105 protein-coding genes and 2 pseudogenes (2 of these 107 cut by a window edge) are annotated in these 115,343 nt (G+C 51.6%); 63 read left to right on the top strand and 44 right to left on the bottom strand.

All coding sequences use genetic code 11. From position 1 onward, the window contains the following. Together ACAW87_RS15855 and ACAW87_RS15850 are read right to left on the bottom strand one after the other, a co-directional pair. On the bottom strand, positions 1-531 hold the 5' portion of the coding sequence (locus ACAW87_RS15855; protein ID WP_370724567.1) for a hypothetical protein. It extends 72 nt beyond the left edge of the window; only the first 531 of its 603 coding nucleotides appear in the window; it begins with the start codon at positions 529-531; its stop codon lies beyond the left edge, outside the window. Between the two features lie 3 nt (positions 532-534). Continuing rightward, a complete protein-coding gene (locus tag ACAW87_RS15850; RefSeq protein ID WP_370724565.1) occupies positions 535-1,137 on the bottom strand; it encodes a hypothetical protein in 603 nt (200 codons plus the stop codon). 63 nt (positions 1,138-1,200) lie between these two features. On the opposite strand from ACAW87_RS15850, the gene ACAW87_RS15845 reads away from it, so the two are divergent. Both ACAW87_RS15845 and ACAW87_RS15840 read left to right on the top strand, forming a co-directional pair. Further along, entirely contained in the window at positions 1,201-2,253 is a 1,053-nt protein-coding gene (locus ACAW87_RS15845) for a phosphotransferase family protein (protein WP_370724564.1), read from the top strand. Between the two features lie 81 nt (positions 2,254-2,334). Then, complete coding sequence (locus ACAW87_RS15840) at positions 2,335-3,138, top strand: hypothetical protein (protein ID WP_370724562.1); 804 nt, start codon at positions 2,335-2,337, stop codon at positions 3,136-3,138. Between the two features lie 16 nt (positions 3,139-3,154). On the opposite strand, the gene lpcA is transcribed toward ACAW87_RS15840, so the two are convergent. Together lpcA and ACAW87_RS15830 are read right to left on the bottom strand one after the other, a co-directional pair. Continuing rightward, entirely contained in the window at positions 3,155-3,733 is a 579-nt protein-coding gene (lpcA, locus tag ACAW87_RS15835) for a D-sedoheptulose 7-phosphate isomerase (RefSeq protein WP_370724561.1), read from the bottom strand. 112 nt (positions 3,734-3,845) lie between these two features. After that, entirely contained in the window at positions 3,846-5,612 is a 1,767-nt protein-coding gene (locus ACAW87_RS15830; protein WP_370724559.1) for a hypothetical protein, read from the bottom strand. 129 nt (positions 5,613-5,741) lie between these two features. Between ACAW87_RS15830 and upp the strand changes: the two genes are divergently transcribed. Next, on the top strand, positions 5,742-6,395 hold the full coding sequence (gene upp, locus ACAW87_RS15825) for a uracil phosphoribosyltransferase (protein ID WP_370724557.1): 654 nt from the start codon (positions 5,742-5,744) through the stop codon (positions 6,393-6,395). Between the two features lie 96 nt (positions 6,396-6,491). Here the strand turns inward: upp and ACAW87_RS15820 are convergent, their stop codons facing one another. Together ACAW87_RS15820 and ACAW87_RS15815 are read right to left on the bottom strand one after the other, a co-directional pair. Further along, positions 6,492-8,528 carry a T9SS type A sorting domain-containing protein gene (locus tag ACAW87_RS15820; RefSeq protein WP_370724555.1) on the bottom strand — a complete coding sequence of 679 codons (2,037 nt, stop codon included), beginning with the start codon at positions 8,526-8,528 and terminating at the stop codon, positions 6,492-6,494. Positions 8,529-8,683: 155 nt separating this feature from the next. Continuing rightward, complete coding sequence (locus tag ACAW87_RS15815; RefSeq protein WP_370724553.1) at positions 8,684-11,803, bottom strand: carboxypeptidase-like regulatory domain-containing protein; 3,120 nt, start codon at positions 11,801-11,803, stop codon at positions 8,684-8,686. A 330-nt stretch (positions 11,804-12,133) separates the two neighbouring features. Between ACAW87_RS15815 and ACAW87_RS15810 the strand changes: the two genes are divergently transcribed. Both ACAW87_RS15810 and ACAW87_RS15805 read left to right on the top strand, forming a co-directional pair. Next, on the top strand, positions 12,134-13,204 hold the full coding sequence (locus ACAW87_RS15810) for a mannose-1-phosphate guanylyltransferase (RefSeq protein ID WP_370724551.1): 1,071 nt from the start codon (positions 12,134-12,136) through the stop codon (positions 13,202-13,204). Between the two features lie 124 nt (positions 13,205-13,328). Next, positions 13,329-13,973, top strand: coding sequence for a hypothetical protein (locus ACAW87_RS15805; protein WP_370724549.1), 645 nt, complete (start codon positions 13,329-13,331; stop codon positions 13,971-13,973). On the opposite strand, the gene ACAW87_RS15800 is transcribed toward ACAW87_RS15805, so the two are convergent. From ACAW87_RS15800 to msrA, 3 genes are all read right to left on the bottom strand, one after another. Beyond that, entirely contained in the window at positions 13,965-15,485 is a 1,521-nt protein-coding gene (locus ACAW87_RS15800) for a GH3 family acyl-acid amido synthetase (protein ID WP_370724547.1), read from the bottom strand. The genes ACAW87_RS15805 and ACAW87_RS15800 overlap by 9 nt on opposite strands. A 126-nt stretch (positions 15,486-15,611) precedes the next feature. Further along, positions 15,612-17,270, bottom strand: a complete 1,659-nt coding sequence (locus ACAW87_RS15795; protein WP_370724546.1) for a carboxylesterase/lipase family protein — start codon at positions 17,268-17,270, stop codon at positions 15,612-15,614. 212 nt (positions 17,271-17,482) lie between these two features. Next, positions 17,483-18,058: a peptide-methionine (S)-S-oxide reductase MsrA gene (gene msrA / locus ACAW87_RS15790; protein ID WP_370724712.1), complete on the bottom strand. Its 576-nt coding sequence runs from the start codon at positions 18,056-18,058 to the stop codon at positions 17,483-17,485. Positions 18,059-18,475: 417 nt separating this feature from the next. Here msrA and ACAW87_RS15785 point away from each other — a divergent pair, with 417 nt between their 5' ends. From ACAW87_RS15785 to ACAW87_RS15775, 3 genes are all read left to right on the top strand, one after another. Then, the gene (locus tag ACAW87_RS15785) at positions 18,476-19,348 is read left to right on the top strand and encodes a PPK2 family polyphosphate kinase (RefSeq protein WP_370724544.1); all 873 of its coding nucleotides are present in this window, start codon (positions 18,476-18,478) and stop codon (positions 19,346-19,348) included. A 23-nt stretch (positions 19,349-19,371) separates the two neighbouring features. Further along, positions 19,372-20,247, top strand: coding sequence for a PPK2 family polyphosphate kinase (locus ACAW87_RS15780; RefSeq protein WP_370724542.1), 876 nt, complete (start codon positions 19,372-19,374; stop codon positions 20,245-20,247). 172 nt (positions 20,248-20,419) lie between these two features. Further along, positions 20,420-20,638, top strand: coding sequence for a hypothetical protein (locus tag ACAW87_RS15775; protein ID WP_370724540.1), 219 nt, complete (start codon positions 20,420-20,422; stop codon positions 20,636-20,638). 31 nt (positions 20,639-20,669) lie between these two features. Here ACAW87_RS15775 and ACAW87_RS15770 read toward each other — a convergent pair whose 3' ends face one another. Further along, positions 20,670-21,536 carry a TraB/GumN family protein gene (locus ACAW87_RS15770; RefSeq protein ID WP_370724538.1) on the bottom strand — a complete coding sequence of 289 codons (867 nt, stop codon included), beginning with the start codon at positions 21,534-21,536 and terminating at the stop codon, positions 20,670-20,672. A gap of 172 nt (positions 21,537-21,708) precedes the next feature. On the opposite strand from ACAW87_RS15770, the gene ACAW87_RS15765 reads away from it, so the two are divergent. Both ACAW87_RS15765 and ACAW87_RS15760 read left to right on the top strand, forming a co-directional pair. Further along, on the top strand, positions 21,709-24,099 hold the full coding sequence (locus ACAW87_RS15765) for a TonB-dependent receptor (protein WP_370724537.1): 2,391 nt from the start codon (positions 21,709-21,711) through the stop codon (positions 24,097-24,099). Between the two features lie 24 nt (positions 24,100-24,123). Continuing rightward, positions 24,124-25,044 carry a DUF4249 domain-containing protein gene (locus tag ACAW87_RS15760; protein WP_370724535.1) on the top strand — a complete coding sequence of 307 codons (921 nt, stop codon included), beginning with the start codon at positions 24,124-24,126 and terminating at the stop codon, positions 25,042-25,044. Here ACAW87_RS15760 and ACAW87_RS15755 read toward each other — a convergent pair. Continuing rightward, the gene (locus tag ACAW87_RS15755; RefSeq protein ID WP_370724533.1) at positions 25,024-25,173 is read right to left on the bottom strand and encodes a hypothetical protein; all 150 of its coding nucleotides are present in this window, start codon (positions 25,171-25,173) and stop codon (positions 25,024-25,026) included. The two genes, ACAW87_RS15760 and ACAW87_RS15755, sit on opposite strands and share 21 nt — an antisense overlap. Positions 25,174-25,442: 269 nt before the next feature. After that, positions 25,443-26,057 (bottom strand): uridine kinase, encoded by a 615-nt coding sequence (udk, locus tag ACAW87_RS15750; RefSeq protein WP_370724531.1) that lies wholly within the window; start codon positions 26,055-26,057, stop codon positions 25,443-25,445. 161 nt (positions 26,058-26,218) lie between these two features. On the opposite strand from udk, the gene ACAW87_RS15745 reads away from it, so the two are divergent. The 16 genes from ACAW87_RS15745 (at position 26,219) to ACAW87_RS15670 (ending at position 39,358) form a co-directional block, all read left to right on the top strand. After that, positions 26,219-26,767 (top strand): Uma2 family endonuclease, encoded by a 549-nt coding sequence (locus ACAW87_RS15745; protein ID WP_370724530.1) that lies wholly within the window; start codon positions 26,219-26,221, stop codon positions 26,765-26,767. Positions 26,768-26,965: 198 nt separating this feature from the next. Beyond that, entirely contained in the window at positions 26,966-28,666 is a 1,701-nt protein-coding gene (gene ilvD / locus ACAW87_RS15740) for a dihydroxy-acid dehydratase (protein WP_370724528.1), read from the top strand. 35 nt (positions 28,667-28,701) lie between these two features. Continuing rightward, a complete protein-coding gene (locus ACAW87_RS15735; protein WP_370724526.1) occupies positions 28,702-28,953 on the top strand; it encodes a hypothetical protein in 252 nt (83 codons plus the stop codon). Continuing rightward, the gene (locus ACAW87_RS15730) at positions 28,935-29,324 is read left to right on the top strand and encodes a type II toxin-antitoxin system VapC family toxin (RefSeq protein ID WP_370724524.1); all 390 of its coding nucleotides are present in this window, start codon (positions 28,935-28,937) and stop codon (positions 29,322-29,324) included. The genes ACAW87_RS15735 and ACAW87_RS15730 overlap by 19 nt, the downstream gene beginning before the upstream one ends. A gap of 4 nt (positions 29,325-29,328) precedes the next feature. After that, positions 29,329-29,910, top strand: coding sequence for an O-methyltransferase (locus tag ACAW87_RS15725; protein ID WP_370724522.1), 582 nt, complete (start codon positions 29,329-29,331; stop codon positions 29,908-29,910). A gap of 50 nt (positions 29,911-29,960) precedes the next feature. Continuing rightward, the gene (gene ilvB / locus ACAW87_RS15720; RefSeq protein WP_370724520.1) at positions 29,961-31,703 is read left to right on the top strand and encodes a biosynthetic-type acetolactate synthase large subunit; all 1,743 of its coding nucleotides are present in this window, start codon (positions 29,961-29,963) and stop codon (positions 31,701-31,703) included. Positions 31,704-31,705: 2 nt separating this feature from the next. Beyond that, positions 31,706-32,239 carry an acetolactate synthase small subunit gene (gene ilvN, locus ACAW87_RS15715; RefSeq protein ID WP_370724519.1) on the top strand — a complete coding sequence of 178 codons (534 nt, stop codon included), beginning with the start codon at positions 31,706-31,708 and terminating at the stop codon, positions 32,237-32,239. Between the two features lie 44 nt (positions 32,240-32,283). Next, a complete protein-coding gene (gene ilvC, locus ACAW87_RS15710; protein WP_370724517.1) occupies positions 32,284-33,327 on the top strand; it encodes a ketol-acid reductoisomerase in 1,044 nt (347 codons plus the stop codon). A gap of 220 nt (positions 33,328-33,547) precedes the next feature. Continuing rightward, on the top strand, positions 33,548-34,009 hold the full coding sequence (locus ACAW87_RS15705) for a four helix bundle protein (RefSeq protein ID WP_370724515.1): 462 nt from the start codon (positions 33,548-33,550) through the stop codon (positions 34,007-34,009). Positions 34,010-34,057: 48 nt separating this feature from the next. Then, complete coding sequence (gene ilvA, locus ACAW87_RS15700) at positions 34,058-35,320, top strand: threonine ammonia-lyase (protein WP_370724513.1); 1,263 nt, start codon at positions 34,058-34,060, stop codon at positions 35,318-35,320. Between the two features lie 459 nt (positions 35,321-35,779). Continuing rightward, on the top strand, positions 35,780-36,097 hold the full coding sequence (locus ACAW87_RS15695) for a nucleotidyltransferase family protein (protein WP_370724511.1): 318 nt from the start codon (positions 35,780-35,782) through the stop codon (positions 36,095-36,097). After that, positions 36,078-36,428 carry a HepT-like ribonuclease domain-containing protein gene (locus tag ACAW87_RS15690; protein WP_370724509.1) on the top strand — a complete coding sequence of 117 codons (351 nt, stop codon included), beginning with the start codon at positions 36,078-36,080 and terminating at the stop codon, positions 36,426-36,428. The genes ACAW87_RS15695 and ACAW87_RS15690 overlap by 20 nt, the downstream gene beginning before the upstream one ends. Before the next feature lie 5 nt (positions 36,429-36,433). Beyond that, entirely contained in the window at positions 36,434-37,366 is a 933-nt protein-coding gene (locus tag ACAW87_RS15685; protein ID WP_370724507.1) for a helix-turn-helix transcriptional regulator, read from the top strand. Between the two features lie 21 nt (positions 37,367-37,387). Continuing rightward, entirely contained in the window at positions 37,388-37,828 is a 441-nt protein-coding gene (locus ACAW87_RS15680) for a hypothetical protein (RefSeq protein ID WP_370724505.1), read from the top strand. A 181-nt stretch (positions 37,829-38,009) separates the two neighbouring features. Beyond that, positions 38,010-38,663, top strand: a complete 654-nt coding sequence (locus ACAW87_RS15675; RefSeq protein WP_370724504.1) for a hypothetical protein — start codon at positions 38,010-38,012, stop codon at positions 38,661-38,663. A gap of 158 nt (positions 38,664-38,821) precedes the next feature. Then, positions 38,822-39,358 (top strand): DUF2059 domain-containing protein, encoded by a 537-nt coding sequence (locus ACAW87_RS15670; protein WP_370724502.1) that lies wholly within the window; start codon positions 38,822-38,824, stop codon positions 39,356-39,358. A gap of 29 nt (positions 39,359-39,387) precedes the next feature. On the opposite strand, the gene ACAW87_RS15665 is transcribed toward ACAW87_RS15670, so the two are convergent. Next, on the bottom strand, positions 39,388-39,747 hold the full coding sequence (locus ACAW87_RS15665; RefSeq protein WP_370724501.1) for a hypothetical protein: 360 nt from the start codon (positions 39,745-39,747) through the stop codon (positions 39,388-39,390). 340 nt (positions 39,748-40,087) lie between these two features. Between ACAW87_RS15665 and leuC the strand changes: the two genes are divergently transcribed. The 5 genes from leuC (at position 40,088) to ACAW87_RS15640 (ending at position 46,532) form a co-directional block, all read left to right on the top strand. Next, positions 40,088-41,488, top strand: coding sequence for a 3-isopropylmalate dehydratase large subunit (leuC, locus tag ACAW87_RS15660; RefSeq protein ID WP_370724499.1), 1,401 nt, complete (start codon positions 40,088-40,090; stop codon positions 41,486-41,488). Between the two features lie 133 nt (positions 41,489-41,621). Continuing rightward, positions 41,622-42,218 (top strand): 3-isopropylmalate dehydratase small subunit, encoded by a 597-nt coding sequence (gene leuD / locus ACAW87_RS15655; RefSeq protein ID WP_370724497.1) that lies wholly within the window; start codon positions 41,622-41,624, stop codon positions 42,216-42,218. Positions 42,219-42,355: 137 nt separating this feature from the next. Beyond that, complete coding sequence (locus ACAW87_RS15650; RefSeq protein ID WP_370724495.1) at positions 42,356-43,876, top strand: hydroxymethylglutaryl-CoA lyase-like TIM-barrel protein; 1,521 nt, start codon at positions 42,356-42,358, stop codon at positions 43,874-43,876. 154 nt (positions 43,877-44,030) lie between these two features. Continuing rightward, positions 44,031-45,107, top strand: coding sequence for a 3-isopropylmalate dehydrogenase (gene leuB / locus ACAW87_RS15645; RefSeq protein WP_370724494.1), 1,077 nt, complete (start codon positions 44,031-44,033; stop codon positions 45,105-45,107). A 285-nt stretch (positions 45,108-45,392) separates the two neighbouring features. After that, positions 45,393-46,532 carry a 2-isopropylmalate synthase gene (locus ACAW87_RS15640; protein ID WP_370724492.1) on the top strand — a complete coding sequence of 380 codons (1,140 nt, stop codon included), beginning with the start codon at positions 45,393-45,395 and terminating at the stop codon, positions 46,530-46,532. A 49-nt stretch (positions 46,533-46,581) separates the two neighbouring features. Here ACAW87_RS15640 and ACAW87_RS15635 read toward each other — a convergent pair whose 3' ends face one another. Then, a complete protein-coding gene (locus ACAW87_RS15635; RefSeq protein WP_370724490.1) occupies positions 46,582-46,962 on the bottom strand; it encodes a hypothetical protein in 381 nt (126 codons plus the stop codon). Positions 46,963-46,975: 13 nt separating this feature from the next. Continuing rightward, positions 46,976-47,383, bottom strand: a complete 408-nt coding sequence (locus tag ACAW87_RS15630; protein WP_370724488.1) for a hypothetical protein — start codon at positions 47,381-47,383, stop codon at positions 46,976-46,978. 96 nt (positions 47,384-47,479) lie between these two features. On the opposite strand from ACAW87_RS15630, the gene ACAW87_RS15625 reads away from it, so the two are divergent. Continuing rightward, complete coding sequence (locus tag ACAW87_RS15625; RefSeq protein ID WP_441656228.1) at positions 47,480-47,653, top strand: hypothetical protein; 174 nt, start codon at positions 47,480-47,482, stop codon at positions 47,651-47,653. 61 nt (positions 47,654-47,714) lie between these two features. On the opposite strand, the gene ACAW87_RS15620 is transcribed toward ACAW87_RS15625, so the two are convergent. The 3 genes from ACAW87_RS15620 to ACAW87_RS15610 all read right to left on the bottom strand — a co-directional run bounded on the left by ACAW87_RS15620 (position 47,715) and on the right by ACAW87_RS15610 (position 48,862). Further along, positions 47,715-48,200 carry a hypothetical protein gene (locus tag ACAW87_RS15620; RefSeq protein WP_370724487.1) on the bottom strand — a complete coding sequence of 162 codons (486 nt, stop codon included), beginning with the start codon at positions 48,198-48,200 and terminating at the stop codon, positions 47,715-47,717. An 8-nt stretch (positions 48,201-48,208) separates the two neighbouring features. Continuing rightward, positions 48,209-48,640, bottom strand: coding sequence for a hypothetical protein (locus tag ACAW87_RS15615; RefSeq protein WP_370724485.1), 432 nt, complete (start codon positions 48,638-48,640; stop codon positions 48,209-48,211). Between the two features lie 66 nt (positions 48,641-48,706). Further along, positions 48,707-48,862, bottom strand: coding sequence for a hypothetical protein (locus tag ACAW87_RS15610; RefSeq protein ID WP_370724483.1), 156 nt, complete (start codon positions 48,860-48,862; stop codon positions 48,707-48,709). 255 nt (positions 48,863-49,117) lie between these two features. Between ACAW87_RS15610 and ACAW87_RS15605 the strand changes: the two genes are divergently transcribed. Continuing rightward, positions 49,118-49,705, top strand: a complete 588-nt coding sequence (locus ACAW87_RS15605; protein ID WP_370724482.1) for a hypothetical protein — start codon at positions 49,118-49,120, stop codon at positions 49,703-49,705. On the opposite strand, the gene ACAW87_RS15600 is transcribed toward ACAW87_RS15605, so the two are convergent. From ACAW87_RS15600 to ACAW87_RS15575, 6 genes and pseudogenes are all read right to left on the bottom strand, one after another. Next, a complete protein-coding gene (locus ACAW87_RS15600) occupies positions 49,689-50,873 on the bottom strand; it encodes a Wadjet anti-phage system protein JetD domain-containing protein (RefSeq protein WP_370724480.1) in 1,185 nt (394 codons plus the stop codon). The genes ACAW87_RS15605 and ACAW87_RS15600 overlap by 17 nt on opposite strands. A 121-nt stretch (positions 50,874-50,994) precedes the next feature. Beyond that, positions 50,995-54,462, bottom strand: a complete 3,468-nt coding sequence (locus tag ACAW87_RS15595; protein ID WP_370724478.1) for an ATP-binding protein — start codon at positions 54,460-54,462, stop codon at positions 50,995-50,997. Next, complete coding sequence (locus ACAW87_RS15590) at positions 54,459-55,049, bottom strand: DUF4194 domain-containing protein (protein ID WP_370724476.1); 591 nt, start codon at positions 55,047-55,049, stop codon at positions 54,459-54,461. The genes ACAW87_RS15595 and ACAW87_RS15590 overlap by 4 nt, the downstream gene beginning before the upstream one ends. 39 nt (positions 55,050-55,088) lie before the next feature. Further along, positions 55,089-56,584 (bottom strand): annotated as a pseudogene (locus ACAW87_RS15585) (DUF3375 domain-containing protein). Positions 56,585-56,766: 182 nt separating this feature from the next. Further along, complete coding sequence (locus ACAW87_RS15580; protein WP_370724474.1) at positions 56,767-58,026, bottom strand: aminotransferase class V-fold PLP-dependent enzyme; 1,260 nt, start codon at positions 58,024-58,026, stop codon at positions 56,767-56,769. 109 nt (positions 58,027-58,135) lie between these two features. Beyond that, positions 58,136-58,441: a putative quinol monooxygenase gene (locus ACAW87_RS15575; RefSeq protein WP_370724472.1), complete on the bottom strand. Its 306-nt coding sequence runs from the start codon at positions 58,439-58,441 to the stop codon at positions 58,136-58,138. Between the two features lie 104 nt (positions 58,442-58,545). Here ACAW87_RS15575 and ACAW87_RS15570 point away from each other — a divergent pair, with 104 nt between their 5' ends. The 3 genes from ACAW87_RS15570 (at position 58,546) to ACAW87_RS15560 (ending at position 63,245) form a co-directional block, all read left to right on the top strand. Next, positions 58,546-59,517: an aldo/keto reductase gene (locus ACAW87_RS15570; RefSeq protein WP_370724470.1), complete on the top strand. Its 972-nt coding sequence runs from the start codon at positions 58,546-58,548 to the stop codon at positions 59,515-59,517. A 297-nt stretch (positions 59,518-59,814) separates the two neighbouring features. Then, the gene (locus ACAW87_RS15565) at positions 59,815-60,909 is read left to right on the top strand and encodes an ATP-binding protein (RefSeq protein ID WP_370724468.1); all 1,095 of its coding nucleotides are present in this window, start codon (positions 59,815-59,817) and stop codon (positions 60,907-60,909) included. After that, positions 60,888-63,245 (top strand): tetratricopeptide repeat protein, encoded by a 2,358-nt coding sequence (locus ACAW87_RS15560; protein ID WP_370724466.1) that lies wholly within the window; start codon positions 60,888-60,890, stop codon positions 63,243-63,245. The genes ACAW87_RS15565 and ACAW87_RS15560 overlap by 22 nt, the downstream gene beginning before the upstream one ends. Before the next feature lie 74 nt (positions 63,246-63,319). Here the strand turns inward: ACAW87_RS15560 and ACAW87_RS15555 are convergent, their stop codons facing one another. From ACAW87_RS15555 to ACAW87_RS15545, 3 genes are all read right to left on the bottom strand, one after another. Then, complete coding sequence (locus tag ACAW87_RS15555) at positions 63,320-63,853, bottom strand: DUF4199 domain-containing protein (RefSeq protein ID WP_370724465.1); 534 nt, start codon at positions 63,851-63,853, stop codon at positions 63,320-63,322. A gap of 106 nt (positions 63,854-63,959) precedes the next feature. Continuing rightward, the gene (locus ACAW87_RS15550) at positions 63,960-64,430 is read right to left on the bottom strand and encodes a response regulator transcription factor (protein WP_370724463.1); all 471 of its coding nucleotides are present in this window, start codon (positions 64,428-64,430) and stop codon (positions 63,960-63,962) included. A gap of 98 nt (positions 64,431-64,528) precedes the next feature. Beyond that, positions 64,529-65,236 (bottom strand): SDR family oxidoreductase, encoded by a 708-nt coding sequence (locus ACAW87_RS15545; RefSeq protein ID WP_370724461.1) that lies wholly within the window; start codon positions 65,234-65,236, stop codon positions 64,529-64,531. Positions 65,237-65,335: 99 nt separating this feature from the next. Here ACAW87_RS15545 and ACAW87_RS15540 point away from each other — a divergent pair, with 99 nt between their 5' ends. Continuing rightward, on the top strand, positions 65,336-66,238 hold the full coding sequence (locus ACAW87_RS15540; RefSeq protein WP_370724459.1) for an EamA/RhaT family transporter: 903 nt from the start codon (positions 65,336-65,338) through the stop codon (positions 66,236-66,238). A gap of 125 nt (positions 66,239-66,363) precedes the next feature. Next, positions 66,364-67,755 carry a S8 family peptidase gene (locus ACAW87_RS15535; RefSeq protein ID WP_370724457.1) on the top strand — a complete coding sequence of 464 codons (1,392 nt, stop codon included), beginning with the start codon at positions 66,364-66,366 and terminating at the stop codon, positions 67,753-67,755. Between the two features lie 66 nt (positions 67,756-67,821). Here the strand turns inward: ACAW87_RS15535 and ACAW87_RS15530 are convergent, their stop codons facing one another. Beyond that, complete coding sequence (locus ACAW87_RS15530; protein WP_370724455.1) at positions 67,822-68,796, bottom strand: Gfo/Idh/MocA family protein; 975 nt, start codon at positions 68,794-68,796, stop codon at positions 67,822-67,824. Between the two features lie 246 nt (positions 68,797-69,042). Here ACAW87_RS15530 and ACAW87_RS15525 point away from each other — a divergent pair, with 246 nt between their 5' ends. The 7 genes from ACAW87_RS15525 to ACAW87_RS15495 all read left to right on the top strand — a co-directional run bounded on the left by ACAW87_RS15525 (position 69,043) and on the right by ACAW87_RS15495 (position 78,507). Further along, positions 69,043-70,296, top strand: a complete 1,254-nt coding sequence (locus ACAW87_RS15525; protein ID WP_370724453.1) for an efflux RND transporter periplasmic adaptor subunit — start codon at positions 69,043-69,045, stop codon at positions 70,294-70,296. 142 nt (positions 70,297-70,438) lie between these two features. Next, positions 70,439-71,959 (top strand): TolC family protein, encoded by a 1,521-nt coding sequence (locus tag ACAW87_RS15520; protein WP_370724451.1) that lies wholly within the window; start codon positions 70,439-70,441, stop codon positions 71,957-71,959. Between the two features lie 124 nt (positions 71,960-72,083). Then, positions 72,084-72,839: an ABC transporter ATP-binding protein gene (locus tag ACAW87_RS15515; protein WP_370724449.1), complete on the top strand. Its 756-nt coding sequence runs from the start codon at positions 72,084-72,086 to the stop codon at positions 72,837-72,839. 19 nt (positions 72,840-72,858) lie between these two features. After that, positions 72,859-74,106: an ABC transporter permease gene (locus ACAW87_RS15510; RefSeq protein ID WP_370724448.1), complete on the top strand. Its 1,248-nt coding sequence runs from the start codon at positions 72,859-72,861 to the stop codon at positions 74,104-74,106. 91 nt (positions 74,107-74,197) lie between these two features. Further along, positions 74,198-75,379, top strand: a complete 1,182-nt coding sequence (locus ACAW87_RS15505; RefSeq protein WP_370724446.1) for an ABC transporter permease — start codon at positions 74,198-74,200, stop codon at positions 75,377-75,379. Positions 75,380-75,584: 205 nt separating this feature from the next. Then, a complete protein-coding gene (locus ACAW87_RS15500; RefSeq protein WP_370724444.1) occupies positions 75,585-76,970 on the top strand; it encodes a sigma-54-dependent transcriptional regulator in 1,386 nt (461 codons plus the stop codon). Between the two features lie 256 nt (positions 76,971-77,226). Further along, entirely contained in the window at positions 77,227-78,507 is a 1,281-nt protein-coding gene (locus ACAW87_RS15495) for a sensor histidine kinase (RefSeq protein WP_370724442.1), read from the top strand. 60 nt (positions 78,508-78,567) lie between these two features. Here ACAW87_RS15495 and ybeY read toward each other — a convergent pair whose 3' ends face one another. From ybeY to ACAW87_RS15475, 4 genes are all read right to left on the bottom strand, one after another. After that, positions 78,568-78,987, bottom strand: coding sequence for an rRNA maturation RNase YbeY (gene ybeY, locus ACAW87_RS15490; protein WP_370724441.1), 420 nt, complete (start codon positions 78,985-78,987; stop codon positions 78,568-78,570). A 103-nt stretch (positions 78,988-79,090) separates the two neighbouring features. Further along, entirely contained in the window at positions 79,091-81,517 is a 2,427-nt protein-coding gene (locus ACAW87_RS15485; RefSeq protein WP_370724439.1) for a TonB-dependent receptor, read from the bottom strand. Between the two features lie 378 nt (positions 81,518-81,895). Beyond that, a complete protein-coding gene (locus tag ACAW87_RS15480; protein WP_370724437.1) occupies positions 81,896-82,816 on the bottom strand; it encodes a PfkB family carbohydrate kinase in 921 nt (306 codons plus the stop codon). Positions 82,817-82,962: 146 nt separating this feature from the next. Next, positions 82,963-84,168, bottom strand: coding sequence for a hypothetical protein (locus ACAW87_RS15475; protein WP_370724435.1), 1,206 nt, complete (start codon positions 84,166-84,168; stop codon positions 82,963-82,965). Between the two features lie 118 nt (positions 84,169-84,286). Here ACAW87_RS15475 and ACAW87_RS15470 point away from each other — a divergent pair, with 118 nt between their 5' ends. The 3 genes from ACAW87_RS15470 (at position 84,287) to ACAW87_RS15460 (ending at position 86,954) form a co-directional block, all read left to right on the top strand. After that, complete coding sequence (locus ACAW87_RS15470) at positions 84,287-85,636, top strand: ADP-ribosylglycohydrolase family protein (protein ID WP_370724433.1); 1,350 nt, start codon at positions 84,287-84,289, stop codon at positions 85,634-85,636. Between the two features lie 70 nt (positions 85,637-85,706). Next, positions 85,707-86,273: a hypothetical protein gene (locus ACAW87_RS15465; RefSeq protein ID WP_370724432.1), complete on the top strand. Its 567-nt coding sequence runs from the start codon at positions 85,707-85,709 to the stop codon at positions 86,271-86,273. A 39-nt stretch (positions 86,274-86,312) separates the two neighbouring features. After that, the gene (locus ACAW87_RS15460; protein WP_370724430.1) at positions 86,313-86,954 is read left to right on the top strand and encodes a Uma2 family endonuclease; all 642 of its coding nucleotides are present in this window, start codon (positions 86,313-86,315) and stop codon (positions 86,952-86,954) included. Positions 86,955-86,984: 30 nt separating this feature from the next. Here ACAW87_RS15460 and mnmH read toward each other — a convergent pair whose 3' ends face one another. From mnmH to ACAW87_RS15445, 3 genes are all read right to left on the bottom strand, one after another. Continuing rightward, positions 86,985-88,025 (bottom strand): tRNA 2-selenouridine(34) synthase MnmH, encoded by a 1,041-nt coding sequence (gene mnmH, locus ACAW87_RS15455; protein WP_370724428.1) that lies wholly within the window; start codon positions 88,023-88,025, stop codon positions 86,985-86,987. Between the two features lie 232 nt (positions 88,026-88,257). Further along, positions 88,258-89,001, bottom strand: a complete 744-nt coding sequence (locus ACAW87_RS15450) for a pyridoxine 5'-phosphate synthase (protein ID WP_370724426.1) — start codon at positions 88,999-89,001, stop codon at positions 88,258-88,260. Positions 89,002-89,083: 82 nt separating this feature from the next. Beyond that, a complete protein-coding gene (locus ACAW87_RS15445) occupies positions 89,084-90,013 on the bottom strand; it encodes a sugar phosphate isomerase/epimerase family protein (protein WP_370724425.1) in 930 nt (309 codons plus the stop codon). Between the two features lie 201 nt (positions 90,014-90,214). On the opposite strand from ACAW87_RS15445, the gene ACAW87_RS15440 reads away from it, so the two are divergent. The 9 genes from ACAW87_RS15440 (at position 90,215) to ACAW87_RS15400 (ending at position 97,063) form a co-directional block, all read left to right on the top strand. After that, a complete protein-coding gene (locus ACAW87_RS15440) occupies positions 90,215-90,661 on the top strand; it encodes a hypothetical protein (RefSeq protein ID WP_370724423.1) in 447 nt (148 codons plus the stop codon). Continuing rightward, entirely contained in the window at positions 90,658-91,719 is a 1,062-nt protein-coding gene (locus ACAW87_RS15435) for a saccharopine dehydrogenase family protein (RefSeq protein WP_370724421.1), read from the top strand. The genes ACAW87_RS15440 and ACAW87_RS15435 overlap by 4 nt, the downstream gene beginning before the upstream one ends. A 51-nt stretch (positions 91,720-91,770) precedes the next feature. Continuing rightward, positions 91,771-92,448 carry a deoxyribonuclease V gene (gene nfi, locus ACAW87_RS15430; protein ID WP_370724419.1) on the top strand — a complete coding sequence of 226 codons (678 nt, stop codon included), beginning with the start codon at positions 91,771-91,773 and terminating at the stop codon, positions 92,446-92,448. 157 nt (positions 92,449-92,605) lie between these two features. Then, a complete protein-coding gene (locus ACAW87_RS15425; RefSeq protein WP_370724417.1) occupies positions 92,606-93,055 on the top strand; it encodes a GatB/YqeY domain-containing protein in 450 nt (149 codons plus the stop codon). A 140-nt stretch (positions 93,056-93,195) separates the two neighbouring features. Further along, positions 93,196-93,801, top strand: a complete 606-nt coding sequence (locus ACAW87_RS15420; protein WP_370724416.1) for a Uma2 family endonuclease — start codon at positions 93,196-93,198, stop codon at positions 93,799-93,801. 9 nt (positions 93,802-93,810) lie between these two features. Next, a complete protein-coding gene (locus ACAW87_RS15415; RefSeq protein WP_370724414.1) occupies positions 93,811-94,350 on the top strand; it encodes a CvpA family protein in 540 nt (179 codons plus the stop codon). Continuing rightward, positions 94,347-94,946: a Uma2 family endonuclease gene (locus ACAW87_RS15410; protein ID WP_370724412.1), complete on the top strand. Its 600-nt coding sequence runs from the start codon at positions 94,347-94,349 to the stop codon at positions 94,944-94,946. The genes ACAW87_RS15415 and ACAW87_RS15410 overlap by 4 nt, the downstream gene beginning before the upstream one ends. Further along, positions 94,946-96,007: a dual-specificity RNA methyltransferase RlmN gene (gene rlmN, locus ACAW87_RS15405; RefSeq protein WP_370724410.1), complete on the top strand. Its 1,062-nt coding sequence runs from the start codon at positions 94,946-94,948 to the stop codon at positions 96,005-96,007. The genes ACAW87_RS15410 and rlmN overlap by 1 nt, the downstream gene beginning before the upstream one ends. Before the next feature lie 147 nt (positions 96,008-96,154). Continuing rightward, the gene (locus ACAW87_RS15400) at positions 96,155-97,063 is read left to right on the top strand and encodes a manganese catalase family protein (RefSeq protein ID WP_370724409.1); all 909 of its coding nucleotides are present in this window, start codon (positions 96,155-96,157) and stop codon (positions 97,061-97,063) included. Between the two features lie 93 nt (positions 97,064-97,156). Here ACAW87_RS15400 and ACAW87_RS15395 read toward each other — a convergent pair whose 3' ends face one another. Continuing rightward, positions 97,157-97,399: a hypothetical protein gene (locus ACAW87_RS15395; protein ID WP_370724407.1), complete on the bottom strand. Its 243-nt coding sequence runs from the start codon at positions 97,397-97,399 to the stop codon at positions 97,157-97,159. Positions 97,400-97,482: 83 nt separating this feature from the next. After that, positions 97,483-98,259: a hypothetical protein gene (locus tag ACAW87_RS15390; protein ID WP_370724405.1), complete on the bottom strand. Its 777-nt coding sequence runs from the start codon at positions 98,257-98,259 to the stop codon at positions 97,483-97,485. Positions 98,260-98,421: 162 nt separating this feature from the next. On the opposite strand from ACAW87_RS15390, the gene ACAW87_RS15385 reads away from it, so the two are divergent. Beyond that, positions 98,422-99,183: an SDR family NAD(P)-dependent oxidoreductase gene (locus ACAW87_RS15385; RefSeq protein ID WP_370724403.1), complete on the top strand. Its 762-nt coding sequence runs from the start codon at positions 98,422-98,424 to the stop codon at positions 99,181-99,183. Between the two features lie 116 nt (positions 99,184-99,299). Here the strand turns inward: ACAW87_RS15385 and ACAW87_RS15380 are convergent, their stop codons facing one another. Continuing rightward, complete coding sequence (locus tag ACAW87_RS15380; RefSeq protein WP_370724401.1) at positions 99,300-100,877, bottom strand: DEAD/DEAH box helicase; 1,578 nt, start codon at positions 100,875-100,877, stop codon at positions 99,300-99,302. Between the two features lie 316 nt (positions 100,878-101,193). On the opposite strand from ACAW87_RS15380, the gene ACAW87_RS15375 reads away from it, so the two are divergent. Genes ACAW87_RS15375 through ACAW87_RS15365 form a run of 3 tightly spaced genes read left to right on the top strand, consistent with a single transcriptional unit; the run spans position 101,194 to position 105,265 of the window. Then, the gene (locus ACAW87_RS15375; RefSeq protein WP_370724399.1) at positions 101,194-103,164 is read left to right on the top strand and encodes a hydroxysqualene dehydroxylase; all 1,971 of its coding nucleotides are present in this window, start codon (positions 101,194-101,196) and stop codon (positions 103,162-103,164) included. A 17-nt stretch (positions 103,165-103,181) separates the two neighbouring features. Further along, positions 103,182-103,868, top strand: coding sequence for a transmembrane-type terpene cyclase (locus ACAW87_RS15370; protein WP_370724398.1), 687 nt, complete (start codon positions 103,182-103,184; stop codon positions 103,866-103,868). Next, entirely contained in the window at positions 103,865-105,265 is a 1,401-nt protein-coding gene (locus ACAW87_RS15365; RefSeq protein WP_370724396.1) for a sensor histidine kinase, read from the top strand. The genes ACAW87_RS15370 and ACAW87_RS15365 overlap by 4 nt, the downstream gene beginning before the upstream one ends. 266 nt (positions 105,266-105,531) lie before the next feature. Here ACAW87_RS15365 and ACAW87_RS15360 read toward each other — a convergent pair whose 3' ends face one another. The 5 genes and pseudogenes from ACAW87_RS15360 to ACAW87_RS15340 form a co-directional block, all read right to left on the bottom strand. Beyond that, complete coding sequence (locus ACAW87_RS15360) at positions 105,532-105,876, bottom strand: DUF5615 family PIN-like protein (protein ID WP_370724395.1); 345 nt, start codon at positions 105,874-105,876, stop codon at positions 105,532-105,534. Beyond that, positions 105,876-106,208 carry a DUF433 domain-containing protein gene (locus ACAW87_RS15355; RefSeq protein WP_370724394.1) on the bottom strand — a complete coding sequence of 111 codons (333 nt, stop codon included), beginning with the start codon at positions 106,206-106,208 and terminating at the stop codon, positions 105,876-105,878. The genes ACAW87_RS15360 and ACAW87_RS15355 overlap by 1 nt, the downstream gene beginning before the upstream one ends. Before the next feature lie 21 nt (positions 106,209-106,229). Beyond that, positions 106,230-109,748, bottom strand: coding sequence for an SNF2-related protein (locus ACAW87_RS15350; RefSeq protein WP_370724392.1), 3,519 nt, complete (start codon positions 109,746-109,748; stop codon positions 106,230-106,232). 17 nt (positions 109,749-109,765) lie between these two features. Further along, a pseudogene (locus ACAW87_RS15345) lies at positions 109,766-110,170 on the bottom strand (putative toxin-antitoxin system toxin component, PIN family). Positions 110,171-110,172: 2 nt separating this feature from the next. Further along, the gene (locus tag ACAW87_RS15340) at positions 110,173-110,394 is read right to left on the bottom strand and encodes a DUF8507 family protein (protein ID WP_370724390.1); all 222 of its coding nucleotides are present in this window, start codon (positions 110,392-110,394) and stop codon (positions 110,173-110,175) included. A gap of 653 nt (positions 110,395-111,047) precedes the next feature. On the opposite strand from ACAW87_RS15340, the gene ACAW87_RS15335 reads away from it, so the two are divergent. Then, on the top strand, positions 111,048-112,340 hold the full coding sequence (locus ACAW87_RS15335; protein ID WP_370724388.1) for an anthranilate phosphoribosyltransferase: 1,293 nt from the start codon (positions 111,048-111,050) through the stop codon (positions 112,338-112,340). A gap of 107 nt (positions 112,341-112,447) precedes the next feature. On the opposite strand, the gene ACAW87_RS15330 is transcribed toward ACAW87_RS15335, so the two are convergent. Further along, complete coding sequence (locus ACAW87_RS15330; RefSeq protein WP_370724386.1) at positions 112,448-114,592, bottom strand: LysM peptidoglycan-binding domain-containing protein; 2,145 nt, start codon at positions 114,590-114,592, stop codon at positions 112,448-112,450. 366 nt (positions 114,593-114,958) lie between these two features. Here ACAW87_RS15330 and ACAW87_RS15325 point away from each other — a divergent pair, with 366 nt between their 5' ends. Then, on the top strand, positions 114,959-115,343 hold the start of the coding sequence (locus ACAW87_RS15325) for a phosphotransferase (RefSeq protein ID WP_370724384.1). 614 nt of this gene lie beyond the right edge of the window; the window shows 385 of its 999 coding nt (coding positions 1-385); its start codon is at positions 114,959-114,961; its stop codon lies beyond the right edge, outside the window.

The following is a 115,343-nucleotide window of genomic DNA, read 5'->3' as shown; positions in this document are numbered from 1 at the left end:
CAATTCTGTACTGCCACGATATAAATCGTAGATCAGTGTTTGACCTGCTAGGTACGAGGGGTCTCTACGGCCCTGACAACCTGCCGAATGATGGACAAAAACGGGAATCGTTACAGAAACAGGCCCTTTTTCGGCACAATCGGCACACGTCCAGAATGGTTGACTATCCAGGACGCGTTTGGTAAAGAAAGCGGGCAGGTACGTTGGTAGGGAGTCGCCCTGAACAGCGACCTGATCGATCTTTCCTTTTTCGTGCAGCCTGAACCGAATAGAGCCAATGGCGAACCGGCATTGATGTAGCGAAGCGCCAGCACCAGCTGCCTTTGCTGCTTCGCCATAATCTTCCCACATAAAATCAGTGGCCAACTGTTGTTGTTGCCTCCCAGGATATTTGTGGTTGAATGTGACGTCGATTGAGTTAAGCGTTGAAGTTTGACCACTAACGCTATTACTGGTTAGAAGGCTACCCAACACCACTATAACCCAAGCCTTCAATAGCTGTACCTTCAGTAACCAAGTAGTAAGAAGCATGAGTCAATTGGTGTTAAAAAGGCCAATTGGGAAGAGCAGTAACTCACGATTACCCACTTGAATGCCGCCAACTGGCAGCGGCGTGCCTCTCCTGTACAGGCTACCAATAAAGTCAGCAGCATTTAGGTAAGCTGTGTCTGGCTTTTTTCCATTGCAACGTGATTCATAGGAGATAGAAATGGGAATTGTTACAAAGACTGGTCCTCGGCTAGCACAATCGGTACATGTCCAGAAGGGTTGACTGTCAAGAACTCGCTTCGTGAAAAAAGCAGGCAGGTATGTTGGTAGTGAGTCGCCGCGCACTACTATTTGATCGATCTTACCGGTTTCATACAGTCGAAATTGGATCCAGCCCATTGTTGATTGACAAGCAGGTGGCCATGCACCAGCTGCCTTTGCCGCTTTACCGTAGTCTTCCCACATAAAATCAGTGGCCAACTGTTGTTGTTCCCTTCCGGGATATCTGTGGTTGAACGTGACGTCGATTGGGTTAAGCGTTGTAGTTTGAGTTTGACCTGGAACTATGTTACTGGTAAGACAGCAAATGGCGAACATCGCTCCGAAGTAAATAGGCACTGACCGAGTCTTGAGTTTAGAGGCTCCCATTTCGTTTCTGTGTAAAGCTGCTAATAACCGATGCAGTATACTAAAAAGTAAGCTACGTTTGATATGACCGATAATAGACAAGACGTCGCCCAACCTGTACGGGCGGGAGAAGAATTGAACGTACCTGCGCTGGAAACAAACCTGGGTCTGGGGGCGATCACGGACGTGAGCCAGTTTCCGGGGGGGTATTCTAACCTAACGTACCTAGTTACGATTGGCGAGCGCAATTATGTGCTTCGTCGGCCGCCAGTGGGGGCAAAGGCCATTAAAGGCGGTCACGACATGGGGCGCGAGTTTCGGGTGCTATCGCTGCTGCGTGAAGCTGGGTACGTTGCCATACCAACTCCGGTGGCGTATTGCGACGATGAAAGCGTACTGGGCTGTCCGTTTTACGTGATGGATCGGGTTCCCGGCGTAATTCTGCGGGCGCAGTCGGCTCCAAAAATGGGCCTTTCGGCCGAAACGATGCGGAGCCTGTCGACGGCCTTGGTGGATACGATGGTGGATCTGCACGCGCTGCCCGTTCAGCCCAACCTGATTAAGTTGGGCAAACCCGACGGGTACGTTCAGCGGCAGGTCGAAGGCTGGCATAAACGCTATCTCGCGGCTCAGACCGACAACGTAACGGCCATGACCGAACTGGCGCGTTACCTGACCGACAACCTGCCCCCGCAAAACCCGGACGTGACGCTGTTGCATAACGATTTCAAATACGACAACGTGGTGCTGAGCGATGACCTGAGCCAAATCAGGGCCGTGTTGGATTGGGAAATGTGTACCGTCGGCGATCCGCTGATGGACGTAGGTACGTCGCTGTCGTACTGGGCCGAGGCGGGCGACGATCCGTTTCGTAAATCGTTTAACCTGACGTGGTTACCCGGTAACCTGACCCGCCGCGAAGTGGCAGACCAATACGCTGAACAATCGGGCCGCGACTTGTCGAACATTCTATACTACTATGTATTTGGCCTGTTTAAAAACGCTGTGGTGATTCAACAGATTTATGGGCGTTACAAACAGGGACTCACTAAAGACGAACGCTTTGCAGGCCTGTTGGCTGGCGTGCAGGCGCTCTCAACCGTAGGGGTGAACGCGGTGGAGACTGGACGGTTATGAGTTAGACAGACATTAAATTTAGGTAAGCAATGAACAACAAATAACAGTAAAAGGTATACTTACGTATGAAACTTAACTGTTATGAAAACGCTCATTATCTCGTTCTGTGCCCTGCTGATACTCAGCGGATGTGCCGTTAATAAATCGCAACTGATTACTCTCAGCAGCGATAACCTGACCACAAGCCCTGATCAGGGTTTTGTGTACGATACCGACACGTTACGCCTTAGCTATCAGTTCTTTAGCGAGCGCGGGGTGATGCACCTGACCATCGAAAACAAGCTGAACAAGCCGCTGTACGTCGACTGGAAGCGGTCGGCGTTTATCATCGGTCAGAATAAGCTCGATTACTGGTATGATGTGGCGGCAGTGAATTTATATGGAGCGGCTTACACCAACACCTATGCCCGTTACTTCCGAAACTGGAGCACCAGTAACAGCACAATCGCGCTGAATGGTCAGATTAGCAAAGAGAACTCGGTCGATTTTATTCCGCCTGGGACCAAACTAACTAAAGATCAGTTTGTACTTATTCCGGGACCGGCGTTGGTATTACCGGGGCAGTATTCAACTGAAAGAGTGGCATCCACCGATTCGTTAAACCGAAAGCCCGTCGATGTGCAAACGTATCAGTATACGCCCGATACGTCGCCATTGAAGTTCCGTAACTACCTGACTCTATCGACCGACAAAGAGTTTAAGAACGAACTAGTACTGGACAGCAAATTTTGGGCGTCGGGCGTGCAGGTGATGCCGCAAGCGCAGCTGACGGGCGGTTCGTACATTGGTTCAGGGGTAAACAGCGTAAGTGAAAACACATTGCGCTCGATTCCTTATTATCGGCCTAATGCATTCTTTATCAATTACACGCAGCAGGTGCAATGAAGATTATAAGGCTTGTTTAGGCTAGTCCTAACTGTTTCTCGATGAGCAGAATAAATAAGTGAATCACCTTGATGTGGACTTCCTGAATGCGGTCGGCGAAGCCAAAGTGAGGAACGCGGACTTCCACATCGGCCACGCTAGCCAATTTGCCTCCATCTTTTCCGGTCAGTAAAACGACCTTCATACCTTTTTGTCGGGCGGCTTCTACGGCCCGGATAATATTGGCTGAGTTACCACTCGTGCTTATGCCCATCAGCACATCTCCCTTGTTGCCCAGCCCCTCAATGAAACGCGAAAACACGGAATCGTAACCATAATCATTGCTCACACACGACATGTGGCTAGGGTCGGAAACAGCGATGGCGGCCAATGAACGACGATCGCCGCGGTACCGTCCCGACAGCTCTTCGGCAAAATGCATGGCGTCGCAGTGTGAACCGCCATTACCGCACGAAATGATCTTGCGTTCCTGTTGCAGCGCATCAGCCATCAGGCTAGCCGCGTCGGCAATAGCCTGTACGTTGGCCGGGTCGGCCATGAAGGTATCTAAAACTGATCGGGCTTCAGTTAATTCGTTGATGATGAGATTGTTCATTTCGCATGGTTTGTGGTTTGAAGTTTGTTGTTCGTGGTTGCGCTGCCACGTCGAAATCTGGTCGATTAGCAACGCAACCACGAACAACAAACCTCAAACCACAAACTGATTTTTAAAAGATCCAATTCCGGTAGGCGGCGTTCCAGCGGATCGAGAAGTTGGCGACGGTGGAGTTGTAAATGTCGGGGATGTATTGGCTGTCCTGAATGCGATTCAGATAACGCCCTTCCAGAAACAGGTTGTGTTTCAGCATATACGTCAGGCGCAGGTCGGTGTAGGTAATGAGCGTCTTGCGGCCCTGTCCGATAATGTTGTCATAATCCCGGAGGCGATCTTCGTAATTTTTCGTGGGGTTACCGCCATAATTTCGATCGGGAGAATCGGTACCTTTCATCATCACGCTAAACGTGCCGTTGACGGTCAGGCGATTACGCTGGTAACGGACAATGCCGATTCCTTCCAGAAAGTTGGCACCCAGCGGGTGGGCCAGGGGTTGGTTATAGTGTGTGTAGTTGGTTTGCGCCGATCGGTGGGCGTAGGTATAGGGCCGGGCCACGTTGAATTCACCCTGCAAATCCAGGTTCGGGATGCCCAGTACATCAATGTATTTCGCGCCCAACTGTGCCGCAAACTTGTTGGTCCACGAACCGTCGGCAGCTTGCAATTCTTTGATTAAGAACTCATCGAGCATCAACTGCCCGTAGAACAGAAAGTGGTTAGCCGCGTTCACTTTCACATCCATACCCACAAACGCGTTGTCGCCGCTACCCCGCGCCGATTCAACGTACCTGTAGAAAATAACCGGATTCAGGTAGTTGATATCGAACTTGTCGCGGCTGTAGACTTCCGATTCAAAGAAGCCAAGGTTCACCCGTTTGCTGATGTTAATGCTCAGGTGGTGCATGGCGGTGAATTTCTGCGGAAAGAAGTTGGTACCATCCAGCACGATCTGACCATTTTGCAGTTCGGTAAACAGGTTGGTATACTGGAACCGCTTCCCGAACCGGGTCTGGAATTTCAGAAAAAGCGACGACGCCGTATTATCCGATAATAGCAGCGAGCGAATGCCATTTCCGAAAAAATTACGGTCATGGCCAAATTGTAAATTGATGATTTTCAGGGCGTTGAATGTAATATACCCACGTGCTTCAATATAATCGGCTGAGCCGTTGAAAAGCTTGGCTACCCCTTGTCCGGGCGCAAAACCGCCTCCGGTGTTTAGCTTGTACAGTTGGCCGTAATCCTGAATGTATTTCGGATAATAGGTCTGATTATCAGTGACAAACGTGTAGAAACCCAGGCGTCGGCCAATACTTCCCCGTATCTCGAGGCCGCGCGTGTTGCTGATCAATGCTTTTTCCAGCGCCTGATCGTTACCGTATCCTACGTGCAATACCGGGCTGACGTGCAGGTCGAAATCCTCGTTTTTAACGCTGTAGAAATCGCCTTTTTTTCGGTAGAAATAGCGCATCAGCATCCTGTCGCTGTTACCGGGTTCTTCGTAGCGAAGAATAACGGGCTGGGTGGCCGATGAGTCAGACGAGCGGCCAAAGGCGACTGAAACGGGCGGAAACATGGCCCGAACGGGTTGCGGGGTGGCCCATTCCCAGCTATCGTCGCGAAGGTAGCGGATGTTGAATTTATCGGTAGCCGATAGAAGTACACCGTCGGGGTCATTCTCCAGAGTGTCGATCAATTGCATCACGGCCTGCCGGTTATAGGGCTTAACGGTGCTGTGAAATTTATCGGCCCATCGGCCCTGCCGAATCTCGTAGCGATCAATCAGATGGTACTGATCCTGGTTCAACGGAATGTACGGACTTTGGGCCCGAACCGTCAGCGAAAGCAACAGGAAAAAGAGAAGAAATAAACGGCGCATAAAGAACTCGGCAAAAGAACAGATAGGGCATGGGAGTGGACCCATAGCGAAAAATAGCGCATCGGGTTGGCATTACGCGATTTGGCCAGCTAAATTACACGGAAACTTAGCGACTACCAGTACTACTCTATGTTTGTATTCGACCAGCACCCGTCTATTGCTAACCAATACCTTGCCGAACTTCGTGATGCACAGGTACAAAATGATCGGATGCGGTTTCGCCGTAATCTGGAACGCCTCGGCGAGCTGACGGCCTACGAAATTTCGCGCACGATGGCTTATCAGAATGGTAAGGTACAAACGCCTCTGGCCAAAGCGCCCGTGCAAACGCTGTTGCAGCAACCGGTACTGGCCACCATATTGCGGGCCGGTCTCCCGTTTCATCAGGGCTTTCTGAACGTCTTCGACCGGGCCGACAATGCCTTCGCGGGGGCGTATCGACGGGTAGCCCGACCGGGTGATGACGAGAACGAATTCGACATCGAGATGGAGTATGTAAGTGGCCCTGATCTAAGCGGGCGTACGCTGATTCTGATTGATCCGATGCTGGCCACGGGGCGCTCGCTGGAAAAAGTGTATCACACCATGCTTCGATTTGGCGTACCGGCGCAAACGCACATTGCCGCGGCCATTGCCAGTCCGGAAGGAGTTAGGTACGTTCAGAATCAGATGCCCCAGTGCCGTTTGTGGCTGGGTGCTATTGATAGTCACCTCAACGACCACTATTATATCGTCCCCGGCCTCGGCGACGCGGGCGACCTGGCGTTTGGGGAGAAGATATAGACTCGTTTGTGGTTTGTAGTTTGATGTTTGTGGTTGCGCTGCTTGGTCACGGTATGGTCGATAAGCAGCGCAACTACAAACATCAAACTACAAACCTTACTTCACCCACACCTTACGTACCTGCGTGGGTTGGTTTTCGGCGCGGAGGGTAAGTAGATAAAGGCCTGCCGGGAATTCGCTGACGAGTATTTCGGTGAGTTCGCCGGTCTGTTGCTGCCGACGCAGGATGCGCCCGGTCAGATCGGTCAAGGTAAGCTGACCCGCTGCGCCGCCGGTTGACCAACGTACCCACAGGCGATCGGTGGCGGGATTCGGATAAACCGTAACCGTATTGGTTTCTGCTTCTGTGGCGGTAATGATGTAATTCAGGGCTTCGGATGGTAATGACGAACAACCGTTCGAACTAGCCACCACGTAGTAAGCCCCTCCACCGGTGGGCCGGAAACGGGGATTGGTAGCCCCGGCCACGGGTTGCCGACTGTTGGTATACCACTGATACGTGAGCCCCGACACACCACTTGTGCTAGCCACCAGTTCTTCGCCTGCCTGCGCCACAGCTGGTATAGCCGGGGATTCACCCACCGTAACCGATAGAGGATCGCCCAGGTAGTGGGGTAGGGCAGAGACAGCCCGAAGGCGGTAACCTGTTCCGGCTGCGAGGCTGGCGGGTAATGGTACGGTGAGGGTAAAGCTGCTCGCGTTGAACAGGGTTCCGGCCACCCCGATGGGTACGTTACCCACTGATTGCGAATGGGTGAAGCTACCCGTTGCGTCTGACAATTCCAGCACAGGCCCCTGCTCGAAATAGCCCGTGTAGGTGCCGCTGAGTGGCGCGCTACTACCTGCACACAGAAAAGCCGATGCAGCAGCGGGAGTGAGCACAAAAGGCTGCAAATGAGTAAGGTAGTAAGCGGGCTGCTCTGCAGTGCCGCTAACCGACAACGTACCCAGCGCCAGCGTACCGGTTGTTTTTCCCAGTAAGAATAAAGCCCCGTTGTCGGCCCTTGCTGCGTCGATAAGGCGATCGGTGCCGGTGGGCGCGTTTACACGTGTGGTCCAGCGGAGGGTGCCATCGGGGGAATAACCGGCCAGGCTGATGTAGTCGGCTGGGCCGTAGGTGTTGGTCGACTGATCGTAGGGGCCGTTATAACCGCCATAGGCCACAAACGCCCCCGCCTTGTCGACGAGCACACCCGTTGCCAGTGCCGAATCTGCGCGGGATACGCCGGTTTTTACCCATCTATTCCGACCTTCGGCATCATACCGAAGCAGCACCTGACCCGTTTCAATCTGTAGGCCCAGCGTACGGTCGGTCAGGGTATAGTTACTCAGTATCTGTATGTTATCGTTCCCGTCAAGGGCCATGTCGATGGGGGCCGTATCGTAGGTCCGGAAGGCGGTACTCCCCAGCGCTTCGTCAATGTAGTGGCTCCAACTCAGGGTATCTTCCGCTGTAGCGGCCAGTATTCCGTATGACCCGTTGCGGGTACGTTCGGTAATGACCAAACGGGCTGATCCCCGCGAATCGGCCGCTACTACCACCGCTTCGGGAGAGGGAATTGTGGGGGCTCCGTACGTGCTTGCATTCACGAATCGACCGTCGGCATCGAGCGTACAGAGAAATGGAATGCCTGTACCCGCCTGCCGACCAAATACGAGAACCGCTCCTGCCGCATCGGTAGCCAGGCTAACCGGCTGACTCATGAGCCCTTTCGGTGTCAGCAGGTAGGTAACCCAGCGCCGGGTGTGTGTGCTGTCGAACTCGGCCACAAACGTGCTGATCTGTGAGGCATCATCGAGGCGATAGGTAGAGTCGCCGATGGTAAACTGACCGGTGAAGCTACCGGCTACAATCAGGTTGCCACCGGGCGATGTAGTGATACGCTGAATGGTTGGCCAGTCAGAAAAGGTCTGTTTCCAGCGTTCACGACCTTTGCTGTCGAGCAGGGTGAGTGCGTTGCCTTTGGCAAGCACGTAGGCCCCGCGCGGCCCATCGGCAACCACGGCAAGCGGTTCGGTGGCGAGTGACGTAACCCAGGTAAAATTGGTTGTTACGTTCGTTGTTCCCTGCGCCCGGCACAACGTGGTCAGGCAAAGTAAAAGAAAACTAAAGTTGAGTACACGTTTCGCCATAATCAGATAAAGCCACAAAATCGACGCCAAAAACGAAGATAAGCACGCAATAGAGAGGTATACTAATTCTACGGACTACAAATGAAAAAGGACGCTGCTGATAAACAATGGTTTACCAACAACGCCCTTTCCAAGATAAAGCGTACTGACTAAGCTTAACGCATCAATTCATCGAACGTAAGCCCTACATAGAACATAGAGCCAATGGTTGGGCTACCGTATGCCTGGAAGTAAGGAGTGCCCAATACATTGGTGGCTCCAACTTTTACGATCGACTTCATGCTGGTCAGTTTATAGCTCACCTGCGCATCCAGGTTATCGATGGCGGGTACAATGGTGTTGCTGAACAGAGAGACGCTAGCCTCTGTGGGTTGCACAATGCTCGACTGCCACACAAACGCGTCCTGATGTTTCAGGTTGACGCTGAAACCTATTTTTGAGGTGTTCGTTGGGCGTTTGGCAAATGTGAGGTTGTAACGGTATTTAGGCGTGTTGAAGCCCGCATACTGAACCTCCTCTGACTTGTTGAACTCGTCGAGGTTGTTGTTGGCGATGTTACCACTGATTGAGTAGCCTTTGTTCAGCGCATAGTTCAGGCCAATGGCCCAACCCGATGCCGTAATATCCTGGCTGCTGTTGGCAGGTAACGAAAATGCCCGCCGGGTACTACCGCCAAACACACCACTTTTCTCTTCAAGCAAACCTGGTGCGGCCGAGGCCGTGGGCTGTAACAACACTACACTACCGATAAAGTCGGTGTAAACACTGTAGTAATAGTAAGCATCGACATACAGTTTTTTGCCGAAGATGCTCCGGTAACCAATCTCATAGTTGGCCACACGCTCTGGTTTGAACGTCCGCTGCTGGTAAGAAACCAGTTTGTTATAATTCCCGGCCACAGCAACACCCTGTTTAACAGTTGCCAGGTTGGCCGAAATAGCACCAGGTAGTTGGGCTGCTACGTTCTGTTGAATCAGTCCCTGCACAGGGGCCGAAGCCAGTTGAGCCGCTACACCCTGCTGAATAGCAGCGGCGGCATTGGCGGCAGGCAGTTGACCGGCCGCTACCAAGGCGTTGACTTGTTGAGTAACACCGGCAGTCACCTGTTGGGTAACCGCGGCTAAAACGCCAGCCTGTACTTGTTGAGTAATTAACCCTCTGGCGGCGGCTTCTGTGGCTGGATCGGCCAGACTTCGGGTAATATCGGCACCTACTGCCTGCACGTTACCTAGTGTATACGAATTGGCCAGATTGTAGCGGTTGTAGAACTCCGGCAGGCCACCAATCAGGCGGGCGTTGGGGGTTTGCAGGTCGATATACTGGTTCTGCGTGGTTGGAATCCGGAAACCGGTTTGGTATGACAGCCGAATATTGTGTTCTCCAAACGTAGTAACAGCCGATACGCGGGGCGTGAACTGACCCTCAAAATTCTGGTTTTTATCGTACCGCAACGATCCGCTCAACTTCAGGTGATTATCAAACAGGTCTTTGCTCGCCTGTACAAAAGCGCCATATTCGTTGATATTGATACGACCGGTGCGCCCTTCGGCCAGATCGGCAAACAGCGTACCTTCTGAGCCAAGCTGATATTGCCGAATGTTGGCACCTACCAATATATCAGCAAACTTGATCATGTCTTTGAAGTTATAAACACCCTCGGCATGATACAGATTTGATTTGTCGAGAAATGCTCCGCCACCCTGCGAGATTGGTCTGTTACGGAAGGTTTCAAACATGGTCTGGTAGGCCGACGTACCTGGCAAAGGGCGACCCTGATCGGCCACGCCCCGTGCTGTCAGGTGAGCCTGATCTTCAGATTGTCCGGCTCCACGTGCCTGCGCGAAAGCGCCCGCATACTGTCCAAACCAGGTTGTGCTGGGTTTCCAGGATTCGTTCATGTAGATACTGGCCAGACCAGCGGCGTAGGAGTCGCCCGACCGTTCCTGTGTAGTGTAGGCGCGTAGTGAATAGTTGCTGCCCCGCAGTTCGAGTTTAGCCTGGGTAATGCTGAAATTCCGTAGCGAATACCGGCTGGCACCCGTATACACGGTGGTTCCCTGACCGTAATTCAGTTGGCCAATCAGTTCTGCTTTTTCTGTTACCCGGTAATGGATAGCCCCGTTGAACTTCAGGCTTTTGGTATTGTAGTCAACCAGGTCCAGCTCTTTGTAACCTGTGCGGCTCACGCTGCGGTCGGGTAGTAAACCCAAAGCGGCGGCAGGTAACAGGTTAGCAGCAACCAGGCTCCGACCAACCGATAATAAGTTGGCCTGTGCTTCGTCGCCGTATACGTTTACACCATCATAGTTCGGAGCAACGCCTAGCCCACGGTTTGGGTCATTGTTGCCAACCTGAGGACCGTTTACGTTCAGGTTATCGTAGTTAGTTGCCTGCCAGTCGTCTGCTTTGATGTAAGACAGGTTCAGTTTGAAGGCGAGTTTGTTGTTGAAAGCTTTGGCATACCGGATAGAGGCGTCGTAAAAGCCTGTTGTAGCTGTACTCCGGTTATCGGCGCTCATCAAGCCGGTTTTCACACTGGCACTCAGGCCCTGATATAGAAACGGGCTTTTACTGGTCATCAGAATCAGGCCGTTGATGGCGTTGGGGCCATACAGAGCTGATGCCGCACCGGGCAGAATCTCAACGCTTTCAACGTCCAGCTCAGGCATACCCACAATATTGTCGACGGGGAAGTTGAGGCCGGGGGCCGCGTTGTCCATGCCGTCGATCATTTGTACGGTACGGGGATTACCTGTTGCGCCGAAGCCTCGTAGATTGATCGATTTGAACAAAAGCCCCTGCGTAGCCATGTCGACGCCTTTGAAATTGGCCAGTCCGTCGTAGAAGTTGGCCGAAGGCGTTTCGCGAATGGCCCGGATGTCCATTTTCTCAACCGCCACCGGCGATTTCATCACGCTTTCTTCTACACGCGAGGCAGCAACAACGATCTCCTGTCCTTGCAGTGCCTGTTCATCGAGGCGTACTTTGAGGGTCGATGTATTGCCGGTTACGCTAATTTCCCGCGTGCCGAAACCAACCGACGAAACCACCAGAATAAACGGCGGCGGCGTAGTAGTCGACAGCGAAAAATCACCTTTGGCATCGGTGGTGGTGCCCGCTACTTTACCTTTTATGGTTAAGCTGGCGCCGGGAATTGGTAGCCCGACATTATCGGTAACCTGACCAGCTACTTTGGTTTGCGCCCAGGCTGTCACTGATAAAAGAAGCAGAGACAGGCAGGAGACGAAAACGGTTCGATATAGGCGTTTCATCATAATACTTTTTTGTTGATTGTTTTCAGGTGGTTATTTAACGGTCGAAAATACAGATACTATAAGCTTTGTACAATTTTATATAGGAATCCTTACCTATTTTATTTTAAATCAAAGCCAATTGCTTCGTAACCAAATAGTTACAAAATGCATTATTTTCCCTCTTTACCTGTAAGTCAGCACGTTAGCTTCTCAAATGTCACTAAAATTGCGAAAATGTAGGCGGCTGAAAACTGGGCTTTTGTCGGCAATTGGGCCAATCAGGAACATTACATAAGAATTGATGCCCACCTCTCTGCTTTGGTTTACCTTTGCCGGAACATCGAGTCTACTATGAATCACACTTATGTTGTTATAATGGCGGGCGGCGTTGGTACGCGCTTTTGGCCATTCAGCCGCACCAGCTATCCCAAGCAATTCCACGACGTGCTGGGTACGGGTCGAACCTTACTTCAGCAAACGGCCGACCGTTTTGAAGGTATCTGCCCAGACAGTCATATCTATATTGTTACCAGCGATAAGTACAAGGATTTATGTCAGGAGCAGTTGCCACAACTGACCGACGATCAGATTCTGTGCGAGCCGGTAGCCCGCAATACTGCCCCTTGTATTGCTTATGCCTGTTATAAAATAGCGCAGCAAGACCCACAGGCCAACATTATTGTAGCGCCTGCCGATCATATTATTCTGAAAGAGGCCGCTTTCCGCGACACTATTCGCACGGCTTTAGCCGCCGTTGATGGGAAAGACGTACTGGTTACGCTGGGTATTCAGCCTAGCCGCCCCGATACTGGATACGGGTACATTCAGTACCTGCCCGATTCGGAAGGAAGCGTTAAGAAAGTGAAAACGTTTACCGAAAAGCCTCATCTCGAACTGGCACAGCAGTTTGTCGATAGCGGTGAGTTTGTCTGGAACGCTGGCATCTTTGTCTGGAATGTTCAGGCAATTCGTAAAGCGTTCAAGCAGTTCTTGCCCGAAACCGCCGAGATATTCGCCGAAGGCGACGATATCTATTATTCGGATCGGGAAACGCCTTTCGTCAACAAAGCCTATTCGCTCTGTAAAAGCATCTCCATAGATAATGGAATCATGGAGAAAGCGGACAATGTGTATGTGGTGCTGAGCGATTTTGGCTGGTCAGATCTGGGTACGTGGAAATCGTTGTACGAAGCGTCGGAAAAAGGAGATAACCTGAACGTGATCGATGGGCATATTCTACTTTACGACACAAAAAACTGCATTATCAAAACACCGAAAGACCGCCTGGTAGTGGTCAACGGCCTGGATGGCTACATTGTGGCCGAGTATGATAACGTGCTGATGATTTGCCGGAAAGATGAAGAGCAGAAAGTGAAAGAATTTGTTGCCGACGCCAAAGAACGGGGCAACGAATTTGTGTAGACGATCATAAACTGAAAGGTTTTAACGGTAAAGGGCGTTATTGATTAACCAGATAGGTAATCAATAACGCCCTTTCTTATACACGCCAGGCTGAGTTGGAAAGCCTGTTTCCTTTACTCACGTTATGGATATGTCATCAGCCAAATCAAACCCGCAACCCGATGAACTGCCACCCGAACTGGCTGGTTTTCGGACGAATAAACACATACCACCGGTCATTGAAAAGAACGTGCTCACGGCTCTCTCGTTCTATCCAACGTTGAAGGACGTACCTATCCGATTTGTCTTTAAACAACGGATAAAGTCATCGGTGATGCAGGCTCAGCCTGTTTTTTCGACCTTGCTGGCGGGCCGGAAACAGCGTTCGTATCAGATAAACATCAGTGCGCTGTTCAGGCTGACGCACACGGCCATTCCCATTCATCAACTGCCCGACGCCATCATGATCGGCTGGATTGGTCACGAGCTGGGCCACATTATGGACTACGAAAACCGGAGTAATCTGGGTATGGTTGGCTTCGGCCTTGGGTACGTTCTGTCGCCAGCTTACGTCAAAAAAGTTGAGCAGATTGCCGATGCCCATGCCGTACAACATGGGATGGGCCGCTATCTGGTTGAAACAAAGCGGTTTATACTCGACCATGCCGAACTGCCACAGGCCTACAAAGACAAGATTGCCCGTCTATATGTATCGCCGGAAGAGATTGTGGAGCAGGTAAGGTTGTTGGAAGAAGAAAAGCAGGATGCGCAAAAAAAGGCGTTAGGCTAGTGTCTTGATGTAGGCGTCGAACTCCAGGAAATCATCCTCTTTCATCACCCTGGGAATCTTGGTTTGCCCGCCCAGTTTCTTGTATTCCTCGCTCCAGCTATAAAAATGCTCAACCGGAATCACGTCGGCTTCAACGCCCTTCAGCGCTTTGGTCCGGGCCACGTTGTAGTTCTTGTTCGACGCGCACAGAGCCTCGTCTAGTGAGGCAGCGAACGCCGCTCCATCAAGCACCTTGTTCGAGCCAATCACCCATTTGTTGATGTATTCCCCGTTTTTACGGATAGCCGATACCACAAACTCCTTGATCTCGATATCAAACTGTTGCTGCATCGTTTGCATGGCATTATTCATCTGATGAACAGATAGTTGCTCGCCCACCACGTTCAGGAAATGCTTGGTGCGGCCGGTGATCTTGATCTCGGCCCGCGCCTTATCGGTGATCATCACGGTGTCGCCAATCATGTACCGCCACGTACCTGACACCGTCGAGATTAGCAACACATAATCAACGTCTGCCTCGGCCTGTTCCAGCGATAACACGGTGGCGTCTTGCCTGACCCGCCCCTGGTCGTCCATATTCTCATCGGTAAACGGGACGAACTCGAAGAAGATACCATTATCGACAATCAGAGCCATCGACGAGGTGTCGGGACGTTTCTGCGTGGCCAGGTACCCTTCCGACGTCAGGTACGTGTCGATATAGATTAGGGGTTTGGCCAGCAGCGTTTCCAGGCTTTTCCGGTATGGGTCGAGTGCCACCCCGCCCGACGTGTATACCTGTAGGTTAGGCCAGATGTCGTGAATCGTATTCAGGTTGTTGTGGGCGATTACTTCTTTCAGCATCATCTCGATCCACGACGGAATACCGCTCAGACTGCCAATATCCCAGGAAGGAGCCTCCTGCGCAATGCGCCGCACTCGTTCGTCCCAATCGGTAATTGAGGCAATCTCGATGCCCGGTTTGTAATAGCCTCTGAACCAGCCCGGAATATTGGCCGCGCTGATGCCGCTGATCTCGCCCTCCTGATGATCATCTTTCTCGATCAGGCTCACGCTGCTGCCCAGCATCAGAATTTGCTTTTCGAAGAAATCAGAAGGAAGATCAAAATTCTTGAGGCTCATCACCTGCTGAATACCCGCTTTCCGAATCGAATCGAGCATATCGTCGGTGACCGGAATGGCTTTGCTGGTGCTGGTAGTACCGCTGCTTAGCGCAAAGTAGGACTGTCCACCGGGCCAGGTCACATTCTGATGGCCTTCGAGCAGATAATGCCACCAATCATCATGCAACTTATCGTAGTCATGCACAGGTACATTCTGCTGAAAGGCGGCAACGATGTCATCGTTTTTCAGGAGGTCACTGAAGTTGAATTTCTTGCCAAAAGCCGTCAGTCGGGCTTTGGTCAACAGGTGGTGCAGCACCTCACGTTGGGCCTGAACTGGGTCGGGTTCGGATGTGACAAATCCGTAAACATCAATCGCTTTCTTAACAAGCTCGCCAATAACTGACATACGTACCTGAATTGAATAGTGGTTCTATCCGCTAACCCATCCAGGTACGCATTGTTGTCTATTGTTCGTGTAAGGAGCCGGGCATGACCGATTTCAGGCTGGCGGGGGGCAGACCTCGCAGGTCGTTTACGCCAGCGCTTTCCGGGCCTCGCGGTCCGGGTCGTTGACCAGCGCCGAGGTATCGTCAAGAATCATGGTTTCTCCGTTCTGAACGGTGTAGGGCTTCCAGTTGGGTAAACCACCTCCGTTTGGGTTGCCAGTCTTTACAAAATTAAGGAAGGAGCCCGCCATCTTCTCAGACAAAGCTCTTGGACGTTTGCCACCGCCCGTGTGCGTTAGCATCAGATCGGTGTTGTAGAACCAGAAACAGATGTCGTCGCAGTGGAAAGCCCGCATCCGCCCGTCGAAGAGTGGGGGTTGCCAGCCAAACCAGGCTACATAAACGGGCGCTTTTTGGCCCGACGCCTTTGCATCGGCAGCGGCAACGGCGTTCTTTCGGTTAGAAACCACCAACGCCCAAAGCTCGATAGGACGTGCTTTGGGGAAGTTCCGGGCGTAGGCATCCACAATAGTGCCTGTCTTGTCGCCAAAGCGGGACTTCAGTTTTTCCTTTACACCGTCGAGCGAGATGCTTTCCAGACTGGCATCGGTCCGGTCGGGGTTTTGCTCGTGGAAGGTCGAGCAGATCATCAGAGGAATGCTGGCCGAAAAGTGATTGGGGTCTGTGAAGAAAGGCCCCTCGTTCAGGTACGTTCCGTCGGCTACGGGCGAAAAACCGCCCCGCTGTATGCCCATCTTTCTGGCGTCGTCGGCCATTTTTTCGACCGCCCGGTTGGCAATGTCGATGTAGTCTCGCCACGGAATCTGCTGGAGCTTGTCAATCTCGCCTAGTTGTAAACCAGCTTCCTGCATGACCCTGAGGCCCAGCTTTTCGGCGTATTCTTTATTGGTGCCTGACAACGAGCTTCCGCTCAGCGCCACAGCCTTATGAAACAACCCCTTCGCAGCGGGCATATTCATCAGCGTTGTCACCTTGGCTCCTCCGCCCGACTGCCCGATGATGGTTACGTTCGCAGGATCGCCGCCGAAATTGGCAATGTTGCTCTTGACCCATTCAAGCGCAGCCACCATATCCAGATTGCCGACATTGCCCGAAGCAGCATGACCACCAGCGGCTTTGAGGTTACTATAGCCCAGGGCACCCAACCGGTGATTGATGGAACAGAAAACGACGTTGCCCAACCGCGACAGGTTTTCGCCATGATAACCATCCTGCTCGATCGCATTTCCGTTGACGAAGCCACCGCCGTGTAGCCAGACAATGACCGGCCGTTTCTGGCTATCCAGCGCTGGTGTCCAGACGTTCAGTTTCAGGCAGTCTTCCGACACATCGTCGTAATTCCAGTGGTCGACAAACGAGGCGTAGGTATTGGCGTAGCGTTTCTCCATGATCTGGGGCGCTGAGTTGCCCCACCACAATGCCGGGCGAATGTCGGTCCAGGCCACAGGTTTTTGCGGCGGCATAAACCGATTCTTCCCCGACGTATCGGCTCCGTAGGGAATACCTAGAAATTGATTGATGCCCCGCAGAATAAACCCTCTCACTTTGCCGTATTGCGTGTTGGCAACGGCTATGTTATCGCCTACAAACAGAATCTGATCATCGGCCGAGGGCTTCTTTCCTTTTTGTGGCTTCACGCCAGCCGCAACGAGTTGGTGAGACGTACCCAGGCCAGCTACGCCGATGCCTAGTGATTGTATGAAGTTTCGTCTTGACGGTTTCATGGTCGAACGTTCGTTAAGGGTGTAGTAGGCACTTGCCTATGAGTTTGCCCCAAAAGAACCCCGCCAAGGTGATTTACTACTGATAACCAACCGGTTCGTCAACCACAGCAACGTACTCTGGAATCGTCAATATGAGCCCGCATCGATTGTATAGTCAACAAAAAAGCCCTTGACGGGCTCTTCTGTTGTAGTCAGTATGGCATTGCGCGTTTCTAGTGAACCGCGTCGGCTTTCAGTTTCTCTTTAAATACTTTTTTAAACTTATCGAGTTTGGGGGCGATTACGAAGGCGCAGTAGCCCTGGTCGGGGTTCTGGGCGAAGTAATTCTGGTGATAGGCCTCCGCTTCGTAAAACGTGGTGGCGGGGCTAATCTCCGTTACGATCGGCTTGGGGTAGGCGCCCGACTTGTCGAGTTCGGCTTTGGCGGTTTCGGCAATGCGCTTTTGCTCATCGTTATGGTAGAAAACCACCGACCGGTATTGTGTACCTACGTCGGCACCCTGCCGGTTCAGGCTGGTTGGGTCGTGGCTACGGAAAAACGCTTCGAGCAGTTCGGCGTAGGTCACTTTAGTTGGGTCGTAAGTCACCTCTACGCACTCGGCGTGGCCGGTTGTGCCTTCGCAGACCTGCTTATATGTCGGGTTCTTCACCTGCCCGCCTTCATAACCCGATACGGCCGCTTTTACACCGTCGAGGGTTTCAAACATGGCTTCTGTGCACCAGAAACAACCGGTGCCAAAGGTGGCCTTTTCAACCGATGCGGTTGAGGGTGTCTGTTGAGAATTCATTCGTTGCTTTTTTACAGATGTAGTCGATTGAGCAACCGCGCCGGATACCAACAGGCCGAAGGCCGCAAACCAGGTAGCAAGCAACAGACGGAGTCGAAGACCGGTTCGGGTGTCGATTTGAGGAATAACCATTTGGGTTGTTTTACGGTTAAATTGCTTACTGATAGAACAGGAGTAGATACGTATAAGTTTGCTCCCACGATTGAGAGGATGGTACGCGAATGATGATGATGGGTACGCGGATCTCGCGGATTTAAAAGGGATTTACGCTGATTTCAATGGACACACGGATTAAAAGGATTTGCGCTGATCTTTCCTTTAGCAGAGCCAATCTAGTTTAATCCAAAAATCTGCGCGAATCCGTTCAATCCCCTTAATACGTGTTCCCATTATAATCCGTGTACAAAACATAAATTAATGATAGATATCGACGCGTTCCGTTACGACGGTTCATCTAAATTCTCCGTCAAAAAGTCTGACACCAAGATCGACGATTGGTACGCCGACGATGCTGATTACTCCCTCCGGCTTCGCGAACAGGCCGCTGAAATAGACGCTCTGCAAAATCAGATGTACGCCGACAACCGGTATGGTATACTGGCTATTTTTCAGGCCATGGACGCGGCCGGTAAAGACGGAACCATTCAACATGTATTTACGGGCACCAACCCAATGGGGATTCGGGTGCATTCATTTAAACGACCGTCTGCCGAAGAACTCGAGCACGACTGGCTGTGGCGTACTTACAGGCATTTGCCTGAACGCGGCACCATTGGCATTTTCAACCGGTCGTATTATGAAGAAGTACTGGTGGTGAAGGTACACCCCGAAATTTTGACCGATAGTCAGTTGATACCCTCCGAACTAACCGAGGATCTGGACAAGGTTTGGAAACACCGCTACAAGTCGATCGTCGACATGGAAAAGCACCTGGCCCGGAATGGGTTTCCAACCATCAAATTCTTTCTGAACGTCTCGAAGAAAGAACAAGCCAAACGCCTGATTGCCCGCATTGAAGACCCGGAAAAGAATTGGAAATTCGAGGAGCAGGATGTTGCCGAACGGGAATTCTGGGACGATTATCAGACGGCTTTTGAAGACGCCATCAACGAAACAGCCACCAAAAAAGCGCCGTGGTATGTGGTGCCCGCCGACGACAAAAAGAACATGCGCCTCATTGTAGGCCGTATTCTGATTACCGAACTCAAAAAGCTGCAGCTCAACGATGTAAAGCCCGATCAGGCACGTTTCGATGCGTTGCAAAAGCTGATTCCAAAGCTGAACGAGTAAGGCTGCTCATACAAACTCAACACATGAAAAAGTTTAATTCAGGTACGTTCCGGTTCAACGGTGCAAAGCCCTATTCCTACAAGAACACACCAACGCTCGTTGATCCGTTCTACACCGACGAGGAAGACCGCACCCGGCAACTGGACGAACTGAGCAGCCGGATGGATCAGGCGCAGAACCAGATGCACGCCCATGAGAAATACGGCTTAGTCGTGCTGTTTCAGGCGATGGACGCGGGGGGAAAAGATAGCAGCATCCGGCACGTATTTAAGGGCGTTAACCCGTCGCGGTTTAAGATTGCGTCGTTCAAGAAACCGGGGAAAGAAGACCTGGCCCACGATTTCATGTGGCGGTTCTGGCAAAAAATGCCTGAGCGCGGCACCATCGGCATTTTCAACCGAACCTATTACGAGGAAGTACTGGCGCTGAAAGTACACCCCGAACGGCTCGAAGAAGGCAACGTACCTGAGGAGTTTATGAACAATCTGCCTAAACTCTGGAAAGATCGTTACGCTGATTTGGCTTACTTTGAAGACTACCTGCATCGCAACGGGTTTCGAGTGGTGAAATTCTACCTGCACGTCTCGAAAAAAGAGCAGGGCCAACGCCTCATTGCCCGCCTGCAGGACGATGAAAAGCAGTGGAAGCTTAGCGATAGCGATTTGGTGGAACGCGAAGAATGGGCCGACTACATGACTGCCTACGAAGACGCGATTAATGCCACCGCCACCAAATCTGCACCCTGGTACGTCATTCCAAGCGACGATCGTGATAATCAGCAGCTCATCATCGCCCACATCATGACCGAAGTACTCGAATCGCTGCCCGTTACCTTCCCCGAAAAAGACGACAAAGAAGCCAAACGGCTCATCAAGAAAATCGAAAAGCAGGATGCGTAATAACGACTGCTGAACAGGGGAAATTGGCGTTCTGACAAGCAGTTGGAAGGGGATGGAAAAGACGTCTAATCAGTTTGTTAGTATATCTCGCCAAAACCGTTTATGCTTGTGATGTGATCGATGGGCAATGTATGCCCAGCAGACGATCCATCACCAATTTACGCACAAACGGATGTTAGCTTTAATAGGCCTTGGGGGACAAGAGATGCTGCTCATTTTCCTGTTCTTCATTCTTGCACCTATATTCCCAATATTGCCGCTCTGGATGATTTTTAAAAAATCAGGTCAAAGTCCCTGGCTTTGTTTGCTGGCGCTTATTCCCGGCGTAGGCGTTTTGATTGCGCTGTGCGTTGCCGCTTACTCAACCTGGCGAATTGAGGAGACAGAGTAATCTCAAAAAGCTGGGTACGTTCCACGTTGACTCACTTCACCGCCTGAACAACGTACCCAGCTTTTTGGAGGAGGTTTAACAAACCATTGGGGCCGGGGAGGTGACCAACACCCACGGCAACGAAAGTCGAACGCTGGGCCATCAGTGGCGTAAGTTGACTCATCCAGCGGAGGTTACGGCTGTCGATTAGCGCGTAGAGATCGGCGGGGCTGTCGCTTTCGCGTTGAAATAGGGCCCACATACCGTTGAGGTCGGCGCGCAGATACATGTCGGTTAGATTAGTGTTCTGGGGCTTGGGGTCGTTTTTCTGCTTCACCATCCTGACCAACTGCTCGGCCTGTTGCTCAACGGGCTGCCGATCATAGAGCAGCATTAGTTGCTCTTCCAATGTTTCAAGGCCCGTTAGTGGCTTTTGCGCGGCCTGGGCCTGTTTCACAAAATACAGATCGATGGGTTGGCCCGAAAATTTGGTAAGCGTATCGGACCGTTGGCGGGCGTAGGCCACACTGAGCGCTGTGGAAATGATGATGGGCTTAAACTGATTATAGAACGAAAGCTCCTGCCCCGTTACGGTATTGAATTCGTCGGCTACCAGTTTGTAATCGGTTGCGTCGATGAGCCGAATTAGGTTATTGTCGGCCATCGTAGCGTACTGCCTAACCTTCCCGGCGGCCGATGCATCGAATACCATCTCTACTACAACTCCCTCCGCCTGCTCGAAATGATGCCGGGTGAGCGAATCCTGTTTTAGGTAACTATCGCGCAGAATATGGTAGGTGCCAAACAGGTACGAGGGCTTTTCGAGTCCGTTGCCCGAGATCTGCCACAACAGCGACTGCCCCGTTGCCAACTGACTGTACAGGAGCAGGAAAAGCGACAGGGAGATGAATCGATGCATGAGCCGTTTCTTGGTTTTATACCGTAATACTGACCGCCTACCCCGAAAAATCGCGGTTTTATCTATTTCTTAACATACGCCCAAGCAGCATACTATACTTTTGGTGTAGTACTAACAAATAGTATGCCCTCACCGTTATTAATTTGATTCACCGGACACGACCAGCACAGGAATGAAATCTATACTTATTTTTTTTACGTCGCTGATCCTCATCGGATTAGCGGTTGGTACGCAAGCACAGGACAGGCTTACCGTTAATGGGTACGTAAAAGACGCGTCGAATGGCGAAGGGCTGATTGGCGTATCGGTCTACAGCAAGGAAAGTGCCACGGGAGCCGTAACCAACAACTACGGGTTCTACGCCGTTACGCTGCCTAAAGGCACGTATACCTTTGTGATCACCTATGTTGGGTACGAAAAAGAAACCCGTACAGTCACGCTCACCGATCAAAATGTACGACTGGATCTGGAGCTCAGAGAAGAGGGCCGTGACCTGAAAGAACTCGTCGTGTCGACGCGGCGCGATGATGACAACGTGAAAAACATCGAGATGAGCGTGAATCGGGTCGATATCAAGACTATTCAACGTATTCCAGCCCTTTTGGGCGAGGTCGATGTGGTGCGGAGCATTCAACTGCTGCCGGGCGTATCTACGGTGGGCGAAGGGGCCACCGGTTTCAACGTGCGCGGCGGTGGTATTGACCAAAACCTGGTGTTGCTCGACGAAGCGCCAGTGTATAACTCATCGCACTTGTTCGGCTTTTTCTCGGTCTTCAACCCCGACGCCGTTAAAGATGTAAAGCTCATAAAAGGTGGTATTCCTGCCCTGTATGGCGGTCGTATTGCCTCTATTCTGGATGTTCGCCTGAAAGAAGGAAACTCGAAAAAAGGCGAACTGAACGGAGGTATTGGGTTGATTTTTAGTCGTTTATCCTACGAAAGGCCATTGTTTAAAGGGAAAGGCTCGTTTATCGTGGCGGGTCGCCGGTCGTATGCCGACGTGCTGGCGCAGCCTTTTCTGACGGGCGATCTGAAAGGGTCGCAATTCTATTTTTACGACCTCACGGCGAAAGGGAACGTACGGCTCAACGAGAAAAACACGATTTTCCTGTCGGGCTATTTTGGGCGCGACGTGTTCGGGGCTGACTTTGGCTTCAACTGGGGAAACGCGACCACTTCGCTTCGCTGGAACAAAGTGTTTAGCGATAAGCTGTTTCTGAACACCACGGCCTTCTACAGTAACTACGATTACTCGCTGGATTCTGACCTTCGTCAGAAGCCGGAAAACGCCCGGGATTATTTCCGTACGAATGCCAAAATCGTCAACTATAGCATTAAGCCCGATTTTACGCTGTACTGGAACAAAAACACCATCACTTTCGGCGGACAGGCATTACTATATGACTTTCAACCCGGTACGGCCACCGCAGCAAGCGCGGGGGTGATTCGTACGTTTGGCCTGAAAAGTAAATACGCGCTCGAAAATTCGCTGTACGTAGGTAACGAACAGCAAGCCACATCCCGATTACAACTTCAATACGGGTTGCGCTACTCGTTCTACCAGTATCTGGGGCCGGGTGAGGTGTACACCTTTGGTGAGTCACCAGCGCCCGGTACACGCAGCCGGCCTGTAACGGAGACGAAAACGTACAAGGCGGGAGAAACCATTAAAACGTACGGAAATCTGGAGCCACGCTTCGCCATGAAGTATGATCTGACCGCCGGTAGCTCCCTAAAATTAAGTTATAACCGGCTGGCGCAGTATGTACACCTGCTATCAAATACCACGGCATCGACGCCCCTTGATGTCTGGACGCCCTCGACCAACAACGTAGCCCCGCAATTGGCCGATCAGGTGGCGGCCGGTTATTTTCGCAACTTCGGTGGAGAGGGGGGTAATCTGTTCGAAGCGTCGGTGGAGGTGTATTACAAGTCGTTGCAAAACCAGATTGATTACATTGATCAGGCCAATCTGGTGCTGAACCAGTTCCTGGAGGGCGACCTGCTGACGGGCAAAGGCCGGGCCTACGGCGCAGAGTTTTACCTGCGGAAAAGTAAAGGGCAAATCAATGGCTGGGTAAGCTACACGCTGGCTAAAACCGAGCGGCTGGTGCAGGGCGTAAACGAGAACAACTGGTATCCAACCCGTTTTGATAAACGCCATACTATGAACGTGGTAGCGCTGTATGATCCTGCCCGCTCCAAGCGGTGGAGTTTTTCAGGTACGTTCGCGTACGCCACCGGTACGCCCGCTACCTTCTTCACAAATCAGTACAGATTCCAAAACATTGCCGTGGGTACCAACCCCAGTGATGTACGCAACAACTACCGCATTCGACCTTATCACCGCCTCGATCTGGCGGCTACCTTGCAGGGACGTCGGAAACCCGGACGACGTAATGAAGACAGTTGGGTTTTCTCGGTCTACAACGTGTATGGCCGTAAAAACCCGTTCTCCGAATATTACCAGGCCAACCCTGAAAATATCATTCAGACGCAGGCCATCCGATACTCGGTGTTCGCCACCGTCATTCCATCCGTTACCTACAACTTCAAGTTTTAATCGGCCTGGCCACACGGAATCGTCATGAAATCTTTCAATAAATCTATACAACTGCTGGGTACGTTGCTGGTGAGCGCGGTATTGCTGAGTAGCTGCGAAACCGTCATCGACACCAGTATACCCTCGGCGCCATCTCAACTGGCGGTCGACGCCTGGCTTACTGATCAGGCGGGGGAGCAGCAAATTCGGCTTACTCAGACAACCAATTATTTTAATAACGCCGCACCAACGCCTGTACTCAATGCCAGCGTCACGGTAGGCGATAATACGGGCCGGGTATTTACGTTTACTGACCCTGATAACGACGGCGTATATACCTGGAAACCAGCTAGTGCGCAGGACACCACCCGAATCGGTGTTATAGGACGTACCTACGGACTAGGTATCAATTACCAGGGAGAAAGCTACGTGGCATTTACGCAGATGCCTCGCATTCCCAATATCGATTCATTGACGTTTACCAAGGAGAAGGTGAACCCAATCTCTAGCGAGGAAGGCTATCAGGCACAGTTCTACGCCACCGATCTGCCCGGTGCGGTCGATTATTACTACATCCGATTTTATCGGAATGGCGAATTGCAAAACCGCCCGCAGGATATTACAATAGCCTATAATGGCGCTTTCCGGGGCAGTGCCAACACGGATGGACTGATGTTTATCCGGCCCATTCGCCAGTCGATCAATCCCGAGAATTTGTATGACTTGAATGATACGGTCCGGGTCGAGTTACGTTCAATTGGGTTCGACGGTTACCTGTTCTGGGAGTTGCTAACGGCACAGTTGCAGAACACAGGGCTTTTTGCCACGCCACCATCGAACGTGCCTACCAACATCAGAAATCAGAAGGAAGGTGGCCCGGCCGCTGTGGGCTTTTTCATGGTCTCGCCCGTGCGCACACGGACGGCCGTTGTGTCGGCCGAAAACCTACGAGGCAACGGGTCGTGATAAACCGAACAGTCGCCGACCAAGTACATAGACAGCCATAGCGCCAATAATAAACAGGCTGGCCGAAACGGTGAGGAATACGCCAACGAAGGCGAGGCACGTCAGAATGAAGAGTAACAGGCTTTTCATGAAAATGGCGATAAGAATAACACTAGTTATTCTTATCGCCATTCAATTTTTGTGCCAATCGTGAGATGGATGGTACGCGAATTCGATAGTACGCGGATTTAATGGTACGCGGATTAAGGGGATTAAGCGGATTTTGGATTAAAACAGATTGGCTCTGCTCAGGCTACGTATCCGCTTCAATTCAAAATCCGTGTAAATCCGTTTCATCTAAAACAATCCGCGTACCATTAAATCCGCACGGTCCGCCGCTGCGGTACCATTTCATTTGTCTAGGCAATTTTTGCTTTCAGGTATTCAATGACTACGTTCAGGCCCTTCTGGTAGTGGATGTTATTCGGAATGACGATATCCGCTTCGGCGCGATAGGGCTTGATGAACTGCTTGTAGGTGGGCTTCACGTGGTTTTTCCAGCGGTACATCACATCGTCGAGGTCGTAGCCACGCTCTTCGGCATCGCGTTTTACCCGGCGTTCCAGTTTAATACTGTTTTTAGCGTCGATAAAAATCTTCAGGTCCATCTGGTCGGATAGCTCCCGGAAGTGGAACACGAAAATGCCTTCAACCACAATAATGGGCGCGGGCTCGAAAGTCAAAATCGCGGGCGTAACGTCGGGGTTATTAAAGGTGTATTCCTTCTGCTTCACCGTTTCGCCCCGGCGAAGCTGCCCGATATGCTCTGCGTACAGGTGATGATCGATCGTTTCGGGCATATCAAAATTGTGAATGCCCTGATCATCGACAGCGATTTGGTCGAGGCTTCGGTAATAGTTGTCCTGCGAAATCAGGCATACCTGATGGGCTGGAAAGGCATTCAGCAAGCCTTTTAGGAACGACGTTTTACCGGAAGCGCTACCGCCGGTAATGCCAACAATGTATGGTTGCACAAGTATTGATGAATAAGTAGGTAGATAACGAGCTAACCAACGTACCTGGCTGCCCCTCATACAAAGGTACGTAAGCAGGGCATTGCCAAGCCTATGCATAGGTTGAACCCGCTGCACTCGTCTATCGTTTTTTGCTATATTCGTTACAAACAACCGATGTCATGGTACAGACTCCTGCCCTGGCTTTGCCCCAGACGCTCAACGACTTCATTAATTGGGAACCAACTGATGGATTTAAATACGAGTGGAATGATGGCGAGTTAATTCGCTTCTCGGGAATGAAGAAGAGACAATACTACATATATAACATACTGAGTAAGCTCTTTTACGAAAAGGGTTATCATCAAACAGGTGCATTTATGGCTGAACCAGACGTAATGCTAACAGCTATTCAAATGCGTCGGCCTGACATTGCGTATTTCACCGATGACCAAATACAGCGCGGGCGGCAGGGAGAAGACGTTATTCCGGCCTTTGTGGTCGAGGTCATCTCTGAAACAGATCAGGCGTACAAACTCGAAGATAAGATCACGGAGTACTTTAAAGCGGGCGTACAGGTGATCTGGAATATCCTGCCCGAGCAGGAGGTTGTATATGTGTACACATCACGCCGTCGAGTAACCATTTGTCTGGAAGCCGATGTATGTTCGGCCGCTCCGGTACTCCCTGATTTTCAAATAAGCGTTGATCAGTTACTTGCCCCGGTTTAACTTCTCCATAGTATGTACATACAGAAGCCCTCAACTATAGGCGTGTTTGCGTCTATGATTGGGGGCTTGTTTTTGGGTATGATATGATGAAAATTCAATGTGAACACGATTTTGGGCTAAAAATGCTTGCGTAATTAAGCGGAACCCTGTTCCTTTACAGCGTGATTACGCAATCAGCGAAATTTCGCTAAAAGGATAATGATTACAGACGCTCCTGCCACGCAACTGAACCGGTTCAGTCAGACGCTTACCCAGAAAATGGACAACCCCGCCGCTAAAGCCATGCTCTATGGCGTAGGGTTGACTGCTGAAGACATGCATAAGCCCCAAATTGGCATTGCCAGCACGGGCTACGAAGGCAACACCTGCAACATGCACCTCAACGGGTTGGCTGTCTACGTGAAACAGGGTATTCAGGCGAACGGGCTAGTTGGGTTGATCTTTAACACCATCGGCGTATCAGACGGCATGACCAACGGCAACGACGGCATGCGCTACTCGTTGCCCAGCCGCGACCTCATTGCCGATAGCATTGAATCGGTTGTGATGGCGCAGTGGTATGACGGGGTCGTGACCGTAGTTGGTTGCGACAAAAACATGCCCGGCGCGATTATGGCTATGGCTCGTCTTGATCGGCCCGGTATCATGGTCTACGGCGGCACCATTCGGTCGGGCCATTATAAAGGACAGAAACTCGACATCGTGTCGGCGTTTGAGGCCCTTGGTAAGAAGTACGCGGGTAACATTTCCGACGAAGATTACGAGGGCGTTATCCGCAACTCGATTCCCGGCGCGGGGGCTTGCGGGGGTATGTACACGGCCAACACCATGGCCAGCAGCATCGAGGCGATGGGCTTGAGCCTGCCATTCAGCAGTAGCTACCCCGCTACCCACGAAGGCAAGCAGGAAGAGTGCAAAAAGATCGGCGCGGCGATGCGCATTCTGCTTGAGCGTAACATTACACCAGCCAATATTATTACCAAAAAGTCGCTGGAGAATGCTCTGACGGTGGTAATGGCGCTCGGCGGCTCAACCAACGCGGTGTTGCATTACCTCGCCATTGCCCGTGCGGCTGGTCTCGACCTGTCGCTCGATGATATTCAGGCGATCAGCGACCGGGTGCCATTTCTGGCCGATTTAAAGCCGAGCGGTAAATATTACATGGAAGACATGCTGGCCATTGGCGGTGTGCCGGCGGTGATGAAATACCTCTACCAGAACGGCATGATCCACGGCGATTGCCTGACGGTAACGGGTAAAACGGTGGCCGAAAACCTCGAAGAAATTCCCGAGCTGGATTTCGAGAACCAAAGCATCGTTCGTCCCCTGAACAATCCGATCAAGGCCACAGGCCACATTCAGATTCTGCGCGGCAACCTGGCCCCAATGGGTTCTGTTGCTAAGATCACAGGTAAAGAAGGCCTTCGTTTTGAGGGAACCGCTAAAGTGTGCGAACACGAAGGCGAAGTGATCGATGCGCTGTCGAAAGGCGAAATTCTGCCCGGTCAGGTGATCGTTATCCGCAACAGTGGCCCGAAAGGAGGTCCCGGTATGAGCGAAATGCTGAAGCCAACGTCAGCCATTATGGGCGCCGGTCTTGGCGATAAAGTGGCACTCATCACCGATGGTCGTTTCTCGGGTGGTACCCACGGATTCGTAGTGGGCCATGTAACGCCTGAAGCGTTCGACGGCGGTCCAATTGCGTTTGTGAAAGATGGCGACAAGATTACGCTCGACGCCGTTGGTCGTGAACTGACCCTGCACATATCGGACGAAGAAATGGCCGAACGCCGCAGCCAGTGGACGCAACCTGCCCCGTCATTCACGAAAGGTGTATTGGGCAAGTACATCCGAAATGTGAAATCAGCCAGCGAGGGTTGCGTAACGGACGAGGCTTAGTTTGCGTTACCGATAAAACGCTAATCAACAAGCATATGAACGTCATCGAACAAACAGTTGAACCCAAAAACGGAGCCATTGACCTGCACATTCCTGTTCCGGAAGGCTGGGAGGACTGGACCGTTAAAGCGGTAATCATTTTTGAGAAAACAGACGTACCTGTCAAAAAACAGGGTACAGGTTTGGGTAAGCATAAAGGTGCTTTCGCGCACTTGCCACTTGAGCAAAGACTGGAAATGCAAAAGCAATTAGACGATATGCGGAACGAATGGGAGAGGCCTGTCTGATCGACACATCGGCTTATAGCAAATACCTGAGTGGTTTATTGGAGTTTGATCAACTCAATTTAATGGCCGATGTGGTTGAGACAAACTCAGTTCTTTCAGTCATTACAAGAATAGAATTATTGAGTTGGGTGACCGGTGTCAAAGAAGTAGAGAGCCGGGTGCGCGAGTTCATCAATGGCTCCACCGTAGTACCTCTGTCCGAACCCATCATTCTTCAAACAGTGAAACTACGTCGGCATTATAAAGGATTGAAACTGCCCGATGCCATTATTGCGGCTACGGCCATTGTGCATGACTTTACGTTGCTGTCGACAAATGATAGTGATTTCAACAAGATAACGGCCTTAAAATACCGAAGTCTAACTGCCTGATTCGATGTATACCGACACCGTCCATACGCTCCCCAAAGGCTTTTCTGCGATAGAAATTGCCAGCAAGTCCATTCGCTTTTCAATGCCGTCTGACCTGCAAACGGGGGCGTTGCTGAAAGCGCTGGTCGGGTCGAAGCCAAAGGCACGGGTGTTGGAAATTGGAACAGGCACCGGCCTGGCAACATCATGGCTACTGGCCGGGATGGACACCGATTCGTCGCTGATTTCGATTGATAACGACGCTACGTATCAGGCCGTGGCTGATAATATTCTGGGCGATGACACCCGTTTACAACTGCTGTGTACCGACGCAGGTACGTGGTTGGAAGACGCGGATCAAACCCAGCAGTTCGACTTGATTTTTGCCGATGCCTGGCCCGGTAAATACGCCAACCTCGACGCGGCGCTGGGTACGTTGTCGGCCGGTGGTATGTACGTCATCGACGATATGCTGCCACAACCCAACTGGCCGGAAGGTCACGCCGAGAAAGTCGACAAGCTCGTTGCCGATTTGGAAAGCCGCGATGACCTGAACCTGGTTAAAATGGCCTGGTCGACCGGGATTTTGATTGCGACGAAGAAATAGTTGCCTGAAGGCAGTAAACACAGAACAGTATCAACAACCTGAACCACTCTATGGAAACGGTCAGCGTATTACCTGAACTAACAATCGAACCGACGGAGATCAACTTGATGTCGGGTTCTGAGGCCCTCATGCGCTCTCTTGTCGCTGAAAAGGTCGATACCATTTTTGGTTATCCTGGCGGAGCTATCATGCCGGTGTATGACGCGCTCTACGATTTTCAGGACCAGATCAACCACATTCTGGTGCGTCACGAGCAGGGGGCGGGTCACGCGGCGCAGGGCTACGCCCGGATGCAGGGTCGTGCGGGCGTGTGTCTGGTGACATCAGGACCCGGTGCCACGAACTTGGTTACCGCTATTGCCGACGCGCAGATCGACTCTACGCCGCTGGTGTGCATTGTGGGGCAGGTAGGCAAGAAATTGCTGGGTACCGATGCGTTTCAGGAGGCCGACGTGATGGGCGTAACTATGCCGATCACCAAGTGGAATTACCAGATCACCAGTGCCGATGAGGTGCCGGAGATCATGGCTAAGGCATTCTACATTGCTCAGTCTGGTCGGCCCGGCCCGGTGCTGATCGACATGACCAAGTCGGCGCAACTGGAGTTGATGACGCAGCCATTTGTGTACGAACGTTGTCAGACAATCATCAGCTATCGGCCACGCCTGGTTCCTAAAATGGATCAGGTTGAAGCTGCCGCTAAGTTGATCAATGAAGCAAAGCGGCCGTATATCTTCGCCGGCCATGGCGTTCAACTCGCCAAAGCTGAAGAAGAACTGCTGGCGTTTGCCGAAAAAACAGGCATTCCGGTAGCCACAACGTTGTTAGGTCAATCGACTATTCCGACTAACCATCCGAACCACGTGGGCTGGCTGGGTATGCACGGCAACTACGGCCCCAACGTGCTCACCGATCAGGCCGACGTGATCATTGCCATCGGTATGCGTTTCGATGACCGCGTTACTGGCGATACCAGCAAATATATCAAGCAGGCGAAGGTGGTCCACATCGAAATCGATCCAGCCGAAATCGACAAGATCATCAAGGCACACGCGCCCGTTGTTGGCGATGCCAAAGAAGTCCTGAAAGCGTTGATTCCACTGGTCAACGAAAACGATCATACCGTTTGGCGCAACGAGTTCAGGAAGTACGACGCCATCGAGAATGAGGCGATTACCGCACCAGAGCTATCGGGTGATACCGAGAAGATCAAAATGGCGGAGGTGATCGACCTGCTGTCGCGGAAAACCAATGGCGATGCCGTGCTGGTGACCGACGTTGGTCAACACCAGATGATGGCCTCTCGGTACTATAAATTCCGTCGGAAGAACAGTCTCGTTACATCGGGCGGCATGGGTACAATGGGCTTTGCGCTTCCCGCCGCCTTTGGTGCGCAGGTAGCCGCTCCCGACCGGCAGGTGGTGGCCATTATCGGTGATGGCTGTTTCCAGATGACGTTGCAGGAACTGGGCACCATTGTGCAGAATAAGCAGCCGGTGAAAGCCATTATCCTAAATAACAACTTCCTGGGTATGGTGCGGCAGTGGCAGCAACTCTTCCACAGCCGCCGCTACTCATTCGTAGAACTGCAAAACCCCAACTTCGTCATGATCGCCAAAGGGTTTGGCATGGAAGGCCACACCTGTAGCGAACGCGAAACCCTATCTGATTCCCTCGATCAGATGCTTGCCCACGATGGGCCTTACCTGCTGGAGGTCATCGTTGAAAAAGAAGAAAACGTGTTCCCAATGGTACCAGCCGGTGCCAGCGTGTCGCAAATCAGATTGAAGTAGCAATGACGACTTACACCATTTGCATATTCACGGGCAACACCATTGGGTTGTTAAACCGGATTACGATCATTTTTACCCGGCGGCGAATCAATATCGAGAGCCTGACGGTGTCGGAAACCGAGCGGAAAGGCGTGTCGCGCTTTACCATTGTGATCCGGCACGAGTCGCGCGATGAGGTAGAGAAGATCGTGCGGCAGATCCGGAAGATCGTGGAGGTGCTAGCCGTGTTTGGCTACCTCAACGACGAGATCGTGTTCAACGAAATCGCTCTATTTAAAATTTCTACGCCGCTGGGTAGCAAACCGCTCGATGTGGAAACGATCAACAAGCAGCACAAGGCCTGGGTCGTGTATTGGGGCCTTGATTACGTGGTGATCGAGAAAACCGGTAATGAAACGGAGATTTTTGCCTTCTTCGAGTACCTGCGTCAATACGATATTCTGGAGTTTGTTCGGTCGGGTCGCGTGGCCGTTGGTAAAACGGAGAAAGGTCTTGTTGAATACCTGCCCGAAGCGGATTGGGCGTATTACTTATAAATTGAAACCACTACTAATTTTTACAATCTAAATACAGTACCAGAATGGCACAGATTAACTTCGGCGGAACAGTCGAGAATGTTGTAACCCGCGAAGAGTTTCCGCTCGAGACCGCCCTCGAAACACTCAAAAACGAAACAATCGCCGTTATCGGCTACGGTGTACAGGGCCCGGGCCAGTCACTAAATATGCGCGAAAATGGCTTCAATGTGATTGTTGGTCAGCGTAAAGGCAAAACCTTCGACAAAGCAGTGGCTGACGGCTGGGTTCCCGGCGAAACCCTGTTCGAGATCGAAGAAGCCCTCGAAAAAGGAACGATCATCTGTTTCCTGCTGTCAGATGCCGCCCAAATCGAACTATGGCCAACGGTGAAAGCCGCACTTGTTCCTGGCAAATCACTGTACTTCTCGCACGGTTTCGGCGTGACGTATAAAGAGAAAACCGGCATTGTTCCTCCTGCTGATGTCGATGTATTCCTGGTGGCACCAAAAGGTTCAGGTACGTCGCTGCGTCGTTTGTTCGTGGAAGGGAAAGGCCTGAACTCAAGTTTCGCCGTGTATCAGGATGCCAGCGGAAATGCCCGCAACAAGTGTATCGCTATGGGTATCGGCGTAGGCTCGGGCTACCTGTTCGAAACTGATTTCTACAAAGAAGTAACGTCTGACCTGACCGGCGAGCGGGGTACGTTGATGGGTGCCATTCAGGGCATCTTCGCGGCTCAGTACGAAGTGCTGCGCGCCAACGGCCACAGCCCATCCGAAGCCTTCAATGAAACGGTTGAAGAACTGACGCAATCGCTGATGCCACTCGTTGCCGAAAACGGCATGGACTGGATGTATGCTAACTGTTCGACCACGGCTCAGCGCGGTGCCCTCGACTGGTGGAAGCCATTCCGCGATGCCACCAAGCCAGTTTTCGAGCAACTGTACAACTCGGTGAAAACCCAGGAGCAGGCCGAAATCAGCATCACCCGCAACTCTCAGCCCGACTACCGCGAGAAACTCGAAGTAGAACTGGCCGAGCTGCGCGAATCAGAAATGTGGCAGGCTGGTGCCGCCGTACGTAACCTGCGTCCAGAGCGTAGCTAGGTTAGAAACGTCATTAGGCTGCGCCCGCTCCGGCGTACCGGTCATTAAGTAGTCATTAGGCTGCGCCGTCATTGGGTAGTCATTGGGCTTCGCCGTCATTAAGTAGTCATTTATAGTCGTTAGTTGTTACTTTACAATCGATGACAAAGAATGATTACCTAATGACGGCGTAGCCTAATGACTACTTAATGACGGCGCAGCCTAATGACTCTTTTTATTTATGGGTATTAACGACTTGCAAGTTTATCAGTTGGCAATGGTGATGGGCGAACAGGTTTGGGCAGCTGTTGCCAAGTGGGATTTATTTGCCAGAAATATGGTTGGCAAACAGGTTGTGCGCTCGGCCGACTCTGTGGCGGCAAACCTTAGTGAAGGGTTTGGGCGTTATCATTTTAAAGAAAATATCCACTTCTGTTATATTGCTCGTGGTTCACTATTGGAAACCAGAACGTGGCTAGATAAAGCAAGGCGAAGACAATTAATTACGGAGGAGGTCTATACGCAGTTTGATCGTGACATAAATGTGCTTGGCGTCAAGCTTAACAACTACTTGAAAGCATTGGGTAAAAAGACTATAGCTGCACAGAATATGGTTGGAGAGCCGGAATCCAGCTATCAGGCAAACAGGATCTCAATAAAATGGGATGATAATGCGCTTAATACCACCGACGACGGAAAATAAACGTGGTGGTCAGCTTAGAGCGACCTAATGACAATAAATGACCACTTCATGACAACTAATGACATTTTGATCCCCGATTTAGATAACATCTATTTAGCCGCCGAACGGTTAAGAGGTGTTGCCTTCCACACTCCGTTACAGGAGAACCTGAACCTGTCGGAACGGTATGGAGCCACTATTTTCCTGAAGCGGGAAGATTTACAGGTGGTGCGGTCGTACAAGATTCGGGGGGCCTATAACAAAATGGCCAGCCTCTCGGCCGAGGAACTGGCGAAAGGCGTTGTGTGTGCCAGCGCGGGTAACCACGCGCAGGGCCTGGCCTACGCCTGTCGTAAAATGGCGGTGAAAGGCACCATTTTTATGCCGACCACCACGCCCAACCAGAAGGTGAAGCAGGTGAAACTGTTCGGCAAAGAGTTCGTCAATGTGGTGCTGATCGGCGACACTTACGACGATGCCTTCTACGCTGCCACCGAATACGTGCAAACTCACGACAGCACCTTCGTACACCCCTTCGACGATGTGCTGGTTATGGAAGGACAGGGTACGGTTGGGCTCGAAATTTTTAAAGATTCCAATTTCAAGATCGATTACCTGCTAATGGCCATTGGCGGGGGCGGACTGGCTTCGGGTGTCTCAACAGTATTCAAACAGCTAAGCCCGAAAACAAAACTCATTGGCGTTGAACCGCTTGGGTCGCCATCGATGAAAGTGGCGATGGAAGAGGGGCACGTGGTTACGCTCGACAAGATCGATAAGTTTGTGGATGGAGCCGCCGTGAAGCGCGTGGGGGATACCACCTTCGAAATCTGCCGACACAACCTCGATCGGGTTATTCTCGTGCCGGAAGGGAAAGTCTGCACCACCATTCTGGAACTGTACAACGAAGAGGCGATCGTAGCTGAACCTGCCGGGGCCCTAACCATTGCCGCGCTGGATCTGATAAAAGACGAGATAAAGGGTAAAAACGTGGTTTGCCTGGTTGGTGGTGGCAACAACGACATCACGCGAACCGAAGAAATTAAGGAACGATCATTGCTGTATGAAGGGCTGAAGCACTACTTCATCATCCGGTTTCCGCAACGTGCTGGTGCTTTCCGCGATTTTCTGGAACTTGCTCTAGGGCCTAACGACGATATCACACTGTTTGACTACGCCAAGAAAACAAACCGCGAGCGAGGCTCAGCGCTGGTGGGTATCGAGCTAAAAAGCAAAGCCGATTTCGATCCGCTGATCGAACGCATGAAAGAAGCCAAAATTCAGTTCGAGTACATCAACGATAAGCCCACTCTGTTCGAGTTCTTGATTTGATGGAACACACATTGTATCCTAACCGCTGGAAATCAATTCCACTACTTCTGGCTTGTATCGGCTTTATTGCTAAAGGCATAGATAGTATAAGTAGAGGAGGTGATAGATTTGGCTGGGCTTTAGCCCTATTTTTTGGTCTTGCTCTGATTGTCCAGACGATCGTGTTTTTTGCCCGGTTTCCCCGCTTAAACTTGTCGGATGCTGGTTTTAAGATCAATTCGTTAACCAACTCGTATTTTATACCCTGGTCTGATGTTGAGGAATTTGGCGTAGGGCGTAGTTTATTGACTAAGCGAGTTTCATTCAAATTCCAGTCAGAAATACCAACTCACAAAAAACGTAGAGCCTTAAACAGATCTATAAGCAAGGGGTGGGACGGCCTTTTACCAAGCACGTTTTGCTTAACTCACAGTCAGTTAGCTGACCTACTGAATAGCTATCTTGCGAAACGAGACACTCATGATAACTGCCGTTCAAAATAAAGAGCAAGCCTTCGAGCGCATTCAGTCGCATCAATCGGCGTTGAAGCAGTTTGGCGCGGCCCGGCTGGGACTATTTGGGTCGTTTGTGCGCGGAGAACAAACGGATACGAGTGACATTGACTTTGTGGTGGAGTTTCAGGAAGGCAAAAAGACATTCCGTAATTTCATCAATATGGTTTACTATCTGGAGAAAGTGATGGGGCGGGAAGTAGAGTTACTTACGTGGGAGGGCATGGCCTCGTTTGTAAAACAGGTGGCCGAAAAAGAAATAGACTATGCGCCCATCAACTACTGAATTCCTCCAGCATATTCAAAGTGAATTAGCGTACATTCTGAAATACTCAGAAGGAGTTACGTATGAGGAGTTTGTGGACCACCCCTTTCTATCTAAGGCATTCATCAGAAGCTTTGAGATCATAGGTGAAGCTTGCAAAAACGTTCCTGATGAGATACGGTATACTCATCTTGAGTTCGACTGGCAGGGATTTGCTGGTATGTGGGACAAACTTATCCATCATTATTGGGGTATCGATTATTTCCTGATGTGGGACGCGATACAGAAAGAAACAGCGCCGAATAAGGAATGGATTGATGTCATTATTGAGCAAGAATCAGGCAAGCTTTAACCGACATGCTACGCGTTCCCTCATCGATACAGCCCCATCAATTTCAGTCGCTGACTATTCAACGACCTGACTCGGATGGGTCTGATGCGGCACGGTCCGATGATTCGGAGATGACGTTTGTAGCGTATCGGAGTGATGTGTATCCCGAGCGGAACGAGATTTTCTTTGAGGAACATGCTGTGGTTGTGGTGCTGGAAGGGGAGAAGAAATTCAGCTCACCTACGCAGGAGCTACATGTCAGGAAAGGCGACATTCTGTTCTTTCAGCGGGGTTGCTACTCCATGAACGAATCCATCGACGTGAATTACCGGAGCCTGGTGTTTTTTGTGAATGAGCGGCTGCTGAAAGAGTTTGTTAGTCAGCATCTTAGCTTGTTTCAACGCGCTCAGACAGGTTTTGAACCATTGCCTGAAGCAGCGATTCTGTCGTTTGCTTCGTCAGGTACGTCTATTCCAGGTACGTTCACCAACTTCATTCAGTCGCTGCTGCCCTATTTCGGGTCGCGCACGCCGTACCTCAACGAACTACTTCGACTCAAATTCCAGGAGCTGCTTCTTCATCTGTTCGAACTCGACACAACGGGACAGCTTCGCACCATTCTCTGGCACCTGTATCAGGGACAAAAAACTGATCTCGATTATCTGATGAGCACGTACCTGCTCAAACCCCTGTCTATGGGTGAACTGGCGCGAATTTCGGGCCGAAGCCTGTCTGCTTTTAAACGCGATTTTGAGGAGCATTTTCATACGTCACCCGGCCACTGGATTCGCCGTAAACGCCTCGAACACGCCCATTTTCTGCTCCGTAACACCGACAAGAACGTCTCGGAGGTAAGCATGGAGATTGGCTACGAAAGCGTGTCGCACTTTATCAAGGCATATAAACAACAATATGGGTCTACACCGAAGCGGGCTGTTGTCGGCGTTAAGGTCGAGTAGCGCCCTGTCATCCTACGGTTCATGAAGCAGTATCTCAGCCACCTTTTGAGCTTGTTCATGCTGGTTTCCTGTACGTCAAAAAAACCAGAAGTCCCTCCTTCCATATCAGGCGTGTATACTGGCACGGCCCAATTTGTCACCCTGTTTGATGGACAAACAACCACTCAGGTAGTAAACGGCACGCTTACCGTTAATTCAGTCGAGGCAACTAAGCTGTCGATTACCCAGACTATTCCTGACCATATCGTTGCCTATGAAGCCGACCTCACCAGCGATATTGCCTTCACGCTGGTTAAGTCAATACAGAAAATTGAGGTGAATGGGGTTACGTACGAAGGCGTATTACGGGGTAACGGACAATTTTCGGCGGATAAACGGGCACTAACCCTAAACACCGCAATTGATCTGGTCATTGGCGGAAAACTAGCCTCGCAAACGATGCACCTCAACGCAAAGCTGTAGAAGCGTCTACACGCCTATTGGTGAAAGTGTTATGTATATGGGTCGCACGGAAAATCGCTTACCCGAAGCCTCTTTTGGCTTCTAAACAAAAATTCAATTTTACGCCGAAGTGAGCTCTGGTTGCGGCCTAAGAGTAAAGTTTGCAGGAATGCGCTGTTTATAGTTGTCAAAGCTATTACGTATGTACCGAAAGCAGCTTGTTTTACTTGGAATACTCTTTTCAATAACTCTCTTTCTTGTAGCTGCCTGGCACTATCCAGGTGGCTCACAGGCAGATAGCCACTCTATTGGCTACAACTGGAAAACGAATTACATCAGTAACCTTTTTGGTGAGAAGGCGGTGAACGGATCGGCTAACGCGGCTCGTGGTTGGGCGCTTGGCGCTATGGTTTTCCTGGCGTTGAGTTTCGCCCATTTCTTCGTCGATTTCGCCGGGAAAATACCGGCGAAGGGAGCGGCCAACGTCATTAGGTATGTCGGCGTCACGAGCATGTTGTTCACCAGCCTGATTGCAAGTCCGCTACACGATCTGATGATCACGATAGCAAGCACCTTATTTCTGATTAGCTTCTTTTACATCACCGTTTTCATCATTAAGTCAAGGCTGCACCTGCTCAAATTTCTGTGTGTCGTTTGGCTCCTTATTTTCTACGCCACCCTGTATCTGTATGGATCCGGCGATTACCGTTCTTATCTGCCAATCATGCAGAAAATTACGTTTGTCAGCACCATAGGACTTGTCATCGGGCTAACCTATTTTACTGAAAAAGAGGACTTTCAGCCAAGATTTGAAGGCAGGTCAGCTAGCATTGAGGAAGTGGAATCACGTCAGTGAAATAAACTACGCTCTGTAACTATTCGATGTGAGTGGGCTGGCTGACTATCAGCATACTAGTACGAGGTGAGCTTATTTGTAGTAGCGAGAAAAGTATACTTATCATATCGTACTGATTCGGATATTGGTTACTTTTAAGTCAAACCACATTTTCCGCAATGAAATCGCTCATTTTTACGACTGTTTTTCTTCTTGGTTTATTATTCCACACACAGGCGCAGAACGCCGAGAAACGAACCCGGATTAAGTACCTCTTTTCGCTGATGAAGCAAGACTCACTGATGCTCAAACAGATGGACGCGTCGGTGAATATGATGCGAAACATGACAAAGATGGGATCGGGAATGGCAAAGCAAATGGGCGTAGACAGCGCTGCTATGCCGGTCGATTCAGCTATGCTTAAGAGGCAGGATGAGTTTATTCAGAAGATGATCAGTGTATCGAAAAGCAACACCTTGAAACTGATCAACGAAGATATGGTGGAGGTCTACGATCGGTATTTCACAGCCGCCGAGATCGAGGCTTTCTGTACATTCTACCAATCACCAGCTGGTAAAAAATTGATCGATAAAACGCCTACAATCTCGCAGGAGATCATGACGCAATCCATGACGAAGTATCAACCAGAAATCATGAAACTGGTAAAAGCGTATATGGATGAAGAGAAGCGGATAATAGATAGTAAGTACAAATAGTGACGTTGATAGTTAGCGGCCGTACTCGCCTAGTTCAACGACAAAATTGACTTATCTAACCCACTAATTGCCAGTGGTTCTAGCTGGGGCCATGCCTCCTTACGGGCTATGCAGACTGTTACCAGGGGTATTGTGCGGTTGTTGCCTTTGGGGTGCGGAATCTGTCGTACGGCGGGTGGAGACACCACTACATAGTGGCCCGAATAATCGGAATTAACAAGTGAGGTCACCTTAAATTCAGCGCCATAACTATAGTCACCACCAAGGGCCGATTCCTTGTCTGCCCAGATGTCGGGCTTTATATGAATGGCCTCTTTAGGGTCTAAGCTAGTATAGCAGACAAAGCGTAGAAGTACCTCCGGCTTAAGTAGGCGAGCATTGTTGTCCATTCGTTACTTGTTGTTTATTGGGCAAACAAGATAGGCAAGAATTTAATACAAGTAAAATATATTATTGGATTTTATAATACAAATTAGATATACTGTTTGCGATATGTCAGCCATACAGTACCTAATAGGCAGTGCCGGTATAAGTCGTTATCGTATAATCCATTGTTGTCGTAAAATTGTGATCCATTAGTACACACCTTACGCTTAGACACGTTATGCAGTTTTACACTCATTGCTGCCTTTTGAACTAAAATCGCTATTTACTGGACGGATGGCGTGATGCGTAGTTCTTGGCGACCTGCCACTTTTGCAGGTACGTATTAAGTTCTCCGCTACAGTTATGAGTACCCCAAAAACACTATTTGATAAAGTATGGGATGCGCATGTCATCCGGCACATCGAAGATGGTCCCGACGTGTTTTTTATCGACCGCCATTTCATCCACGAAGTAACCAGTCCGGTGGCGTTTCTGGGCCTTGAAGGCCGTAACGCGCCGGTTCTGTATTCGGAACGTACCTACGCTACGGCCGACCACAACACGCCCACCATCAATCAGCACCTGCCGGTCGCTGATCCGCTGTCGGCCAACCAATTGGATGCGCTGGAGCGGAATAGTGCAAAATACCATATCTCACACTGGGGTCTGGGCAACCCGAAAAACGGGATTGTACACGTGGTAGGTCCCGAAAATGGCATAACCCTGCCCGGCATGACCATCGTTTGCGGCGACTCACATACCTCAACTCACGGCGCGTTTGGTGCCATTGCGTTCGGTATCGGTACGTCGGAAGTAGAGATGGTTTTGGCTACGCAGTGTATCATGCAGCCCAAGCCCAAAAAAATGCGGATTTCGGTGAACGGTACGCTGGGTAAAGGCGTGTTGCCGAAAGACGTGGCTCTGTACATTATTGCCCAGATTTCGGCGAGTGGTGCCACCGGCTATTTCGTTGAGTATGCTGGCGACGTGTTCCGCAACATGAGCATGGAAGGCCGCATGACGGTCTGCAACATGAGCATCGAGATGGGCGCGCGCGGTGGCATGATTGCCCCCGACGCTACCACGCTAACGTACCTGAACGGTCGTGATCTGGCTCCGAAAGGCGAGGCCTGGGATAAGCTGGTTCCGTACTGGGAATCGCTGAAGACCGACGAAGGCGCTACGTTTGATAACGACCTAACTTTCAACGCCGCCGATATTGAGCCGCAGATCACCTACGGTACAAACCCCGGTATGGGCACGGGCGTAACCAAACAGATTCCATTAGCCGCCGATCAGCAGGACGGCGATGCCAGCTACCAGAAATCACTGGCTTACATGGGCTTCGCCGAAAACGAATCCATGATTGGCAAACCCATCGACTTTGTGTTCCTGGGAAGCTGCACCAACGGCCGTATCGAAGATTTCCGGGCGTTTGCCTCGATCGTGAAAGGCCGCAAAAAAGCCGATAACGTAACCGCCTGGCTGGTTCCGGGTTCGCACATCGTGGAGGCGCAGATCAAACAGGAAGGCATTCTGGATATTTTGACCGAAGCGGGTTTTGCCCTTCGTCAGCCTGGCTGCTCGGCTTGTCTCGCCATGAACGACGATAAGGTTCCCGCCGGTAAATACGCCGTATCGACCTCTAACCGCAACTTCGAAGGCCGTCAGGGCCCCGGCGCCCGCACGCTGCTCGCCAGTCCCCTGGTAGCCGCCGCCGCCGCCGTGACAGGCGTAGTAACTGATCCAAGAGAATTTATTTAAACGTCATTATGCTGCGCTGTCATTAGTGGTCATTGATTGTCATTCGTTGTAAAAAACAATAAATGACTACCTAGTGACCACAAATGACTACTTAATGACAGCGCAGCATAATGACAACAAATGACATTTCCCCATGGCTTACGATAAATTTACCATACTCCGTAGCAGTGCCGTTCCGATGCCGATCGAGAACGTGGATACGGATCAGATTATTCCCGCCCGTTTCCTGAAAGCTACTGAGCGTAAAGGATTTGGCGACAACCTCTTCCGCGACTGGCGGTACAACAACGACAATACGCCCAAAGCCGATTTCGTCCTTAACAACCCAACCTACTCGGGAAAAATCCTGGTGGGTGGCAAGAACTTCGGTAGCGGATCGAGCCGGGAGCACGCTGCCTGGGCTATTTACGATTACGGTTTCCGTTGCGTAGTATCAAGCTTTTTTGCTGACATTTTCAAAGGTAACGCCCTGAATATCGGCATTTTACCGGTGCAGGTGAGCCCTGAATTTCTGGAGAAAATCTTCACTGCTATTGACGCCGATGCAAACACGGAACTGGAAGTGAATCTGCCCGCGCAGACCATCACCATTCTGGCCACCGGCGAGAGTGAATCCTTTGCCATCAACAGCTACAAGAAAGATAACCTCACCAACGGCTACGACGACATCGACTACCTGCTGTCGATGAAACCTGAAATCGAAGCCTTCGCCGAAACAAGGCCATTTTAAAGGCCCTCACCCCCAGCCCCTCTCCCACGTTGGGAGAGGGGAGTCGCTTTAGCGTAGCTCTGCTGATTAGCGAAGCTGCTGTAGAGTAGCTCCCCTCTCCCAACGTGGGAGAGGGGTTGGGGGTGAGGGTATTCCCCATGAAACGTCGCTACATTGAAGTTATGGATACGACGCTCCGCGATGGTGAACAAACCAGCGGTGTGTCGTTTTCAGCGTCCGAAAAACTGGCGCTGGCGCAGTTGCTCCTCACCGAGGTCAAGGTAGACCGGGTTGAGGTGGCATCGGCGCGGGTGTCGGCGGGTGAACTGGAGGCCGTGAAGCAGATAACCCGCTGGGCTACCGGAGCCGGTTTACTCGAGAAAGTGGAGGTGCTTACGTTCGTAGACGGACAGGCCTCACTCGACTGGATGAAGGCATCGGGCGCGAAGGTGATGAACCTGTTGACCAAAGGCTCACTCAACCACCTGACCCACCAGCTCAAAAAAACGCCCGACTGCCATTTTGCCGATATTCAGCAAGTGATCGCTGATGCACAGGCACTTGGCATTCAGGTAAACGTGTATCTGGAAGACTGGAGTAACGGCATGCGCAACTCGCCCGAGTACGTATTGCAATACCTGGATTTCATTCAGAGTCAGCCCATTCGCCGCGTGTTGCTACCCGATACGCTGGGTGTGATGACGCCCGCCGAGAGCTACACGTTTGTGCATCAGCTGGTGACCCGGTACCCCACGCTCCACTTCGATTTCCACGCGCATAACGACTATGACCTTGGCGTTGCCAACGTGATGGAGGCCATTCGGGCGGGGGCGCACGGTATTCACCTGACCGTTAATGGGCTGGGCGAACGGGCGGGCAACGCGCCACTAGCAAGCACGTTGGCGGTTATCCGTGATTTCATGCCGCAGGTGCGTATGGGCGTCGTTGAGAAGTCGCTGTATCAGGTCAGCAAGATTGTCGAAACGTTTTCGGGGCTTCGTATCCCGGACAACAAGCCTGTTGTTGGCGATAATGTCTTCACGCAAACCGCCGGTATTCATGCCGACGGCGATAAAAAGAACAACCTGTATTTCAACGCGTTACTGCCAGAGCGCTTTGGTCGAAAACGGAGCTACGCGCTGGGTAAAATGTCGGGTAAAGCCAATATTGAGAACAACCTGCGCGAACTCGGTATTCAACTGTCGGAAGACGATCTGAAGAAAGTAACGCAGCGCGTGATCGAGTTGGGCGACCAGAAAGAGACCGTCACACGGGAAGATTTGCCCTACGTCATCGCCGACGTGTTGAACACCAGCGCTATTGCCTCGCGGGTGGAGGTGCTGAATTACGTGCTGACCCACTCCAAGGATTTGAAGCCATCGGCCACGCTTCGGGTACGTATCGACGACGAGCAATTTGAAGAGAACGCACAAGGCGACGGGCAATACGACGCCTTCATGAATGCGCTGAAGATCATCTACAGTCGTAAGAAAATGGTGCTGCCCATGCTCACTGACTATGCCGTACGGATTCCAACCGGCGGCCGAACCGATGCCCTGTGTGAAACGATCATCACCTGGAAATCGGCAACCAACGAATTTAAAACCCGGGGCCTCGACTCTGACCAAACCGTGTCAGCCATCAAGGCAACCCAAAAAATGTTGAATACTTTAGAATGAACATGGTACGCGGATTTAGAGGATTTAAAATGATTGACACAGATTTTTAGGTTTAAATGGATTTGCTCTGCTTTAGGCGAGAGAATCCGCCTAAATCTAAAAATCTGTGTCAATCATTTTAAATCCCTTAAATCCGCGTACTATCACTTTACACATGTCAAAAAAACACATTCTTGTTGTGCCAGGTGATGGCATTGGGGCCGAAGTGACTACTGTCGGCAAGCAGGTATTAGAGGCGATCGCCAAGAGGTTCAACCACGAATTCACCTACGACGAAGCCCTGATTGGCCACGTAGCGATCGAAGCCACCGGCCTTCCACTGCCCGCCGAAACGCTGACCAAAATGCGCGCGGCCGATGCCGTTCTGTTTGGCGCGGTAGGTCACCCTAAATACGACAACGACCCGTCGGCTAAGGTACGTCCCGAGCAGGGGCTGTTGCAGATGCGTAAGGAACTGGGCCTGTATGCCAACCTGCGCCCCATCAAACTGTTCGATGAACTGCTGGAAGCGTCGAGCATCAAGCCGGAGATTCTGCGCGGTGCCGATATTCTGTTCTTCCGCGAACTGACCGGCGACGTGTATTTCGGCGAAAAAAAGCGCTCGGATGACCGCAACACGGCTTCTGATCTGATGGTATACCAGCGTTACGAAGTAGAACGCATTGCCGTGAAAGCCTACGAAGCCGCCCGCACCCGTCGCGGTAAACTGATGAGCGTCGACAAAGCGAACGTGTTGGAAAGCAGCCGACTATGGCGTGAAGTGGTGCAGGAAGTAGCCCTTCGCTATCCGGATGTGGAGACAGAGCATCAGTTCGTCGACTCGGCGGCGATGTTGCTTATCAAAGATCCAACCCGGTTCGATGTGGTCGTAACGGGTAACCTCTTCGGCGATATCCTGACCGACGAAGCCTCGCAAATCGCCGGTTCGATGGGTATGCTTGCCTCCGCATCGGTGGGCGATAGCACAGGTGTATACGAGCCAATCCACGGTTCAGCGCACGACATTACAGGTATGGGCGTAGCGAATCCGCTGGCGTCGGTGCTGTCGGTGGCATTGTTGCTCGACATTTCATTTGGCATGAAGGCCGAATCAGAAGCCGTTATTGCCGCCGTGGATGCCGTGCTGAAAGATGGCTACCGCACCCGCGACATCGCCAATGCCGACACCGCCGCCGACAAACTACTAAGCACCTTCGCCATGGGTGAGCAGGTGCTGTCGCATTTGGTGTAGGTTAAGAATACTACTGTGCTGGTCAAGATTTGAAACTGTGCTGGTCAAGATTTCAAATCTTGACCCTATTAACCGCGCGTTTGTAACGCGCATCAGGCGTAAGCAATTACTGCCTGACGCGGTACAAACGCACTTTTAGCAGGGTCGACATTGCAAATGTCGACCAGCGTAGTGGCCCAAAAATTCTTTCTGTTTATCAGTGTAAGAATCAAAATCTGGTTATTTTTGTAGTGAAATAACGCATATAGCGAAATTTCGCTACAAACTTTCCGCCTGATTTTGACCATGAGCAACCGGATTTACATCTTCGATACTACCCTTCGCGACGGCGAACAAGTGCCTGGCTGTCAGCTAACTACCGACGAAAAAGTACAGGTAGCTGTTCAACTGGAGCTACTGGGTGTTGACGTAATTGAAGCTGGATTCCCCGTATCGAGCCCCGGCGATTTTCGGTCGGTGGTTGAGATTTCGAAAGCCGTGACCAACCCAACCGTTTGCGCCTTGTCGCGGGCCGTTGTTGGCGATATCGATGCCGCTGGTGAGGCGCTTAAATATGCCAAACGTGGGCGTATCCATACGGGTATTGGAGCGTCTGACATTCACATACGGAACAAATTCAGCAGTACCCGCGAAGCCATTCTGGAACAGGCGGTAAAGGCCGTTAAACACGCCCGTGGGTACGTCGATGATGTAGAATTCTACGCCGAAGACGCTGGCCGGGCCGATCTGGATTTCCTCTGCCGCCTCACCGAAGCTGTTATCAACGCTGGTGCAACGGTCGTCAATATTCCCGATACCACCGGCTATTGCTTACCGACTGAGTACGGCGACAAGATCAAGTACATCTACAACAACGTACCCAACGTCGATAAAGCCACGATCTCGATTCACTGCCACAACGATCTGGGCCTGGCCACGGCTAACTCGCTGGCCGGCATCATGGGCGGGGCACGGCAAATCGAATGTACCATCAACGGCATCGGCGAACGGGCGGGTAACACCTCGCTCGAAGAAGTGGTGATGGCCATGAAAGTGCATAAAGAGCTTGGCTTCGAAACCGGTATTGACACTACGCGTCTATATCCGGTGAGCCAACTGGTATCGGGCCTGATGCGGATGCCGGTACAGGCCAACAAAGCCATCGTAGGCCGCAACGCCTTCGCCCACTCATCGGGCATTCACCAGGACGGTCACCTGAAGCACACGGAAAACTACGAGATCATGAACCCGCTCGACGTGGGCGTCGATAAGTCGCTGATCATCCTGACCGCCCGTTCAGGTCGCCACGCGCTCCGTCACCGCCTCGAGTTGCTGGGCTATCGCTATGACAAACCCACCCTCGACACCATCTACACCCGCTTCCTCGACATGGCCGATATCCGTAAAGAGGTCAACGATAAAGATTTGATGGAGCTAGTCCGCTAGCACACAAAACATGCCCCGCTACAACAGCGGGGCTTTTTTTTTTAAAGCCTTATTTCAAAGCAATCGTTGCTTTCTGGGCCAAAAGAGCAGGCATGATATCATCGTCCTCATCCATACCCCATATATAGGCATGGGCTGGGTTGTCAAAACCGTGTTCAGCTAACGTACAGGGATCATAGAATGTAGAGAGGCCAATAGTTGATACACTTTCAGCAGAAATAGAAGCTAGAGCAAACTTACTTAGATCACGAACAGAGCGTTCCGGCGTGGTCAGGCTAGCGGCATCAACAGATAACCTACCCTCATCTTTAGGCCTTAGCTTGAAATTACGCGACGTAGGTCGACCGTCTGGGTCAACGTACTTATGCCAGGGCGTACGGTAGATACTTCGATACAAATCTTCATTATCAATGACGGGGGTATTATTCATCGAGTCGATAAGACTACTGGTTCAGCCACAGTAGCGTTTTATGCAGTGAATCGGGGGTCAGTAGCCCTTGCTGTGGGACTTCGTTCGGGCTAATACAAACAAACTTGCGGCGATCTCCGGGATAAATCAGTAGCTCAACCGATTTGGCTCCGTTTCTCAGGTTAAGCATAATCTCACCCGTTGGCCCAGGTGTAGTATGGTAAATAGGCTGCTCTGCTACCGTGAGTAGTAGTGCTATATCGAAGGCCGCCAACACGGTCTGATGCGTAGGAGCAACCGCTCCATCGTCATCCCAATTATCCGAGAGCTGCTTATAAGCGGCAATGCCAATCAGTTTCAGGCGGTTATGGGCAAGTACATCCGTTGCCGTTTCTGAACGTACCGGGGCAATCTCCTGCACAAAATCAACTAGATCGTACATACGGGCAAGAATTAATCTGTTTAATCCACAACGTAAAAAACGCCACTAATGATTGCAAGATAGAGATTGATGCGTTTAAACGTGAAGCAGTAGGCGGTGAAGCCAAAGCTGACGGCCCGCTCAGGTCGTCAGCTTTGGCTTCACCGCCTCGAGCTGCTGGGCTACCGTTACGACAAACCCACCCTCGACACCATCTACACCCGCTTCCTCGACATGGCCGACATCCGTAAAGAGGTCAACGACAAAGATTTGATGGAGCTAGTCCGCTGATCACAAAAAATGCCCCGCCGATAAAGTGGGGCATTTTCGTGTGCTGATTGCGACCGTATCGTTAAATGACTGTCACATGCTTTAAGGCACTTTGTTTCAATTCAAGGCAACGCAGCGAAACGCGTTTTAGCTTGACCTTATACTCTGTCTCAATAAATTCAATTAGAGCGTCCAGATTACGGACAGCACGGGCAAAGTGCTTGTCGTAGGTAAAATGAACTGTTGTGGCCTTGTTGCTTCGGTCTTCATTACACAAGTAGCGAGCACGACGGGCCAAGCCCTGCAATTTGTCATAAGCCAGGTAATTTGACTCAGATAGCTTTGTAACAGATAGTTGATTGAAAGGGTTGATTGCCTCGTCTACCTGTTGATGAGAGCGAAAACTAAGACCTGATTTCTGGGCTAGATGAGCGTTAATTAAGTGGACGCCAACGTAAAATGCGGCGGTCACTTGCCAATCCCAAAACGAACCGGCTAGTTGATTCGATTGCTCCAGAAAGGTCAGATTTCGGTTCGCCTGAGCAATGTGTTCCTGAAAACTCGCCACAGAACTGCCTACTTAATAATAGATTGATAATGAGATGGAATAGACAGGCAGTCGCTTTTCTCGACAATCGTTGACGATAGGTAAAACCCAAATTGGCTGTATTGCGCGTTGATTTTGGCCTGAGCCAACCGAAGCTGATCCTCCATTGGCTCGTCGTCATCCTCAATCTCAGCCCACACCAAGACACTGGCGTCTGAGAAGTCCATAGCCAATTGATGTGGCTCGATATGCCGTTGCTTCAATTCCTCGACATAGTCCAGAATCAATCGGCTCAGAAAATACTGCGAGCTCTGGGTACGTGATGTGAGTGCAAGATCTGCCGCGTTGGCAGTAGCCATGCGCTGGTAAAACCCCTGTTTTTCGGTAGTAGCTGTATTGGTCTCAAGCGACATGCGATCTACCCGGAGGTGGTTCATGAAACTATCGAACCAAGCTCTCATCTGGTCATTCAGTTGATGGTCAGTTGCTTGGGCGAAAGGGGTCATAGAAAGAATAGCTTGCAGCGTTTACAGGGCAAAAGTAATACCAGTTTCGGTTTTACCGGTTTTCTTTAATAAACGGGTGTCGCTATAACAGCTTAATGAGCTAGGTTGTTGCTTCTCAAAAGTAGACAAACCAGCGACGACGAAAAAGCTTCCTAATTGATTGAGCGGCTCGGACATACTTGAAAAAGTGGCTTTATTGCCTGTGCTTTTCGCAAAAGCTCCTGAATACCAAACTTGTTAAATAGCGCCGACACATCATACTCCAACCATGCAGACTTACGAAGTTTTTGATAAAGTACTCACCTGTATCGATTTTGTATCAAAAAATACCGATAAAGTAAAAAAATATCACTAAAAAATTCGGTTGAAACCGTTTTTGGGAAAGAATATTACCGTATATATTTTTTACTTGAAGATGAAATGGGTTACGCTATGAATTTCGATCCGTGGAGCTATCAGTTTGTGAGCTTTTATAAGATTCAACATAAAGAAGAAGAAGTAGCAACGCACTATGACTGGATCTCGACGTTGTTGCAACATGCCTTACGTGGCAAGGAAATTCCCATCGAAATCCCCTATTTTGAAACGGAATCTATGCGGGAATATAAGATTCGTGAAGATATTGAGCGGCCTATACGAGAACAAGCCCACAAAGAGTGGTTAGAGAAAGCGACGTTCCCGGCGGCCGATGGTGATTATATTCTAACTGAGAATTATGGTGTCCAACAGCTAATTCTTGTGAATGGTAACAAAGATATTTCTTATAATACTTATTCTGGGTTTGAACTTAAAAATGACTTAAAGCCTGGCAAACGGCGCACTCGCCTGATTTGGGAAACACAAGTTCAGCTTGTATTTACTAAACAGCAATTAGCAGAAATAAAAAACGCGCATAAACACGTAAAAAATAAGGAAGATCTTATTAAAATACTGATTTTAGATAATAATAGCTTGCCCTTGAAATATAGAAAGCCAGCCGAAGAAGTTAAAATTAAACGGCGAGTCAAACGTACTGTATAGCATAAGATTTTACCCACGCCTCATCCAGCCGTTCCTGTTCGATGCGCCAGTTGTTTTCTTTCAGCAGGAAAAACAGTGCCCGCTCCTCATCTGTCAGGTGTGGTAAGTCGGCTGCGCGCGTGGGTTCGCCGGGGGTTATTAGCTGGGCGTGGTGGTCGAAGGTGGGTTGATCCATCAGGAGGGATTGAGTGTGGGGGAAGTAGCCCCGGCACTGATTCAGGATCTGGAAACCGTGCGCGTCGAGGTCGCCCCAATAGCGGATGGGTAGCTGTTGCAGCGTAGGTACGTTGGCGAGGCAGTCGATATTAAAACCACCACCCGACCAGATGGCCAGCGCATTGGGTTGAGGAGGTAAGGTCAGGAAATTCAGCAGGTTTTCGCAGATGAAGATCTGTGGACCATTGTTCACCTGTACGGTTTGCAGGTACGTGTCGAAAGCCGAGAGCGGTAGTCCGAAATCGGGTTGCTGACCGGCTAGCCGTAGCATCTCATCTAACGCCCGGACGCGAATCAGCGGTTCGGGCACTAACAGACCGATACGCCGCCGCCAGTCGGTGTGTTCGCGTTGCCGGAGGTCGGGTTTGGCGGTTGTCAGCAAGTCGAGTAACAGGCTGCTGCGATCTTCGATGAACTTTGTGTGTACAGGTAGCGGCAACTGACGGACATAATAGCGGTCAGGTACGTAGTCGTCGATGAAAAAACGGCAGATAGCCAGCCAATGGGGCCAGTCGTTGGCGTTGTCGAGCAGGCGGAGCGGCCAGGTACGTACCCAGGGGATGAGTTCAGGTACGTGTCGGCTAGTCTGATCGGCAAGGGCCACAAAACGGGTATATGCCTCGGTCTGACCAATCAGGGCCAGGCAATCGGCCAGCGTGTCGATGCTGATGCCAGTAATGTAGGCGTTTGAGCCAACCTGACGGCTGTTCAGTACGGTCCACTCCAGCGAATAGCCATAGCCCAGCATTGTCTTCGATTGCTGCCGCAGGGCTTCCTGTTCACGGGCGATGGCCGCATAGCGAATGAGCCGGTCGGCGGCGCGGTCGAGGCCAATCTGCGAAATCGCTTTCGGGAAGAACGTGACAACCGCTCCGTCGAGGGTGGCGCGGAGTAACGAGCCGTTGGTCCACCAGCGGGTGGCTTTGCGGCGAACATCGTCGGGGGAAATCATTTTTTTGAGTTTACTATTTTGAGTTTACCGTTTGGATTCTTCTGTTGCGCTGATACTCAGCAAGATTTTGAGATAGCAGCGAAACAGAGGACTGATGACACAAGCCTGAGGACATAAAAGATCATTTTTCTGCCAGAATTTGTCGGGCGGCTTTGGCTTCCTGGTAGGCACCGATGCTGAAGTTGCGGACTTTCGAGGTTTCGTCGGCGGTTTTCGAGACGTAATGTACGTGCTGCACGAAGCGTTCGATGGTGCCGATTTTTTCGCCCGGCGTCACAATCAACAGTTGGAGGTTCATCTTGCCGAACAATTCCAGCCCGTAGCGCGTACTCTCTTTCGACCCCCGCCCAAAGGCCTCGTCGATTACCACCAGCCGGAACGTGCGCGGTGATCCTTCCCAAGTAATGTTGTACTGGTACGAAATGGCCGACGCCAGAATGGTATAAGCCAGCTTCTCTTTCTGCCCGCCCGATTTCCCCGACGAATCGCTGTAATACTCGCGTTCGGACTGGTCGGCGCGGAACCGTTCGCTGGCCCCGAAAACGTACCACTGCCGCACATCGGTCACTTTGTCGCGCCATTGCCGGTCAATGGGGTCCTGGCTCATCAGGCGGTCAAGAATCAGCTTGACATCGGCGTATTTTCGTTCGGTATACAGTTCCGTATCAGCGTTTGCGGTGCTCAGGCAGTTGCGCAGATCGTTTCTGAAGGTCTGTAAATCGCTGGTCGTGACCGGTTCAGGCACCAACTGAATATAGGTGTCGTGGGGTGTATCGTACGTAATGTCGGCCAGGCGTTCGTTGATCTTTTCAATCTTGTCACTGACGTCTTTTTCTTGCCGGCTAAGGCGCATTTGCAATTCGGCAATGCTGTTGATGGTGCCTTCTTTTAACTCTTGCCGGAATCGTGCCTGATGCCGGGGCAGGTCGTCGTCGGTGAGTTGGCGGTGCAGTTCTTCGTAATCGCGGGCGGCCGAGGGGGAAACGCTCGCTTCAAAATCGCGGCTATCATTCGGGAATTCACCGTTGAACTGCTGCATCTTCCGTGCAACATCTTGCCCGGTCGTATTCTTCTTTGCATTCAGCGCGTCGAGGTCACCGCCCTTGCCCGTCAGTTGGTCGCGCAGGTCCGTTTCTTTGCGTTCGATGTTGCTTACGTTCAGGTCGCCGCTGCCGAGGCGTTGCCGGATCGTTTCGCGGTGTGCGTCGGACACCTGATTGGTTGGAATAACGAGGTCGTTGAGCCGTTGCAGCCAGAATGGAAGCTGCTGCATTACCGCGTCAGCATCGTTTGAACTGTCGTAGAATGAATCCAGTAACTCGCTGTCGTCGGCAAATAGACCGAGGGTATCGAGGGCCGAAAACAGTTTCTCGGTCATGGCGCAGGTGCGTTCCTTCAGGCCACCCACTTTTTCTGATTGTGTTTGTAAAGCTGCCTTTTTCTCTCTTACTGTCAGAACCGCCGTATCAGTCGCCTTTTTCAGCCGGTCTACCTCTTCCGACTGGTTGGCAATCTCGTCGCGTTCTTCTTCCAGCTTATTGATGTCGATACTCGAACGTAGCCAGTCGAGTGCCGAAAATTGCCGAATCCCGCGTAGTTTTTCAATGGCTGCTTGTTGGCCCTGCACTCGTTTCTGAGCGGTTTTCTGTTCGCTAAACTGTTTGTTGAACTGACCAAACTGCTCGTCGGCCTGAGTAAGCTGTTTCTCTAGTTCGTTGATTTTTTGTTGGTTATTCCAGCCTAGAATATAATTGCGGCGGTCGGTGAGGTTGCGGCGGTCGTCTTTTTCGTTGCGCATCCGCCCCGAACGTACCTGACCATTTCGGCTCAGGGCGTAGGGCGTGCGGCGGAATTCATCGAGCGTATCGCAGCAAACCAGGTTATGGTCAGCACGGAGTTGCCCGTCGATCCAGTCGTAAAAAGGCGTGTCTTCTTTTATCTCGACTTTATGCACCAGCGATTTGGGCGAAACATGGTCGCGGGTACGTTGGTCGTGGCTGAGGGCGCGGTAATACACCACTCGTTCGCCCAACGTGAGGTGCTCCATCGCGTCGACAACGCGGCTATAGTTGTCGTCGGTCACGAGCAGGCTCAGCCCCAGGCCGCGCAGACGGCGTTCAATGGCCCCTTCCCAGGCGGCTTCGGTAGGTTTTACCTGCACCAGTTCACCTACAAACGGCAGGTCGGTTTCGGCCAGGTCAGCAGCGTTGGCAATGCGCCGACGAATGGTCAGCCAATGGTCGGATATCTGCGTTTTACGCTGTTTGAGCGACCTGATCTCGGTGCTAAGTGCAGTACGTTCATCAGCTATATCACCAAGCTTTTTTTGTAGAATAAACAGCTGTTTATCAACAGTTTGTAGCTCAGTAGAAAGTTGTTGCTGGAGTTTGTCGAGTTGCTTTTTTGTTTCGGCGAATTCGTCGGTGCCCAGCGTGCCCGATAAGCCAAGTAATTCGCAGTTTTCGCGGTAGGCTTTGGCCGTAGCCTGCCGCTCTGCCATCTGCTTTTGCAACTCGCCAATCTCTCGATTGATGCGCTCCAGCCGTTGCCCCGATTCCGATTGCCGGGCATCGTTCCTCAGGTCGTTCAACCGCTGTTGCCAGCTATCCACTTCCTTATCGAGGTCGTCGCGGCGGGCCGTTTCGAGTTCATACGTTGTTTGGGCCTCCGCCAGGGCAGCACGGTATAATTGGGCTTTATGATAGGCAAAATAAGGCGGCAGCGCGTCAACCAACTGATTCAGGTCGGCAATGTCGGCTTCGTGTTGCCGGTAGTCGGTCAGACGCGTCATAATGGGGTCGAGCAGGCTCAACTGGCGTTTGGCGCGTTGTACGGCGTCGTGGGCAGCGTTAAGTTCCTCGAACCGCCGCACTACCGTGTCGATGGTCTGTTCAATGTCGGTTTTGGCCAGCATCTGCGCCCGCACAAAGTCGGTCAGGTTGGCCACCTGCTTCATCGAAATGGTTTGGTAGAAGAGGTCGAGGGCTTCTTCAGTGCGAATACCCAGCAGTTTCCGAAATTGGGTAGTGTACTCCTCAAAACTATCGAAAAGGACGTTTTTCCCTTCCCGAAGCCGTTTTTTCAGGTCTCTGATCGTGGCGAAATCCGAAAAATGCTGCGGAATGCTCAGAGCCTGCTCGGCCACCACGAAGAATTTTTCGACCGAATCCGTACTGCCCGACACCCACAGCACCTGCGCCAGCGACACGGTTTGCCCGGTGTTCTCGTTCTGAAAGACGGCCAGTAATACCGAATGCGTAGTGGCCGGGTCGCGGAGATACACGGCCTTGCTCTTGTGCGACGTTTCCAGCTTTTCGCCCTTAAACGCCCCCAGCACATACGATTTCAGGTTGCGTTCGCGGTGCCCGGCGCCAGCGGCTTTGTTGTAGGTGATTTTGCTGTGCGGCACCAGTAAGGTCGTCAGCGCATCGATCAGCGTAGACTTCCCCGCCCCAATGTCGCCGGTCACCAGCGCATTGTCGCCATCGGGCCTGATCGACCACACTTTTTTGTGGAACGTACCCCAGTTCAGCACATCGAGGTGGGCGAGGCGGAAACCGGCTTTCTGGTAGTTATTGGGTGTGGTCATTGGTCGGGTTGTTTGAAATAGACGAGGGCGTGTTGCCGCAGTTTTTCTTCGAATTCGGCGATAAATTCCAGATCGACAAACGAGTTCAATAGTCGCCGGACTTCATAGTCATCGGTGTCGGCTCCCAGTTTTCGGAGTAGCCCGTAGCGTTCCAGCGTATTGATGGCCTCGTCGGCGCGGTCGCGGAGTTTGGCTTCGTCGGTTTGACCCGCATTCAGGAAGTTGCTCAGTTGATCGAGCATATCGGTTCGGTTTACGCGCAACAGGTTCTCGCTCGAGGTACGTTGGTGCTCGATAAGTTGCTTTCGGAGCAAAACAGCCAGCAGCGTTGTCGGGTAATTGAGTGGCCGTTTCTCGATCAGTGTGGGCAACTGCTCGCGGATTTCATCGTCTACCTCCATCTCTGTCAGGCGGGCGTATCCTTCGGCTTCGTCGAGCAATAAATCGCCACCCCACTCGGCTACGTGTTTGCGCACTTCATGCTGATGTTTCAGCAAGAGCCGCCACAACTTGTCTTGTTGCTGAAAGAGTGGCCCTTTATACAAGGCCCCCAGCACCTGCGCTTTTTCAATTCGTGCGGCATCCATAAGAAACGGTCGGTTTTTAGGTAAGGACTTTATACGAGGTTACTTCACAAAGATGATGGTCGGCATGTGCAGGGAGCGCAGGTCACCGGTAGCGGTCGAAAAGGTGATTTTGTCGGTAGCTTCGTCGCCCACTACAGCTTTGTCGCGGGTTTCGGCTTGCGTTGCCAGGGCAACGTACCCAATGAGTTCGGCCAGCCCCTTTTCGGGCGGAAACTGCGCCAACACGGTTGTCAGCGACACCTGCGAACGGCCGCGTAACAACTGATTGACGTTGGCCTCCAATTGTTCCAGCGAAATATCATCGTCAAGCAGTAGGTCACCAATATCGGTGTCTTCACGCCCGGTTTCAACCATCGCCGACCGGATAATGGCCGTGTGGGCCGGTTTGAACAGCGGGCGGCTCAGGAAGAAATCGAGCATAGGCCGCCCGTCGATGTGCATCACCGGGTCGCGCGGTTTGGGTGGGTTCGGCTTTATCTGAACGGCCAATTCGAGCACCGACTCAATCTTCTGCAACACATGCTTGTGCTCCCGGAAGAAACTGCTCTCGATCAACCGTCTCAGGCTTCTGATGATGGCGTCTGTGGCCCGGTTCACACTGCCACCCGCCTCAACCAGTCAAATTTCAGGTGTTCCAGTGCCCGTCGGCTCGCGGTATCATCCCGCACCTCATGTAACCTGGTCACAACAGCTAGCAAGTTATCGAGTTCATCCTGCTTCTGCTGATTCATTAACAGCTCCCAGAATGCCCTGAAACTTTTGCCCTGATCGCGTGCCCAGATTCGCTGATCGATGGTCGCGAAGAGGTTATCAAGCAACTTTCCTTTAGATAGCGACTTGGTCAAAATCTCGTCGCGCAGGTCCGTGTCGATATGCCGGAAATTCTGTTCTACCTGTCTGAAATCGGCCAGTAGGCGGCGGGCCGTCTCCTGCACCAACTGAAAATGATCCCGAATTCGGGAAGAATCCCAGACGGCCAGATCGCCATGTTCAATTCGGTCGATTTCGGCTTCTTTCTCGGCTATGTCGCGCCGCAGTTGATCGATACGACTGATTTTGTCGGTCGAGGTCTGGAAGGCTAATTGGTCCAGCAAATCAAACAGGACCCGTAACCGCGACTCGGTACCCACAAATTCATTTTTGTCGAGTTCCTGTAGCCAGCGAATCAGCAAGGCCGCATCGGGCGTCAGTTCGTAGAACGGTTCTTCGTGGAGCAGGTCATCATAAAAGCGACGCAGCATCCCGTCGTCCGTCCATTCGTCGAGGTAGTCGCGCGGGCGTTTCTGGGTTTCACCAGGTGCGGTCTGCTCTGCACTCAGATTAACGCTATCTGTTGGTGCAATCGTGAGCAAAAAGTCAGACAGGCGGTTGATAAGATCAGGTTGTACATACCTGTTTTGCCGCCGAGTCTCAAAGGCGTCGTACAGGAAAGACACCAACAGGGCAAACCCATCGCCGCGTTTGCGAAAGACGGCCAACACAGGATGCCGGTCGTGCAAATTTTGTACCCAGTGGTAATCGAGGGGCGTGGTCATAGCCTTTGGCGCGTAACAGACTCAAAGCGAGTTGCGTACAAAGGTTAAGGCCCGAAAGCGTAATCTATTTCCGTTCTTCCTGTTAGGGTACTTTTTCTTTCTATGAATTGATTAAAAGGTAATTGCCTGGCCAATTTTATTTCCAGATGTCGGTGAGCAGCGCCTTTGTCATCCCAGGTACGTTACGCCTTCGCCAGTGTTCTCAACGCTGCCACAAATGCATTCAATTCAGCCAGGGATGTGTAGAGATTCGGCGTGATACGGACGCCCTGAACAGCGGCGGCTGGGTTGTCGATGGCGACGGTCCAGATCTTGTGGTTGGTGAGCAGGGTTTTGGCTAATTCGGCTGGCGTAAGGCCCGCTACACCTACGTTGGCAATACCGCAAGCGCGTTCGGGTTGGGCGGGCGTGTTCAGCCGGATGTTGGGCAGAGGACGTACCTGGCTGGTCCAGTACTGTTGAAGATAGCGGAGGCGGGCTTCTTTGGGTTTGATGCCTATTTTCTCGTGGAAATCGACGGCATCGGCAATCGCTAAATCCGTATGGACGGGGTGTGTGCCGGTATGATTCAGCTTTCGAATGTCGTCATCGGCGTAGCCCAAATCAGCGAAAAGCGGCCACAGGTTCTTGATCTTCGACTTTTTCACGTACAGCAATCCCGCGCCGATGGGTACGCTCAGCCATTTGTGCAGGCTACTAGCATAATAATCACAGCCGAGGTCGGGAATGGCGAAATTGAGGTGGGCGAAGGCGTGGGCACCGTCGACCAGCACTTCTACGCCGTGCCTATGCGCCATGTTGGTGATCTTCTTCACCGGCAAAATCTGACCCGTGATATTCACCATATGGCAGACCATCAGCAGTTTCGTCTTGGGCGTAATGGCCTGTTCGTAGAGGCTAACGATCTCATCGTCAGAGACGGGATGTACGGGTACGTTGAGCACCTTATTCACGATGCCATAGCGCCGGGCTTGCAGCTGAAACATGTCGAGCATGGCCCCGTAGTCGTGCGAGGCCATGATGGCTTCGTCGCCCGCTTTCCAGGTCAGGCCTGCAATCACCGTGTCGATGGATTCGGTGGTGTTGCGGGTGATGATCAGCTCGTTGGGCGAACAACCGGCCAGTTTGGCCAGGCGGTTTCGGGCAATGGCTTTATCGTCGAACTGCCGGGTACGCATGTAATACGATCCCTCGCGGTTCACGTCGCGCACGTGCTGAATGAAGCTGTTCAGCACCGATTCGGGCTGAATGCAGTAGTAGCCATTTTCGAGGTTGATGTAATCGGGTTTAATCTGGTACGCCTGCCTGATGGTTGCCCAAAATGCTTCGTCGCGAGCCAGTTCGGTGCTGGGCTGGGTACGTACCTGCGCCAACAATTTGTCGATATCAACCGAGGCAAGCGGTGCAGCGGCGATGGTTTTAATGAATTCCCGTTTCGTCATGATGATGGTGAGTGTCAGTATTTCCGTTGTCGCTCGCTTGTAACGAGCGACAACGGTGAGAGTAGCAATAAATGGCCATTTAATGACAGCACTGCGTAATGACGCGAAGCTAATGACTAGGATTAACCACCTCGACAGTTTCCGTTGAAAACGCCACTGGTTTATCGGCGAATAACACTTTGGTGGCGGCCCAGGTTGTTCGAAAGAGGTCAGACTGTCGATACGCTTCCAGCGCTTCGGCCGACTCCCAATGGCTGTACGTCATCCTGACGTTCGGGGAGTCTAGGTCGCGTAGCAGTTCGAGATGCTGGCAGCCAGGGAAAATCCTAATTTTGGCTTTTGACGCGTCGAAAATGGATAGGAAATCCGCCAGACGATCTTCCTGAAATGTCATGCGGACAAAGCGTATGAGCATAGAGTAGGACCGAAGCTCCAGCTTCGGTAGTTAAATTACCTGCTATAGCACTACCGAAACTGGAGTTTCGGCCCTACAATTAACCAAACATCAACCTATTTTTTATGAATTACCGCACGTTTGGCCGTACAGGCTGGCAAGTAAGTGAAATTGGCTATGGCATGTGGGGCCTTGCCGGTTGGACCGGTTCCGATAAGGCTGAAGTTCTCCGCGCCCTGCAACGCTCTGTTGAACTGGGCTGTAACTTTTTCGATACAGCCTGGGGCTACGCCGAGGGGGTTAGCGAGCAGATTCTGGGGCAGTTGCTGAAAGACAACGCCGACAAGAAACTGTATGCTGCCACGAAAATTCCACCCAAAAACCGCAAATGGCCATCGAAACCAGACTTCAACATCGATGACGTTTTTCCGGCTGACTACATTGTGGAATACACGGAGAAAAGCCTGAAAAACCTGAACGTCGAGACCATCGACCTGATGCAGTTTCACGTTTGGGAAGATGCCTGGGCTAGTCGCGACGAGTGGAAAGAAGCGATTCAGAAGTTGACTGAGCAGGGGAAAGTAAGCGCATGGGGCCTGTCGGTGAACCGTTGGGAACCAGATAACTGCCTCGAAACGCTCCGTACTGGCCTGATCGACGGGGTACAGGTGATCTACAACATCTTCGACCAGAACCCCGAAGACAACCTCTTCCCGCTCTGCCGCGAACTGAACATCGGCGTAATTGCCCGCGTCCCGTTCGACGAAGGGACGCTGACAGGTACGTTCACGAAGGAAACCACATTTCCGGCCAACGATTGGCGGTCGACTTACTTCGTGCCCGAGAACCTGAACAGCAGCGTTGACCATGCCGATGCGCTGAAACCACTAGTGCCGCAAGGAATGACGATGCCCGAAATGGCGCTTCGATTCATTCTGGCTAACCCCGACGTGGCAACGACCATCCCAGGTATGCGACAGATTCGGAACGTAGAGGCCAACTGCGCCGCCAGCGATGGAACCCCGCTACCAGCCGAATTACTTACCGAGCTAAAAGCCCACCGCTGGGACCGTACTCCGACGGAGTGGAGCCAGTAGTCGGAGATCAAATTCTAGTATAACAAAAAAGGGTACGTCAGTTATTTCTAGTAGCCTCTTTCTTGTTATAAGATGGTTTTATCGTAAGATGATTTTGTCTTACGATAAAACCATCTTACTTTTGTGGCATTCTACTATGTCACTAGTATGCCAATTAAACCCTACCCGCTCTCACCCACTGCAGGCACAATTACCCCCGACAAAATAGTAGGCCGATATACTGAAATTACTAAACTGAAGAAACTGCTAGAAGGCCAAAGTATCGTTATAAATGACATACGGCGCTTAGGAAAGACAATGTTGCTTCAGAAGTTGGCTTACTTAAGCGTACTTAACAATGAACCGAACAAGGCTATCTACTTCATCTTTCAAGGCACAACGAGTATTCAGGCACTGACCGATGTTCTGTTGAACGAACTGAGAGGACGGGGAAAGCACGGTTGGTTAAATGTACAGATGGACCGTTGTCACGACCTGTACCGAAAACTTACAGGTACCAAGGCCACGATTAATTACCAGGATATCGAATTCAGTTTTGCGCTGCCTCAATTCGATAAGAAATGGGACGTTGCGTTTCGGGCCTGTATCGAAGATCTGGCAGACAGACAAGCTGAAAAGGGGGAAACACTAACCCTTATTTTCGACGAACTGCCAATTATGCTTTGGGCCTGGATTACGGCTGGTAAAGCAGACGACGCAATGGCCTTCCTGGATTTGTTACGCAATATCCATTACTCGCTCAAAGACAGTAGTCGTATTCGGTTTGTGTTTTGTGGCTCGGTAGGCATGAACGTTGTATTGGCGAAACTTAAGCGCGACCATCAGTATACGGGCGAACCCCTCAACTATACGAAGGAATATCGCTTGCCGCCGATGAGCAACTCCGATGCCCTTTTGCTCTGCGCCTGCCTGTATTTGTCGAGTTTTCAGTGTGATGATGACTCGCAACAGGGCGTTTATTTTCAGCTCATTGTCGATAACTGCAACCGTCTGCCCTACTTCATCAATGCCGTGTTTTCTGTAATTCAGACCGAACACGACAGTGTGCTATCGATCGATTCAATTAATCAGGCTATACAATCGATAGTAACTGATTCGGGGAGCGTGTTCGATGTGTTCAAGCAACTCGATACCCGGCTAACGACCTATTACCCCACCGAACTGGCAGACGTAATGTATGCTTGCCTAAAGGTGTTAGCTAAAGTACAGAGCCCACTAGCTGAAGAAGAAATGAAGAGGCAACTGCCTTTTGAAGAACGCCTTACGCAAACAGCACTTGATACACTTTGGCAGGATGAACTGCTACAGCGCACCTTCGACGCGGAGGAGAATCGCCTATTTTCTTTTAAATACGACCTGATCAAACGCTGGTGGAAACGAAACCGAGCCTAACAACTGCTACGGCAGGCCTAAGTACGTTCCTGAGTTTTGGAGCCAAAAGTGTACACCCCGATGTTCTGGAAAAAATGCTCATTGGCCGTTTGAAAACGGCGAATCTCCTGGAGCAATATGTCCGTGAAATTGCCACCAATGGGATAAATCAGCAAGTGTTTATGGTGGGGCCTCGCGGATCTGGAAAAACACACCTGTTGCGTGTACTCTATCACCGAGTGCAAGATCTGGTACAGAGCCGACAAGTGGTTGTGGCTTATTTCGCCGAGGAAGAGTATGGTATTTCGGGTTATCTCGATTTTCTAATTCGTATCATCAATGCCTTTATGCGCTGGTACGATGCTGACAAGCCCTATTTAACTAGGCAACTGGATCAACTTCGCGAAACGCCTGAAACTCGGCAAGAGAACGTTGCCGAAACGCTCATCAGTGAATACGTAAGCGATAAACCGCTGCTTATTCTGAGCGAAAACTTCGATGGCATTCTGGAAGCCTTAGGGAAACAGGGGCAGGCGAAGCTTCGGGCCTGGCTGTACCGGCACAATCGCATCAGTATTATAGCAACGGCACAGGCAATTAGTCCTGATTTGGGCCGCGAAGACCAGCCGTTCTATGGCTTCTTTACGCCGATTTACCTGAAAAAACTGTCGTACGACGATTCGTTAGCCCTATTGGTTAGCCTCGCTGAAGCCGAGCAAAACCCGACGCTGATTGCTCACCTTGCGGGTAAAGGCAAGGCGCAGGTACGTGCTATCAACGAGCTTGTGAAAGGAAACCATCGGTTGCTGGTAACCTTCTACGAGTTTTTGAAGGCAGACAGTATGGCTGAACTCTCGGTGCTGTTCATGAAAACGATGAACGACCTGAAGCCGTATTATGAAACGTTTATTCGTTACCTGCCCGCCCAGCAACAAAAGATCCTGCACCACCTGGCATTGGCCCGAACCCCACAACGCGGGACCGATATAGCCAAAAACTGCTTCATTCCCACCGCCTCGCTGACAAAGCAACTCAGCGAACTTCAACGACGCCACCTGATCGATGCGCTAACCGACACTGCCGACAAGCGAAATAAGTTGTACGATGTAGCCGAACCGCTACTGCGGATCGCCATTGAGATTGGCGAACAGAAAGAAGGAATCACCTCCTTATTCATCGATTTTTTGGCGATCTATTATTCTGCGGATGAATTAAAGCAACAGAAAGTTCACTTCGAAACAAAATATCTGGCTGTATCAGAGCCAGTGTTAAAGCAAAAATTATTCTACGAAACGGAGGCACGCACTAAGGCTTTGCAGTTAAAGGATTGGCTTTCTAAAGAGCATAATTTACAAGAATTAGAGAAAGTCAAGGAGTCACAAAGAGATGCAGATTATTACACTGATTTAGGTGTAGCATATTATAATCAGGGCGCTTATGAGAAAGCGATCAGGTCTTACCAGAAAGCTATAGCTCTGAAGCCTGACAAGGATGATACTTGGAATAACTTAGGAATTGCATATGGAAAACAGAATGTACATGAGCAGGCAGTAGAGGCTTTTCAACAAGCTCTAGCACTTAATCCAGAAGATGGCATAGCTTGGTACAATCTAGGCCTTAGTTACGAGGATCAAGGTGCACACGAAGAGGCTGTTAAAGCGTACCAACGAGCTATAGATTTCAATCCTGATGCAGACGAAGAAGTACGATGGTGGAATACTTTAGGTGTAACGTACTACAACCAAAGTAAGTACGAACAGGCTATCTCAGCTTTTCAAAGAGCAATCGCTCTTGAGCCAGATTATGTCGAGGCTTGGTTTAATCTTGGGCTAACTTACAGTGAACAAGGGGCGCATATACATGCAACCAACGCCTTCCAAAAAGTAGTATTCCTCAGGCCAGATGATGAGGCCGCACGAATTAATATAGGGAATGTTTACCTCGATCAAGGATTGTATGAACAAGCTATTGAATCTTATCAACAGGCCATTGCTATTGAACCAGAGGATTACGTTGCATGGTACAATTTAGGGATTTCTTACGATGTCCAAGATATGTACAAACTAGCTTTTGAAGCTTACCAGAGGGCGAACGAGTTAGATCAATCAGACGAAGACACTATAAAGAATATAGCAGATGTAATTACTTCTTACTTAAAGACGCAGGCTGTAATGGAAGCGGAGCTCACTGAAATGGAAACTTGGCTTCAAGGTCGCACTGGCTTAGAAATAATCACAACGTACGTTAGCGCTTATCGGCGCGTTGTGTTTGGTAAAGATGAACAGGCGTTACTTGAGTTGCCTAAAGAACAACGCGCGTTTTTCGAGCGGGAGATTCTGGGGAGATCGGTGGAATAGGTGAACTGGGTACGTTGCCGTCGTGAATCGCTTCGCAGAAGGTATCCCTTGGGGACAACGTACCCAGCTTGCTATTACTGTACGACTATCGTTCCCTTCCTTTTCAACACTGAAGCGCTCACGAGGGCGAAGAGGAAGCCGATTGGGAACACTTCTACGAACGTGATGCCGATAAGGCCGAGCCACGTGTCGTAGTAAGAAAACATCGACCGCATTTGCTGCATGGAATCGGCAATCTCGGCGGGCGATTTTCCGTCGGCTCTTAGCTTATCGATCGTGCATTTGGTGAAGTCGGTGACGAAGTTGGGGTAGACCGTTTTGTAGAAGATAACCCAGGTGATGACGTACAACGCCGACGCGATGAGGGCAATGCCCAGACCCATCAGGAAAGCATCTTTGAACGAAATAGCCCCGCCCTGGTAACGATCACGGTAGCTTTTGATCGCCACCGGGATTAGCGACCCCCACAGGATCATGGAGGCATAACCGACCAGTTCGCCCGAGTCGAACGTGCTGGGGTTCTGCTTGTGAATGAGCATCATCACGACCAGCGTAGTTGAAGCGATGAAGCCCGCAATAGAGCCGAAAACGAGTATTGTTTTTTGCATGCGTATGTGTTGATTTGTTGGCCAAAAGTGGTCCCAACGCGCTGATTGCCATTCATCCGTTCGGGTGATTTTGCCGAAATCGCCCAAAAGAGTGAGTCATTCTGCTTCACGAGATCAACCCCAGCGACCGGGCTTTATCAATAGCCTGGGTACGTCGTTTTACGTCCAGTTTCGTGTACAGATTGCCCAGATGCGTTTTCACCGTATTGGTCGAAACAAATAACTGATCGGCGATTTCCTCATTGCTCAATCCTTTCGCGAGCTGAATCAACACGTCTAATTCCCGATTACTAATACCGAGTTGTTCCAACACATGCGTATCGCGCTGATGAGCCGTGGCTGGTGAGGCAGGCGGCCCAGGTACGTTGGTAACTTCCGGCTTCGATGGAGCCGACCAGCGTAAACCAACCCAGATACCCACGCCAACAAAAACGGCAGCAACCAGCAGCACATACGCTTCCACGGCATGATCGATAATCATAAACCGGTACTTCGACCACGCCATCAGACACAGCAACACACCAATTGCCAGACCGTAGAGAAGCAGAAATCTAAGTTTGGTGAGTTTCGCAGTCATTCCTGTTAAATCGTCATTATGTTTGGCCAATGGGTAGTCACCGTTAATGCGCAAAGAATGCTCATTCGTACATCGTCAATCGTAACTCGTAATTCTGTTTAATATTCCTGCGTCAGCGGGTGAACCATGAACTCGTCGATGACTACGTGGGCGGGGCGGCTCAGGATGAATAGCATCGACTCGGCCATGTCTTCGCTTTGCAGGTAATTTTTCGAGGTTTCGTGGCCGTGGCCTTTGGCGTGGAAATGCGAGTCGACCAGGCCCGAGTAAACGCCTGACACTTTGATGCCGAACGGCCGGACCTCTTTGCGCAACGCACCCATGAACGCTTCCTGCGCGTATTTGCTCGCCGTGTAGAGCGACCCTCCCGCAAACGTGCGCTTGGCTACGTCGGAAGCCACCACCACGATATGGCCGCTGCCTTGTGCCTTAAGCGTTGGCAAAGCAGCTTTGGTGAGCAGGAATGTGCCTTTCACGTTGGTAGCCATTACGGAATCCCATTCGTCGACGCTGATGTCTTCCACGTTTTTGAAAACACCGTACCCTGCGTTGTTGATGACAATGTCGACAGTTCCGAAACGATCGAGCGCTGTCTGAACGACCAGTTGCATATCAGTTTCGCTGGCTACGTCGCCAGCAACAACCACGATATTGCCGTTGCCTTCGGCTTCGAGCGTGTTTAGTTCGTCGGCGTTGCGGGCTGTAGCCAGCACATGGGCGCCGTTTTGGGCCAGCAGCAGCGCCGTGGCCCGGCCAATTCCGCGAGACGCGCCGGAGATGATGATTACTTTTTTGTCGAGGATCATGTGTGTTTTGATAAGGATGAGCACGTGGCAACGTACCCGGAATACGCTATTCTGCAAAGATGCGGTTAACTTGCCGACCGTGTTTATTCCGTCAAAAAAATGATCTACCTCCTCGCCAGCATCCTGCTTTCGGTGATGTTACTGCTCAATTTTCGCCTGTTTCCGCGCTACAACGTCAACACGGTGCAGGCTATCAGCCTCAACTACATTGTCTGTTTCCTGACTGGGTACGTACTACTTCCATCCAGCATCTCTTTCTCCCTCGATTTCGCCCAAACCTGGACTTGGGTGGCGCTGGGTATCGGCGTGGCGTTTGTGGTTACGTTTCTCTTATCGGGCGAATCCACGCAACGAAACGGAATCACGGCTACCTCTTTGGCGAATAACCTGTCGCTGGTAATTCCGGTAACGATCAGCTTGTTCGTCTTAGGTACGTCGGGGCGGAGTTTCGATGGGTGGAATTACCTTGGTTTGGCATTGGCTGTGGTGGCAGTAGCGCTGAGCACCTACAAAAAGTCGGTGGGGGACGTACCTGAGAAAGCTAGTAAAGGATTGGTGGCGTTACTGCCCGTGGCCGTTTTTCTGATGTACGGCTTTACCAATACCATGATCAATTTCATGAATGTGGAATATATCGCCACGCTGGGCATCAATCCGGTTGTGGTGACGCTGACGATGGTGATTGGTGCCATTGCCGCGGGTATGGTGCTGTTTGTGTACCGGTTGGCAAGCGGAAAAGACCGATTCGAGCTACGTAATCTGGCGGGCGCTGTAACGCTGGGCGTACCTAATTTCCTGAGTTTCTATACGCTTGTTCTGGCGCTTTCTGCTTTCGGCGGTAATGGCGCGCTGGTTTACCCACTCTACAACATCGGCGTTATTCTAGTGGCGGCTGGTGTGGCGGCTCTTTTCTTTCAGGAAAAACTACTACTGATCAATAAGTTAGGCTTGGCCCTGTCTGTACTCGCTATTGCCTTGATTTCGTGGCAGGAATTTGTTTAAAATGGACTTATTTACTTAAGTAATTAAAGCTATGGTTTGTTCTCCTTCTTGTTTGTGAAAATAACAATTGTTGAACCGGACTTTTTTTATAAGTTACAGTCCTTAACCATAAATTAACATCCTACATGAAAAGAACATCTTACTTAAGTCAGCGTTTGCTGGCGGCATTGATTTGTTGTGGTGTATTATACAGTTGTCAGCCACAAACAGACCTTCTCCCAGCTCAGTCTGGGCAAGCCCGTGTTGGTGTAGAAGGTAAGTACGTAGCTGGTGAAGTTCTCATCAAGTTCAAAGCCGACGTCAGCGACGAAAAAGTACAGAAGGCGTTCGACAAGATGAAAATTACGAAAGCCGAGAAAATTCTGACGAAGATGATGGAAAAGGCCGGTCAGAAAAACGGTGTGGTGCTAGCCAGCGTATCTGTCGATGTGATGGAGGCGGTCAGCCAGCTGGAAGCCATGCCCGAAGTGGAGTACGCCGAGCCCAACTACATCTACACAACAGACGCCGTTTCTAATGACCCTTATTTTACCAACGGATCATTATGGGGTATGCGTGGGCCAACGACCTCGCCGGCCAACCAGTTTGGTAGTCAGGCCGCAACGGCATGGGCTGCTGGCAAGACAGGTTCAGCTAGTGTTTTAATTGGTATTATCGACGAAGGCTGGATGAACACGCATACGGATTTGGCGGGTAATGGATGGGTAAATCCGTTCGAGATTGCGGGCAACAGAAGAGACGATGACGGAAACGGTTATGTCGACGATGTAAATGGCTGGGATTTTGCTGGGAACAATGCTTCTATTTTTGATGGTACGGCCGACGATCATGGCACGCACGTGGCTGGTACCATCGGCGGTAAAGGCGGAAACGGCGTAGGTGTAGCCGGTGTTTGCTGGAACGTGAAAATGATTGGCCTGAAATTTCTGGGTGCTAATGGCGGCACAACAGCCAACGCCGTTAAAGCAATTGATTATCTGACCGATCTGAAAACGCGCCATGGCCTCAACATCGTGGCTAGTAATAATTCGTGGGGCGGGGGCGGTTTCTCTCAAGCGCTACAGGATGCCATTAGCCGCGCCAACACGGCCAATATTCTGTTTGTAGCGGCAGCCGGTAATGGTGGCTCTGATGGCGTTGGCGACAATAACGATGCAGTGGCCAACTACCCATCTAACTATCCGAACGCCAATGTCATTGCCGTGGCTGCCATTACTTCAGCCGGAGCGCGATCGAGCTTCTCAAACTTCGGTGCTACTCAGGTTGATTTGGGCGCACCCGGTTCGGGTATTTGGTCGACCGTACCGGCATCGGGCGGCAAGTCGGGCTATGCGTCGTATAACGGTACATCAATGGCTACGCCGCACGTAACGGGTGCGGTGGCCCTGTATGCCTCATTGAATCCAGGTTTAACCGCGGCTCAGATTAAGTCGGCAGTGCTGACAGCCACAACGCCAACAACATCGCTGACAAATCTGTGCGTTACGGGTGGCCGTTTGAATGTGGCTTCATTCTAACGCTGGCTCAAAACTACGAGCGAGGGCCGGACTGTACAGTCCGGCCTTTTTTGGGTATATCCCTGATCACTTCTCCGTAATCCAGTCGAGCACACGGCTGGTACGGGCACCGGTTTCGCCGGTGCTGGGGCAATGGCCCTCGCCGCGCAAATCCTTTACCATCAATTCAATCAGCGGCTGTTGCACATGCTCGGGAAAAGGAACCGTGATAGCTTCTGTACCTGCCGCCGTTTCAATGGTAATGACGAACTTCTCGAAGAATGAAAAAGTGATCTTCCCCTTAGAGCCAATCAACTGCGTTTGTTCAAGGCGTTGCTCTTTATTCACTGTAAAGCACCAGCTTCCAGTGCCCACCACACCCGACTCGAATTCGAACGTACCTACTACCATATCATCAGCGGTGTACAGTCCGGCCTGATTCCGGGCCGTACCATTGGCCGATTTGATGGGGCCAAGCAGGTAATCAAGGAAATCGAACTGGTGCGCGGCCAGGTCATGAAATAGTCCACCACCCGAAATCTCCGGGGCTACGCGCCAGTTTGGTTGCGCTCCGGCTTCGCGCTCGTCGGGTTGCCAGTTTAGTTGAATCGAAACGGCCCGAATATCGCCAATCACGCGGGCGTCGACCAGTTCTTTAACCTTGACAAAATAGGGGAGCGCCCGGCGGTAGAACGCGACAAACAGCGGAACGCCCGTTTCCTGGCTCACCCGGTTCATGACGTCGCACTCGGCTGTGTTCAGGGCCATCGGCTTCTCCACATACACCGGTTTGCCCGCTCGCATGGCCCGAATCGCGTAATCGGCGTGGCTGCTGGGAGGGGTCGCCACATAAATGGCGTTCACGTTGGGGTCGTTGATTAGGGCATTGGCGTCGGTGTACCAGGCAGGTACGTTGTGCCGTTGGGCATAGTCAGCGGCTTTTTCAGCGTCGCGCCGCATCACGGCCACCAGCGATGAGTGCGGTATTTTTCCGAAAGACGGACCACTCTTTACTTCGGTCACGTCGCCGCACCCAATAATTCCCCATTGCAAATTTTCCATACGACGTATGCGTGTTTTACTGGAAAAGCATATTGCTGATCAGTTTACCGTGGAAAAGCTCAGACTACACGCTTTGTGACTTCGCGGACCGTTTCGGTGCTACTATGCTAATCATGTGCGAATTCGCACCAGTTGTGCCATTTCGCACAAAACAATAGCCGAAAAATGAGATTAATGGTCTACTAATCAATCATTTATCCTCTGGCATGTTCTTGGTAATCAGTATAGGTAAAATGCGTATGCTGTATGGATCGTGAACTAGCCCCTGAACTGATTACCCGCTCGCGCCGGAAACCGTGGCTCGTTGGTCTGGTTACGCTTGTCGGGCTGGTTGCGGTAGTATTGGGCGCACGTTCGTTGCTGAAAACATCAGTCGATGCGGCTAAAATACGGACGGCGGTAGTGCAGACCGGCCCCGTGGAAAATACACTAAACGCTACCGGCGAGATTATTCCGGCCTACGAACAGATCATGACCAGCCCCATTCGGGCCAGCATTCGTCGGGTGTTGCTGACGCCCGGTGCGCGGGTACGTCCCGGTCAGCCGTTGGTAGAACTGGATAAATCGCTGACGCAGATCGAGTATGAGAAATTGCAGGATCAGCTATCGTTGAAAGAAAACGGTATCGAGCAACTCAGGATGAGGCTTGACAAAAATCTGTACGATGCCGATGTGAATGATCAGATCAAACTACTGAACATCAATAAGCTGACGGCCGAAGTAGAGAACGCCCGCCGACTGCTGAAAGTGGGTGGACAAACGCCCGAAGACGTGACCCGCGCTGAAAATGCCCTCCGTATTGCCCAACTGGAAAAGAAACAACTCGAAAACGACCTGACTTATAACCGGAAGTCGATGGGAGCCAGTCTGCGCGAGTCGCAATTGCAGGCGCGCATTGAAGGCACCAATCTGAAAGTGCTGGCTCAGAAACTTCGGCAGGCTGACATTCTGGCCGATCGGGCGGGGGTGCTAACGTGGGTGAACGAGAACGTCGGCTCGGCGGTGAACGAGGGCGAAATGCTGGCAAAAGTGGCTGATCTGGGTAGTTTTCGGGTCGAGGCGTCGTGCTCCGATACCTACGCCGATCAACTGCGGGCGGGGCAACCCGTTATCGTCCGCATCAACGAAACCGATCTGCGGGGGCTCATTACGCAGGTGAAACCGTCGGTGCAAAATGGCACTATCAAGTTCGCCGTCAGCCTAGACGATAACAGCAACGCGTCGCTGCGTCCCAATCAGAAAGTCGAGGTATTTGTGGTGACGAATCGCACGGCAAACGCTACACGAGTTGCCAACGGACCCGCTTTTAAGGGCAAACGCCGTCAGTTTGTCTACGTGCTGGGGGCCGATAGCATAGCCCGTCGGCGCGAGGTGGAGATTGGCCTGACTAACTTCGACTGGGTAGAGATCAAAAGCGGCCTGCAACCCGGCGACAAGGTAATCCTGACCGACCTAAGCGATTTCGAGCATCTGGAGCAACTCACGATTTCTGAAGAGTGAATGTATGAAAGAGCGAAAGAATGAGTTGTGGACGAGGAGGGTGGTTTTAGAGGTTGCTTCGCGCTGTATTGCTATCGCTAGGTACGTTGCTGACGCATGTCCCTTCGACAGGCTCAGGGTGACAAGACACATCCAGATGTTCATGACGACCTTGAGTGAGATTGTCACCCTGAGCCTGTCGAAGGGACATGCGAAAGCAACACAGCGCGAAGCCATCAAAACAATCCTTTTCCTCTTCCTCACCAACGTACCCAGCGTTGCTCAGACTGCGCTGAAACTGACGCTGGATGAAGTCGTGAATCTGGCGCGGGAACAATCGATTGCGGGGAAACAGGCGGCTACGTTGAAGAAGACGAACTACTGGAAATACCGATCGTTTCTGGCCGATTTCAAACCGCAACTGAGTCTGGACGGCTCACTGCCCAGCTTCACGCGCTCGTTTATTCAGGTACAGCAACCCGACGGAACCATTGCATTTCAGCCGGTGTCGCTCAATAACTCGCTGTTGAATTTATCGCTGAGCCAGAATATTCCGCAAACGGGCGGGTCGATTTACGTGCAGCATCAATTACAGCGGTTTGATGATTTTCTGAACCGGAATACGCTCTACAACGGTATTCCGTTTGCCTTTGGTATCAGTCAGCCGTTATCGCGCTTTAACCAGATGAAGTGGGATCGGCGCATCGAGCCACTACGCTTTGCTGAGAGCAATCAGCAATACATCGAGGCCATGGAACAGGTGGCGCTGGATGCCACGAGCCTGTATTTCGATCTGCTGGTGGCGCAGGTGAACCTGCAAATTGCTGAAACCAACCGGGCCAACAACGACACGCTGTACACCATTGCGAAACACAAACTGGACCTCGGTAAAATCTCGCGTAATGACCTGCTTCAACTGCAATTGAGTGTGCTGAATGCCCGGAAAGACCTGGCCTCAGCCCGGCAGAGCGCTGAAGTTGCTTCGCTTAAACTGCGTTCATTTATCAACATTCAGACAGACAACAGCCAGGTACGTTCGCTTCACTTGCTAATCCCTGATCAGGTACGTTCCTTCGAGATTGACCTGCAACGGGCGTTGGTCGAGGCATTTGCTAACCGATCAGATGCCATTGGGTTTCAACGAAGGCGGCTCGAAGCGGATCGCGACGTGGAGAAAGCCCGTAAAGAGAACGGCATCAACGCCACGCTTAACGCCGATTTTGGCCTGACCAACAGGGGTAGCCGGCCCATCGATGTGTACATTCGGCCGCAAGACCGCCAATCGGTTGAATTACGGTTCACTGTGCCCATCATGACCTGGGGCCGGGCACAGGCCCGTACTGAAACCGCCCGCGCTAACCAGCAACTGGCTGTACAGACGGTGGAGCAGGCCAAGCGCACGTTCGAGCAAGAGATTTACACACAGGTAACGCTGATCGACATGCTTCGGCAACAGGTGAAACTCACAGCCGAAGCCGACGAGATTGCCCAAGCCCGCTACCAGATTGCCCAGGAACGTTTCCGCCTCAGTGACCTGACTGTAACCGACCTCGGCATCGCCACCCAAGACAAAGACCGCGCCCGCCGTGACGCCATCCTGGCCCTTCGCGATTACTGGCAATCCTACTACACGCTCCGTTTACTGACTCTCTACGATTTCGATACAAACCAGAAACTAAACTAACCTCACCCCCAGCCCCTCTCCTTCTGAAGGAGAGGGGGGGAAGTTCTGCCGCAAAGCGAAGCTACTCGGAAGCGACTCCCCTCTCCCAACGTGGGAGAGGGGCTGGGGGTGAGGGAAAAGCAACATGATCACGCTCACAAACATCGAAAAAGTGTACCGCACCAGTAGCATCGAAACGCTGGCGCTGACCAACATCAACCTGACTATCAAATCGGGTGAGTTTATCTCCATTATGGGTCCCAGCGGTTGTGGCAAGTCGACGCTGATGAACCTGATGGGGCTTCTGGATGCGCCCAGCGCCGGGCAGGTAGAAATTGGCGGAAAAACTGTGACGCAGTACCGCGACAAGGAACTGGCCCTGCTACGCAACCAACAGATCGGGTTCATTTTTCAGAGTTTCCACCTCATCAACGATCTGTCGGTGCTGGATAACGTGGAAATTCCGCTGCTGTATCGGAAAGGCGATGCTACAGGGGCATCGCGTCGGCAACTAGCGCAGGAGGCGCTGGAAAAAGTGGGCCTAAGCAACCGGATGAAGCATTTTCCCGGTCAGCTTTCGGGCGGACAAAAACAGCGCGTCGCCATTGCCCGGGCCATTGTGGGTCGCCCGTCGATTATTCTGGCCGATGAACCGACCGGTAACCTCGACAGCGCGATGGGCAACGAGATCATGACCATTCTCCAGCAACTAAACACCGAAGGAAGTACGATTGTGATGGTGACGCACGACGAAACGATGGCCAAAAAAACGCACCGCCTCATCCGCCTGTTCGATGGTGCGATGGTGGGAGATAGCAAACTGATCTCGGATTTGGGATTTCGGATTTCGGATGTTTCTGCGGGGAACGTGATTTCCGAATCGTCCAATCCGAAATCATAAATCCCAAATCCGAAATCTAATGATTGCGAACTACATAAAAATAGCCTGGAAGGTGTTGCTACGGCATCCGTTCTATACCTTCATTACCCTCTTCGGCATCAGCCTCACGCTGACCGTGCTGATGGTGCTGACCTCGTTTCTGGATCACCTGATCGGGAGCCATTACCCCGAACTGAAACGCGACCGGTCAGTATACATTCAGTTGATGACCCAACTGGATTCGGCCCAGAACGGGCGAACGCAGGGGCCCATGAGTTTCAACTTTCTGACCAAATATGCCAAATCGTTGAAGTCGGCCGAGCGGGTTACAATTTGCTCCATGTTCGGCACGTCGAACGCGTATGTCGGCTCGCAGAAAATTGATTTGAGCACCAAATACACCGACGCCGATTTCTGGTATGTGACTGACTTTGATTTCCTGGAAGGCAAACCCTACAACGAGCAGAACATTGCCAATGGTGATTATGTAGCGGTGATCACCGATGATTTCAGGAAGCAGTATTTTGACGATCCGGCTGTGTCGGTAATCGGTAAAGATGTTGAGATCGAAAACATTCACTACAAGGTAATTGGCGTGGTAAAAGGCAGCCCGATTACGCGCATATTGACGCATGCCGACGTGTATTTTCCGTACACGGCACCGAAAAGTAACTACCAGAGCACCGGTATGCGGGGAAATTACCTGGCCATTGCGCTGGCCAGCGACAAGAGCGGCACGAAAGCGATCAACGAAGAGTTCCAGAGCTTTATCCAACGCATTCCGGTGCCGGGTGATCAGGATGGGTTTAAGTATCACAAATTGGTGGTAAAAAGCCTGCCGTACATGGAGAGTTTTATCGGTGCCTTCGCCGACGGAGACACGGGCCTAAAAACCATTTTTTACGGCGTTGTCGGTTTCATTATGCTCATGCTCATGGGTTTACCGGCCATCAACCTGGTCAACGTGAACGTGAGCCGTATCCTGGAGCGCGCCTCGGAAATTGGGATCCGGAAGGCCTTTGGTGCACCTACCCGCACTTTGCTGTGGCAGTTTATTGTCGAAAATATTTTCATCACGCTCATTGGCGGGGCTATTGCGCTGGTGCTGACGCTAATCGCCATTTCCCTGATCAACAACAGCGGCTGGATTGCCCACGCCGACCTGACCATCAACGTAACGGTGTTCCTGGTTAGCCTGGGTGTCTGCCTGGTTTTCGGGCTCTTGTCGGGCGTTTTGCCCGCTCTCCGTATGTCAAAACTCAATATAGCCGAAGCGCTTAAGGCGTAGGGTGAGGGGTGAAGGGTGATGTGGTGAAGGGTGAAATGCTCCGCCTCTCACCCTTCGCCTCTCACTCCTCACCACATCACCCCTCACAATCATGATCCGTCATCTGTTTACCCTCATCTGGAACAAGAAAAGAGCTCACTCGCTGTTGATCGTCGAGATTTGGGCCTCGTTTATGGTCTTGTTCGGGCTGGCTTCGCTGCTGGTCTATAACCTCAACAATTACCGTGAACCGCTGGGCTTTACCTACGAACATGTCTGGGTCGTCGACCTGAATAATAATCAGGATACCACCGACGTACCTGGAAAGGTGCAGCGTCTGATGCAACGAATAAAGGCGTATCCCGAAGTGGAGGCCGCCTCACGCATGAGCGATAACTCACCATTTTCGGCCAACACCACCAATAACGGGATTACGCGTGGCAAGCGGCGTGTGATGATGGATTACTATGGTACTGACGAAAGCTTTCCTACCGTACTGGAGATGCCGCTGGCGTCGGGCAGGTGGTACAAAGCCGCCGATAGCGTCGGAAAATACAGGGCGGTTGTCATCAATCAGAAAGCCAAAGAGGTGCTGTTTGACGGGGAAGATCCGGTTGGGAAATTGTTAGGCGAAAAACCGAAAGAAAACGATGGATCACGGCAACAGAAAATTGTTGGTGTGGTCGAGATCTTCAAAGCGAAAGGGGAGTTTATGACCAACAAGCCCGCTATTTTTCAGCAGCTTGACGCCAATGAAGCATACAATAGAAAGATTTTGATCAAGCTGAAACCAGGTACCGATGCCGTTTTTGAAGCAAAGCTGGTCAAGAACATTACCGCCATGGTGACCGGCTGGAGCGTCGATGTAGATCACCTGACCGAATCGCGCGAGAATCAGCATAACCTTACCCTGGTGCCCGTTATCATCTTTGTCATTGTGTGTAGTTTTCTGCTCATCAACGTGGCGCTCGGCCTGTTCGGCGTACTCAACGTCAGCATTACCCGGCGGCGGGGCGAAATCGGGCTTCGTCGGGCGCTGGGAGCCACCGAAGGGTCAATTTCGTGGCAGTTTGTGGGCGAGATGTGGGTACTGGCTACTTTTGCGCTGGTGCTGGGTCTGCTGTTGGCTGCTCAGTTTCCGTTACTCAACGTCTTCGATCTCGCCTCCAATGTATACGTAATAGCCATCATCATCGCGGCCCTGATCGTGTACCTGCTCGTCACGCTCTGCGCCCTCTTCCCCAGCCGACAAGCCGCCACGATTCAACCCGCTGTAGCCTTGCACGAAGAGTAAATGGAATGGTACGCGGATTGGATTTAAAGGGATTTTATAGAACACGGATTTAAAGGGATTAAACGGATTGACGCAGATTTTTAGATTTAAGCGGATTCGTAGCCTAAAGCAGAGCCAATCCGATTTAATCCAAAATCCGCGTCAATCGTTTTAAATCCTTTAAATCCGCGTACCCACAAAAATTTGCGTACCATAAATAACCCGCATGCTCCTCATCATCGACGACGATATTGCTGTTCAGACGTCTCTTTCGCTGCTTTTCAGGAAAGAAGGCTTCGCCGTGCGTATCGCCGACGGGCCGTTCGAGACGCGGGAATTACTGGAACAGGAAACGCCCGAAGCCATTCTGCTCGATATGAACTTCTCGGTCGAGACGTCGGGCGATGACGGCATTCGGTTGCTTCGGTACATTCGTGAACGGCTGCCGAACGTACCTGTGCTGCTCATTACGGGATGGGGAAGCATTGAGTTGGCCGTGCAGGGCATGAAGGCCGGAGCCAATGATTTCATTACCAAACCCTGGCAAAACGACCATTTGGTGCAGTCGGTCAAAACGGCGATCAAGCTGGCACGTGGGCAGTCTGGCGAAGCGGTGTCGGTCGGTCGGCGGCAGTTGGATGAGCAGTTTCAGTTCGATAACATCGTGGGTGAAGATCCGAAACTGCTGGATGTGCTGACGACCATTGGCCGCGTGGCCCCGACCGACGCGCCGGTGCTGATCACGGGCGAAAGTGGGACGGGGAAAGAACTCATTGCCGAAGCCATTCACCAAAACAGCCGCCGTAAACGGCAACCGTTTGTGAAGGTGAATCTGGGCGGCATTTCCAGCACACTATTCGAAAGCGAACTCTTCGGCCATGTGCGCGGCGCTTTCACCGACGCCAAAACTGACCGAATTGGCCGTTTCGAACTGGCCAACAAGGGCAGCATTTTCTTAGACGAAATCGGTGATCTGGATTCAGCATCGCAGGTGAAACTGCTCCGCGTGTTACAGGACCGCACCTTCGAGCCGCTGGGCAGCAGCAAAACCCGGACGGTTGATGTGCGGGTGATCTGCGCCACCAACCGAAACCTCGAAGAGATGGTAAGGCTGGGTACATTTCGCGAAGATTTGTTCTACCGCATTAACCTCATTACAGTCCGCCTACCCGCCCTCCGCGAACGCCCCGCCGATATACCGCGCCTGGTCAAGTTTTTCACCGACAATCTGAAAACGCTGTACGGTCGTCCCAATTTGCTGGTCAGTAAAGAGGCGCAACACTGGCTCAAAGACCTGTCGCTGCCCGGCAATATCCGTCAGCTGAAAAACGTAGTCGAACGCGCCGTGTTACTTGCCCCCAGCGATACCCTGACCGTCACCGACTTCGAAAAGCACTTGTCGCCCGCTACCCCAGGCCCCACGCCCCAAACCCCCAGCCAACTACCGCCCGTCGGCAGCATGACGCTTGATCAGATGGAGCGCCAGATGATCGAGCGGGCGATGGCATACCACCAAAACCGCGTCGGCCACGTAGCCCGTGCCTTAGGCATCACCCGATTTGCCCTCTACCGCCGCCTGGAAAAATACGGCATCGCGTATAGTGATGAATAGTACCGCAGCGGCGGACCGTGCGGATTATTATGGGTACGCGGATTAAAAGGATTAAACGGATTTACGCGGATTTTTGATTTAAGCGGATCAAATAGTACGCGGATTAAAGGGATTAAACGGATTTACACAGATTTTTAGATTTAAGCGGATTCATAGCCTAGAGCAGAGCCAATCTGTTTTGATCCAAAAATCTGCACGGTCCGCCGCTGCGGTCAATCGTTTTAAATCCCTTTAATCCGCGTACCATAATCACTATATGAGATTTCAAACCCGTTACCTGCTTTACATTGGCACCGTTCATGCCGTACTGATCGGGCTGACGTTTCAGTTGCTGAAAGAAAATAAGCTTCTCTTCATTGCCTCTGAAGTGCTCATTCTGCTGTCGATGTACATCGCCGTGCGGCTGTACCAGTCGTTTCGGCAGCCAGCAGCGTTTATCCAGTCGGGTATCGAGGCCATTCGGGATAAAGACTTCACCGTCAAGTTTGTGCCAACGGGCAAAAAAGAGGTAGACGGCCTCATCAACGTGTATAACCTGATGATCGATCAGCTTCGGCAGGAACGTACCCGACAGGCCGAGCAACAGTTTTTTCTGGATAAGTTGATCGAAGCGGCACCCATTGCCCTCCTGACGTTTGATTTCGATGAACGCGTATCGGCCGTAAACCCAAAGGCGCGGCAGTTACTGAACCTGCCTGATATTGACCTGATCGGCAAGCCCTTATCGGCCATTGGTCATCCGCTGCTAACGTACCTGACAGACCTTCCCACCGACCAGCCGCAGACGATCAAACTGACGGGTGTTGAAACCTACCGGGCCATGCGCGGGCAATTCATCGACCGGGGGTTTCGGCGGCAGTTTCTGTTTATTGAAGAGCTAACGGCCGAGATTATCGACACTGAGAAGAAGGCATTCGGCAAGGTGATTCGCATGATGGCTCACGAAGTGAACAACTCGATTGGGGCGATCAACTCCATCCTGAACATCGCCGAGCCCGACGTACCTGACCCCGATGTGCGCAAAGCTGTACGCGTTGCCATTGAGCGTAACGACCGGCTCAACCAGTTCATGCGCCGGTTTGCCGATGTGGTACGGTTGCCCGTACCCAATCTGGCACCCGCCAACGTACCTGACCTACTCCGCGACGTGCTGAGCCTAATGCAGCCGCAGGCCAGCGCACGTGGCATCTCGCTGACGTTGACCGTACCCGAAGCGCCGGTAAAACAACAGATGGATGTTGCCCAGATGGAGCAGGTGTTGGTGAACGTGGTGAAAAACGCGCTCGAAGCCTGCCAAACCGGCCAATCGGTCGAGATTGTGCTGACCGACAGTCAGTTGCTTATCCGCAATAACGGGCAGCCGATTTCCAACGAAGTAGCTACGAACTTGTTCAACCCTTTCTTCAGCACCAAAACCACCGGCCAGGGCATCGGCCTGACCCTCACCCGCGAGATTCTACTCAACCACAACTTCGCCTTCTCACTACGTACCCAGGAAGACGGCTGGACGGTATTTCAATTAAGAATGCAGAATTAAGAATGGCTCTGCTACGGCACCGTATGGCACGCTAGCAGAGCCATTCTTAATTCTGCATTCTTAATTGAACACAGCCAGCCACTCATCTTCTTTTCCCCGCATGGCGGCTTGATCAGCTTCGGTTTTGTCGCCGTATCCGCAGAGGTGAAGCAGGCCGTGAGCCAGTACACGGCGCATTTCCTGTTCGGGCGATACACCCAGTTGGGCGGCATTGTCGGCCACGCGGTCAACGCTGATGAAGATGTCGCCTTCGATAGGGTCGTCTTCAAATTCGCGGTTGTCGAACGTGATAATGTCGGTGTAGTAATCGTGGTCGAGGTGTTCGCGGTTGACCTGTAACAAGTATTCGTCGGAACAGAAAATGTAGTTCAGGTCGCCCATGTCGTGGCCTTCGGCCTTAGCCTGCGTCGTGAGCCATTTTTTCGCCGCCAGCTTCTGCGGCAGCTTATAGTCGACGTCTTCGTTAAAAAAGCGAATCAAGGGAAGTTTGATGTTTGTAGTTTGAGGTTTGAGGTTGCGCTGCTAATCCGCAGAACTGGTGCATCAGCAGCGCAACCTCAAACCTCAAACTACAAACGCTAAACTAAAATTTCACCCTCATCCCCGCCAGGAAGTTCCGGCCGGCTTGTGGGTAGAAATAAGAATCGGAAGCAACGCGGCCTTCGTTGATGTATGCGTACGTGTAGCCGTTCGATTCATACAGCTCGTTGAACACGTTGTTGAGCAGGAACGTAAACGTAACCTCCTGGGCGAACCGCTGTTTCAGCGTGTAAATCAGCCGGAGGTCGTTCACGAAGTACGCGTTCAACTGACGGTCCGAACTGCTGGTATTGTCAAGGTATTGGCGACCGACGTGCTTCGACAACAAGCCAATTTCCAGCCCTTTAGCTGCTGTCAGTAAGAGTTGTGAGCCAATAATCACGTTAGGCGAGAAGGCGATGTCAGTGCTGGTGAAGGTGCGTACCTCCTGTCCTTCACTGCTGTCGTAATAGCCCCGGTCAATAAACTGCGTGTAGTTGCGAATCTTGTTCTGGCTAAAGGTAGCGTTGGCGTTCCAGCGTAGATTAGTGCCCTGGGTAGTGCCCATTAGCAGCGCCGTACCGTCAATCTCGACCCCGGCGCGGTAGCTGCTGGGTACGTTGATCCGGTTGAATGCGCCCACATCGTTGATGGCCCCGTTGAGTACCAGCTGATTGCGATAGTTCATGAAATACCCGTTCAGGTTCAGGACAAACCAGTCAGAACGGCTTTTTACGCCTGCTTCCCAGTCGTGCAACGTTTCGGCCAACGGACGGCTACCGGGTGTCGACTGCGTGAAATCGTCGCGGTTGGGCTCTTTGTTGCCCACAGCATATGAGGCATAGGCCGCCAGCCGGTCATTAACGGTATAGGTCAGACCCGCTTTAGGGTTGAAAAACGTGAGTTGAGCATTCTGTTGTACGTTGCGCTGCTGATTGTCGAAACCCAGAAACGAGTAATCGACGGAACGTACCTGGAGATCAACGAACCCGTTGAGTTTTGGCGTGATATCGTAGAAGGCTTTGGCGTAAAGGTTGGCGTCGGTCTTGATGGCGTTGTTGTCGTAATAACGCGGGTTGATGCCGTTGGTTGCCGTCAGCGGAGCCAGGTTGAAGCGGGCCCAGATCACCTCGCCGAAGTGCTGCCCCTGATAGCGATTCCAGCCGCCGCCAATATTGCCTGTCAGCTTCCCTTTTCCGGTGTAATCGAACGAGAAAACGGTGCCGTACAGGTTGTTATCGAGCCAGCGGCGGCGTACTAGATCGGAGCGCGAAATCGTTGAATCGCGGATGACCACATTGGGTAAACCGTAGTTGCTCAGCCGGTCAGCCTCGCGGAACTGTTCGTAATAACCCCGGCCTTTGGTGTAGTACAGCGATACGTTGGCCCGCCACTGTTTGCTCAATTCAGTCGACGTAATCAATTGATATTGATCTTGTTGGTAGTTGTCTGTTTCGTTTTCGTAGGTCAGGCTGTTGAACGTTCGGTTTGTTGCCAGCAGGGACTCGGGCACGCCGTTCCACGCCTGATAGGTACGTTCCTGACCCGAGAACACGTTGAACCGAATGAAGCTCTTTTGGCTGTAATAGCCGCCCGATAGGTAAAACGATTTCAGGTTCGACGATGCCCGGTCGATAAACCCATCCGACGAGATTTTCGACAGCCGCGCATCCACCACAAAATGATTATTCAGTAAGCCGGTACCCGCCAACACGTTGAACCGCTGCGTATTGAACGACCCGCCCGACGCGTTTACTTCGGCGTATGGGTTTTTCTGAAGCGTGTTGGTCTGGACATTCACGCTCGCCCCAAACGCCCCGGCCCCGTTGGTCGACGTACCCACGCCGCGCTGAATCTGCACGCTACTGACCGACGACGCAAAATCGGGCATATTCACCCAGAACGTCCCCTGCGATTCGGCATCGTTATACGGAATGCCGTTGAGCGTCACGTTCACCCGTGTGGCGTCGGAGCCGCGAATGCGAATGCCCGTGTAGCCCACGCCCGCCCCAGCATCTGACGTAGTCACAACCGAGGGCGTAAAGTTGAGCAACTGCGGCATATCCTGACCCAGATTAAGCTTGGTCAGTTCGCGCTTGGTTACGTTGGTATAGGCCACCGCCGATTTTTCATTAGCCCGCGTTGCCAGCACAACTACTTCATCCATAACTACTTCGCTCTGTTGCAAACGCAACGCCAGCGGCTCGGAAAGCGGTAACGTAACCGCCTGTTCAATCGCATTGTAGCCGACGAGCGAGGCACGTACCTGATACGTACCCGGTCGAAGATTGGTAAGCCGGAACGTACCTGAAGCGTCGGTGTTGGTGCCTTTCAACGACCCATCGAGTGTAATAGCCACACCCGGAATCGGGCTGCCGTCGGCCTCCCGGACCGTGCCGGAAAGAAAAAGAGATTGTGCCCAAACGGGCAGTTGAAATACGCACCACAGCAAAAGTGTGGCGGCAAAACGATAGGTCGTTGCGTTGGTCATGGAGACACAAACGGTTAACGATAAGGCGTAGGGGCCAAGCCTATCGGAGTGGAAGAAAGGAGTCTAAAGTTCAAAGTCCAAAGTTCAAAGTCGCTCCGCCAACTACCAAATCGTTGGATAGCGGAGCGACTTTGAACTTTGGACCTGGCACTTTGAACTCATATTTACATTCCCTGCTGCGGCATTACCCGTGTACAGGTTCTATGGGTATAATCTCAGCCCGTTGTTATAAGGCACCCCTGAAAGATTAATGATGCAAAGTTAATACGAAAATGAGTTCAAAGTGCCAGGTTCAAGGTTCAAAGTCGCTTCGCCTACAACAGTTCGGTGATTAGCAAAGCGACTTTGAACCTTGAACCTGGCACTTTGAACTCATATTTACATTTCTACACTAAACGCCGATAGTTTTACGAACTGATCGACGCGGTCCTGGATTTCGTCGGCAGAAAGGTTGAGGATGCGCTCGGCACCGAACTTCTCAACGCAGAACGACGCCATGGCTGATCCGTAGATGACGGCCCGCTTCATGTTGTCGAAGGAAATATCGTCGGTTTTGGCGATGTGGCCAATGAAACCGCCCGCGAAGGTGTCGCCCGCGCCGGTTGGGTCGAATACTGATTCGAGTGGAAGAGCAGGGGCGGCAAAGATGCGGTCTTCCTGGAACAGCAGTGCGCCGTGTTCACCTTTCTTGATGATCACCGTTTTGGGGCCCATGCCCATGATGGTACGGGCAGCGCGCACAAGCGAGTAATCGTTGGTAAGCTGGCGGGCTTCTTCGTCGTTCAATACCAGCACGTCCACATCGGGCAACAGGGCTTTCAGGTCGGCATTGGCAATCTCGATCCAGAGATTCATCGTGTCGAGCACGATCAGCTTGGGCCGGTTGGTGAGGCGCTTGATCACCAGGTGCTGAATGGCCGGTGCCGTGTTGCCCAGCATCAGGTACGTGCAACCCTGATACGATTCGGGGATGATGGGGTCGAAATTCTCCATCACGTTGAGCTGCACGTCGACCGTGTCGCGCGAGTTCATGTCGTTATGGTACTTGCCTGACCAGAAGAACGTTTTCTCGCCTTGCCGAATCTCCAGCCCATCCACGTTCACGCCGTGACTCACCAGCGTGTCGATCATGGTTTGCGGGAAATCGTCGCCCACCACGGCAACCAGATTGTTTTCTTTCGTGAAGTACGACGCCGACAGGGTAATGTAGGTAGCGGCACCGCCAATGATTTTGTCGGTCTTGCCGAAGGGGGTTTCCAGGGCGTCGAACGCGACCGAACCCACGGTAAGTAAACTCATGCTGTTTGTAGTGTCAATGTATGCCCGCAAAGGTAAGCCTGAGCGGGTTATGTAAGGTGAAGGCTATGCCAAGGGAAATCGTTGCAGTTGGTATTGCTGACGCCTAGTCGAAGGGCTACGCGTCAGCAACCCAGCCGACAAACTTTCTAAATCACTTTATGCCGTTTGAATTCCTTTTCGCGGTCGAAGAGGAAGCGGTAGGTGATATGGCGTTTGACGACTTTGCCGCTGAGCATTTTTGAGAAACGGATCATCCGGACGTTGAAATCGCCGATCCAGTTTAGCTCCAGGTCAGTATACTGGTGTTTTTTGCCACCCCATACTTCCCGCGTTGGGTAGGCGATGGCAATGGCCGATTCAATGCCTTTTCCCTGAAAATCGGGAACAACGCCGAAAATGACGCCGAAGGCTTTGTTAGTGGGTTTGAAGAGCTTGTGATACAAAAAAATCAGTTTGCCCCGAAGGTCCATTTTGCCGTTGACGTGCTTGAAATACTGGTTCAATTCGGGCAGCATGATGAAAAATGCGATCGGTTTGCGGTCAGCACCGCTGCCATGATAGCCAAACCACACCAGGTTTTCTTCCATCACTGGCTTCATCTTCTGCATTAACACCAGTGCCTTTTCGGTGGTCATGTCGGGCGTACCCAGAATTTTGGCCCAGGCTTTGGTGTATATCTCGGCAAAATCGGCGGCGTATTGAGTCAGTTTATTTTTCTGAATATGCTCAAACGTGTATTGTGGATCTTCCAGAATAGCCTTGGCGCGATCGAATACCTTTTGTTGCATTCCATTCGCGATCAATTTGTCATAATCCGTAGGCAGAAAAAAGGTGTGTTGCTGAAAGTAGTCTTTAAACCCGTAGGCGTCGAAAAACGGTATGTAGTAGGGTTTGGTATAAGGCATACCATAGTTAGGCTCTTTATCAAATCCGTCTACCAGCAGTCCCCACCACCGGTCACGATCGCCGAAGTTAATCGGGCCGTCCATGGCTTCCATACCCCGTTCGGCCAGCCACAGTCGGCAGGTGTCGAACAGGAAGAAGGCCGCCGTTTGGTCATCGATACACTCAAAAAAGCCCATTCCACCCGTTGGTTGATCTTTTTCGGTTTTCAGTGTTTTCTGGTTGATGAAAGCAGCTACCCGCCCAATGGTCTCACCGGCATCGTTTTTCAACACCCACCGTGTGCATTCGCCACCATCAAACAACTTGTTTCGCTTAGGGTCGAATACACTCTCCAGATCATCGTCGAGTGGACGAATCCAGCAGGGGTCGTTTTTGTAGAGGCGAACCGGCAGTTGAAGAAATTCGGTACGGAGGGCGGCGTTCTGGCCTACTTCGAGTAATTGCATGTGCGAAATTAAGGGTTAACCCCAGATTTAAACCGGTCTGTTATTCCGAGAAGGTAGTCGAATGGCCTGAGCGTAACATACCTGCAACTCAACGTCCCTGTTTTCTGACCCCAAAAAGATGGATAATTGCTACCTTACGCTCAGTGAGGCCATCCATACTAGTTACCTCATCAATGTTATGCGTTACAAGAATGGCTTATTCCTCTTGATATTCCTGTGCTTGGTTAGTAGTTGGCCAAGCAACGCTCAACTCACATCCAGTTCGCAACAGGCTACCCGCTCGGGCCTTACCCGCGCTCAACTTCATGATCGGGTATTGGGTATGCTGGTTGGTTCGGCCATTGGCGATGCCATGGGAGCGCCAACTGAAATGTGGTCTCGCGAAATGATCGGTACCATGTACGGGGCCGTCAATCGGCTCGATTCGATGGTGCGGGAGCCCTCACCCGAAGGGACCTGGTATATGAACCTACCCGCTGGCGGAACCACCGATGATACCCGTTGGAAGAAACTGATCACTAGCTATCTGCTTACCCAGCGCAATGGCAAAGCACCACTCGATCCACGGGCGTTTGCCAACCATATTCTGACACAGTACCGGGCCGACGTGAAGCGGTTAAAGGATACCCCCGGTGACGATCCTGCTCCCTTCGAGGCCAATGCCCGCCGAATGGCCTGGATTCAGGAGTGGGCAAAAGTGGCTAAACCGTACGCTGTTCAGGACTGGCCCGGTTATACGAATGCCTTACATCGTTTTTACGGAGGCGAGATGACTTGTGCCGGTATGCTGTATGCGCCGGTTTTGGGTACGTTGTTTCCGGGCCAGCCAAGTCGGGCCTACACGGAAGCGTTTAATCTGGCTCTATTCGATTTGGGATACGCCCGTGATCTTAGCGCGTTGACAAGTGCCATGGTGGCGGCCGCTATGACGCCAGGGGCTACCCCCGAATCCATTGTCAACGTAGTACGTGATGTTGATCCTCAGAATTATTATCAAAGCCGATTGATAGGCCGGGCTGGGTACCGGTTTCTGCAACGGGCCCAGACGGTAGTTTACAAGGCCGGGCAATGGTCACCCACGCAAATGAACCTGTCTCAACTGGTTTTTCCGCGTACGGGTCGTGCAGATACCGTTGAATTAGCGCGGCGACAATACGCATTTACGTTACTGGATGCGTACAACCAGGAACTGCCACTGATGTCGGGCGAAATTTTTCAGATTAGCCTCACTGCCATGTTGTATGGACAGTTTGATTTCGTGAAAAGCCTCACATTTGCGGTCAATTTTGGGCGCGATAACGACACGACTGGTGCCATCATCGGAGCCATTCTGGGAGCTTATCACGGTGCCGATAAACTCCCCGCCGACATGGTCAGGCAGGTAGTTGCGACGAATCGGAAACATACCGAAACCGACCTGATCAGGATGGCCGATGAACTGACACAGGTAATCTGGGCGCGCCAATAATTGCCTGGTTGGTGACGTACCTGCAACCCAACAGCCTTATCTCGCGTTTTCCGGATAAACACCGTTCACGATGCCACGAATTCTGCTTCAAACGCTCTTTTTAGCACTCGCCCTGCTAGCCTGTAACCCCGATCGGATTCAATACACCGACAAGCTGAAACAGGAAATGGCCGATAAAAAAGTGAAGCGATTAACCAACGCCGATCTGAATGAGGCTGTAGATAGTTGGGGCGCACAAATCGTAGCCATCGCCGAAAAAGAAGCCGCCGACAAATTGGCGAAGGGCGAGGCCGCAACCGGAATCTGTAGCCTTCAGGACTTACCCAAAACGCAGGCGCTGGCTACTCGCTATGGCATGACAATCAGTTTACTGGGCGCAGCCGATGTGCAGAACGCGAAGTTGGCGCAAAAGGAACGTGAGGTGCTGGATGCGTATGTATATAATGCCGAGAAAAACCTGCCGCAATCGAGTAACATTCAGCGCATTGGCGACACCCTGTTTGTGTACAACGCGGCTGTCCCGGCTGAAAATGCATTGAGTAAAACCTGTTTTGGTCAGCAAAAACAACAACTGGCCGTTTGGCGACTGGCCTTTCCAAAACTGGAGGTGATCCGGCATTTGAAGCCGAAGAAATAATGCGCGTAATTGTGTAGGCTTGGTAAACGCAGTAGCAAGATGGAAGCAACAACGATTCTACTCCCGATGACCCTGGCCGAACGCGGAGCGGCCCCGGACGAATTACGCGCTTCCGCTACCTGGGATGAGTACGTAGAGCTGGCTGAGGAGATTCCCTACAATATCGAATCCTTAAATGGCGAGATTATCTCCATGAGTCACGCCACCGACTTACACGAACAACTGATTGCCCAAATTGGAACCCTCTTCAACAACATTCTCGACGATGAACCAGATTACCGGGTGTTGGGTAGCAGCATAAAAATCTGTATTGCCGAAGGCGGGGCTGAATTCAATGCTGATCTGTCGGTGGTGCGCGGTCCATCGGAATACGTGACGCTGCCCAGCGGAAAGGTTTCTACGGCCCGGATCAAAAACCCGGAGATTGTGGTGGAGGTACTGTCGAAGAGTACGAAGGCGTATGACCAATCGGATAAGCTGGATCAATACCGGCTAATTCCGTCGTTGAAACACATTCTGTTTGTCAGTCAAGATGCGGTGTTTGCCCGTGTGTATTCCCGCACCGACAAGCCCGACCAATGGGTAGATACCGATTACCGGTTATTGACCGATGCCATTCTGGTTGGCGAGATGGAGTTGCCAATGCAGAAAATCTACCGTAAAACGCCTCTCTCGGCGTAACACGGACTTCAGTCCGTCTTTCTAACAGTTCTAAGGACGGACTAAAGTCCGTGTTACGTCTGCCCACTCAATCAACTCTAAAGCGGTTTGTGCCGGATTGTCCACCTCGATGGGCAATTGACTGACTGTGGCGCTATCGCGTTGGCCAAGGCCGTTCAAGTACGCTTTGTCGTAGTAAACCAGCGTCAGCTCAGCCACAGTAGCATAATCTTGCTGCTCCAGCGCGGCTAGTGACTGTTTCGCTGCCAAACCACCCAATCGACGCTCGATCCGTTTGGTGGCCTCAACCAGTAATTCGTGATCGATACCCGTGTATTCCTGCACGAGACGCTGAACCCGAACCTCTCTGGGTACGTCGATAAACGCGACGGTTGCGGTGCGCATTTGCTGCCAGAGCGGTACGGCTATGTGGCAGCGACCTATGTTCTTGCTTTCATCTTCCAGCCAGATCCGTTTAGTCGGGTCAAGCTGCCGCCACTGTTCGTAAACCAGGTTCTCGAAGTGTTCGCTCGATGGTTGTGGCAACTGCCCGATAGCTCCGTACGACGAGCCCTTATGATGCGCCAGACCTTCTAAGTCAATAACTTGCTCACCCTGCGCGGCTAGTTGTTTCAGGATATCCGTTTTGCCTGAGCCGGTTTTTCCTCCCAGGATGATCAGGTTTCGCGGTTCCGCAAAGGCCGTTAGCACCTCCGTTCGATAGGCTTTGTACCCGCCAGTGAGCGTATCGGCCCGGAGGCCTGCCGTGTTGAAGAGCCACGCCATTGACCCCGACCGCATACCGCCCCGCCAGCAATGCACCAGCACCTGCTTCTCTTCCGGATTTAGCGCCTGTGCTTCCCGAACAAAGCTGGCCATTTTCGGACCAACCATATCCAGCCCCTGCAACACGGCGGCGTCTTTTCCAACCTGCTTATAGGTCGTACCAATCTGCGCCCGTTCGTCGTTGTCGAACAGCGGCATGTTCACCGCCCCCGGAATATGAGCATGCGCAAACTCCGCCGGCGAACGTACGTCGATGACAGGGAGGGTTTGGGCTTGCTGGAGAAATTCGTGGAGGGGGATGGGCATAGGCCGATGGTACCGCAGCGGCGGACCGTGCGGATTTAATGGATTTAAAATAATTTACGCGGATTATAATAGAACACTGATTAAAAGGATTAAACAGATTCACACGGGTTTTGGATTCAAATGGATTTGCTCTGCTTCAAGTACGAATCCGCTTAAATCAAAAATCAGCGTCAATCCGTCTAATCCTTTTAAATCAGCGTCCTATAGCAATCAGCGTACTAGTTACGCCAACTCACAAAACGCCGCTGGTTCGGTAGTGCGTTTCGGTCAACTCTCTTCGGTAGAGCTGAATCGTATTCTCCAGTCCGAAATACAGTGCATCGCAGACAAGCGCGTGGCCGATAGACACTTCCAGCAGGCTAGGTACGTGTTGCGCGAAGAAACGCAGGTTTTCAAGGCTTAGGTCATGACCCGCGTTGAGGCCAAGGCCCAGTTCCTGTGCTTTGCGGGCGGCGAGTACGAAGGGCGCAACGGCGGCGTCACGGTCGGAAGGGTAGTGAGTAGCGTAAGGTTCGGTGTATAACTCGATGCGGTCGGTGCCCACAGCTTTTGCACCTTCTACCATCCGTTCGTCGGCGTCCACGAAGATCGATACCCGGATACCATCTTCATGAAACGTGTCGATCAGCTTCCGCAGGTGATCGGCATGGCGGATTGTGTCCCAGCCTGCGTTTGACGTGATGGCGTCGGGCGCGTCGGGAACAAGGGTTACCTGGGCGGGTTTTACGCGCTTTACGAGGTCGATAAACCGGTCGTCGGGATTGCCTTCTATGTTGAATTCCGTAGTGACAACTTCGTGTAGATCCCAAACGTCCTGGTAGCGAATATGCCGTTCGTCGGGACGAGGATGCACCGTGATACCCTGCGCACCAAATCGTTCGCAATCGAGCGCGACCTGTACGAGATTAGGATTGTTGCCACCCCGTGCGTTACGAATGGTGGCTATTTTGTTGATGTTTACCGACAGACGAGTCATGGTCAATGAACAATGATCAGTTAACAATGATCAAAGGCTAGTGATGGTAAGGTAACCACGCCTGACCGGTTGCGGTTCGCATCTACAGCCCCGCTACCATCGCCTGCATTTTCTGGTACGACGTTTTAGCGACCTGATCGGCTGGTTGGGCGTAGTAGGTTTTGTTAAATACCTCGAGCGAGAGAATCACCGGCCGGTCGGGATTCTGAATAATCTTCAGGATGTCGCGGATTGGAGCTACACCATCGCCGGGATAGACGCGGTCGGCATCGGTGATTTGGGCCGGCGTCAGCGTAGCCGGGTAATCGTTGACGTGAAATACCTCGATGGCCGGTTTCCCCACCATGGGCAGCGCCGTGATGCCCGAACCACCTTTGTAGAGGTGATACACATCGAGCAACAGACGTGCGTTGGGGTGATTGGCTTCAGCGGCAACATACATCACTTCCGATAAGCGATTCAGGTTCTTCGAAAACCCCCAAAGCTCCAACTGGGGATTCACGCCCGTTTGCTGTCCCAGATCGAGCAAGGCGCGGTACCGTTCGGCGGCCCGGCGCAGGTCGATGATCGGCGCGTCAGCATTTTGCGCACCGATGGGCGGCGTGGCTACGCGTTTACAGCCAATTTGCGCCAGCTGCTCCATTTCCAGTTTCATCTGATCAAGCCCTTTTTGCCGGGTCGTGGCATCATCCACAATCCAGGGCGCAAAGCCGATGGCGTTTTCCACCGTAATGCCCAGATCCGACAGGCGGCGACGGGCTTCGGCGGGCGTGTTCGTTTTCAGGTAGTCCTGCATCGTCCCTATCCACACTTCGACCGACCGAAACCCGGCTTTCGACGCGGCCTCCAGTTCACCAATGAACCCAAGTTTCTGACCCCGGATGGTACTCATGTTCAAACAAAGCGTAAACGGAGCGGCCTTTGGTTTGATGGATGGCTGGGGCTTCAGGAACGAAGTTGCTGGCAACGTACCCAGAGCAGCAAGGGTTTGGCGACGGGAAAGACGGGACATTTTTATCGTTTATGATAGTGACTGTCATTTGCTTTGCGTCATTACGCTACGCTGTCATTAGTAGTCATTAATTGTTTTACGATGAATGACCACTAATGACAGCGTAGCGTAATGACGCAAAGCAAATGACGACGTAGTTAACTCGCTTTTCTACACAACTGGGCGATCACGAGTGTTACAGCAAAAAGCACACACAACGAGATGACTACTTTAACAAATGCATTACTGAGCGGATTGGGCGGCGCGGTGGCCCTGAATATTCTCCACGAAACCGTTCGTCAGATAGAGCCCGAAGCACCGCGCGTGGATAAACTGGGCAAACGCGGCATCATCAAAATCACGAAAGCTACCGGCCTGCCAACGCCAACCGGCAACGCGCTATACGCTACGGCGCTTGCGGGTGATCTAACTTCCAATGCGTTGTATTTCAGCTTGATTGGCTTGGCTAAGCCACAAGCTGTTTGGCCGGTTGGTGCCGTGCTGGGTGCGTTGGCGGGTGCTGGGGCTATTACGCTATCTGAGCCAATGGGCCTGGGTAGTGAACCCGTTCGTCGTACATCTACGACCGCCTCGCTGACGGTGGCCTGGTACGTAGTTGGTGGGCTGGCCACGGCCGCTATCTTTAGCTGGCTAAACCGCCGCTCATGAACCCGCCCAACACCTTCCTGCTTTACGGAGCCAATGGCTACACCGCCCGCCTGATCCTCGAGAAAGTGGCCCAATTTGGCCTGAATCCTATTCTCTGCGGTCGCGATGAAAGCAAACTTCGCCCGCTGGCTGAGCAATACGGCTTCTCGTACCGGGTGGCCGATTTGACCGACGAGATTGCCCTGAACAACGCCATGCGCGATGTCCCTGTGGTGTTGCACTGCGCCGGCCCCTTCTCGAAAACGGCCTTGCCCATGCAACAGGCCTGCCTGCGCAACGGCGTGCATTACCTGGATATTACGGGCGAAATAGCCGTTTTTGAGCAAGGGGCAACGCTGGACAAACAGGCGCGTGAGCGGGGCGTCATGCTGATGTCGGGCGTGGGGTTCGATGTGGTGCCGACGGATTGCCTGGCTCAATACCTACACCATAAACTGCCCGACGCCACGTACCTGCAACTGGCGTTTGCCAACGACGGCGGTTCACTCTCGCACGGAACAGCACAAACGGCCGTGGATAACCTGGGGCAGGGTGGCCTGGTACGCGAAAACGGAAAACTGACCGTAGTGCCCTACGCGCACAAGGTGCTGAACGTGACCTTCGCCAACGGTGAAACGATACCCTGTATGAGTATTCCCTGGGGCGACGTATCAACGGCTTTTTATACGACGGGTATTATGAACATTGAAACGTTTATTGGCAGCACGTCGGCCAGTATTCGGATGGCAAAGCTGGGCAACTCGCTCAACTGGCTGTTGCGGCGAAAATCCATTCAGAAATGGGTGAGCGGACAAATCACAAAGCGCGTGACCGGCCCCGATGAAGCCACCCGGACCAAGGCCAAAACACAGGTTTGGGGTCGCGTCGGCAACAAAAATGGCAAAACCGTCGAAGCCAGACTGACCGGTCCCGAAGGCTACAACCTAACCGCGCTCTCGGCCCTGATCATCACCAAAAAGGTGCTGGCGGGTAACGCTAAACCCGGTTTCCAAACCCCCGCCGGTCTCTACGGTGCCAATCTAGTCCTGGAAATTGAGGGCGTAACGCGGGAGGGGTGACGGTAGCGCCGCAGCGGCGGACCGTTTCGGTACTACCCTAAACTCAACAACATGAACTCACTACATGAATGGCCGGATAGCCCGGAGGCGGCGATTGCTATACAACAGCAGATACGCGGTCAGGTACGTATTCAGCCGCTGGCAGGACCGGTGGAAACCATTGCGGGCTGCGATATTTCGTTCAACAAGTTCGAAGAGACCGTTTACGCGGGCATCGTGGTGCTGCGGCTGGATACGCTCGAAACCATTGCCGAGGCTACGGCCATCACCACTACGTCGTTTCCGTACGTACCTGGCTTGTTATCGTTCCGCGAAATACCAGCCCTGCTCGAAGCCTGGAACAACCTGACTGTTATGCCCGATGTGGTTGTGTTCGATGGGCATGGCATTGCGCACCCCCGTCGGCTAGGTATTGCGGCGCATGCGGGTTTGTGGCTGAACCGGCCTACGCTGGGTTGTGGTAAATCGGTGCTGGTCGGGCGCTACGAAGAGCCTGCGATTGAGCGCGGTTCCTGGTCGCCGATGCTGCACCGGGGTGAGGTAATCGGAGCGGCGCTTCGCACCAAAAACAAGGTAAACCCCGTTTACGTATCGCCCGGCAACCTCATCGATCTGGAAACGTCGGTCGACCTGATGCTTCGTTGCAACGGCGGCTACCGCATTCCCGAACCCACCCGCCGGGCGCATAATCTGGTGAACACCGTGCGGAGGGCGCATTTGGGAGGGTGATGGATAAGGTTTGGTGTTTTGGGTTTGATGTTTGACGTTGCGCTGCTAATCATCAAATCGTAATTAAGCAGCGCAACGTCAAACATCAAACCCAAAACACCAAACCTTTAAACCGTACCTTTGTCTATTCACAAAATCACTCATTCACAATTGCTATATGTCGCTCAAACAACAAATCGACGCTGACGTTAAAGAGGCCATGAAAGCCAAAGACCAGGATCGCCTTCGTGCCTTACGGGCCGTTAAGTCAATGATCCTGCTCGAAGAAACCAAAGAAGGAGCTACTGGTGGCGACCTGAAGCCGGAAGATGAAATCAAGTTGCTGTCGAAAGCCGTGAAGCAGCGCAAAGATTCGGCGGATATCTACCGGCAGCAGAACCGCGCCGATTTGCTGGCTACTGAAGAAGCTGAAATCGCCATTATCGAGAAATACCTGCCCAAGCAACTGTCAGAAGATGAGCTGCGCTCACAAGTGCAGGCAGTTATCGCGCAGCTAGGCGCTACCGGTCCCGGCGATATGGGTAAAGTGATTGGCGCGGCCAACAAGGCCCTGGCTGGCCAAGCCGACGGTAAGTCGATTGCCGCCATGGTGAAGAGCCTGCTGTAATTTAAAGAGTGAAAGGGCGAATGAGTGAAAGAGTGGCGCTGCTCGGTCTGGCAATATCACGAGCAGCGCCACTCTTTCACTCATTCGCCCTTTCACTCTTTAAAAACTCGTATATTGAGGTACGTTAAACAGATACGGATATGATTGCTGAAAATCCTGTTTCTCCTACGCCGCATCAGGTGATACCCAGTGCATTAGTTTACGAAGTACTCAACGGAAGGCCTCTGTATTATCGGGGCTATAAGGATGTATTAGCCGGAACCCGTAAAGTTGAAGACATCGTGGGAAGTAGTTCATTGCAAGCCATTCTGGTATCGCTCATTCACACGTTCGTGATGGCGAATCGGGATAAGAAAAAGTATCTGCCCGTTACTAACGAAGCCGGAGTCCATCTCGACCTGTATGATAACCTCTCTTGCGATGTCGCTATTTTCGAAAAAGGTACGTTCGATGTTACGACAAAGTATTTCGACACAGCGCCTAAAATTGTGATTGAAGTCGACATGAAAATTGACCTCGCTGATTTTGATGGGCTTGATTTTAATTATGTCGCCGAGAAGACGCAAAAACTCTTCGATTTTGGCGTTGAAAAAGTCTTTTGGGTACTTAGTAAGCCCCGTCGGGTATTTGTGGCCGTACCCAATCAGGACTGGATTTTCACCGACTGGAGCAACAACGTACCTGTCATGGATGGCTGCGTTCTAAATGTAAAGAACTTACTCGATGAAGAAGAGATCGAGTACTAACCTGCGCCTGTGGCAACCATCGATATTCTTATTCTGATTCCGCTGCTTTGGGGAGCGTATAACGGGTACCGGAAGGGGCTACTGGTCGAGATTGTGGCCATTCTTGCCTTCGTGGTGGCTCTCATCGTCGGATTTAAATTCCTGCAATTCGGCATCGACCTGCTGGCTCCTTACATCAGCCGCGAGCTGGCCCGGAAATTTCTGCCGTGGCTCGGCTTCTCCATCATCTTCTTCCCCGTCGTCTTCATGATCAACCGCATGGGCTATTCCCTGCGGCGATCACTCAAATACACGTTGCTGGGTACGTTCGATAGTCTGGCCGGGGCGGCGGTTGGTATATTCACGTGGGTGTTTGGAATTAGTGTGATTCTCTGGCTGTTCAGTTTTATGAACGTCCGAATGCCGCCCAACCAAACCCGCGATAGTTTTATGTATCCATTGCTGCGCCCCGTTGCGCCAAAGGTCATGAGCGTTGCCACCGTCTGGATGCCGAAAGGCCTGGAAGCAGGGAGGAAATTCAAAAAAGAACAGCTAGAAACAACGCCATGATAACGACAGATGAAGCCCTGCAGACACTGACTATTCCAGCCCAGCTAGTGCGCGAAACGTTGAATGGACGCCCTCTTTATTACAAAGGCTATCGTGACGTGCTGGAAGGACGTGCCAGGCCAAAAGACATTATGGGAAGTAGTGATTTACAGAGTTTGATCGTAACGGCAATTGTTGCGACTTTATGGGGCTGTATTGACCGTAAACGTTATAAACTGGCTTCTAGCGAAGCCGGTCTCTACGTTGATTTACGGAATAACTTCTCGGCCGATATTGCTATTTTCGACAAGGCAACGCTTCCCGCCCTGAAAGGAAAATACTTCGATGTGCCGCCCAAAGTAATGATCGAGGTGGATATTCGGATTGAGTGGGACAGACTAACGGATAGCGTAGATTACATTTTCGAGAAATCGCAAAAACTCTTCGAATTTGGGGTTGAACGGGTACTGTGGGTATTAACTACCTCGCGTAAAGTGGTGATCATGCAGGCGGGTAAAGACAGCATCATTACCGATTGGAGCAACGACGTTCTGGTGCTGGAAGATTGCACATTGAACATAAAGAACCTTCTCAATGAAGAGGAGATTGTCTACTAGTGAAACAGGATATTCGAAAATATAGCCCCGCTCAACTCACCGACTGGTTCAAATTGAATGGCGAGCAGGCATTCCGGGCCAAGCAGGTGCATGAGTGGTTGTGGAAGAAATCGGCGCGGTCGTTTGGCGAGATGAGCAATCTCGGCCTGGCCCTGCGCGAAAAACTCGACACCCATTTTGCCATCAACTCGCTGTCGGTAGCCACCGAGCAGCGCAGCAACGACGGCACCATCAAATCGTCGTTTAAGCTATATGATGGCAATCTGGTCGAGGGCGTGCTGATTCCGGCGCTGCGTACTGATGATCAGGATCGAATGACGGCCTGCGTATCGAGCCAGGTGGGTTGTTCGCTGACCTGCAAATTCTGCGCAACGGGATACATGGAACGGAAACGCAACCTAGACGCCGCCGAAATTTATGATCAGGTGGTGGAGATTGACCGGCAGGCCAAAACCACGTTTAATGCGCCCCTGACTAACATCGTGTATATGGGCATGGGCGAGCCGCTGCTGAACTACAAAAACGTGATCGAATCCGTCGACCGCATTACCTCGCCTGATGGACTGGGTATGTCGCCAAAACGCCTCACGATCTCAACGGCGGGTATTGCCAAGATGATTAAGCAACTGGGCGACGATCAGGTGAAGACCAATTTGGCCCTGTCGCTGCATGCGGCCAATGATCTGAAACGCGATCAGATTATGCCTATCAACGAAAGCAATTCGCTGAACAACCTGGCCGATGCGCTGCAGTATTTCTACCGAAAAACCGGCACGCGGGTTACGTTCGAGTACATCGTGTTCTACAACTTCAACGACACGCTGCAAGACGCCAAAGAACTGTACGAGTTCACGAAGCGCGTACCCGCCAAGATCAATATCATCGAATATAACCCCATTGCCGAAGCGAACTTCAAGAATACCGATCCGCAAACGCTCGACAAGTTTGCCGGTTATCTGGACAGCCGGGGCATCACGGTCAATATTCGCCGAAGCCGGGGCAAAGATATTGACGCTGCCTGTGGGCAACTAGCTGGAAAGGAAAAGACTCAGGCAGCGTAGAAATAGTTCATAAAAGGGCTCCTAGTTAGACTACGGAGCCCTTTTTATGCTTTATTGTTATTAACTACTATTTCTGTAGATTTAATATAACATCATAGCTATATCGGAGTTAGGCAAGTAGGTTTTATAAGCAAACTAACACCCGTTATGATCCTGAAAATAGACCGGCTGCCCATTGAGCTGCCAACACCAAGTAATCCATCTGCCAATGATGCGGCCGCCGTGCAGGAACTGTTGGGTGGTAAGTTCGGCGAAATGTCGACCCTGATGAACTACACCTATCAGTCGTTCAATTTTCGGGGGCGGAAAAAACTACGGCCTTTCTACGATCTCATCTGCAGCATCGCCGGTGAAGAGTACGGTCATATTGAAGTAGTATCGTACGCGATCAATCTGTTGCTGACGGGCGTGTCCAAACGCGGTATCGACCCAACCATCGCCCCGCTTGCCGAAGGTGTCAATGCTCGCAACACCTATCATTTTAACAGCAGTGGTCAAACTGCCTTGCCAATAGATTCGATGGGCAAGCCCTGGTCGGGCGATAATGTGTTCAGCAGTGGTAACCTGAAACTCGATCTACTCCACAACTTCTTCCTGGAATGTGGAGCCCGCGCTGGTAAGATGCGTACCTACGAGATGGTCTCTGACCCAACCGCCCGCGAAATGGTAGGTTATTTGCTGGTTCGTGGTGGTTTACACGTGGTGGCCTATGCCAAAGCGCTGGAAGTACTAACGGGCGTAGAAGTAACTAAGCTGCTGCCTATTCCTGACCTGAGCAACGATAAATTTCCGGAGGCTAAAAAGCACATGGAAAACAAAATGCACCTGAAGTTATATACGTTTAGCGAGGACGATTACACGCAGGTAGGCCATATCTGGCGCGGTAATCACCCGGAAGATGGTCAGCCGCTCGAAGTGATTCAGGGCGCTATTCCCGGCCATCCGGTGCCCGACCTCGACGAAGAACCGCAACTCAACGCTCCCGGCTCTGATGAGTACGAATATGACCCACAGATGTTTGCCGATATGGCCAAGAAGATGGGTATAAAGCCGTAAGGCAGAGAAATACAAATAAAAAAAGCGGCCTGTTGATGAGACAGGCCGCTTTTTTGCGTGTAAGTAGCTGGCAAAGATTAGCTAGCTAGTCAATTAATTTAGTGAATCCTTACGGGCTTCCTGAGCTGCTTTGTTGTAATCTTTATTGGCAGAATCAAGCTCCATTTTTTCTTCACGCATTTCGCTGGTGTCGCCTTCGGCACGCGCCTCGTTCAGATCCTCCTGGGCATCCTGTACTTCTTCGGCTTTATTTTCTTTTTTTGAATCACAAGCCACAAAAGTTGTGGTTGCCATAAAGGCCATGGCCAGGCCGAGTACAAACTGTTTGGTTTTCATAGATCAGTTTTTTGTGAAAAGAACCAATCTAACCAACCACCGAGTTAGCCAGGCTGTTGAAAAACCTGATTGAGTGGTCTCACTCAATCCAGTCCGGGGCGTTTGAAAGCGCGCGCATTTGGAAACAAATCATCTATCTGACGGCTGAGCTGACTCAACAATGAAAGAGCACCGAGTAGGCTATCCGTCGTTTCAGGATAATACATCATTACCGTTTGCCAGGCCGCTATTGACTGATCAATACTAACCAGTACGAGTTTCGCTTTGCCGTCGTAGTAAGAGAGCAGGTACTCATCGTCGGTGGGTTCGTCGAGGGCTCTGAGGGCGGCTTTCGTTTTCACGGGAATCAGCGTGCGGTACCAGCGAATCTGTTCGTAGGCATCTTTGAGCGCATTCAACTGCTCCATCGCTTCTTCTTCGGTGCGAATACCCAGTTGTACGGCCATGAGTTGCTGTTTACCCGCCCGTTCAAGCAGGCTCTTTTCCTGGATTAGCCACGTACCTGTATCTTTCAGGTAAGAGGTGGCAAGGGTGGCAGTAGGGTGGTCTTTTGTGTGATGCCGGCGGTTTAGTGCCGCTTCCTCCAGGGTTAGTTGCTCTGCCGGTGAGGGTGTCTGTTCCTGAAAAGACACCGTACTTTTGTTCAACGTGTCGAGAAACCGTTTTGTCAGGCTCAACGCTTCGGTAAGTTGTTCTACCAGTGAGGCATTCGGGTCTTGTCCCGTAAGGCCGCTTTGCTGCTGTAGCTGATAACTGCGACAACGACTGGTGAGCGAACAACGCTCACACCACGAATCGCAATAGTTGTAGATGCCGGGAATTAATTCCGGACGGGTCGGAAGTTCGGAGTGGGCAATCATCTCAAAGTAGGTTTTTATTACGGTCGATTTAATCTACGGTAAATATAGACAGCTAGATTGTAGTAAGGTTTATCGGGTCACGGGAATATTTAAACTTAATTTTAGTCAATTAATTCTTGAAATGTAAACTGACCCTACAGTCAGAGCATAAAACGTACCAATATGTCATCATTCAAAAAGCAAGTTGTTCTTATTACTGGAGCTGGTTCGGGAATTGGTCGGGCAGTATCCCTATCATTTGCACAGGCCGGAGCCAGTCTGGTGGTGTCTGACGTTAATGATGGTAAGGGGCAGGAAACAGTCGATTTGATTCAGGAGAAAGGGGGGGAAGCCGCCTATATGCACTGCGACGTAGCTGATCCTGAGCACCATATAGCTGCTGTTGCGTTTGCCACAGGTACGTTCGGTCGGTTGGATGTAGCGGTGAATAACGCCGGTATTGGCGGTCGATTTGCCCGGTTGATTGATCAGTCGATGGCCGATTGGGAGCAGATGATGGCCGTGAATCTGGGAGGCGTTTTTTACGGGATGCAGGCGCAAATTCGGCAGATGTTGACACAGCCTGAAGGGGGCCGCATTGTAAACCTGTCGAGTATTGCGGGCGTAAAAGGCATGCCAATGGGCGCACCCTACAGTGCGGCCAAGCACGGCGTCATCGGTTTAACGAAAACGGCGGCGCTGGAATACGTGAAAAAGAATATACGGGTGAATGCCATTTGTCCGGTGTATACGCACTCGGCAATGGTACACGATCTGATGAGTGTGTCGCCCGAGATGGAAGAGCGAATGCGTCGGGTGATTCCGATGGGGCGTTTCGGGCAGCCCGAAGAGATTGCGCAAGCCATCATGTGGCTCTGCGCGCCCGAAAATGATTTCTGTACCGGCCAGGCCATTCAAATGGACGGCGGCATGACGGCGGGATAAAACAGTTTGGGGTTTGTTGTTTGAAGTTTGATGTTGCGCTGCTAATTCTCTGTCAGGTTAATTAGCAGCGCAACATCAAACTTCAAACAACAAACCCCAAACCCCAAACTCACTTCTTAATATCTCCTCTTCTTATCGCCGTTGTTTCCTGACTCGCCGCGGGGCTTGTCGAAACGGTCGGGGGATGTTGAGAGTGAGGCTGTCCACGGCTTCCAGCGCGAATCTTCGGCGCTGGTTGAGGCGCTTTGGGTATTCCTGTTATCGCGGCGTGGGTTCCGGTTTCCTCCAGCGGGGCGGTTTTCAGGCCGTGGGCTGTTAGTCCGGTTCGGATTCGACGGCTGACCTGCCGGGCGGGCGGGCTGCTCAGCGCGGGGTGCATCTGAACGGGGCTGACCCTGTGCCGGACGTGCGCCATCTCTGCGGCCGTCGTTGCCGCGTCCTTGTGGTTGTCCGTTACGACCGCCACCCTGCTGACCACCTTCGCGTGGGCCACGTCCACCGCGACCTTGCTTAGGCTCGGGTTTTGGCGGCTTAGCCCATTCAATTGGGTCGAGGTTCTCCGATTTGTATGGATTTTCCTGCGCAACAGGAACAACCTTACCAATCAGCTTCTGAATGTCTTTCAGGTATGCCCGCTCATCGGTTTCGCAGAACGAAATGGCAATGCCACTAGCCCCGGCGCGACCCGTACGGCCAATCCGGTGCACGTAGCTCTCCGGAATGTTTGGCAGTTCGTAGTTGAACACGTGCGACAGACTGTCAATATCGATACCCCGTGCGGCGATATCGGTAGCTACCAGCACGCGGGTGGTGTGATCTTTAAAGTTGCTCAGGGCACGCTGACGGGCATTTTGCGCTTTGTTGCCGTGAATTGCTTCGGTTTTTACGCCGTGCTTGTTCAGGAACTCGGCTACTTTATCGGCTCCGTGTTTGGTGCGGCTGAATACAAGTGCAGAGGCAATGCTTTTGTCTTCGAGCAGGTGAAGCAACAGGCTACGCTTGTCGTCTTTCTCCACCATGTACACCACCTGTGCTACTGTGTCGGCGGTCGACGAAGCGGGCGTAACCTCCACCTTGGCGGGGTTCGTCAGAATCGTATCAGCCAGTTTCACAATTTCGGGCGGCATGGTTGCCGAGAAGAACAGCGACTGCCGTTGGGCAGGCAACTGAGCTAATACCTTCCGTACGTCATGGATAAAACCCATGTCAAGCATGCGGTCGGCTTCATCGAGCACGAAGAACTCAATATGTTTCAGATGAACAAATCCCTGATTCATCAGATCGAGCAGGCGGCCCGGTGTAGCGGTCAGGATGTCGACGCCGTTACGAAGGGCATCTGTTTGCGATTTCTGACCAACACCACCGAAAATAACGGCGTGGCGGAGGTCGAGGTGACGGCCGTAGGCGGCAAGGCTCTCATCGATCTGGATGGCAAGCTCGCGCGTTGGCGTAAGAATCAGGGCTTTGATCTTGTTCGACCACTGACCTGACTGCTTTTTGGTATAAAGCCGTTGAAGGGTCGGAATCGAAAAGGCGGCGGTTTTTCCGGTGCCTGTCTGGGCGCATCCGAGCAGATCGCGACCTGCATTGACTAACGGGATGGCTTGTTCCTGAATCGGGGTTGGGGTAGTGTATCCTTCTTCGGCTAGAGCCTCAAGGATGGGCGAAATGATCGCTAATTCGTTGAAATTCATTAAGTTGGGGTGATGCTGAAAAGGGGGCTGCAAAAGCCGTGCCTAAACCCCACCACAGAGTGTATAACCCCTTTACTACGAAGTATCTGCGTGCTTTAGTTCCGTACGTGATGTTTAGGCTTACCAAAGTGATTGTAGTTGGCTAGTCAATACTGGTAAATTTTCGGCACAACAAGTCTATATCTTCATAGCGCTTACCGGCCGGGGTTGTAGCTTGTTAAACGGTATATGTATAAATAGCCATGTCTTTGATAACCAATGAGTAATCAGGTTAAAACGCTATATTGCCTTTACACCTTCTAACCCGTCTTTATCTATGCCCAAAGTTGTCATTCTTGGTGGTGGCGTTGCCGGTATGAGCGCTGCCCATGAACTCGTTGAACGCGGATTCATGGTCGATGTCTACGAACTAAAACCGGCCTATCTGGGCGGAAAAGCTCGTAGCGTGAACGTACCTGGCTCATCACCGGCCGACCCTAAAGGCCTTGATTCAACGGCCCCGGCACGAGATGCCGATTCGCTTCCCGGCGAACATGGCTTCCGGTTCTTTCCCGGCTTCTACCGGCATATCACCGACACCATGAAGCGGATTCCGTATACATCGCCAAAGACGGGGAAGAAGAATGGGCAGGGCGTTTTCGATAACCTCGTCGACGTAACACGGGTGGGTGTGTATCGCGATGGGAAAACAGCCATTTCAACCGTTGTCAGCTTTCCCAAATCATTGGCCGATGTCGAATCGTTTCTTTCCGTGTTGCACACCCACGACACAGGGCTGAAACCAGGTGAAGCTCGTTCGTTTGCCTTCAAAGTCTGGCAACTCATGACCTCTTCGCAACGCAGGCGGGAGATCGAGTACGAGAAAATAGGCTGGTGGCAGTATATGGATGCTGATTCTACCGATCACTCCGACGCCTACCGGACACTGCTGGTCGAAGGCCTTACGCGTACGCTGGTGGCGGCCAATGCCAAAAAGGCCAGCACCAAAACAGGTGGCGATATTTTCATTCAGTTGCTGTTCAACATTGCCAATCCCGGCATGCACACCGATCGGGTGCTCAACGGCCCGACTAATGAGGTCTGGTTGAAGCCCTGGGAGACGTACCTGGTGGGCAAGGGCGTTACTTTTTATAGAGGGGCAAAAGTTGAGAAGCTTGTGTTCGACAGCGCCATGACCAGGGTTGTGTCGGTAAAGATTCAGGATTGGGCCAAAAATCAGCCGTACTCCCCGCTCGCCCAGGGCGATTATTACCTGCTGGCTACTCCCGTAGAAACAGCCGCTATCGTGTTGCCCGACGAAGTAAAACAACACATAGGCAGTCTGCAGCACCTCGATGATCTGTCGGCTGACGTGGCCTGGATGAATGGCATTCAGTTTTACCTGAACGAAGAGATTCAGGTGGTGAAGGGACACTGCATCTACGTAGACAGCGAGTGGGCCTTGACGTCGATCTCCCAACTTCCGTTCTGGGATAGTTCCGGATTCGATATCCGTGAGCGCGGTCTTGGCAACGTAAAAACGATCCTTTCCGTCGACATTTCAGACTGGGAGAATCCTTACCCAACCGAGAAGCATCCAGACCCGGCGTTATTGCCGATGATGGCCAAAGACTGCCAGACGTTCGATGAAGTGGCCGAGCGCGTCTGGTCGCAGTTGAAACGGAGTCTGAATGTGAATGGTACCGTGCTGCGCGACGATATGCGGCTGGGTACGTATACGGTCGAGGGCCGAAAAGCGCAGGGTTACTACCTCGATCATTCGCTGAATGAAGAAACATCGCCACTCGCTCAGCCACAGGTTACCCCGTCGGCTATCGACCCTGCTGCGTCGGTGGTTGGGCAAAAACCGGCTAACAAATTCGTACTGGTCAACCATGAGCAGCTGCTGGTCAATACGATCAATAGCTGGTATCAGCGGCCCGACGCGTTTTTGCCGGGTGTATCGAACCTGTTTCTGGCTTCTGATTATGTCCGCACCTTCACGGATCTGGCCACGATGGAAGGGGCCAACGAAGCGGCCCGGCGGGCTGTCAACGCCATTATCGCCTCATCGGGGCAGGATGTTCCTACCTGTAAAGTCTGGAATCTGCACGAGCCTTCTTTTTTCATGCCGCTCAAATGGTATGATCTATGGCGGTATGAGCGCGGAATGCCCTACGGAAAAGCCCCCGGCTGGCTCGATGCCATCATGGTGGGATGGGGCATAGTTTATGCCATCTGGTTTATGGCCTTCACCGCCTGGACGTTTGTTAGCTCATGGATGTCGAAACAGACAAAAAACGCATAACGCTTTTATAATTAATTATGGATCAGAATTTTATAAACACAACCGATTACTCGCCAATTGAGTTGGTCACTTTCGGCGTGGGATGCCTCTGCTGGATTATTGTCTACTTTTTCACGTTGCGGAGTATTTTTCAACGCCAGTTCGTAGAAATTCCGCTGGTGACGATCGCGGGCAATATTGTCTGGGAGTTTTTGTGGAGCTGGGTCTTCGTTACCGACATGGGTAGCCTGTTTATGTGGGGATACCGCATCTGGTTTTTCATGGATTGCCTGATCGTGTATGGCGCGTTTCGGTATGGCTACAAGCAGATTTCAATACCGGCGCTGGCCAGAATAACCCCCTGGTTGCTGGGTTTCGGTATCGTGGCCTGGTCTCCGGTATTGTATTACTACATCAAAATCTACGACGAGCCAATCAGCCATATGGGCGCGTATTCGGGCTATTTACTCAACGTGATGATTTCGGCTACGTACATTACGCTGGCGCTACGATTAGACAATTGGACCTTGTTCTCGTACCCGGCCAGTTGGTATAAAGCTGTAGGCAACCTGCTGATCAACGTGTTTTGTTTCCTGCATTTTTCCGATGGCTTTCTGCTCTCCCTCTGCGTACTGACAACTGTGTTCGACGTCATTTTTCTTTATTTATTCATTAAGGCACGCACGTCGAAAATTATTGGCACCCCCAATTCAATCCTTGCATGATTACAACTGTATTTTGGAAGAAATACCTCTGGAATAACCTGGGTTTTGCAGACTTGGATAGTGAAGAATATACCCGTCGCACTACCGCCGTACAATTGGGCTTTTTTACGGCTATCTCCGGGGCCATCTACTGTCTGATCTATGTCTGGCTGGGTTTTCCGGGCATGACACTTTCATCGGCCAGTTATATCGTTCTTTTTTTGATCGCGTTGACCTACCTCGCTGTCACCCATAACTTCAACGTCTACAAGCACGTGCAATTGGGCCTGATTCTGCTGGCTCCGCTGGCCAATCACCTCATTGTAGGCGGTTTTGTAGAAAGCAGCAGTGTGATTTTGGCCAGCTTCATCACCCCGGTAATTGCTCTGACGTTTGTTACGCGAAAAACGGCCCGGCTCTTTTTCTTTTTATTTATTGCCATAACCCTGATTGGCGGAATCTGGGAGCTGCTGATAGTCCCCCCGGTTAGGCGTTTACCTGATTTTGTGATCTCCCTGTTTTTTACGGCCAATATCATTTTTATCTGTGTGATCATCTATTTCCTCATCGATGGTTTTCTCAGAAAGCAGGAAGAACTCCGAACCGAGCTTCGCCAATCGCTGGAGACATTACGAGCTACGCAGAATCAGTTGATTCATGCTGAAAAGATGGCATCGCTGGGTGAACTGACCGCCGGTATTGCTCACGAAATTCAGAATCCGCTCAATTTCGTCAATAACTTCTCGGAGGTATCGGTAGATCTCATTCAGGAGTTGGACGAGGAACGTCAGCGCCCGGTTCCTGACCATGATCTGGAGGCTGAGTTGTTGGACGATCTTAAGCAAAATCTCCAGAAGATTGAGCTTCACGGCAAACGGGCCAGTAGCATCGTACGCGGCATGCTCGAACACTCACGAGCCAGTTCAGGGCAACGTACCCCTACCGATCTCAATGCGCTTGCCGACGAGTACCTGAAACTAGCCTATCATGGCATGCGGGCTAAAGACAAGTCTTTTACTGCTCAGTACGAGTGCATGCCCGAGCCCACCCTTGAGCCAGTTAGTGTGATGGCACAGGACATAAGCCGGGTGTTGCTCAACATATTCACGAATGCTTTCTACGCCGTTCAGGCACGAAGCAAACAGGAGCCGGCCGATTACGTACCCAGAGTGACGGTGCAGCTATCGCGGAAAGTAAAACAGGTTGTGGTGACGATACAGGACAACGGCTCAGGTATGCCAGAGGAGATAAAGGCCAAGATTTTTCAGCCCTTTTTCACAACGAAGCCTACCGGACAAGGCACTGGTCTCGGGCTTTCGCTTGCCTATGATATTGTTACCAAAGGGCATAATGGTACCATCGACGTAGTCAGCGCCGAAGGCAAAGGAACAAGTTTCACGATCACCATTCCTGCTTGAGCACGCTACGTAATGAAATCTAGATAATTATCGGGATTGACAACGGATAAAGAAGCGGTTGGATAAGCTGTTTGAAAAGCTTTAGGAGTGGTCTGCCTTCGCTGATAGGCATTGCGCGTAAACCAGTAATTCCGTGAGTTCATTCAACGAATTAACGTTAATTCACTGAATGAACTCACGGAATTACTGGCTCATAGAGCTATTTAGCTCTATATCAGCTCTCATTTCACATTATTGTCAGTAAGCCGCCAAGCTATGTTTCGCCGCTATTGTTGCGGACGATTAACGCGCAATAACACTCCCTCGACAGACCCTTCCTGAAGTTGTAAACAGGTTGCGATGCGGTCAGCTAAAGCCTGAAAGTTGTTATCAACTGTGCAAATGAGAATACCAGCATGAAGCGGCTGACTTTCATGGAGTTTAATAAAATCTTTACGATTTTGAGTAATCAGGCACCGCTCCAATGAAGTAGATAGAGCAAGTACTTCATCGTCTGGTACAGCCAGCCCTGCTTTGGCCAGATCGTGTAACGTTAACACATCATAGCCTTTCTGACGAAGTGCTGAAACTACCGGAACTGGAATGTTCTCATCAGCGAGCAGCAATACCATTAATCTACTTCGTTTTCGACAATAGCCTGATCTATTTCGGCTGTATTGGCCCGCACATATGCCCAGGCATTAGCCAGATCAACGGCATGAAGTGATGGATAAGCTACCAGAAGATCTGCTTCGCTGGCTCCTAATCGGCGTGCCTGCTCTAAAACCCAAACCGGAATTCGGGTTCTGACGACGCAGGCGGCCCCGCCAGCCACGCCTATGGTTTGTTCAACGCCTGGAAAAGCATCGCCTAAATCGCGCACGATCCATTGCAACACCTGCGCTTTTTCGGCTCTTGACAGGCGGCTTAGCAATTGTTCGGTTTCTAGAATGGCTGTGCTCATAGATTAAAGATACGAAAATGGTTAACCCAAGCTAACCAACTCTTTCAACTCATCATCATTGAGGTCGCCAAGCCAGGTTTCGCCGGTTTTAACGCTGAGGTCGGCTAGTTCTTTCTTCGAGCGGATCATCGCGTCGATCTTTTCTTCCAGCGTGCCCTGATTCATGAGGCGGTACACCAGCACGTTTTTGGTCTGCCCAATCCGGAAGGCCCGGTCGGTGGCCTGATTCTCTACGGCGGGGTTCCACCACAGATCGAAGTGGACCACGTGGTTGGCCTGCGTGAGGTTAAGGCCCGTGCCGCCCGCTTTCAACGACAGAATGAACGTATGATCTGACCGGTTTTTCTGAAACTGCTCTACCATCTCGTCGCGGTCGGCGCGCGACGTGCCTCCGTGTAGAAAGAGCGGTTCCTGGCCAAACGCCTGCTGAATGAACTGTTGCAGCAGTTCACCCATTTCGCGGTACTGCGTAAAAATCAAGACTTTCTCGTGGCTGGCATAGATCGTTTCGAGCAGGTTCAGCAGCAGCGTTACCTTACCCGACAGTGTCGGATTCTGATTCCCTTTTTTCAGGTACTGATGCGGGTGATTGCCAATCTGTTTCAGGGCGGTCATCAGCTTCAGCACCAGGCCACGGCGGGCAATACCGTCTTTCTCTTCGATGGCCCGCATACTCTCGGCCACTACGCTCTGGTAAAGGGCGGCCTGTTCGGGCGTAAGGGCGCAAAACTGATTGTTCTCGATCTTATCGGGGAGGTCGCTGATGATGCTCTTGTCGGTCTTGACGCGGCGGAGCAAAAACGGGCTGGTCACACGTCGGAACAACTCCAGCTTGTGCTGGTCGCGCTCCTGCTGAATGGGCTTGCCAAACTCTTCGTTGAACTTGCTGGCCCCGCCCAGATAGCCCTTGTTCACAAAGTCCATGATGCTCCAGAACTCCGACAGCCGGTTTTCGACGGGCGTACCACTAAGCGCGATACGTACCTGGCCTTTCAGCGTTTTTACGGCTTTGGTTTGCTCGGTGTCGCTGTTCTTGATATTCTGTGCCTCGTCGATGATCAGCACCGACCAGGTCGTCTTTTTCAACGTTTCCAGGTCAGACCGAACCACGCCGTAAGTTGTCAGGATCAGATCGTTGGCGGTGGCGGCTTTTCCCTCGGGCATCTTGCGGTTAGGTCCGTGATACACGTGCGCTTTCAGGTCGGGCGCAAATTTGGCGATCTCTTTTTGCCAGTTGGTCAGCAGCGTGGTTGGTAAGACGACCAGCCCTTTTTGCTTCATGAAACGACCTTCCTGCTTGAATTTGAGCAGCAACGAAATCACCTGAAGCGTTTTGCCAAGGCCCATGTCGTCGGCCAGAAGGCTGCCCATGCCGAGGGTTGTGTTCTTCAACAACCATTCGTAGCCGCGTTGCTGATACGGCCGGAGCTGTGCGTTTAGGCGATCGGGGAGGGGCTGGGTTTGGGCTTCGGTGAATTGCTTCAGTACAGCCTGTACATCGGCGCTGATACCAATGCGGTTGCCCTGGTATTCCTCGGCCATTGCCGCCCGCAGTAAATCGGTGCCGCTGAGTTCGGCGGGGCGGGTCAACTGCTTCTGCAGTCGGCCCAGATCGGTAGGGTCGACCAGTACGTACTGATCCTTGATCTTCACCAGGCCGGTGCGGTTGTTCACCAGCGACTCAAACTCCTGATAATCGAGCATCTGATCACCAATGGCCACCTGCCAATCGAACGTCAGCATGTCGTCGAGCTTCATGAAGGCGTTGCTTGCCGTGGTTTTGGCTTTCAGGCGACCACCCACCTGCGGACGTACCCAGTGTTGCAACGAGCGCGGCAGCATGAGCGAAATGCCGAGTAACTGCATGCGCGGCAGCTTTTCGAGCAAAATCTTCACAAAATCATCCGGCGCATAGCTGAGGTACGACGGACTATTTTTCTTCGTAAGCTTAGCCAGATCAGGGAAATGCCGCGACAAGACCAGTAAATCCTGCAAAACGGCCATACGAATGTTTTGATGCGGTTTCTCGTCCAGAATCTCAGTCAGCGGAATGGGCGTCGACAGGCCGTCGGCCGACTCACGGTCGCGAATGAGCAGGCTTAGTTTGAACACTTCGCCAAACTCCGCTTCTTCGATCGCTAGAATGGGCACGAAGCGTTTCTGGGTCAGGAAGAAGTCGTTGAGCCACAGTTGCATGGCCAGCGGTTTTTCGCGCTTGCCAAACCCTTCCAGCTTCAGAATCTCCTGCCCGAAAAATAGCCGGTCGGCGTCTTCCAGCGGCCAGCGTTCCCACAGCTCAACGGTGGGCTGTTTCACGGGCTGGCGCAGCAACAACGAACAAAGCATCAGCACATGCTCGGCGGGTGACCCCGGCGACATAATGTCTTTCTGCCAGCGAACCGTCAGCAGTTCGGGGGGGAGCTGCGTAGCGAGCGCGTCGGTCAGGCGGCGAATGGTTTCGTTGAGCGTGGCAGGTAGCCAACGTACCCGGTATTGGTTACCGTCGGTGCCCACGCGCAGAATTTGGGGCACCACGGCCCCCCGGCGGAGCAAAGCGGCTGTGAACTGACGCGTGAGGTAAAGCGCACGTACCGAATCACTCATGTCGGGCCAGTCGGTTTCAGTAAGGTCACCGAGCCAGCCCATCAGATCGGCAATAGCAAAATGGGGCAGTGGACGCGCCTCGCCGTGCTCACTGAAAATATTGATCTTCCTGAGGTCGAGGAGCTCGTCGAGTTGTAGTTCCAGGCTGTCACTCGGTTCGGGATGGCTTACTACCACCTTGTCTACTACCGGTTTGCTGAATAGCTTGTACGCTTTACCGAGGTCTTTGTGGAAATTGCTTTTGGTAAAGGTCACTTCGGGTTCCAACAGGCCAAGTAGCGAATCGCTCAGGGTTGGAATGGTAGCAAAATCGAGTTCGGCGCGTCTGGCTTCGTTGGGTGTCCAGTCTTCCTCCTCGGGCAGATCGTCGGTGTACAGATCGGTCACCGTTAGCACCGATTCCATGCCCCCCGCGCCGAAATTCTCCGTTGCCAATTCGGCCAATAAATCAAGACCTTTTAACAGGAAAACAAGGAAAGGATTCTGGTCAATTTCGTTGGTTAACAGGTAGATAACGGCCGCCAGATGCTTGCAGGGCATGGCATAATCGGGGCACGAACAGCCCGCCTGCAATTCGGTGAACGAACGCGGAAACAACCGAATACCGCGCTGATCGGCAAATTCGATGAGTTCGGGTGGAAGTTGCCGGTTCAGCAACTGTGCCAGCAAGGCCGGGTTTTGCCTGATTTCGGCTAGTAGCGCGTCTTTTTCCGCTTTCTCGAAAAGCCTGACCGTCAGTTTCGTCTTGTAGGGACGGGGTTTGCTGCCCTGCACCTGTGCGCTGATCTGATTGGTCTCAATTTTCAGCGCCCTGACGGCCCCTTTGTTGGCGTATGTTTTACCCCGTGGCAGACGGTTCCCTTCGTCGATACTGGTTAATGCCTGAAGCCATTGCTGACCCCACCAGGTTTTACCATACGTAATGCGTTCGGCCATTTAATTAAGTCTACTGGTTAGTTGATCACAGCAAGGAACTCCTGCAGTGATACAACCGTCACTTTAGGTAAATCGATATTTTTTAAAACGGCGAAATGTGCATCGTTTGTTATCAAATAATCGACTCCTGCTGCTACGGCGACGTCGACGAACTTATCATCGTCGTGATCATTTTCAATAAGTTGCCATTTGAAGTAGGCTTCCTGAAACAGCGTATTAGGAGCTACTGTCAGGATTGTTAGCACCAAATCGGCAGTTTTTTGCGAATAGGCATCTGTTCACTTCTCAGCGTATTCCGTCAAAATTTCGTTACTAACAATCCACGTAAAGCGTTCTGACTGGAATGCTTCGTATAAGGCGTAATATGGACTGCGCGGAGGTACAGAAGCCAATAAACAATTTGTGTCGATAACAACCCGCATTATTACGACGGGTTGTTAAGCATTGCGGTGAAGTCATCGGCCGAGTAGCCTTTTTGTTGGCTTGCCTGATCGACTTCGTTGGCCAACAGGGCTGAATAATGATTCACGAGTACTCTTTTCAGGTCAAGTAACTGCTCATCTGTCATACCTCGATCAAATAAACGGAGTAGACTGACCTGCAAAGTATTTAGTTTCCCCACGGGGTTGGCTGCTGTCGTTTCCATACTTATGTGCTAAGTCGTATTACAACGAAAAATGAACGAAATCTAGTTCTTTGTTAGCTTCTCGAAAAATGTACCTGAATTTCCAGTTTGAAGCCATTGCTGACCCCACCAGGTTTTACCATACGTAATGCGTTCGGCCATTGTTTGCCTGTCTTGGTGTCTTGCGGCTGCAAAAGTAAGCACTTCTCAATGGCCAACTGGTAGTAATCGTTGTTGAGCACTGTCAGCCATAAACGAATATACTGCAAAGAGCCGCGAATGACGTACCTAAGCGTACACACCTTCGGCCTGTGGCTACGGGTAACAGTAATCATCTAAAGCTCCCCTTCCGTACGGTAACAATTAATTCACTGTTCATTCTTGTAAAAGTTATATTAACAAATGATGTTTTGTTGTTGATTAGATTACTCATGCGTGCTGTTTTATGTTTATATACTGCCCGCTGTTATTTTCTGTCCTGCCTCAAAATAGTTTACTTTGCAACAGCATAAAAATAGGTTTTTTATCAAAAAAACCAAAAAATATCTATGTAAAGTTGTTTAAGTACTTTACATAATTTGGTTTTTATGTAAAAATTAGTTATTTATTAGAAGTAGTTGATTTCTGTTTTTCTATTTTCCTGTAGTCACGTTTTAATACAAGTTGTGCTCATTATGACCGTTAACGAAGCTATCAATGTAATACCGGGCGAAACGCCTCTGGGGCGGGCTATTAAATTGATCGGTATTGGCAAGTACGGTAGTAAACCCATGCCGCCCGACTTGATTGCTGAATGCCGTGATAGCCTTTTATCGGGCACCGCGCATCCACTACAGGTAGGTGCTTTCATTGGCGCCCTACTCACTAAAGGCCTTACCGACGAGGAACGCACGCTGGAAACCTGTTTTGGGCGCGATGCCTTTTCGCATCCTACTTTTCTCGTTAATAAACTCTGCCCCGAACTACCAGTCAATTTGTTGCCGTTGGCAACCAAACTACTTCGGGGGCAGCATTTGCAGGTAAGCGAAGCCCGACAATTGGGGGATTACCTGTTCGGTGACTTCTCATCCGAACACGATTGTGAAACGTTTCGGGGTTTGGCAGCCAGTATCATGCGGGTACGTCACGAAACCAACGATGAATACCACGGCCTTTACCAGGCGGTTATGGACACGCTCGCGCCTCGTTTCCACGACGATGAACCTCTTGGCCCAACGCGCCCCATTGTGCAGTTGGCCGAACCCTTCGACGGAGCTGAACATTCATACCTGATCACACCAATTCTCGCCCATTTTTTTCAGGAAAGAGGATATGGCTCTCTATCTATGGTGGGACGAACGCCAGGGCCGAAATACACACTCAACGCTCATGATCTGTACATACACATGAATTGTGAGTTTGTCATGAGCCAGGCCGAGTTTACGAAGTCACCTCCCGACGTATATGGCTGGGTGCTGGATCAGAAAGCCCTTTCGCCCGCGCTCCATCGGTGGGTCGATCGGCGGCGGGTCTTGCTGAAGCGGCCTTTTCTCTCTACCCTCGAAAAAGTGCTAAACCCAGCTCGTGCCCGTATTCTGGTGACGTCGGTATTTCATATTACGTACCAGATGAAAATGGCAGAACTGGCCCTAATGGCTGGTTTCGATGCGGCTATTGTGCTAAAACGTGGCCTTGAAGGCTCCTTGGCTCCGTCAACGGCGCGGGCTACGGGGGTTTTGTGCGCGGTACGTACTTCCGAAAATCACCTGTTCTGCCAGAACTTTGATGCTGACCGACCTGCTTTCGCGTCGTTTAAAACCGAAGCAGATATCGATGTGCCCAACCCGCAGGCCACCGAAAATGCCCGCCTGATCAAAACGTACCTGGCTCACCAACAAACCGATAACGCCGATTTCGATAATCGGGTCCGCTTCGCCTTATCCCTATACGGCCGCGGCCTCGATTGGATCGAAGGGCAGTTGGGGTGAAGGGCGAGGAGTGAAGGGTGAAGAGCGAAGAGTGAAGGGGGTTGCTTACGCAAGCGTAATGCTCTCGCGAAAGCAACATCCTTCACTCTTCACCCCTCACCCTTCACTTATTTCCTAATCAAAATCCGCTGGCCGATTTCGATCGTGTAGCTAGTGAGGTTATTCCAGCGCATGACGTCCTGCACGCGAACTTTGTTGATTAACGCTACCCGGTACACGGTCTGGCCGCGCTGTACGACATGGTAGTACGACCGGCCGTTAACTTTCGGAGTTTCGATACGTACCCGATTGATCAGGCGTTCGGGGCGGGTAACCGGTGCGGGCTTTGGCGCAGGTGACGGTGCAGGGGGCGGTGTGACCGGACGTTCTACATCAACCGCCGATTCGGTATACTCTCGTGACCGGCCGGTAGGGGGAGTCGTTTGTGGGATAATCGTTCTCTCGGTTGATGTTGGGCCGGCAATGGGTGCTGTGAGGGGTTGTGCACCGGTTGCTCCGGTGGTAGTAGCGGGTGCAGTCGGCTGGGCAACCGGCGTTGCTGTTTCGGCTGACTTGGCAGGAATGAATTTGGCTACGATCAACTGCTGACCCACTACCAGTGCTTTCCGATACGACAGGTTATTCCAGGTCATAAGGTCAGCAAGTGGCAGGTTGTACCGTTCGGCCACGCTCGAATGTGTATCGCCTTCACGAACCGTGTAGTACAGCAATTGCGCTGTTGACTGGGTTGCCGTTGCCGAGCCGGGCGTACTGCGTTCATTTTCCGGTTCGCTAACGTCGGTTACCCGATCGGGGGTTGCTTTGGTGGTTGAATCGGCTGGTTTAATGCGCCAATTGGGTAGGCTCGGGCTATCAATCACCGATTCTTCATTCTCGCGGGTCAGCTTACGCTGAGCTACGGTGGGTTCAGAAACAGGAACAGGGTCGGGCATAACCTGGTATTCAGCAGGTACGTTGCTCGGACGTTTTTCGCGCAACCATAAAATCCGACCGGGCTGAAGGCGTTGATTGGCTTCCAGGTGGTTATATTTAAGCAACGATTTCATCTGAATGCCATACACCGTCGCTACCTCACGCAGGGTTTGTCCTGCCTGCATCACATGGAACGGAATTTTAGCCTTGCGCGCTTTAGTTTCGAGGTAATAAATCTCGCCCGGACGAACCAGGTCTTTATCCGTCATGTCGTTGATGGACAGAAATTTATCGACCGTAATGTTGCCGTAATGGGCTAGGGTAATAACATTATCACAGGTTTGTGCCTGAACGCCTTTCCGGTCATTGATTTCGTAAAACTGAGCCGAAGCGCGGGTAATAGGATCGCTCGATGACGGGGCGACAGTTTTGCGCAAAACGGGAAATCCCATATCGCGACGAATGCCGGGTTGCGAGGGTTGTCCCAACTGCACGGTTGAGTTAACCTGCCCCCTAACACTCAAAAATTCGCCGGGTGTTAGCCGAATCAGTACTGGATACACTTTATCGGCCGGAATAATCCGAACGCGCAGCCAGTCATTAAAGGGCATAAATCGGGCCTGCTCAATACCCAACTCACGCGCAATAGCTGCCAGCGATTTGCTACGGCTTTGGCGGTAATCGTAGAGTAGGAAAGGGTTGGCGTTGGGGCGTAGCAAAGGAATTTCGCGTTCAAAAACGATCTTCCTGGCCAGGGCTGTCCAGATAAGAGCCGGGCTGTTGGCGGGCAGTTGAAGCTGATCGTTAGGCAACGAAGCTTCGACTGGTTGGGCCGACATGTCATTTAAGCGTTGGCCGCTGGCATACATGAGCAGTACACGCAACCAGTTTGGGTACGTTGTGTGCAAAGTCACAAACTCGTTTAGCACGGCTTCTGATGAAGAAGCCACGTTGAGCCGTTCATCTACACTGTTATCGACCCGGAGGTTGAGCCGGGTTGCATTGCGGGCATCCAGCCCCCAGTATGATCCGTTAGCGGGGTTGGCGGGAAGGCAAGCGTACCTGAAATCGGCTGGTACCGAGCGTTCTTCCATCATGGGGCCCAATACCGATTCAATATATTGCATCTGTTCAATGGCATTGCGCAACACTGACCGATCGGCGTAGAGGCTGGTCACCTCTTGCTGAAGCCGCTGTTGGGCATCGGCATTCATGTACACGGTTGCCCCGCCAAAGTCAATTTCTGTTGGAATAGCAGGCAAACGCTGGGGAAAGGCAAGCGTGGCAAGCAGCAGGCCCAATAAGGTGAATACTATATGGCGGGTAATTATGGACAACACAGGGATTTTTCTTGAAACGAAAATAGGAGAATACACATCTGGTATAACGGTAAACTCCTCTAAAAATACGCAAAGTGAGCTAGGTTACCATCTGGTGACATAGTGTACGTTATGGTAACATAGGAAAAGCACCAGCCTACTTGACAACAAAAAAGGGGAAGCATGTGATATATAGGCAAGGTAGGAAAGTTGTTTATTTCTTGAATGGTTCAAACATCTGTACAAAGGGTCAAGTCGTAAGTAGCCCGGTTTTCCTACCGGATAATCATCAATAAAGGCCAAGTCCGCTGCCCCGATAAATTCGCTCATCGTTGGCTAGTCGTCTACTGGTCTGTATTCTTGCATAACGAATTATTCAGCGATACTATGCATTTAGACGAGCATGACCCCAAGGGGTTACAAACTTATCTGGCCCGAAAAGGTTGGATATGCGACGACGAACCTCTTCTTGACCTTGGCAAACCCGGCGAGGGAAACATGAATTACACGCTGCGGGTACGTACCGATCGGCGGTCACTCATTGTAAAGCAGGCCCGCGGTTATGTTGAAAAATACCCATCAATCGCAGCGCCGGTTGAGCGGGCCGTTGTGGAGGGGCGGTTTTATAATGAAATAGCCCATAACCCCGAATTAGGCAGCTTTATGCCTAGTCTGTTGGGTATCGACGAAGAACAGAATCTGCTCGTGCTGGAAGATCTGGGTGCCGCCGCCGACTTTCTGAATAGCTACCAACCTGGTCAGATTATCAGTT

The sequence above is a fragment of the Fibrella aquatica genome, from assembly GCF_041321135.1.
In the GTDB taxonomy this organism is placed as follows: domain Bacteria; phylum Bacteroidota; class Bacteroidia; order Cytophagales; family Spirosomataceae; genus Fibrella; species Fibrella aquatica.
Note: the sequence above shows the minus strand (reverse complement) of the source record. Positions and strands in the feature narration are given on the sequence as shown.

What these genes read in the sequence shown, in the direction of transcription:
- ACAW87_RS15850 (WP_370724565.1), bottom strand. Translation starts at nt 1,137, where the DNA reads ATGGGAGCCTCTAAACTCAAGACTCGGTCAGTGCCTATTTACTTCGGA.
- ACAW87_RS15845 (WP_370724564.1), top strand. Translation starts at nt 1,201, where the DNA reads ATGACCGATAATAGACAAGACGTCGCCCAACCTGTACGGGCGGGAGAA.
- ACAW87_RS15840 (WP_370724562.1), top strand. Translation starts at nt 2,335, where the DNA reads ATGAAAACGCTCATTATCTCGTTCTGTGCCCTGCTGATACTCAGCGGA.
- lpcA (WP_370724561.1), bottom strand. Translation starts at nt 3,733, where the DNA reads ATGAACAATCTCATCATCAACGAATTAACTGAAGCCCGATCAGTTTTA.
- ACAW87_RS15830 (WP_370724559.1), bottom strand. Translation starts at nt 5,612, where the DNA reads ATGCGCCGTTTATTTCTTCTCTTTTTCCTGTTGCTTTCGCTGACGGTT.
- upp (WP_370724557.1), top strand. Translation starts at nt 5,742, where the DNA reads ATGTTTGTATTCGACCAGCACCCGTCTATTGCTAACCAATACCTTGCC.
- ACAW87_RS15820 (WP_370724555.1), bottom strand. Translation starts at nt 8,528, where the DNA reads ATGGCGAAACGTGTACTCAACTTTAGTTTTCTTTTACTTTGCCTGACC.
- ACAW87_RS15815 (WP_370724553.1), bottom strand. Translation starts at nt 11,803, where the DNA reads ATGATGAAACGCCTATATCGAACCGTTTTCGTCTCCTGCCTGTCTCTG.
- ACAW87_RS15810 (WP_370724551.1), top strand. Translation starts at nt 12,134, where the DNA reads ATGAATCACACTTATGTTGTTATAATGGCGGGCGGCGTTGGTACGCGC.
- ACAW87_RS15805 (WP_370724549.1), top strand. Translation starts at nt 13,329, where the DNA reads ATGGATATGTCATCAGCCAAATCAAACCCGCAACCCGATGAACTGCCA.
- ACAW87_RS15800 (WP_370724547.1), bottom strand. Translation starts at nt 15,485, where the DNA reads ATGTCAGTTATTGGCGAGCTTGTTAAGAAAGCGATTGATGTTTACGGA.
- ACAW87_RS15795 (WP_370724546.1), bottom strand. Translation starts at nt 17,270, where the DNA reads ATGAAACCGTCAAGACGAAACTTCATACAATCACTAGGCATCGGCGTA.
- msrA (WP_370724712.1), bottom strand. Translation starts at nt 18,058, where the DNA reads ATGAATTCTCAACAGACACCCTCAACCGCATCGGTTGAAAAGGCCACC.
- ACAW87_RS15785 (WP_370724544.1), top strand. Translation starts at nt 18,476, where the DNA reads ATGATAGATATCGACGCGTTCCGTTACGACGGTTCATCTAAATTCTCC.
- ACAW87_RS15780 (WP_370724542.1), top strand. Translation starts at nt 19,372, where the DNA reads ATGAAAAAGTTTAATTCAGGTACGTTCCGGTTCAACGGTGCAAAGCCC.
- ACAW87_RS15775 (WP_370724540.1), top strand. Translation starts at nt 20,420, where the DNA reads ATGTTAGCTTTAATAGGCCTTGGGGGACAAGAGATGCTGCTCATTTTC.
- ACAW87_RS15770 (WP_370724538.1), bottom strand. Translation starts at nt 21,536, where the DNA reads ATGCATCGATTCATCTCCCTGTCGCTTTTCCTGCTCCTGTACAGTCAG.
- ACAW87_RS15765 (WP_370724537.1), top strand. Translation starts at nt 21,709, where the DNA reads ATGAAATCTATACTTATTTTTTTTACGTCGCTGATCCTCATCGGATTA.
- ACAW87_RS15760 (WP_370724535.1), top strand. Translation starts at nt 24,124, where the DNA reads ATGAAATCTTTCAATAAATCTATACAACTGCTGGGTACGTTGCTGGTG.
- ACAW87_RS15755 (WP_370724533.1), bottom strand. Translation starts at nt 25,173, where the DNA reads ATGAAAAGCCTGTTACTCTTCATTCTGACGTGCCTCGCCTTCGTTGGC.
- ACAW87_RS15745 (WP_370724530.1), top strand. Translation starts at nt 26,219, where the DNA reads ATGGTACAGACTCCTGCCCTGGCTTTGCCCCAGACGCTCAACGACTTC.
- ilvD (WP_370724528.1), top strand. Translation starts at nt 26,966, where the DNA reads ATGATTACAGACGCTCCTGCCACGCAACTGAACCGGTTCAGTCAGACG.
- ACAW87_RS15735 (WP_370724526.1), top strand. Translation starts at nt 28,702, where the DNA reads ATGAACGTCATCGAACAAACAGTTGAACCCAAAAACGGAGCCATTGAC.
- ACAW87_RS15730 (WP_370724524.1), top strand. Translation starts at nt 28,935, where the DNA reads ATGGGAGAGGCCTGTCTGATCGACACATCGGCTTATAGCAAATACCTG.
- ACAW87_RS15725 (WP_370724522.1), top strand. Translation starts at nt 29,329, where the DNA reads ATGTATACCGACACCGTCCATACGCTCCCCAAAGGCTTTTCTGCGATA.
- ilvB (WP_370724520.1), top strand. Translation starts at nt 29,961, where the DNA reads ATGGAAACGGTCAGCGTATTACCTGAACTAACAATCGAACCGACGGAG.
- ilvN (WP_370724519.1), top strand. Translation starts at nt 31,706, where the DNA reads ATGACGACTTACACCATTTGCATATTCACGGGCAACACCATTGGGTTG.
- ilvC (WP_370724517.1), top strand. Translation starts at nt 32,284, where the DNA reads ATGGCACAGATTAACTTCGGCGGAACAGTCGAGAATGTTGTAACCCGC.
- ACAW87_RS15705 (WP_370724515.1), top strand. Translation starts at nt 33,548, where the DNA reads ATGGGTATTAACGACTTGCAAGTTTATCAGTTGGCAATGGTGATGGGC.
- ilvA (WP_370724513.1), top strand. Translation starts at nt 34,058, where the DNA reads ATGACAACTAATGACATTTTGATCCCCGATTTAGATAACATCTATTTA.
- ACAW87_RS15695 (WP_370724511.1), top strand. Translation starts at nt 35,780, where the DNA reads ATGATAACTGCCGTTCAAAATAAAGAGCAAGCCTTCGAGCGCATTCAG.
- ACAW87_RS15690 (WP_370724509.1), top strand. Translation starts at nt 36,078, where the DNA reads ATGCGCCCATCAACTACTGAATTCCTCCAGCATATTCAAAGTGAATTA.
- ACAW87_RS15685 (WP_370724507.1), top strand. Translation starts at nt 36,434, where the DNA reads ATGCTACGCGTTCCCTCATCGATACAGCCCCATCAATTTCAGTCGCTG.
- ACAW87_RS15680 (WP_370724505.1), top strand. Translation starts at nt 37,388, where the DNA reads ATGAAGCAGTATCTCAGCCACCTTTTGAGCTTGTTCATGCTGGTTTCC.
- ACAW87_RS15675 (WP_370724504.1), top strand. Translation starts at nt 38,010, where the DNA reads ATGTACCGAAAGCAGCTTGTTTTACTTGGAATACTCTTTTCAATAACT.
- ACAW87_RS15670 (WP_370724502.1), top strand. Translation starts at nt 38,822, where the DNA reads ATGAAATCGCTCATTTTTACGACTGTTTTTCTTCTTGGTTTATTATTC.
- ACAW87_RS15665 (WP_370724501.1), bottom strand. Translation starts at nt 39,747, where the DNA reads ATGGACAACAATGCTCGCCTACTTAAGCCGGAGGTACTTCTACGCTTT.
- leuC (WP_370724499.1), top strand. Translation starts at nt 40,088, where the DNA reads ATGAGTACCCCAAAAACACTATTTGATAAAGTATGGGATGCGCATGTC.
- leuD (WP_370724497.1), top strand. Translation starts at nt 41,622, where the DNA reads ATGGCTTACGATAAATTTACCATACTCCGTAGCAGTGCCGTTCCGATG.
- ACAW87_RS15650 (WP_370724495.1), top strand. Translation starts at nt 42,356, where the DNA reads ATGAAACGTCGCTACATTGAAGTTATGGATACGACGCTCCGCGATGGT.
- leuB (WP_370724494.1), top strand. Translation starts at nt 44,031, where the DNA reads ATGTCAAAAAAACACATTCTTGTTGTGCCAGGTGATGGCATTGGGGCC.
- ACAW87_RS15640 (WP_370724492.1), top strand. Translation starts at nt 45,393, where the DNA reads ATGAGCAACCGGATTTACATCTTCGATACTACCCTTCGCGACGGCGAA.
- ACAW87_RS15635 (WP_370724490.1), bottom strand. Translation starts at nt 46,962, where the DNA reads ATGAATAATACCCCCGTCATTGATAATGAAGATTTGTATCGAAGTATC.
- ACAW87_RS15630 (WP_370724488.1), bottom strand. Translation starts at nt 47,383, where the DNA reads ATGTACGATCTAGTTGATTTTGTGCAGGAGATTGCCCCGGTACGTTCA.
- ACAW87_RS15615 (WP_370724485.1), bottom strand. Translation starts at nt 48,640, where the DNA reads ATGAGAGCTTGGTTCGATAGTTTCATGAACCACCTCCGGGTAGATCGC.
- ACAW87_RS15610 (WP_370724483.1), bottom strand. Translation starts at nt 48,862, where the DNA reads ATGTCCGAGCCGCTCAATCAATTAGGAAGCTTTTTCGTCGTCGCTGGT.
- ACAW87_RS15605 (WP_370724482.1), top strand. Translation starts at nt 49,118, where the DNA reads ATGAATTTCGATCCGTGGAGCTATCAGTTTGTGAGCTTTTATAAGATT.
- ACAW87_RS15600 (WP_370724480.1), bottom strand. Translation starts at nt 50,873, where the DNA reads ATGATTTCCCCCGACGATGTTCGCCGCAAAGCCACCCGCTGGTGGACC.
- ACAW87_RS15595 (WP_370724478.1), bottom strand. Translation starts at nt 54,462, where the DNA reads ATGACCACACCCAATAACTACCAGAAAGCCGGTTTCCGCCTCGCCCAC.
- ACAW87_RS15590 (WP_370724476.1), bottom strand. Translation starts at nt 55,049, where the DNA reads ATGGATGCCGCACGAATTGAAAAAGCGCAGGTGCTGGGGGCCTTGTAT.
- ACAW87_RS15580 (WP_370724474.1), bottom strand. Translation starts at nt 58,026, where the DNA reads ATGACGAAACGGGAATTCATTAAAACCATCGCCGCTGCACCGCTTGCC.
- ACAW87_RS15575 (WP_370724472.1), bottom strand. Translation starts at nt 58,441, where the DNA reads ATGCTCATACGCTTTGTCCGCATGACATTTCAGGAAGATCGTCTGGCG.
- ACAW87_RS15570 (WP_370724470.1), top strand. Translation starts at nt 58,546, where the DNA reads ATGAATTACCGCACGTTTGGCCGTACAGGCTGGCAAGTAAGTGAAATT.
- ACAW87_RS15565 (WP_370724468.1), top strand. Translation starts at nt 59,815, where the DNA reads ATGTTGCTTCAGAAGTTGGCTTACTTAAGCGTACTTAACAATGAACCG.
- ACAW87_RS15555 (WP_370724465.1), bottom strand. Translation starts at nt 63,853, where the DNA reads ATGCAAAAAACAATACTCGTTTTCGGCTCTATTGCGGGCTTCATCGCT.
- ACAW87_RS15550 (WP_370724463.1), bottom strand. Translation starts at nt 64,430, where the DNA reads ATGACTGCGAAACTCACCAAACTTAGATTTCTGCTTCTCTACGGTCTG.
- ACAW87_RS15545 (WP_370724461.1), bottom strand. Translation starts at nt 65,236, where the DNA reads ATGATCCTCGACAAAAAAGTAATCATCATCTCCGGCGCGTCTCGCGGA.
- ACAW87_RS15540 (WP_370724459.1), top strand. Translation starts at nt 65,336, where the DNA reads ATGATCTACCTCCTCGCCAGCATCCTGCTTTCGGTGATGTTACTGCTC.
- ACAW87_RS15535 (WP_370724457.1), top strand. Translation starts at nt 66,364, where the DNA reads ATGAAAAGAACATCTTACTTAAGTCAGCGTTTGCTGGCGGCATTGATT.
- ACAW87_RS15530 (WP_370724455.1), bottom strand. Translation starts at nt 68,796, where the DNA reads ATGGAAAATTTGCAATGGGGAATTATTGGGTGCGGCGACGTGACCGAA.
- ACAW87_RS15525 (WP_370724453.1), top strand. Translation starts at nt 69,043, where the DNA reads ATGGATCGTGAACTAGCCCCTGAACTGATTACCCGCTCGCGCCGGAAA.
- ACAW87_RS15520 (WP_370724451.1), top strand. Translation starts at nt 70,439, where the DNA reads ATGACGACCTTGAGTGAGATTGTCACCCTGAGCCTGTCGAAGGGACAT.
- ACAW87_RS15515 (WP_370724449.1), top strand. Translation starts at nt 72,084, where the DNA reads ATGATCACGCTCACAAACATCGAAAAAGTGTACCGCACCAGTAGCATC.
- ACAW87_RS15510 (WP_370724448.1), top strand. Translation starts at nt 72,859, where the DNA reads ATGATTGCGAACTACATAAAAATAGCCTGGAAGGTGTTGCTACGGCAT.
- ACAW87_RS15505 (WP_370724446.1), top strand. Translation starts at nt 74,198, where the DNA reads ATGATCCGTCATCTGTTTACCCTCATCTGGAACAAGAAAAGAGCTCAC.
- ACAW87_RS15500 (WP_370724444.1), top strand. Translation starts at nt 75,585, where the DNA reads ATGCTCCTCATCATCGACGACGATATTGCTGTTCAGACGTCTCTTTCG.
- ACAW87_RS15495 (WP_370724442.1), top strand. Translation starts at nt 77,227, where the DNA reads ATGAGATTTCAAACCCGTTACCTGCTTTACATTGGCACCGTTCATGCC.
- ACAW87_RS15485 (WP_370724439.1), bottom strand. Translation starts at nt 81,517, where the DNA reads ATGACCAACGCAACGACCTATCGTTTTGCCGCCACACTTTTGCTGTGG.
- ACAW87_RS15480 (WP_370724437.1), bottom strand. Translation starts at nt 82,816, where the DNA reads ATGAGTTTACTTACCGTGGGTTCGGTCGCGTTCGACGCCCTGGAAACC.
- ACAW87_RS15475 (WP_370724435.1), bottom strand. Translation starts at nt 84,168, where the DNA reads ATGCAATTACTCGAAGTAGGCCAGAACGCCGCCCTCCGTACCGAATTT.
- ACAW87_RS15470 (WP_370724433.1), top strand. Translation starts at nt 84,287, where the DNA reads ATGGATAATTGCTACCTTACGCTCAGTGAGGCCATCCATACTAGTTAC.
- ACAW87_RS15465 (WP_370724432.1), top strand. Translation starts at nt 85,707, where the DNA reads ATGCCACGAATTCTGCTTCAAACGCTCTTTTTAGCACTCGCCCTGCTA.
- ACAW87_RS15460 (WP_370724430.1), top strand. Translation starts at nt 86,313, where the DNA reads ATGGAAGCAACAACGATTCTACTCCCGATGACCCTGGCCGAACGCGGA.
- mnmH (WP_370724428.1), bottom strand. Translation starts at nt 88,025, where the DNA reads ATGCCCATCCCCCTCCACGAATTTCTCCAGCAAGCCCAAACCCTCCCT.
- ACAW87_RS15450 (WP_370724426.1), bottom strand. Translation starts at nt 89,001, where the DNA reads ATGACTCGTCTGTCGGTAAACATCAACAAAATAGCCACCATTCGTAAC.
- ACAW87_RS15445 (WP_370724425.1), bottom strand. Translation starts at nt 90,013, where the DNA reads ATGTCCCGTCTTTCCCGTCGCCAAACCCTTGCTGCTCTGGGTACGTTG.
- ACAW87_RS15440 (WP_370724423.1), top strand. Translation starts at nt 90,215, where the DNA reads ATGACTACTTTAACAAATGCATTACTGAGCGGATTGGGCGGCGCGGTG.
- ACAW87_RS15435 (WP_370724421.1), top strand. Translation starts at nt 90,658, where the DNA reads ATGAACCCGCCCAACACCTTCCTGCTTTACGGAGCCAATGGCTACACC.
- nfi (WP_370724419.1), top strand. Translation starts at nt 91,771, where the DNA reads ATGAACTCACTACATGAATGGCCGGATAGCCCGGAGGCGGCGATTGCT.
- ACAW87_RS15425 (WP_370724417.1), top strand. Translation starts at nt 92,606, where the DNA reads ATGTCGCTCAAACAACAAATCGACGCTGACGTTAAAGAGGCCATGAAA.
- ACAW87_RS15420 (WP_370724416.1), top strand. Translation starts at nt 93,196, where the DNA reads ATGATTGCTGAAAATCCTGTTTCTCCTACGCCGCATCAGGTGATACCC.
- ACAW87_RS15410 (WP_370724412.1), top strand. Translation starts at nt 94,347, where the DNA reads ATGATAACGACAGATGAAGCCCTGCAGACACTGACTATTCCAGCCCAG.
- ACAW87_RS15400 (WP_370724409.1), top strand. Translation starts at nt 96,155, where the DNA reads ATGATCCTGAAAATAGACCGGCTGCCCATTGAGCTGCCAACACCAAGT.
- ACAW87_RS15395 (WP_370724407.1), bottom strand. Translation starts at nt 97,399, where the DNA reads ATGAAAACCAAACAGTTTGTACTCGGCCTGGCCATGGCCTTTATGGCA.
- ACAW87_RS15390 (WP_370724405.1), bottom strand. Translation starts at nt 98,259, where the DNA reads ATGATTGCCCACTCCGAACTTCCGACCCGTCCGGAATTAATTCCCGGC.
- ACAW87_RS15385 (WP_370724403.1), top strand. Translation starts at nt 98,422, where the DNA reads ATGTCATCATTCAAAAAGCAAGTTGTTCTTATTACTGGAGCTGGTTCG.
- ACAW87_RS15380 (WP_370724401.1), bottom strand. Translation starts at nt 100,877, where the DNA reads ATGAATTTCAACGAATTAGCGATCATTTCGCCCATCCTTGAGGCTCTA.
- ACAW87_RS15375 (WP_370724399.1), top strand. Translation starts at nt 101,194, where the DNA reads ATGCCCAAAGTTGTCATTCTTGGTGGTGGCGTTGCCGGTATGAGCGCT.
- ACAW87_RS15370 (WP_370724398.1), top strand. Translation starts at nt 103,182, where the DNA reads ATGGATCAGAATTTTATAAACACAACCGATTACTCGCCAATTGAGTTG.
- ACAW87_RS15365 (WP_370724396.1), top strand. Translation starts at nt 103,865, where the DNA reads ATGATTACAACTGTATTTTGGAAGAAATACCTCTGGAATAACCTGGGT.
- ACAW87_RS15360 (WP_370724395.1), bottom strand. Translation starts at nt 105,876, where the DNA reads ATGGTATTGCTGCTCGCTGATGAGAACATTCCAGTTCCGGTAGTTTCA.
- ACAW87_RS15355 (WP_370724394.1), bottom strand. Translation starts at nt 106,208, where the DNA reads ATGAGCACAGCCATTCTAGAAACCGAACAATTGCTAAGCCGCCTGTCA.
- ACAW87_RS15350 (WP_370724392.1), bottom strand. Translation starts at nt 109,748, where the DNA reads ATGGCCGAACGCATTACGTATGGTAAAACCTGGTGGGGTCAGCAATGG.
- ACAW87_RS15340 (WP_370724390.1), bottom strand. Translation starts at nt 110,394, where the DNA reads ATGGAAACGACAGCAGCCAACCCCGTGGGGAAACTAAATACTTTGCAG.
- ACAW87_RS15335 (WP_370724388.1), top strand. Translation starts at nt 111,048, where the DNA reads ATGACCGTTAACGAAGCTATCAATGTAATACCGGGCGAAACGCCTCTG.